Here is a 107,009-nt window from a genome sequence, read left to right on the forward strand (position 1 = left end):
CGATTGGTATAAGAACACCGATTCAATAAAAAACGGCCATGTGCATCACACATGGCCGTTTTTATATCAATTCTAGTGAGTCATTCACTCTCTTGGGTTTTACAACTCGTCGACGTAATTTCGAAGCTCTTGTTTGATTTCATCACTGGCAAAGCTTTGATCTACGCTGTTTAAATAGATAGACACATAGTCTTTCTGCGAAAGATAAAACTGCTCACAGACTTTTTGCACTTCTTGAGTCATGGTGGTATTGGATACTGTTCTGTTATCCGTATTGATGGTCACTGCCAGACCTTGTTTATAAAAGCGCTTAGCTGGGTGTGACTCTATATCTTGGACTGCTTTAGTTTGTACATTACTGCTAGGGCAAGTCTCTAAGCCCACATTACCATTGCGTACGGCTTTAAAACCACCGGAATGATCAATGATATGGATGCCATGTCCAATACGTTCCGCTTTTAAAAGCTCAATCGCATCTTGTACATTTTGTCCATTACCTTGTTCACCCGCGTGTATGGTGACGTGAAACCCTTTTTTACGTGCATACTTGGCTTCTTTTACGAAGTCATGGCAGAAATCTGCCGCTTCAGCACCTGCAAGATCAAACGCAACCACGCCTTTAGTTAAGTATTTAGCGCCTTCATCGATAACCAGCTGAATGTCGTCTTTTGGCATAGTGCGTAAAATACACAGGATATAGTTGCCACGGATATCGTAGTCAAGTTCTGCGCGTTTCATACCTTTGACGACAGATGAAATGATTTGCTTAACGGTTAACCCCTTTGCTGTATGCAATAGAGGCGCAAATCTCAGTTCAAGATATTTGACGTTTTCTTTAGCGGCATCTTCAAACACTTCATAAGAAATTCGTTCTAGAGCCTTTTCAGTTTGCATCACTTGTAGAGGCAACTCAAAACGAGTCAGATACTCTTTTAGGTCAACACAGGTTTCCGGTGCAATCATTAAGTTTCGGATCACCTCAACGTCTTGGCTAGGTAATTCGATGTTTTGACCTTCTGCTAGGTCAATGATTGTTTCTGGTCGCACACTGCCATCTAAATGGCAATGCAGGTCAATTTTTGGCAGAGAGCAAAAATTCATAAGTCGTCACCTTTATATAAGAGACATGAATAAATAAAGACAATGAATTCATAATCAAAGGTTATTGGCCTTTGGTAGAGACTCCCACACCGTATCAGGGGGATTATATGAAGCTCGATTGCGAGCTGATTTTAGCAACACAAACGCCTTGTTACAAACTGTAAAGAGTAGGAAAAATGGGAAATTACTATGAATCAATCACTTATTTGTAGTTTTGTATGACAACTACCCAAAGAGGGGTATATTTGGGTGAAATTGATCTGGATCAATTTTACAATGCCGTTCCTACATACAATCGCGCAAGTTTTGTAAATTTTAAAGTTTAAAGGAATCCACTATGAGCAAGATGAAGCTAGTTATCATCGGGAACGGCATGGTTGGACATCGTTATATTGAAGATCTGGTAGAAAAAACAGATGTTTCAAATATGGATATTACCGTGTTCTGTGAAGAGCCCCGTATTGCCTATGATCGAGTCCACCTTTCTTCGTATTTTTCTCACCATACCGCTGAAGAGCTTTCTCTTGTTAAAGAAGGTTTCTATGAAAAACATGGGATTAACGTTTTAATTGGTGAACGCGCTATTAACGTTAACCGCGAAAACCGCATTGTGCATTCTAGTACGGGTCGTGAAATTGCCTATGACAAATTGGTGATGGCAACCGGTTCTTACCCATTTGTACCGCCTATCAAAGGTAACGAAAGCAAAGACTGCTTTGTTTACCGTACTATCGAAGATTTAAAATCCATAGAAGCAACAGCCAAAAACAGCACAGTAGGTGTGGTTGTTGGTGGTGGTTTGCTTGGCCTTGAAGCGGCAGGTGCACTGCGCGCATTGGGCGTGGAAACGCACGTGGTTGAATTTGCACCTAAACTGATGGCCGAACAGCTTGACCAAGCGGGCGGCAATCAACTGCGTCAGAAGATTGAGCGTATGGGCGTGAATGTTCACACTAGTAAAAATACCCTAGAAATTGCCCCTGAAGGTAAAGAGTTGCGTAACGTTATGCGTTTCGCTGACGGCAGTGAACTTGAAACTGACTTTATTGTGTTCTCTGCAGGTATTCGTCCGCAAGACAAACTGGCGCGTCAAATGGCATTAGATATCGCGCCTCGCGGCGGTATTGCGATCAACAACCATTGCCAAACGTCAGACGACAATATCTACGCTATCGGTGAATGTGCGTCGTGGAATCAACATTTCTACGGGCTAGTTGCGCCGGGTTACAAAATGGCAACCGTAGCCGTGGATCATATTGTTGGCAATGAAAGCCAGTTTGAAGGCGCTGATATGAGCGCAAAATTGAAGCTGCTTGGCGTAAAAGTAGGTTCAATTGGTGACGCAAATGGTCGCACTCCTGGCTGTAAAAGCTTTGTTTATCAAAATGAAGAGCTAGAAGTCTACAAGCGTTTGATTGTTTCTGAAGATGGCAAAAAACTGCTTGGCGCTGTTATGGTCGGTGATACCTCTGACTATGGCGATTTGTTGCAGCTGATGCTCAATGAAATCGAGCTTCCAGAACACCCTGATGCCTTGATTCTTCCTGCACACGCCGGCGCAGAAAAACCGACTCTTGGGGCGGATGCTCTGCCAGAAAGTGCGGTAATTTGTTCTTGTTTTGATGTGACTAAAGGTCAAATCGCAAAAGCGGTCGCTGATGGTCATCATACAGTGGCAGATATTAAAGCTGTGACTAACGCGGGCACCGGTTGCGGTGGCTGTATTCCTCTTGTGACGTCGGTACTTAATGCTGAGCTTGCTAAAGCAGGCGTGGAAGTGAAAAGCGATGTTTGTGAGCACTTTGCGTATTCGCGACAAGAGCTATTCCACCTTATTCGCATTGAAGAGATCAAAACCTTTGATGAGTTATTAGAGAAGTACGGTAAAGGTTACGGCTGTGAAGTGTGTAAACCTTTAGTGGGCTCTATCTTAGCGTCTTGCTGGGGCGAGCATATTCTTAAACCGCAACTGGTTAAGCTGCACGATACCAACGATAACTTCCTCGGTAACATCCAAAAAGACGGCACTTACTCTGTTATCCCACGTATGGCCGGCGGTGAAGTGACTCCGCAAGCCTTAGCAGCGTTGGCAAATGTAGCGGCGGAATATGACTTATACACCAAAGTGACCGGCGCACAGCGTATCGGTTTATTTGGCGCACACAAAGACGATCTTCCAGCCATTTGGCGCAAACTGATTGAAGCGGGCTTTGAAACAGGCCAAGCGTACGCTAAAGCACTGCGTATGGCGAAAACCTGTGTTGGTTCTACTTGGTGTCGTTATGGCGTGCAAGATTCTGTGGGCCTTGGCTCTATGATTGAAAATCGCTACAAGGGCATTCGTACGCCACATAAGATGAAGTTTGGTGTGTCAGGTTGTACTCGTGAATGTGCCGAAGCTCAAGGTAAAGATTTAGGCATTATTGCTACCGATGCGGGCTGGAATATGTACGTATGTGGTAATGGCGGCATGAAACCTCGCCATGCTGATTTACTGGCAACCGACCTTGATCAAGAAACTCTGATCAAATACATCGACCGCTTCATGATGTTCTACATTCGCACGGCTGCGCCACTGCAACGCACGTCAGTGTGGCTAGAAAACCTAGAAGGTGGCGTTGACTACTTACGTGACGTGATTGTGGAAGACAAGCTTAACATCAACGCTCAGCTTGAAGCCGATGTAGCAAAACTTGTTGAAGAATATCGCTGTGAGTGGACTGACACTATCAACGATGAACAACAGTTGACTCGTTTCTCGCACTTTATTAACTCAGATCTTCGTGATGATAACGTTGTCTTTGTTGATGCACGTGAGCAACACCGCCCAGCGACCTTCACGGAAAAACATCCTGAAGCCAAAGGCGACATCTTTCACGAAGCGATTATTGATTAATAAGGGGAGTCACAATGAGTTACCAATCGATCTGTAATATCGACGACATCGTAGCGGGAACAGGCGTTTGTGCGCTAGTTGATGGCCAACAAGTTGCGGTATTTAGACCTTCAAAAGAACAGAAGGTGTTTGCTATTTCAAACACTGACCCTTTTGCTCAATCAAATGTGCTTTCACGCGGATTGATCGTGGAACACAAAGAAGAGCTTTGGGTAGCCAGCCCGTTAAAGAAACAGCGCTTTAACTTAAGCACAGGCGTATGCATGGAAGACGAGCGTTTTAACGTTCGCGCTTTCAAAGCTCGCGTGACTAAAGGCGCAGTTGAAATTTCTGCATAAGAGATTTAATAGCGAAAAGGTTTCTTGTCTTGCCTTGGTTTTTCCAGGGTAAGGGCAGGGAGCCTTTGACTATTCAATTTTAACTTTTAACTTTTATATGGATAGCAAAATGAATGATTTTAAACCGGCAGAATTTGTGCAGACAATGGTTGATGTTGGCGAAGCCAAGGTAAAAACCAGCGCAAGAGATCTTATTCTTCGTGGCATTATGGCAGGTATTATCTTGTCTATCGCTGTGGTAGTTGCCATTACTGCCATTGTACAAACCGGTATCGGTGTGGTGGGTGCGCTTGTATTCCCTGTGGGATTCTGCATTTTAAGCTTGATGGGCTACGATTTGGTCACGGGCGCTTTTGGTCTAGCACCATTGGCAAAATTTGATAATCGTAAAGGCGTCACTTGGGGTAAAGTACTGCGTTGTTGGGGCTTGGTGGGTCTTGGTAACCTTATTGGTTCACTGATTGTGGCTTACTTAGTTGCGGTATCACTAACAGCAAACTTTTCAATTGAACCTAACGCGGTTGCACACAAATTTATCGCAGCTTCTACTGCACGTACCGTAGGTTTTGAAAACATGGGTATGGATGGATGGATTACTTGTTTCGTACGCGGTATTTTCTGTAACTTAATGGTATGTCTTGGCGTTATTGGCAACATGACCTCTCGTACAGTGGCAGGTAAAGTGGTAGCCATGTGGTTACCTATCTTCATCTTCTTTGCCTTAGTATTTGAGCATACTGTAGTGAACATGTTCCTATTCCCACTAGGTATGATGCTAGGTGCTGATTTTGGTATTGCAACTTGGTTGAACTTTAACCTTATCCCAACAATTTTAGGTAATATCGTTGGTGGTTTATTCTTTACCTGTGTGCCGCTTTACCTTACTCATATTAAAACAGCGCCAGCCATTGAAGCGCAACAAGAGAAAGTACAAAAAGTAACAGCTTAAGTACAAAATGGTCTTATCGTGCTCGGTACGATAAGGCCATTATTTATAACAAGTGATCTGAGGTTTTGCATAGGTCACTTCTTATAAATAATATTTGTGAGCTTTACGATGACATGTAACCCAACCTCAATAAATTCAACGGGATTTGTCTCTTTAGTGGGCGCCGGTCCTGGTGATCCTGATCTATTAACGGTAAAAGCACTGCGTCTAATTCAAAAAGCGGATGTGGTTGTTTACGATCGCTTGGTCTCTGAAGAGATCATGGCGTTGGTTAACCCTGCTGCGCAAAGAATCTATGTAGGCAAGCGTCTTAACCATCATTGCGTTCCACAAGATCAAATTAACCAAGTGTTGATTGACCAAGCAAAGCAAAATAAGCATGTCGTGCGCCTAAAAGGCGGCGATCCCTTTATTTTTGGTCGTGGCGGGGAAGAACTAGAGAAATTGGCTGATGAGCAAATTCCATTTGAAGTGGTGCCTGGGATTACTGCCGCTTCCGGATGCACGGCTTATGCAGGGATACCGCTGACTCACCGTGATCATGCGCAAAGTGTGCATTTTATAACGGGTCACTTGAAAAAAGAGGGCATGGATATTGATTGGGCGAGTCTAGCAAAAGGTAACACCACATTAGTCTTTTATATGGGGCTTAAAGAGAGCGCTAATATTCAGCACAAGCTGACTGAGGCCGGTCTTTCTGAGCATACATCGATTGCCATTATTGAACGTGGCACTACGGCACAACAGCGTGTTCTGACAGGACAATTAAGTGACTTGTCGAACATTGCTGAGCAAGCGATTAGCCCATCTTTAATTGTGGTGGGTAGTGTAACTAGTTTACATTCTCAATTGAACTGGTTTAACAGATAATATGTAGAACAGAAGCTCTATTTTGCGGGAATATAACGGATCAAAGTTATAGTTATACTGATTTATCTAGAAGAGTTCGTTAGGTTTATTGTTTTTAAGTTAATTAATGTTATTTGCCTTATTTTATGCCTTTAAATCAACCGTATAACAACGCTTTTTGTTACGTTATTTTCAGCTTTAGTTGTGAACTAGGTAGGGTTTTTAAGCTTTAATAGCGTAAAAACACCGAAAACAATCCATTCTTACTATAACAAGTTGTAATATAAAGCTTCAGGAGAACCTTCAAAGTAATACATTGCTTTAGCAGGGAAAGCTAAATATGAAAAAACCTTCTCTGAGAGTGACACCATTCTCAGGTACTCTAGTGTATTTCCTAGGGTTAGTACTAGTGACAACACTTTCTACTTATCAAGGATATTCGGCGTCTGTCCCACAAGCGTCTTTCTTTGTACATAGTTGGAAGTGGCTGATCAGTATCCTCTTTTGTTGGGGGCTATTACTGATCTTTTTTACTAGTGCAAGACAAACCCTTAGAGCAATTTGGGCACTAGTCGCCATTATTGCCGCGTTAGGTATTGGCTGTTTTGCTGGTTCGCATACCAAACAGCCAATTCGTGAGGAACTTGTACTCTCTTTGACGACGTTATCCTCGGTGGCGCAAAACACCCCAGAGCCTATCGTTCTGCCACAACCAACGGAACTGAGCCCAAGCTTTCAACAAGCAGTGATGGAGTCAGGTTGGTACTCTATTTTAGATCTCTCACGTCTGCAAAATGATCGTAATCTTATCGAAAGCTACGCCATTATTAAGGATACCCGCTCGGTTATTTTTAATCATTTGCTGAAAACACAACAAAAAGTGCATGATCTTGAGCAAGAGCTTTATGAGCATGAAGCGAGCGCTGAAATTGAAGCAAGCTATATTGACGCACAAATTTTGCATGCCAAACAGCAGAAGAAATTATGGGAATCGGAGCTATCGGCCATTAATGAAGTGCAAAGTATTATCCAAATGCTTGATGCCAATCGCGATGGTTGGGTAATACAAGATGGTGCTATCGTCTTTTTCTCTCATTTAGATACTCGACAATTTAAAGATATCACGACAAGAATCCAAGCCATTGCAACCCATCAGAAAAAATTAATTGAAGCCGAAAATTAATTATCACGCTTATCTAGCAATCACTTTATCCTTATCTTCCCCAATGCTACTTTGATGACACTTAATTCATGCACATGCATGAGTGCTGTTATATTTATTGCATTAGGGAAGGGGGCTTTCCCGTCATACTAAATAACGGGTTATTCTAGCTTGTTAAAATGCTCGATAATTGGGTTAGAATGTTTGATGGTAAAATAATTACTTATCGAAAAATTCCGCTTTGTTATCGAGCACTTTTCCTGCGCTATTAGTGATCACTTACTGAGTGTGATTAGTATTCGATATATTAATATTCGATATCAATATTCGACATTAATACAGGATAGTATTTTGATCCTCATTGATGATGTATTGCAGTGGTTCAGAGCCATCATAAAACCATATTTCAGCTAATAATGAACTGTATTGCTGGGCATAGGTAATATCGATTTCAGCGGCTCCTTTCGTCAGTGAACTGTTGGCGATTCGATAGGAATAGTCAGGTATATAGCGACCATCATCGGTGGTTTTATATTGGCTATACAAGGAGATGTAAGCACGTTCGGTGCTAAATCCCCCAATATCTACTATTAAGCTCTTTGAGCGAGTGGGATCATAGTCAAAGTCTGCGGGTACGGTAAGATCTTGCATGGAGCGCAGAGTGGCTGTTTCTGGCGCACTTTTCGGTACAGGGATTTCCTCGACTAACGTCGTATCATCATTGGCTATGGGTGTTTCAATCGCTGAGGAATCAGTTTGTGGCCCTTCTGATGAATCAGAGCCACCTCCGCCACAACCGATTAACACACTGCTTAGCATAGCGCTGATGGTTAGCGTCGATAACGTAGGATGTGTTGTCCATTTGGTTAATGTATTCATAATGATGACCTCTGCGTTAGTTTGATGAGTTGTAGATTTTTGATTGAACGGCGCGACTGCGCTTATGCCAACTATTTTTTTGTTTACCGCCAGATTCAGCGTATTCGGCAAATTCTGGATAAGCGTGTACCAGATCGGTGCGCTCTAGAGGCCATTGCCATTCTTCGGTCATTAACAGTGCCCAAGGCAGATTACGGTCGGTTTTAAAGTAAATACCTTGTTCTGGGTTGCTTGCATCCACCCCGAGATTAAACATGGCTTCGGCATTAAATTGCTCTGTGGGTGCAACATCAGCGAGGTGGACTTCCCATTGGCGACCAGGTTGGAAAGGCAGTCCCTCACCGTGATAGTAGCCAGGAGTGGCGAAAATGAAGGGGTCATAGGGCATAGCGCTCAAATTTGAGCGATCGCTGTTATCCTTCAAAGTGATATGCAATTCAAAATTGAAGTTTTCATTTTCTATGCAGTCAATTTGCGTTCTAAAAAATGCGCAAGTGTCGGTTTTATAGAGGGTTAAATCCTGTTCAACTATAAAGATAGCTTCGTTGCTACTGAGCTCTAACCCATTATTTTCAAGTTGGGTACCATTGTGATATTGACGGGTTAACTCGGTATCGATGCTGTTTTTATCTAACCCTTGTAAGCGCACCGCAAAGCCATTGTGATAATCGGCTCCCACTGCAGACAATCGCCCTTGGATCAGTGATTTTTCTACCTGTTGATTACGCAGTACTTCAGTAACTCGATAATGAATAACGACATCATTCATATCGTAATCAGCGGTATAGGGCCAATTATCTTCATAGGCAAGGGTGGCATATCCGGTTTCACTGGGGAAGTGTCGAATAGTAATGCCTTCGCTAGAAACGGTAATGGGATGATCTTCAACTTCGCCAGATGTGGCGCCGCCATAGTAATTCAATCCTTGTTGCTGACTGAATCTAAATCGAGACCAAGTGCGCCCATCGACGGCGTTATACGCTACCGTATAAGTAAGGGGGTTGATCCCTGGAGATAAAAGTACGTCGGAAAACACTTTTTCTCCGTCATCGTCAAAGTCACCGTCTTGGTTCCAATCAAACCATGCGGATAAGTATCCTTGAGTCGAAGCATTCACAGTAACAATCGAGTCAAGCCCCGGCTCTATAGCCGTGACAAACCCCACGCCTGATTCATCTGAAAGCCCGCTGCTATCATCACTTAAAGGAGCGACAAGGCCATCTTGTTCACCGTCGGGTGCTTGAGTGCCTAAGTAAGTAATGCCGTCAATTTGATGGCGAGGTCCGTTGTTTTCTAAGGTAGTTTGGTAGCTTTGCGGTGCGTCACCAAAGTCTATTGTAGAGTCTTCATCAATCAGCGGGGCATTGGCACAGCGTGCGCCATCGTTTTGCGATGAACTTGGGCCATCGGCAAATTTAAGAGCAGGGACTATTCCTTGGGCAATTTTGTTGGGATCAGAAAGATCAATGCGGTAAATATGACCATCTTGGTTTCGCGAGACGTAGTAGTTGCCGTTAACGTCAAAATAGCCTGCGCCAAAGGTTCCCGTTTCTCCAGTATCACCTATCTCAGTTGTGACTCCAGTGTCAGTATCGAAGCTGTATAAAATGCCGCTGCTGTTGTCTACGCCATATAGTTGTCCGTCTTGTGGGTGAAATGCAAAGTCTGTTAGGTTGATTAGGGCATTAGCGGTAATTCTTTCTACTACTAGCTGTGCGCGAGGATCATCATCTAGTGGCGCAAGATCGACTTTGAACAAGCCTTTTCCTTTGCGATACAGAAAGTAAACGTTGTTGGCGACATCGCCCACATAAAAGGTGTGGTCTGTTGGTAGGCCGACCGTATTTAAAACCTCTGCTTGAAAGTCTTCACCTAAACGGACGAGCTGTTTATTGCTGGTGTCATAGCCATAGATATAACGACTATCAAAATCAAACCCTACACCATTGATATTGGCATCTAAACCCGTGTCTGATTGCAGCAGAGCAGTTTGGCCTGTGACTAGGTTAATGCCATATACCTGAACAGGGTTGGCTTGAAACAAATACGCTTTACTTGGGCAAGTTTCAAAAGAGGAGGCATCGGCGTCTAACGGAGCAAAGATGGCTGACACAACCAGAGCTCCTAATAGAGTGTTATTGAATAGTGCGTGGTTTGGCATGGTGATTTCCCTATACATTATTGTTAACTAAACGGCTGACTATATTCATGTTTTTCACATGTATTGTTTATCTTCCAAGATGCGTGCCAATTTTTCGCAACTTAAATCAGGGAAATCATCGGGTTTTATACTGTTTTGATTCTCAATATGAGAATTAGCAAAAAATGAATGTAAAAATGAAATAGCCCAACGCATAAATACAATACGTTGGGCTAAGGCAGGCGTGTATGTAAGGTGCTGGTATTATTGACCTCGTCCGTCAACCATAATCCAAAGTGTTCTTACGGTAATGTGAAAATCGGTACTGAGCCAACTAAGGAAACTACTATGAGAAAGGGCATAGCTATGATCAAAGCCAACTTTTGAACGTACATCATCGATGCAGGTATCGTAGCCTTGATTCACTTGTGCCAATCCGGTAATTCCTGGTAATACACCGTAAGTACGGTCAGCAAAAAATGGGATTTGATCTTCAAGGGTTTTATAGAAAATTGGACGCTCAGGGCGCGGGCCAATTAATGACATTTCGCCTTTTAATACATTAATCAGTTGTGGCAACTCGTCCAGTCTGGTTTTACGAAGTATTCGTCCAACAGGTGTGATCCTAGGATCGTGCTGGGTTGCCCAACTGGCGCCTTTTGCTTCTGCATCTTGGTACATGGTGCGAAATTTAATGATTTCAAACAATGCCATTTCATTCGGGGTTGATTTTCCGACACGTAATTGACGATAAAACAGTGGTCCTTTTGAGGTCGCTAAAATGGCGATGCTGATAATTGGCAATAAAGGCAATAACAAAGCGATGCCAATAATAGAGCCGGAGATGTCGAAAAATCGTTTGCCGATGCTGATCGCGGCATTTTTTTTGGTCAAGGTGTACATAATAATTCCTTTTATATGATGTATTAGTGATTGTTTTTAATAATTAAATAGCGAACACCGCCAATGAAATTTGCGGTGTGTCCCATGCAAAGATAATGGATAAGTCCTAAGAGCTTAATATTGGTGAGTGATGGAAGTAACCAACACATAATGCTGGTGGTAAAAATGGCGATTTGAGCATAAAAGGCGAATTGGAAAACCGCATATTGCTGCAGGATCGCACTGCTAATTAGGGTAATGAAGATCAAGTAGGGAGTGAGCAATCTAAGGCCTTTACCAGAAAAGAAAGCAAAAGCGATATTTTTGAATTTAGGGTGAAACAAGCCGAATAATGCGATGGCTTGTTGCATGTTTCCGGCCGAAATTCGTACACGACGAGCAAAATCATCCTTTAAAGAGGTTGGCTGCATTTCGGTCGCGATAACGTCAACGTCATAGTCGGCCAGATACCCTTTTTCAACAATTTGCATCGGTAGGATGAAGTCATCGTTAATGCTATTGGAGGCAAGCGGTTGAAATAGGTGACTGCGGAAGATATAAAAAGCGCCATGAGAGCCAATAGATGTCGCTAGATTGGCTTCTGCAGCTTTTAATTGGCTTTGATATTGCCAATATTTTTGTTCGCCATCACTACCTGAATTAAATAGTAAATAGCTCCCATTAACGACGCCTACCTTTTGATTATTGAAATGTGTTTCAGCCACCAATAGAGCATCAATTGAGACCAGTGATGTCACATCACTGAGCACAGTTAAGTCACTGCTGATATTAGGCACAACTTCGTTGATAATGGCGACTTTGCCTCGGTTTTGCTTATGTTCAATCACTTCAAAAAGAGTATCAGCGCAAATGGCTTCTTGAATTGTGGCGGTTGCCACCTCAAACGTGTTGTCTGTACAGCCATCGCAAATGATTTTGACGACCAGTTTTTGTTTTGGGTAATCCAGTGCAGCGGTGTTACGAATCTTGTCGGCAATCCATGCTTGTTCGTTGTATGCCGGTATCACAAAAGTGACAGTGGGGCGGTTTGAGTCTTGTTGACACGGTTTAAAGTGGCGTTGACTGGTTGGAGACGATTGTTGGGATGTTTGTTTTGTCCACCATTTAAGCAGTAATGGATAGCCGGCATGATGATAAATAATCAGTAGACTAGCGGTGATAAAAACAGTGCTTAGCAGCATATGATAGTGAGACATGTTAAGCAGCCTCCTTAGCAAAGAGTTGCGAATATTTAGTGACAACGTCACGAATATCATGATTGTTCACTACAAAATCACGAGGTGAACCGGTGTTAAATCGAAAGGTTTCAATGGCCGATGCCAATTCGTTAGGGCTATTGGGAGCAACAAGTAGGCCACTGTTGGGACATAAGGTTTCGTTGCTAGCACCGACATCAGTGACCAGTGTTGGAATAGCACATGCTTGAGCTTCAATGGCGGTAAGTGGAAATCCTTCATGTCGAGATGGCAGGCAAAACAAGTCTAAACTTTGATAAAAACAAGGCATGTTATCCACACGACCAAGAAATAGTACTCGCTCTTGTAAATCCAATGATTTGACTAGGCCAATTAATGACGTCATTTGTGAACCGTCACCGGCGATGGCAAGCATGTATTGTTTGGGTAATAGTGAAAAAGCGTGAATAAGCAGATCGTGGCCCTTAACAGCCTCTAATCTTCCTGCACTACCGATGATAATGGCGTTTTCTGGGATATTTAGGGTTCGGCGTGCCGATAGTTTGTCACCGGGTAAAAAATGTTTGGTATCAATGCCATTGTGGATGGTGGTTAATTTAGCGTAAGCAAACAGATCATTTAAACGCTGCTCAACTTTAACCGCATCTGCAACTAGAACCGGTTTCACCCAATTGAGTAGAAGCTTTTGAATTTGTTGATGTTTAAAACGATTGAGGTGCCACACATCATGCTCGGTGTGTACTTTTGAGCGCACACCACTTAATTTTGCAGCGACCCCGGCATACAAAAGAGGGCCAATGTGATGAGTGTGCACCACATCAACGGATAACCCTTTAAACAGTGCACATAAATCAGAGAAAGTTTTGCTGCAAAATCGCTCAGGCTTATTTAAGAATATCAACTGCCGAGAAAACGCCTGTAAGCGTGGCCATTTGGCCATAGCATCCGTTTTTGTCCCTTGTAGGCTAACAATATAGACATCATCGTTAGCATCACCAAAGGTAATAAAGTCCAACGCTAGGCTCTCTATACCTCCGGGCGCTAAGTGTTGCACTACATGAATGATTGTTCTGCGTCCTTTCTTCATAACAATTCCTTGTTCAGCTTTATCTTTCGTCTTGGGTAATACGATGCATGACTCGTGCCAAACGGTAAGCAATTGAAATTTAGAGTAATTAATTTTCATAGTGATTTTTTCTTACTATGAGAATCAATTTGAAATTCAGCCAAGATAAATAACATTTACGGTGTGTGTCCTTAAAAGAAAAAGACTCAGATTCGGTGTGTGTCCTTAATTGCGTTTTAATTGCGAGAGTGCAAATTTCAAGACCTGACCCCATATAATTGCTTTTTGGAGAGGGCTTGCTGATAGTAAATAAACAAGATGGGTACATTTTTGATATTGGGAACTTAAGAATGACGCAGGAAGTTAAGCAACAAATAGGCAATATTGCCTTGGTCGTAAAGAGTTATGACGATGCGATTGAGTTTTATACTAAAAAACTTAATTTTACTTTGCTGGAAGATACAGACCTTGGCGGAGGAAAGCGTTGGGTTCAAGTCTCACCACCAAACTCTAATGGAACCAATTTATTATTGGCGCAAGCCAGTACAGAAAAACAAAAACGAGTGGTTGGAAATCAAACGGGTGGGCGAGTGTTCTTATTTTTGCAGACTAATGATTTCTGGCGAGACTATAACCAAATGAAAGTGAATGGGGTTAAATTCAACGAACAGCCCCGTACAGAGAGTTACGGAACCGTCGCAGTATTTCAAGATCTCTATGGTAATAAATGGGACTTATTACAACTCAATTGAATGCTTAAATTTGGTGTGTGTCCTTAAAATATTAGAAAAATTTATGGTGTGTGTCCTTAAAATTTTAGCGACTAGAGTATGCAAATTTCAAGACCTGACCCCATCATCTGCCCCTACTATCGCATAAGCACTCGATTGCATTTATATTCATAATTTATTTCCACTTTTTGTTATTTTTTATGTTTTAAGAAAAACCTAAAACACCCATCTATGAATCATATGTCATATATAATTCTGCACTGATGTATAAAATCTAGTGCTTATAGTGTGTTCACAAATTAATACACTATTTTACTCTTTATGTTTTTTTTAGAAAAATTTGTTGACCACCGTCAATTTTTTTAGATTAAATATGCGCATAATACCGCCTAAAGGGCATTTCTATATGCTGTAGTTAACTAAAAAAGAGGTGGTTATGACTCAGCCGTTTGATAAAGACGTTAAAGTCGGAATTGGTAGTTACGTAGCGTTAGCTTTTGCTGTCGTGTTCTTTTCTGGATTCATGCAATCAAGTGAGTGGTATGGGGTTTTTGACTTTACAACTCTAAATGGTTCTTTTGGCAAGGTTGCTTATGCAGTATCCGAGACGGCAGATGGTGTGCAAGCTGCTACAACGTCTTTGCGTGGTAAAGGTGGTAGTGGTGCTCGTGACGGTTTCATTTTCGCATTAACTCTTATCCCAACCGTGATGTTTGCTCTAGGTATGATCAACGTTCTTGAGCACTATGGTGCACTTAACGCAGCTCGTCGATTATTGACTCCTCTTCTTCGTCCATTAATTGGTATCCCAGGTAACTCGGGTCTAGCACTGATCGCTTCTTTGCAAAGTACCGATGCAGGTGCGGCAATGACTCGCCAGTTAAAAGATGAAAAGCATTTAACTAAGCGTGAAACTGATATCTTCACCATGTTCCAATTTACCGCAGGTGCTGCAATTGTGAACTTCTTCTCATCAGGCGCTGTGCTGTTTACGTTAACCAACCCAGATGGCTCGATTGCAGTTCCATCGTCGATTGGTCTGGCTGTAATTGTAATGTTTGCCTTCAAGTTTATTGGTGCAAACTTGTTCCGAGTTTATCTAAACATTACCGAAGGTAAAGAAGGTCAAGACAACGAGAAGAAAGACAAACAAGAGAAAACATTGACTGAGGAGACAGCATAATGAGCGAAGTCAAAGCGAAAAAACCTATGGTGACAGATATTTTTGTTGAGGGTGCTAAAAAAGGCTGGGTTATCGCAACTACCTCAACAGTTCCAAATGTTTTAATGGCATTTGTTATCATCAAAGCATTGCAAATTACTGGTGCTCTAGATCTTATGGGTTCTATCTTTGCTCCTGTGATGGCTGTTTTTGGTCTACCGGGTGAAGCAGCAGCTGTGTTAATTGGCGCATGGATGTCAATGGGTGGCGCAGTGGGCGTGGTGATTACTTTGTTTGACCAAGGTATTCTAAATGGCGCACATATTGCGATTCTGGCACCTGCTATTTACCTAATGGGTTCGCAAGTTCAATATATGGGTCGCATCATGGGACCTATCGGCACTGAAGCTCGTTATATTCCGGTGATGATTGCTATCTCAATCATGAACGCATTTGGCGCCATGTTTGTCATGAATATGATTCTTTAAGGACTCGCGATGAATTTTTCCCTAAACGAATATCTAGAAGAGCTTCGCCCTTTAATTAATGTAGATTGTGGTACTTATACCGTTGCCGGTATTGAGGTGATTGCGAACCTCATGGCTGAAAAATATCAATCAATGCCTGGCTGGACAGTTAAGCGTATTGACTGTGGTAAAGCGGGTGTAGGGCTTGAAATTCGCAACCAACCTGATGCTGATCATATCGATGTAATGATGATCGGGCACATGGATACGGTGTTCCCTGTTGGCACAGTTGCTGAACGTCCAATGTCTTTGGATGCAGAAAAAGCTTATGGCCCAGGTGTTTCTGACATGAAATCAGGTTTGCTGAATGTGGTATACGCATTACGTAACCTAGATCAAGCGGTATTAGACAAGCTATCTATTTGCATCTGCATGAACCCAGACGAAGAAACCGGTTCCATGGATTCGGTTGATTGGATTCAAGCAACGGCTAAAAAAGCTCGCAATGTGTTAGTGATTGAAGCGGCGCGCGCGGACGGTGGCTTAGTTAAAGCTCGTAAAGGCATGGCACATTACAAAATTACCTTCAATGGTAAAGCGGCCCACGCTGGCAACGAGCCAGAAAAAGGCCGCAGTGCGATTACTGAAATGGCCAACTGGATTTTAGCAATCAATGCGATGACTAATTTTGAGTCAGGCACAACGCTAAATGTCGGTGTCGTTTCAGGTGGTGCAGGGGCGAATATCGTACCTGATCTTGCCACTGCTATTGTTGATGTTCGTTTTTGGGATAATGCGGAATACGATCAAATTGATGCTCTTCTTAAACAAATGATCGAAACCCCATTTGTTGAAGACGTCACTATTGCCATTGAACGTGAAGCCTACAAACCGTCTATGGTACCTTCAGAACTCACTGAGCCACTAATGGCAATGGTGCAAGAGTCGGCCGATGAGCTAGATATCGATATTAACTGGAAAGAGGTCGGCGGCGGCTCAGATGCTAACAACACTGCTATCTTAGGTGTGCCAACACTCGACGGATTAGGCCCTATTGGTGCAGGCTTTCACAGCGCGGACGAATATCTGCTGCTTGAGTCGATAGAACCACGCATCAAATTGCTAATGAGTGTGCTAACTAAGCTCGCTAAATAAGTTCATTTCTTAGCTCTAATTAAAGCCGCGAGTATGGTTACTCGCGGCTTTGTTGTTTTACAATTATTCTCATATGACAATATTAAATCTGATACGCACATATATTCACATAAAACTAAAACTATGTGGAATATACTTCATATGCATTAAATTATTTGTAATAGAAAAATTCATTGAATGTTGATCTATAACATATAGATGTTATTTCTCTGGTTCTTTGTCGCTATGAACAATAGGTAATTTCCATTAATATATTTGAATAAATATATGATGGTTTTTGGTGATGAAGTGTTGAGTTGGAAGACTTGGAAACAACGATATTCAAAACAAATAGAGCATGTGGCAGGTTATGAGGAAGCATTTGTTGATCGAGTCCTGACTCAACTACCCGAAGTAACGCCTAATGATGTTGTTCCTCAATATCACTTTAAGGATGATAATGGGAAAAATCGTTATATTGATTTTATGATAATTAATAAATCGAAAGGTTATTGCCTCCCAATTGAGCTTGACGGTACTTATAAAGATGTTAATCATCAGCGATGGAAAGACTTTTTAGTTCGTCAAAATTCACTGATTACTAAGTTTGGTGTTGTTTTAAGGTTCACAAATAAGCAAATGCTGTTTGAATCAGATAAAATAATTCGTAAAATCAATGATACTTTATATATTCAATCAAAAAATAAAATGACCGATGAATATAAACAAAAAGAGCGAGAGAACTTAGTATCTTGGTATGACGAGAAATTAAATAATTTGGAAGAGAAGAATAAGAATACTACTGATATAAGATTACAAATTAATGAGCTTCGCTCTTTAATTTTGGATATGCAATCAAAAAACGATACCAATAATAATCTGGATACACATCAAAAAAGTAACAATAGAAATAAAGGTATAGCTATTGGTGTTCTTGTATTAATGTTAGTTATTGGTGGAGTATTCTTTATATCTAGTAGTGATAATATTTATGATATTAACGAATCTACTCCAACTAAAATAGAACCTAAAAATACTACTAATTTTGAACCGGAGTCTTCACCAGTTAATACATGGAAAGAAGTTTCAGACTCCGAAATAAAACAAGTATTATCTTCCGCTTCTTGGATGCCTAATGGTGCAGTATCTTCTAAATCTGCATCGAAGTACGTTGGTGATTATAAAACTATTTGTGGTGTTATTTCACAAATTAGTGATTTTTCAAAGGGTACATATTTGAACTTTGATGAAAAATTCCCTAAATCAACATTTAGCATGGTGGTTTGGAGTAATGACAAAAAAAATATACTAAACGGTAAGTTATCGTTTGAGTATTTTCTACATAAAAAGGTATGTGTGTCAGGAAAGATTGCCAAATACAAAACCCATATACAAACTACGGTAAATTCAAGAACACAACTAGATGTTTTTTAAGGAAGCAAAATGAAAAAATTACTCATATCATTATTTAGCATGCTTGCTATGTCATTTAGTGTCCATGCGACCGAGGCAAGAATAGAAGCATATAAAGCTCCTTTTCATGTAGGTGAAACCGTAATGGCGTGTGGAAAAGTAGCACAGGTATCTCAGGGAAAGAAATCGCAGTATCTAAATTTAGATAAATCTTATCCAAATCAAACTCTAACAATATTAATCTGGAATAGAAACCTTAACCCCTTTGAAGAACGTTTTGGTAAATTAGATAATCTTGAAGATCAAAAAATCTGTGTTCGTGGAAAGATTACAGAGTACAAGAATAAGCTTCAAATTCAAGTTTCCAATCCTCAGTATTTACGTTTAATGAAATAAGAAAAGATTAATACGGTGCTTCTTAATAGAAAATAGGAGCACCGTATTTTTATTGAGCATATATTATAATTTTTATCGGCTATATCAAGGACAGGCACCGATACAAAAATAAAAAAACGTAAATTAATCAATGAGAAGCAGGCGATATCACCATAATGGGTATCGACGTTACGGATTTGACATCCACTTCATTTCGTATTGTGGTGTCAAACAGTTCTAATATAATGGCAATGCCTGTGCCAAGTCCTAATCCACCGATTAATCCAATAATGAGGTAGATAAACATAGGCCAATTTGAAGGTGAGCTTGGGGTGAAAGGCAGATCGATAATTTTGACTCGCTTATTTTCTTCAAACACGCCCAACGCCCCTGTGAGTTGCGCCATTTCGTAGCGTTGTACTAACTCTTCATACAACTGACGTTTCATTTCTACTTCTCTTTTCAAGCTATAAATTTCTTTGACGTTGTCTCCATAGCCTTGGGTTTTTGTTTCTAGTTCTTGGATCATACTGCGCAGACGGTCTGTCTCTTCGGTGAGGGCTTCAAAACGGCTGCGTATTTGTTGTAGATTTTGCAATTGGCTCATCAATAAAGGCTGAATGCTCGCGATATTGTTGATGCTTTGACTGCTTGCCATATTTCGTAATTGATCGGTATTTAGACTTGGTTGATTGGAATTGAGTAACACCTCACGTTCTTGTTCCAAACGGTTTAGTTCTCTTTGTTTAGCTTGAACTGAGCTGTGATTTTGGGTGTATCGTGCTTGAAGTAAGGTTAACTGGCTGCGAATTTCGATGATCTTGTCTTCAATACGTCCCACTACTGGATTGGTGCTCGACAGTTGTTGGTCTAGCGATCCTAAGCTTCGCTTCACACCAAATAACTCGGCTTCTTTTTCAGCAAGGCTTTGCTTTAAGACAGCAATGCGAGCATAGCTTTGGCTTTGGATCTCTGGGGTAAGAGAGGAGTGAATATTGGTGTAATCTGCCAGTTTTTGCTCCGCCAACTGCAACTCTTCAAAACGTTTGTTGATGTGTTCGGTTAAAAAGGTACTTGAATCGCGAATGGACGAGCGTTCAGGGGCCAGTAATTGTTCAATAAAATGGTAACTGACGGACTCTAATAGTTCCTTCATACCTTCTGGTGAGCGCGCAGAATATTCTATTTTGAGCAAGTCTTTTCCTTGTTGGATTACGCGTAGATTCATCGCAATTTTTGCCATTATTTGATCTTTTTCATAATCAGAACTGCTGTCATCAACAAGCGCTAATTCTTGCGCGACTAAAGACAAAACATGCCGACTTTTTAACAGTGTCTGCACGGCACTGAAGCGATCATTTAACCCAGTAGAGACTGCAAGATCTTGTAAAAATGGGTTCATTTTGGCTGTTTCTTGGATCAGCATGCTGGTATGTGCTTTGTACTGTGTTGGGGCCAGTTGCGCAACGCTAACCGCGACGATAGGTAATATCAAACTTGGTAGAAATATGACCCAGCGTCGGCGCCAAGCACTGACAATAAGTTCGGCGATGCGTATTTTTAATTCAATCATAACAACTCCAAAATCCAATCAACAAATTCAGATCTTTGCTGCCAACTTTGCTGTTTTACGCATTGGCTATCGCAAGGGCTAAGCGCTTGAACATTCTGTAGTCGTTCTATCAATTGCTGTGTGCTATTTATGCAGTTAACTTGCTCGATAAATGGGGTAATTGCAGGGAAGTGGGTGCTAATGATCGGAGTCCCACAAGCAATGTATTCCATAAGTTTTAAAGGGCTACAGGCTTTGATTTGCTCATTCAATAAAAATGGCAGCAAGCTGACATCCCAATGCTGGCAATAACGGGGCAGTTCATGGTGAGGTTTAGGACCTAGTAGGTGAATGTTACTGAGATTAGCAAAGGGATTGTGGTTAAGCTCATTGTGTCCAATGAACACAAAATTCCAATTGGGGAGGGCTTTTGCTGTTTGATTGATCAAATCATAGTCTAGCCAAGTTGATAAGCTGCCGTAAAATCCTGCGATTGGCTTGCCGGTAGGTAAATCGTTTGCAGGTGTTGTGGGCGTATTAAATAGCGGATAGTTTACGCCATGACGAAGCAGTTGCGTTTTGCAGGCAGGAAATCGCTGTTGCATTGCTTCGCTGGCAGTCAGGATCAAATCGGCTTTATCCGTCAGGGTGCTTTCATGCTCTAAAACAGTGGCGTGATCGACTCCGGCCAGCGAACCAAAGTCATCTCCGCAATAATACACGACTGACGAGTCATTAATATGTCCGCAAAGATCGGCCGCAGTTGGCAAGGAAGTCCATAAAATTGGATTGTTAAACTGCAGCTCATTTAGGATTGGACGCAACTGTTGACTCATCCATTCTTTAGCAAAATGACGTTCCCATTTGAAGCGAGGTGCAGGTAAGGTTTTAAGGTTGATCACCTTGATGTTGCTGGGAATCGCCTGATTGGATTGAAATGATGGCAGTTTTTGCTCACTGACAGAGAATAATTTACGACAAGCACGCTGCACATCTCGTACTGATAAAGTAGGTTTTCGCAGGCCAATGGAGTTAACCCACAAGATGCGGCGCTGAGGGTTTAAGCCCGTTATGATATGTTGCGTACTTGAAGGAAGGCCGCCGAAATCTTCACCAAAAACAATGAGATCGCGCATATTAAGCTCCTTGCTTTGTGCTGTAAGTGTGGGCGATGTGCTTAATCACTTTTGCTGGAACTCCAGCAGCAACCACATAATCGGGAATATCGGTTGTCACCACGCTACCCGAGGCAATCACAGCGCCTTTGCCAATGCTCACGCCCGCTTTAACGATGCAATTGGTTCCAAGCCAGCAATCTTTTTTTAAAATGATGTCGCCAATTTGTGAAATATCATCCGGTTTTCCTTGGGCGCGTTTCGTCGCATCCAATGGGTGGCCTGAGTAGCCAAATAAATTGGCTTTTCCAGCAATGCGAACATTATCTTCAATGACGACTTTGGTTCCGACGGCTATGGTCGTTTGCCAACCTATACCGACGTTAGAGCCGATTGTCAGTTGTGGATCACTGACGTGCGCGCTGGCGCTAAAGGTGGTGTGTCCTGAAATGCGGCAGTCATCGCCAAGGCTTATTGATAAGGGACCAGAAATAAAAGGGATGCCACCGTAAAGATAGAGAGACTTGCCTGATTGTGAGCAGTAACCTCGAAAAGCGGGAGTGTAAAACAGCACTCTTGTCAGAAAATGTACGCTGTTGCGTACTAGCACATATCCGCTATATAGGGCGCGATTGATACCGTGAGGAAACCGAATATCACACACGCGAAGGGCTTTTGCGATAGCAAACAACTTCTTACCGAAAGGTGTTTGGCTTGTTTTGAGCTTTTGTTTACATTGATTAATTGTGAACACCTTCATGGCAACCATCCTTAGCGCACTGATATTGGAAAAATTCTGTATTGTTCAATTTAAGTAATACACAGAACGTGCCAGAAATATAAAGCCTTAAAAACAGTGGCTTACCAATCAATGAAAACTAATTCTTAATTTGAGAATCATTTTGAACTATGTGAGACACGCAAATAATCAACGCCGCTAAAATATAGATAGGCCAAACGAAGGCTTGAGTTAGGAAGGTACCCGAGGCAATAGTGCCAATTAGTCCTGCGTATACGGCATTGGCAGAACTGACTAGGTAACCCTCAGGTTTTGGCATACGTTTTAATTGCCGATTGGAGCGTTTAGCGGTGCGTACAAGAGAGACAATTAAGGCGATAAATACGGTTAATCCCACAAACCCAGTTTCAGCAAGAACACCGAACCAAGTGCTGTGCACTGCATGATTAAGCCCATCCCAATGCGAGCTGTAAAAATAATAGTTGGAATAAAAATTATTAATTCCGACACCGGTAAAAGGGTTGTGCACAGCCATTTTTATCGCCGCTTGCCACGCATATAAGCGTCCCATCGATGAAGAATCAATTCCGGCTTCAGCTGCGCCGCCAGAAGCTCTATCAGCAATACCGGCTACAAAATACAGCGCAAATAATCCGATTGCCCCCACACTAACTAGTAGCAATTTTGAGCGAACAGCTTGGCTAATAAAAACCGCATACACGGCAATCATCCCCAATAATCCGCCACGACTTTGGGTGGCAACAATGGCCATCGATAATAAAACCAGAACGCATAACCCGACCAATCGAGGAAAGAATCTAAGGTGAGGGTTAAATAGAAAGCTGGCACAAAAAGCCAGTGGAAATAACAATACTAACGCCAAATCATTAGGGTCCCCAAGCATCGAACCTATTTGGCGTCCAATAGTAACGCGAGTACCTTCGACCAGCCCAATGCCATTGATTGAGTTGAATAATGCAACGCACGCCACTAATGCGCCTGCGATAATGATGGCCCAACATATTTTTCGCAGCTGTTGTTTGTTATTGATGATCCAGATAATGGCTAACGTCATCAACATTATTTTCCAATATACGCCTTTAAAGGTTGCGATGGCTTCAGCTCGGTTTGTAGCAAATGCCAACCCTATGCTAACCAATACCCAAAATGCCACTAACCATTTCATTGAAGGGTGCCAATAAATGCTCAGTTTTCGACTGATAAAGGCATGCCAACACAAAGAAGCAAGCGCCCCTAATGACAATAGTAACGGCAATTTGAACGGCATTAATTGGGGTATCACCTCATGAATTCTAAAAAATGAAAATAAAACGAATAGAGTGACAAACCAAAACAGATGTTTGATTACCAATAAAGCCGCGATTGGAAGCAGGCACAACGCAAGCCCCGTAAGTGGATGAGGCACTTTCCACCACAACAAAGCAATCATGCTGATGACAAATAGTGTCAGGGTAACACTGACAGCAATCTTGTTATCTTGTAAGCCTTCGCCACCATTATTCATGAGCTTGTTCCTGTTTTATTGAGCTGCTTGTGGCTTGTTGTAGAGAAATGGTTTTCTTTGCAGGTAACTGATAAATAGCCAAAAACAGCAATGAACTTATCACAAAAAGTAGCAAGCTCATGAGTGGCGAACTGTTGTGGATACTGATCAGTGTCGAGATAGCAATCAAAGGGTACAAGCATAGCCTGATTGTGCGAAAGGGAAGAAAACAGCAACCTTGAGACAAGTAATAAACAAGCGCTGCACGCAGCAACTGCGCACAACCAATACTGATCATGATTGACCAGATACCCCATTGATAAGTGATTGCGCACCAAGTCACAGTACATAGGGTGATGCTAAAGTTGACCCACAAAATAGTGCGTGTTTGTTTTTGGTAAAGTAGTCCAAGATTAAGTAGTTCGGTAAATTCTTTACCCAGCACCATAAAAATAGCGCCAACAAGTAAGCTTGCGGCAAATGCATACTGCTCGGTGAGCGCAAAATGCAGTAAGTATTGGCCAAATACAGCAACGCTAACAGAAGCGATACAGATATAGATAACCCCAATTTCGGTGATTTTGGCTGCTTTTTGTTTGTTTTTATCTAGCATAGCGTAACGTTTTGGTAACCACCACATACCAAAAGGTTGGATGAGAACGCACAATGCTAAGGCAAATTTAGCGGCAATGGCGTATTGCCCCACCATATACAGTGATTCAGCTTGAAGCATAAACCAGCGCTCAGCCCCATTTAACCCAAAAGCGATAATACTCGATAGCATCAGGGGTAATGAATAACTTAGTGCGGTATTTACCAAACGGACATTAGGTAAACAAAATCGAAGTTGACTGCTGTAGATGAGTGCAAAGAATTGTGCACAATGCGCTATAAACCCTGCTAGAAGCACTCCAATAACGTCAAAATCAAGCAAAAGAGCACCGATCACTAAAGTGACTTGTAACACACTGGTACCAATACAAATCTGACAAAAGGCTTTGATTTTGTCTTGCATTCGAAGCCACGCAAGACAAACCGCAATCGCTCCTTCAATAGTTAGAGAAAGCCACAAAATCAACACGGTGTCTTTTGAAAGCACCCAGCTTGCCGACCACTCTATTGCTGTAGTGATCAACAACCCAATCGTTGCTAAACAAATAGAAATCATCAAGGTCATTGAAAACAGCTGATTGGCCACTTCTTGCTTGCGCTGATTAGAGTTATTGTTAGAGCAGTAACGATACAAAGCTTCATGCAAACAACCAGAGAGTAAGATTCCGATGAATGAGGCCGTTACGGCTAAAAGCTCTAATTCACCTATTTGTACCGGCGACAGAAACCGCGTAGTAATCGGTAGCATGATTAAGGACAGGCCTTTCATAAAAAATAACGAAAGGGCGTAGCAGACCATTTGTGTCTGCCCGTTTGACAGGCGAATAGTGAGCTTTTTCATGACTCTTCTCCTGTACGTTCAGCAGTCATTGCTTGCTGATGACTCTGCAACGGGTCAGCTTTAATAGCATTGACTATTTCTCTATAACATTCTTTGGCTAAGTAAGTGGCGGCAAGTTCCTTGCCTGATTGAGCAATAGCATAGAAACGTTTGATATCACGACTAATATCACTCATCACTTGGCTTAAACTATGGGCATTATTGGCCTCATATTTAACACAATGCACACCATCTTTTAGGTGCCTGTCCCAAAAAGCGCCGTCTTTGGGTATCACGACAATTAGGCCTGAAAAGAGCGCTTCTAGGGTGGACAGTCCGAAGGGCTCATTGATGCTGGTGGAAATATAAACATCGGATTGAGCGCGGATATCATCAAGGTTTTCTGGCTGATGATGCCAATGTATCGGTTTAATTGTGGTGTCTATTTTTGATTGTTCGAGATTGGCATTTTGCGGTTTGATGTAACATACCTGCACGCTTGATGATTGATTAAGTGGCGTGATAGCAGTGGCATGCAGCAGAAGATCTAGGCCTTTCCATTTCAATAAAGATGCTGCCCAGAAAAATTGAACTTGATGGGGGGTGGCTGAAAAGCGATGCCTAGAAGGCAGATTTTGTTCATCTAAGCCATTAGTAAAAGGCATAAAATGTTTAGGCAGTGAGGTGACTTCCAAGCAATCGAGTAATGTGCGCATGCTTGATTGCAAATAAAAACAGGCATGCCCTTGCATTAAGCACCACTGCACAGCGCGGCTTTTTCCAACCGGACCGTGGATAAGTTGAATGACTCGAATACTTAACAGCTTACCAACCACATAACCGGCAAAGTCCACTCCAGGCCCTGAAGCCAGTAATATCGAAGTGGGTTTTTTACCTTGGCTTAGCCAAATAATGAGCGTAAAAGCCAGTAGGTAAAGGGATAAATAGACTTGTTTGACCCAATAATATAGACCTTGTGTACGGGTCGCTAACCCTTTTGGAAGCCACAATGCGCTGCTCGATGTGTCCTCAGAATTGAGCCAACTTTGCTTGCATGCGCTTAACACATAAAAGTGTGTGTCCTTAAAACGAACAGCCTTAGAAGGGGGTTGAAAACGGTGTGTGTCCTTAATTGAGGCCTTGTCATTTGTAGGGTTACCAGTTGAAGGATTGCCCGTTGAATGTTGCTGGCGGTTAACTTGTTTGATGGCAAGTAGGGTCGCCACTTTTGATCCTCCATGGTAAGGGATTGGATCAAACACAATGCATGGATTAGTTGGCTGGTTAGGCGTCATAGTGACCTCGCAACTGTTGTTGAATAGGGCGCATTACTCGAGTGTGAAAGAGGGTTTTTAATGGGCGTAACAAGCCTTTCATTAAATCCAACCATGTTAGAGAAGGCTTATTGAGTAATTGTTGGTAAATGCTCTCAATGTTGTCGGTATTAGTTTGTAATGAGAAGTGCGCCTTTGCTATTTGTCGTCCATTGTTTGCCAGAGTGTGTCTCAGGCTTGGATCATCAATGAGTGTTTTAATTGCTTGAGTAAGCGCCTTAATTTCATTATGTCCATTTTGGTAAAGCAGCCCATTGACCTTATCTTCAATTACTTCAGCAATCCCGCCAACGTGAGGGGCCACCACGGCAAGTCCGGCCAATGAAGCTTCGACAAGCACTAAGCCAAACGCTTCACTTCTGGCACCGCTGACAAAAAGATCGCATCCGCCACTTAACCATTCACCAACATTGCTCTGTTCGCCCACAAAATGGACGTTATTTAATAGATGCAGGCGTTTTGTTTGCGCAATTAGATTCAGACGCTCGCTTCCTTCTCCAATAATGATCAGATGGTATTCGTCCGGGGTATTGTTTAAAGAAGCAAGGGCCTGAATGAGTTTATCAAAGCCTTTTCGATGAATAAGAGAGCCGACACTGATCAAAATCTTTGCACCTTGTGCAATGTTAAGTCTTTGTCGTATATCGATATTTTGGCTAAGACGTGTGTTTGGTATGCCGTTATGGACCACAGCAAGCTGAGAGTTTGGGTAGCCTTCGTTTAATAAAGGCTTAGCAACGGCATGACTGACAGCAATCAGTTGCTGCGCGCAATGCAGGGTTAGGGTAAAGCGATCATGCAGATTATAAGGACTATGTATTTGGCACAGCAGTGGCGTGTTATGGATTTTTGCTGCCAGTGTCATCCATTGACATGCTGCGCCACTGTTTACATGAATGAGCCCAATATTATGTTGTGCAAGGATGTGGGTTGCAGTTTGGTATTGCCCAAACCACTTACTCAGTGAAAAGGAGCGCTGCTGCAAATCAATCAGAGAAAATTCAGAGTAATAAGTGGTGATATTCTTTGACTGCAACTTACTGTGCATGACCGAGTTATTGGTCCAAACCACCGCAGTAAAACGCGATGAAAGGGTTGCAATGAGATTGAGTAGACACATCTCACTGCCTCTGATCCAATGGTCCCCATAATGGACAAAAAGGACTTGGGTAGTTGGGGGCATTGCGTTCTCCCTAAAGCGTATATTTAATGATTACTTTAGGTATTGCAATTAGGGTGCCAATTTTAAGTTGTTGTTTTAAATAAAGATTATATGGATAGGGGTGTTATTCTTAAATTGAGAATCAGTTTAAGAAAGATTAAGTAACCGCCGTTAACTTTGATAAAGAGATAAGATTTTTGGTACTACCGCCTGAGTTGAATAGTGCTGCTCAATGGTGTTTATGGCATTGTTTGCCATGTGCTCTTTTTCCGGTGTTGTCATTTCAAACCATTGCTGTAAGCATTGCGATAAGGCGGTAATATCATCCACAACCCAACCATTGCTAGCTTGATCAATCAGTTTTTCTAATGCGCCAACATTGAGCGCAAGCACAGGTATTCCTCTAGACATGGCTTCTAAGGCGGTCATAGGTAGGCCTTCAAATCGTGAGGTAATAATAAGCAGTCCAATGTTTTGCCAGCATTGATGCATGTCATTGCTAAATCCGAGCAAATGAACATTATGCAGCGCGCGTTGGGCTAATTCTTCTTGCATTGGCCCGTCGCCGTAGACGTAAAATGAATGTTCAGGATGTAGCATAGCCAAATCTAAAAAAGAGTCGGGACCTTTTTCGTGGCTCAATCGCCCGACAAACGCCAGTTGTTTACCTTGGCTCTTAATGGCTGATTGCATACCGACAAAATTATTTAAGCAGTGGCTTTTAACTGGCAGTCTTGCTTGTATTTGCGGGCTGACGCACAGGCTATGCTTGGACAGTGGCGAGCTGTATCGGTCAAGAGCGTCATACAGACGAACTTTGCCACTGGGCACTTCTCCGGCATGATAGGTTGTAATTTGCTGGGTGAGTCCCGGTACAGTTTTTACCGCCAATTTACTGATTATACTGGCTTTATAGCCATGTGCATGAATGGCCATCGGTTGGTGTTTTTTTATCGCACGTCTTAGTTGCCAGCATTGTTGTGCAATAGAGTGATTTGATGGCGCTTTTGTTACATTGGGTTGACTGGCTAAATTTTTAGGGCGAGTTAAATCGGCAAGATAATGGAAAGCAATAGATGCTTGTTCAAGCTTAGCCACAATAGCGGAAGGTGTTGAAAATTGGCTCAGTAGCACCACTTTAACAGGCACATTAAAATCGGCAATGCCTCGCGCCAATTCGATTACATGAGTTTCGATACCGCCAAAGGTGAAGCTATCTAGCAATAGCCACACCTCATTTGGGGTAGTGGGGTTATTCGCTGGTTTGCAAATCATCTTCGGTTTCCCATTGTTGCTTTTTGCGATAAACCGTAGAAGGGCTAAGGTCGAGCAACACCGCCGCATTGATCACGTTACCGTCACAATGTTTGATGGCATTTTGTATGGTTTCCCGCTCAACTTGCCACATAGGTTTGATAACGTACTCTTCTGCTCGGGCTACATTGTTTGGCATAGCTTGAGCATCATGAGTTGTTGGAGCGTGAGTTGTCGGAGCATGGTGAGTTTTTTCATCTGGCGATGCCGATTCAAATTGCGTTACAGGCGCAGTCGCTTGGTGGCGTTCGGCGTCTACTGGAGCTGGGGTAATCGATTCTGGGGCCATGGATTCTGCAGTCATATGCACTGTAGTAACGGGCTTAATCGGAGCTTTTGTCACAGCTGTGGTGTTGACAGATACAGTGTTCAAGGGCGGTGGCAGTTGGCTTACTTCCACTTTGGTGCCATCGTTTAATACCACAACATTGCGCATGATATTTTGTAATTGACGCACATTGCCGGGCCAAGGATAATTTTTCAGTCGCGCTTCAGTTTCAGCGGTTAAGCCGGTGAATTTTTTACCATCTTGTTTGGCATACAGTTTTACAAAGTGCTTGGCTAAAGTGGCGATATCTTTGTCGCGCTCTCGTAAAGGCGGCAGCGTAATAGGGATAACATGCACTCGATAGTACAGATCTTCGCGAAAACGACCTGCTTCTATTTCTTTTAATGGGTCTTTATTGGTGGCACAGATGATGCGTACATCACCCTTTAGTTCTTTACTGCTACCAAGGGGAGTCACGCTACCGGTTTGCAAAAAGCGTAGCAATTTTTTTTGCATTTCCAGTTCCATTTCACACAACTCATCCAAAAATAAAGTGCCGCCATGTGCCTGCATTGCTGCTCCTTTGCGGTCGGTGGTTGCGCCGGTAAAAGCACCTTTAACATGACCAAAAATCTCACTTTCCATTAAGTCGCGCGGTATCGCGCCGCAGTTGAGCGCAACAAAAGGCTTATCGGCGCGTTTACTTTGTTTGTGTATGGCTTCTGCGCACACTTCTTTACCTGTACCACTTTCACCATTAATAAAGACACTGGCGGTGGTCGGCGCTGCGGCATCAATAATTTTATACACCGCTTGCATAGGCAGGCTTGAACCAATAAAACCATGATAGTTAGGTCGATCAAATTTCGATTCAAACTTGTTAACTAAGCTCTCTAGTTTTGTACGTTTAAGGTGCAATGCTACGGATGTTTTTAGACGGTCAGCGGTAATGGGTTTTTCAAGAAAATCATCGGCGCCTTTTTGAATCAAATTCACCGCAGTATTGACTGAGCCATGTGCGGTAGCAATGATGACCGACGTGGCGACCTCTTGCTCATTGATCCAGTCTAAAATTTCTTCACCTGTGGTGTCGGGAAGTTTTAAATCGAGAATGACGAGTTGTGGGGTATGATGCTGAATAAAGCGCTTCGCATCTTTACCTGTCTCCACATGAAATAGGTCGTACGCTTCATCCTTGACGTATTGTTTGTATAAAATGGCCAGTGAGTTGGAGTCCTCAACCAGTAGTACTTTTGGTCCCATAAAACATCCTTTTAAACCAATGAGTTACTAATTTATAGTTCGTCTTTTAAGCTTTGCAAAGCGGACTGTGATTCGAGGGCTAAATTTGTTAGCAATTCGGCATTTTGTAGTGCGTTAGCGTACTGTTTATTCTGGCACTCAAGCTCAATCGTTTTGGCAAGTTTGCCTAACGCACACACACCAATGGCTAAAGACGTCCCTGCGAGCGTATGACTTTCAAACTCTAGAGTTGAGTAATCTTTATCTTTGGCAGCTTTGGCCATTATGGTGATTCTTTGTTGCGATTCTTCAAGGTAGCTGTCAATCAGAATAGGCAAGACTTCAACACTGGTATCACTGATGATTTGTTGTACGGTAGTATGATCAATAAGAGGCTCTGGCACGGCAATAACTTCCTTGTGTTGTACTGTGTTGATTTGCTTTTTTGTAAATAGACTGTAAAAAGCCTTTAACATTGAGTATTCCTCTTATTTATCAATATTTCTAGTATTAATTAACCCTTTTTAGAGTCTACACGGCGTGGTTTAAAAAGGACCAGCGACGAACGTATCGGTTGAATCTCTCTTTCATCTTTTTCGGCATAATGCGATTGCGTCCTATCAAGTGGCATAGCTGTTGCGATAACGTCTGTTGAGCGTATTGATTGAGCAATACAGCAAATATATTGGCATTAGCCGTGGTCAAATAATCGATGGCTTGGCTCAGCTGTTCTTTATTGCTATTGCCGGCCCCTAATGCAATAAAAGTTGTGTCACAGGCATTGGCGATAACAGATTGAGAAATGCGGGTTTGATTCTGATTTATAGCACCTGCGTCAATGACGATTCGATCATATTGACTAAACCAAAGTTCAAACTGTTTTGCGAGTGAGCGAGGGTCTCGATAGGGCATTTGTTGATTTAAGGTGCTAGGGACAGCCACACCGCTAAATATTTGTAGCGTGTGGCGGTTTTGCACCCAATGGACTTCTGATCTTGGAAGGCTAGCGCTTTCAAGACCCGCGTTTTCAATACCAGGGCTTTGAAGATCAGCCTCTTCAATCACAGAGTTTTTAATAGGCAAAGTGTGTTCAAACTGCGGATTTTCTAGATTTAAATCGACGAGTAAAGTGCGATAACCCGATAGCATATATTGCTCGGCGAGTGCACAGGCAAAGGTCGTCACACCCGCACGAGGTTTGTTACCAATTAGGCAAACACTGCGCATGTTGGCCAGTTCTAATTGCAGAAACATGGGCGTTAATTCTGAATGGGTGCAGTGAATCATTACAATGCTCCTATCAATATGATGGTGGTAGCAATTTTTAAGACATCATCCAGTCCATTGCGTGCTTTTTCCATCAAGCTTTCGCGCTGATGAGGGATGTAAACGGTGTCTCCTGCGCGAATGACAGGTAACTTGCGAAAGTTTGCTGTTTTACTAAACTCCACCAAATCAAAAACTCGAGCTTGGCTTTGGCAACAAGACATATTGACCACGCTGATCTTTTGCAAATAGGCTTGCTCACTTGGGCCTCCTGCTTCTGCAAGCAAGTCTAAAAGAGTCATATTGTCATCAAACACATATCGTCCGGGATTGTTCACTGCGCCTAATACGCGCACCGTAGATTCTTTTGAACGGTCGAGCCAATTTTTGTCTTTTTCTGGGATATAGATGGTGTCGCCGGTGGTGACAACGGGAAGCAGTGATTCATCTCCTGTCTCGAAATACAAAGACAGATTCAATTTACTGACCTGTGAATAGGTTTTATCACGATGAGTAATGCGGATGTTATGAATGTCAGCGTCTTTGGTTGGGCCATCGGCAGCCGACAGAATATCTAAAAAGTGCATTTCTTTGGTGAAACGATAGCGCCCGGGAGCATTGACTTGACCAAACACATAAATAGACGCTTCTGATTTTTGACGTACCCACTGAGATTTATTGTCAGAAGGGTCTTGTGGCAGGTCGTGCACACGAATGATAGAGCCTGCGGCGATATGGGGCAGTTGTGAGCGCTTAGCACCATTTCTGATATAAGCATCTAAATCAAATACTTGTACCTTTCGTTCGCTATCAACCACTTCGATGGTGGTCGTATCGGCTCGCAAGGTGGGGCCACCCACATGGGCTAACAGATCCATGAGATCCATTTCATCGGACCATTCAATACGTCCCGGACGTACCACCTCACCAATAACGTTAACCGCGCGATCTGGGGATATTTTTAACCATGACTTCTCGTTCATATCGGTTTTTTCAGGAACGAAAATAGCATCTCCGTTGGCAATAGTCGGTGGTCGAACGCCGCCTAGACCTTCAGTGAAAGCGGTAAGATCAAACTTGATTACGCGCCCATCTGCTTTGATTAAGCGGATTTGACGAGATTCTGCAAAGCGGGTCGGCCCGCCAGCATTGGCTAGAATATCCATGAAGGTAGCACCAGGTTTACCTTCAAATGCGCCGGGGGCGGCGACTTCGCCCATGACATACACCATGTTGGCACCTGATTTGATCTCTTCTTCCATTTTTGGCACAAACACAATGGCACCGGGATTTAAGCGCGGCAGTAACGATTCGTCGCCACTATCTAGATAGCGCTTTAAGTTAAAAATGGTTGGGGTATTGCCAGAAATAACGCGAATTTGCTCAACGCTGGCATAACGAGTGACGCCTCCTGAGCGCATGATGATATCCACCAAGTCGGTATTGGCTTTAAAGCTAAAAGAGCCGGGCGCATTTACTTCGCCAAATACTTTAATGGCTTTGCGTGAATCAGCGCTATCGCCAGCATTTGCCAGTTTGGCAGCATCAAATTCTTGCTCAATGTTACCCACCATTGGCGAGGCGGGAACAAAGATCGTATCTAACGATTTCAGTTTAGGCAGGCTAGTTTCACTTCCTGTATCTAAGAACGTTTTGTAGTTAAATTCATTGATGTCACTGCCACGCTTAATTTGCAGTTTATTTAGCTGAGCACCAGGGCGAATACCCCCTGCGGCGTACAGCGCCATTTGAATGGTGGAGGATTCAGGGAGTGTGTATTCTCCCGGTGAGCGCACATAACCTTGAATTGATAATAAAATTTGACGCTCAGATACGTAAATACTGGCGTTAGAGAGATCGCGGTACACTTTGCTTAAAGCGTCTTTAACCACTTTGCTTAGCTGCTCTTCCTCAAAGCCTGCCACATACGTTGGGCCCACCTCTGGCAAAGTGATTCGCCCTGATTTATCCACCTGAAAGCCTTTGTTTAAGGATTCTTCTCCGGGAAGATTGACTTGGATAAGGTCGCCAATTTGCACCGGTTTCGCCATAACATGGAAACTGATACTTGCCATCATAATCAGTAAAATCTTAAAGATGTTCATAGCCGCCTCCTTGGGCTTTAGTCGAAATAATATCGATACTGACTCGACGGTTTGTTAAACGAATAGCAGGGGTATCACCTTCGGTTAGTGGTAGGGTTTCACCAACAGATAAGGTTTGGATTCGGGCGGTTTCTAGCCCAAAAATAATCAAATAACGTTCGACTTGTTTTGCGCGGCCCATTGCCAGTTTTTCATTGTATTCGGCGCTGCCTGACATATCGGCGTGGCCTGTGACGCTTAGTTTCAAATGTCGATGCTGCTTTAAAATACTGGCGGCTTGCGCAAGGTGTCCCATGTATTTTGGGTTTATTTCGGTGGAACCGACTGCGAATTGATTATCAATATTAAGCAAGTCAACTAGCTTGGTGATGATGACTTTATCACTTTGAAATGCACTGTTTTGCGAAGGTGGCACACACTGAGTTTCGCCAGTGACATAGTCCAATTGAAGCTCAAGTTTATTAAGGTTTTTTCTTAAAATAACAATGTCGTTAGCGGCATCTAGCAATAAGTTACCTTCTAACTCCCTAGCAATGCGCTTTTCTTTGGTTTCTGCTTGAATAACAGCCGCGGGAAAACACCACTGAGCACCTTGGTTTATCAGGCTATCGAGCTGCAGCTTGGCAAGGTGGAAATCAAAACGTAAACCATGTTCAGGACCTAGCGGCTCCTCTGGGAATACGGGAGAGAAATCAGACATAGCGGTATATTCTCCCATACCACCAGCCCCATCATCAGGGTAGCTTGTACAACCAGTCAAAATTAGTGTGGCTAATAATATTGGGCTGATTGTGCGAGGATGTATCCATTTCATCGTTTCTCTCCATCTGACGTTGTGTTATGACTCACTTCCTTGTGAGTGACTTTAGTGTTCAAGAGCGGCGTCTTGCGTGGTCACTGGAATGGCTTGTCCAATGCGCAGCAGCTCCATCATTTTCAATGGTTGTCCGTGTGCATTTTTGATACTCATATTGCGATCGCTTTCAACCAAACGTTTATACAAATACACAATGGCGCCAATTCCAGAGGTGTCCATAAAGTCCACATGTTCTAGGTCGATTTCAATTTGCGGATGAAAATCATCGCTGAGCACATCATCAATGCATATTTGCGCCTGTTTACTGGCTTGAGCATTAAAATCACCAAAGACCGCTAGAGTCAGTAGAGTGTCGCTTGATTCGATTTTTTGTAGTTCCATGACATGATCTCCTAATTAAACATCGCTCTTGTGAGCGTATTTAATAGATAGCAGGAAGCGTGCCAGAAATATTATTATTTAAAAACAATGACTTATTGGCTTTTCTCAAATTGAGAAAAGCCGTTTCCTATTTTGATAACGTTGGATTTTTAAATGGAGAAGACTGTGATTAGGCTCATTTAAGAGTACAAGGACAAACGATAAAGGGGCTTGTGGCAAGTTGTTAAACGACAGCTTAATGTTGCTAACGAAAAACCTAAGGTAAACAGCTTTTAATTTTTACACCATTTTACTAGCATGTTTTGAATATCGGCGGAGCGATAAGGCTTAGTTAATACATCATCCATACCACAGTTAAAACACATCTCGCGCTCAGAAAGTGTGGTGCTTGCGGTTAGGGCAATAATGGGCATGTTCATCCCAAGATCGCGGATTTTTTGCGTTGCTTCAAAGCCATCCATAGTCGGCATTCGGCAATCCATTAAAATCATGCTGTAAGATTTGTTTGAAGTGGCGGTTACGGCTTCTAAACCATTGTTGGCGATATCGGGCACGATATTGAGCTTAGCCAACATCTCTTTGATGATGATTTGATTCATACGTATATCGTCTACCACTAATACCGACAGGTCTTGCGGTAGCAATTTAGTTAATTGCTTTGCAGGGTCTTTCGCAGCACTTGGCAGATGATCGACCTTGCGTAGCGGGATTTGGCCAGTAAACGTGGTGCCGACGTTGAGGGTACTTTGTAGACTAATAGAACCGCCCATAAGTTGTATCAGTTGGTTACAAATGGCAAGCCCAAGTCCGGTACCTTCAAAACTGCGTTTGCTTGAGCGGTCAACTTGGGTAAAGGGTTGAAAAAGTTTTTTCTGCGCTTTGGGGCTAATACCAATCCCCGTATCAATCACTTGAAACTGCAATTGACCATTATTCCAACCTAAATTGAGCGTCACCGAGCCTTGGTCTGTAAATTTCACCGCATTGCCAATAAGATTGACAAATATTTGCGTGATACGCTCCATATCACCTTCTACGGCGCAGGGCACATCATCTGCGAGGTTAATGTGAAAGCTGAGAGCACGCTCCTGCGCTTTAGAGTTAAAAATGCTGGATAAAGTTTTTAGTAGCGAACGTATTTCAAACTTACGCGGCAGTAGAGTAAACATGTCGGCGTTTATTTTGCTGTAATCCAGTAAATCATTAATGATGACACGTAAGAACTCGCCCGATTGCGACAGGTTCTCTACCAGATCTTGTTGGTGATCATCGAGTTCTGTTCCTTGTAGCAACTCGGAACTGCCCAATAAACCATTGAGCGGAGTGCGTAATTCATGGTTGATCATGGCTAAAAAATCGCGAGTGGCGCGCTCGGATTGTTCAGCCTTTTTCCTTGACTCAATATTGCGATAAATAATTTGCTGACGGTTAACGGCGCGACACAAAAGATCGGCAATTAAACGCAGAGGTTGCTCAATAAATTGGTGATCTTGTTCGGTGTCTTGTACGCCGATACTGAGTTGGCCTATCTTTTCTCGATTAACAATCAATGGAATATCAAGCTGTGACCCTCGCCACTGCAATTTGAAACTGTCTGGGTTTATCTGGGTTTGATGGCCGTAAAAGGGCTGTTTAAGTCCTAAATTGAGAGTGGCGTTTAATTGCAGGTAGCAGGTTTTAATAAGCGAGCTTTCACACACCTTGCCAACCAATTGCGATAGTAAAACGTCATCCAAGTGGTGGTCTAAAAATGCTCGTCCAAAATAGATAAGTAGGGCATCGATTTGCTGTTGAAACTCAAGTTTAAGAATGTCTTGTGCCGATGACTTCTCCAACTGAGCGACAGCCAGTTCAAGCTTTTGATTGGTTTCAAAAAGCTCTAGGCTTTTTTGCTCTAACAAACTTTCCGCTTGTTTTCGAGATGCCATTTCTCGAGCCAGTTTGCGTTGTATTAGCTTTAAATCAACATCTTGATCTGTCATAGCAATTCTCAGTATTGAGGTCAATTAATCAAGTAAAGTGATGTTAAAGCGAACTTCACTGCCGCTGTCATTTAAAGGCTTCATCTGTATATTGAGCTGCTGTCCAAAGTGGTTGGCACAACCTTTTATCAGCCCCAAGCAAACGTGCGACATACAGCGAGCACTTTTATAATTCAGTATTAGCTCAGTTTCTGTTTCGGAAATAAACTCAAATGAAGGTGGCACAGCGTCAGGGTAGAGTTTTTTCACTTCTACGTGAATATAGTCTTCAACATGACGAATAAACTCAAAGCTATTGGTGCTATGCGCTAGTGCTGCGGCTGGTGGCATAGTGGCGAGCAGTTTTTTAAATACTGATTCACCAAACACTTCTTGCAGGTGCGCTGCCGGAATATCAGAGGTTTTACTTAGGTTGACAATAAGCGTGACCAGATCTTTGTGATCGTAACTGCCCACCGAGGTGTAAATACCTTCATCTTTAGACATTTCTAATACTTGATCCAACACCTCTAAGCCAAAGTGGTTTTCGACCAACTCTAAAAACTCAGTGAAAATGATTCCTTTCATTGTTACTTTCTCCTAACAAACGTGCATTATCAATAACGATTCTTGTACAGGATCATAAGAAAAACAATAACTTCAGGTTAATTTGTCGATAAAGTGTGTGTTAGAGGGGAAATTACATTCCATTATCCATGAAGCGCAAGGTTAATTCTTTGTGAACACTTATTTTTTAATCAGGGACTCAATCACTCTTTTGATGAAAAGGTAAGCCTGAATCACTGCTTTGGCTGTGGATTTAGATTTGATGAAAATGAAAGATAAATATCCAAGGTAAGGTCTTTAAATAAACAGTCAGCTTAAGGAGGCTTGTATGCGCTTTATTTTATCGACGTTCCTTTTACCTTTAGTGACACAAATAGTGAGCTTAGGTACAGCCTATGCGCAAAGTGATTATCAAGTCTGGTCACATCAAGGAAAGCCGGCGCGCCTCATTGAGCTTTTCACCTCTGAAGGGTGTTCTAGCTGTCCGCCAGCGGATACATATTTGTCGAAATTTACCGCTAGGGAAGATTTGTGGCAGGGGATCATTCCGTTAGCTTACCATGTAGATTATTGGGATTATATTGGTTGGAAAGATCGCTTTGCCCATCCCTCTTTTAGTCAAAAACAACGTCTTTACCGCAGTTATGGGGTAGTCGCGAGTGTCTATACTCCAGGTTTTGTGGTGGATGGTAAAGAGTGGCGAGGCTTTTTCAATCCACTGAGTCGCACGCTTCCGCAAGCTCTAGGAGCAGTGGCGCCTAAATTGCGGTTAGAGCGTCGTAATGATAATTACAGTGTCACGTTTTTAGGCGAGGGAACTTATACCGCGCATATTGCATGGTTGGCGATGGGTGAGAAAACAGCAGTGAAAAAGGGCGAAAATAGGGGCAAAATCCTACACCATGATTTTATTGTGTTAGAACAACAAATAGCGGATCAGCGTACTCAAGCTCAGTGGACGTTTTCCCCGAATGATAGAGATAACACTAGAAAGATTGACGCTGTTGCAGTGTGGCTGACTAAGCCAGGTGAATTTGCCCCTTATCAGACAGTGGCAGGTTGGGTACGATAAATTAATCGAAATAGAAATAAGTTTGTTTCATTTATGAGATTGTTTTGTCTTTTTAGTTTGGTAGAGTGGTCAAAATACTTAATTAAAGAGAGCAGACGGATGCAACCAAAACTTGAAAAATATCAGGGTGTTATTTTTGATATGGACGGCACTCTTATCGACACTATGCCCGCTCATGTGGCGGCTTGGCAAACAACAGCCGATGAGTTCGGTTTTGATTTTGATCCTGCTTGGTTACACAGTTTAGGCGGAATGCCTAGCCATAAAATAGTGCTAGAAATAAATCGTCGTTTTGGCTTGGATCTGGATCCTGTTTTAGTGTCTGGCTTTAAACTGCAGCAGTTTGCGCAAAATGAAGTCAAAGGTGAGCTGATTGAGATCACGCATCAAGTGCTGCTAGACAATATGGATGACAAGAAAGTGGCGATAGGCACCGGCGCTCAACGACAAGGGGCGCACGAGTTACTAAAATCACGTGGTGTATTTGATTATTTTGACGCGGTAGTCACAGCAACTGAGGTTAATAACCATAAACCGTTCCCGGATACCTTTTTGTTAGCCGCTGAGCAGATAAAATGTCAACCGAGCCAGTGCGTAGTGTTTGAAGACACACTATTAGGTTTACAAGCGGCACATGCGGCCGGAATGGATTGTTATTTAGTGACCGAGACAGGCTTTGTGTTTAAACCCGTAGCGGAAGCGGCATTTACTGAATAATACCAATCACACTCAGTAAGTGATCAGAACTAGCGCAGGAAAAATGAGTTTATGAAAAACAAAAAGGACTTCCGTTATGAAGTCCTTTTTCAGTTTATATCAATTACTACTACTGGCGTTATTTAATATCCAGTAGTTCAACATCAAAAATTAGTGTTGCAGAGCCAGGGATTGGACCGTTGCCACTTTTGCCGTAGGCAAGGTTGCTCGGGATAAAGAAGCGGAATTTATCACCCACAACCATCAATTGTAAGCCTTCTTGCCAACCGTGAATCACGCGATTAAGTGGAAATTCGATAGGTTTATCACGCTCAACCGTGCTGTCAAACACTGTGCCGTCGATCAGTGTGCCATGATAATGCACTTTGACGATACTGGTTGGTTGTGGGTGGATTTCTCCATCACCTTTAACTAATACTTCGTATTGCAGGCCGCTGTCTGTAGTGACTACGCCTTCACGCTGTCCGTTTTCTTGCAAAAATGCCTGACCAATAGCGATATTTTCTTTCCCCGTTTTGTGATTGGTCCAAACGCGGTAAATCATGAATGAAGCCAATAGCACGACTATGGCAGGAATGAGAAACTTAGACATGTGAGGCATTATCCTTTAGAAATTAAGAAGTTAATTGTATTGGCAATTGATTGAACATCATCATGAGCCGATGTGATCACCATATATTTGCCGTTTATGATAAAGGTAGGAACTGAATTAATCATGCCTTTACCGGTAATATCGGCCGCGTTTGTAACCGCTGCGAACAGTTTTTCTTTCTGCGCTTGGTTGAGATCATAAGGTGAGGTCATGCCTTTATTATGAAATGCATTTTCTAATTTTTGTTTTCTCTGAACAGAGGTTAAGTCGTCACTGGCATGATAGAGGTTAAACAGTTCTGTCATCATTTCTTGATCAGGTTTACTTGAATCGGATTGCATGGCAGCAGCATAGTAGAACATGGCTGCAGCTTGTGCGCTTTCGTTGAAAGTAACGTGCACTTTACCGATAGGCTGATTAATACCTTGTTCTATTTCAGGCAGAAATTTTTCCATTTGTAGGCAATGCCCACAGGTTAATGAAAAGACTTCGACAACAGGCTCTTGTATCAAGCTACTGATGTCGTTAGGCAGTTCAGAATATTGCTTGTTTAATTCTGGTGTTTGATTTTCACTGCAGGCCGTCAGTAAAATCAAAGAAGCAAACAGCAGGCTAAGTGTTTTGATTATTTTTATCATAGTCTGTTAAGTCTTTATTGTAGGGTGGGTTAATGGGCGATAGAGATTACCGCCCTTAAAGTAATGTGTTTATCTGTCCCAGTACGCTTCCTCTAGGCTGTCTTCTCGTTCTGGCAGTGTTTTTGAAAGACGAGGAGAGTGTTGAGTGAGCAATTCATAACTGACACGGTTTGCGTATTTGCAAATTTGCGATAGAGATGAATAGGTTAAATATGGAGCATGATGTTTTTGTGATGCTGGAACATTTCTTTTGTGGTACGTGTTAGCCGCAATATCATGCAGCAATGCAGATAACGCGCCATCGCCTGCGCCATTGGTATTTTTAATTTCCAGAGGGCCGCCTAAATAAGGTGATATGTGCGAGTAAATGCGCACAGGCTCTTGGCAGTCGGTATAACGCATAGGGCGGCTATATTCGAATTTATTAAATTCAGGAATATTTCCTGGTAACAAGATAGATTCAGTTGGGCGTTTGCGTTCGTTTTCAGTGTAACCGGCCATATACAACCCAACAGAGCCTGCGGTACACAAGACCAAATCTACCCATTCTAAGGTTTTATCGGCTGCCAAAAGAGGATCTTTTTCACCGGTTAAGGCTTCCCCTTCTTCTTCGTTCATCGCTACGATAGTGACATTCGCTTTGATGAATTGCTGCCACCAATCGGCATTGCCTTCAATAACGTATTTTGTGCCTAAGGTTAGCACTACCGGGATATTGTTTTGTTTGGCGATTTCCACAGCGCGTTGCACCGCTTGTGGCATCGGGTCTTCTGGCTTGCCACGCATTAGGTAAGAGGAAACCACGAGCGCACTGGCTTTTTCGAACACATATTCAGGAATGCTTTCTGGAAGCAGTTGATTCATGTCGCCTTCGTTAATTGCAAAGGTGCGTTCGCCATCATCGGAAATCAGGGTATAGCAACGACCAATAGAACCGTCTACTTTTTGCAGGTGATTAAGGTTTACTCTCGAAGAGGTTCGACATAAGTAACGATAGGCGTAGCTACCCACATCAATATTTTTCGACATCACGCCCAGTAACACAGATTTACTGTCGGCCAATACTGAATAGTTGTGCAAGGTGTTGCCAATGGTATCGCCAGGGTGCTCGTGGGTAATCAAGTCTTTTTCTACCAATTCTTGGTAAAGAGCATCAGCCACTTCTTGCTCAACCACCAGAGAATGGCCTTTGCTCAAAGAGTACTTTGCCAAAAAGTCATCACTTACGCGCGCTTCAATATCTACAATCGTTTGTCCCACACCCACTATGGTTGGTCTTGATAACTTAGGGGTTTGACGGATCTGATTTACTAATGGATCGCGAGAATGGATCGGGAAGTAATGCTTTGACTTTCTTTGACCTGGAAACTTCATAAATTCGTAACATAAAATATAGATATGCAGAGTATATCGCAGGGAATACTCTGCTCTTATCTATAACTGGCTAATTTGTAGGCGGTTAAACCTGCATAAATAAACCTTAGTAGGATACATCACTATTTTTAGCCGTGGCATCACCAACCGTCATTGGTTTAGCCGGCTCGGTGGTATTGCTTTTAGCAGATGATGAGGCTGTTGGCGCTGTGCCAGCAGGGTATTGGTAGGCCGCTGTACCCCATAATGGAACCGTTGATAGGCTGTGTTTATAACTGCCGGAAGTCTCTTTAGTGGAGTAAGACACATACATTAAAGTTTGTGAGTTTTTATCCAAAATACGACGAATTTTCATCGTTTTAAAGAAGACACTTTTTGATTTTTGAAAAACGATTTCACCGGATTTTGATGTGTCAATTTTGGCAATCATGTCTGCGGTAATTTCGCCAGTTTGTCGGCAAGAAATTGCTGAATCGGAAGGATCGGCAAGATCTAGATTCGCTTCAATGCTCGCAACATGACAGGTAACGCCAGTGACGATAGGGTCAACTAAAATATCGATTTTGATATCTTTAGTCGTAAAAAGACCAAGCGAGACATCACCAACTTCGTTTTTATCACACCCAACAAGAGTGAGTGCCAGCAGTGGAGCTAAAAGAGCAATTTTCTTCATTGCGGTTTTCCGAGAAATTATTAAGCCTATTAAGTACGTTAGAGTTTAACACATAGCGTCAGTCTTGTTTAAATAAGCGTTTGTTTGATAAAGAATTGTTCCGGCGTTATTCCGGGTGTATCCTTTAATCAAATTTTAAAACGAGCATCATTATGAGTAATGAGAAGTCAGAATCTAATATTGAACAACTACAGCAACAAAAGAATCAGTGGCTTTTTTCTCAGGTGGATGTGGACTTTCCTACGCGCGAAAGTGTATTGGGTAAGGCTTGTTATCTTGATTTGATTGAAGCGGAAAATACGATTGACGCTATAGAATTGTCAAAGATAGAAGCGCAATCAGCATATGCACAATTAGATTGGATAAAGGCCGATTTTCACAAATTGACGGTGCTCTTTTCACAATTTTTTGCCAAGCATAGCCAAGTTCCAGTGGCATCTAAAGAATATCTACAAGAGTTCTTTGCGCAGATCATTTTAGATGAACAAGCACCACATTCATTGTGGTTAGGTTTCTCTGGTAACGAGGTGGCAGGGGTTGCTATCGTTTCCCTGTCTCATGATCCGCTATCCCAAGTAGGCGTCTTAGTGTCAGATTTACTGCTCGATGATTCGCTAAACAGCAACGCTGAAATTTCATCCATACTCAATATTTTTTCAAATCAGTTAGCTCAAATCGAACATAAGCAGTGCATCTACGTGCATAAGGCGACATGCATAAAGTGATCTGAGTCGGTTAATGAAAAACTTATCGTGCCTGAGCTAACAGTAAACAAATTAGTCTTTTCCCACTGGGCAAATTCTTGGTTATAAAGGGATTATAATCAGTGGAATGCTACGGAAAGGCAATCAATGAAATGTGTGATTTTTGACTGTGAAGGGACGTTAGTTGATAGCGAAAAGCTATGCTGCCAAGCTTTGGTCAGTGTATTTAACAGCTTTGGCGCGCAATTAAGTATGGAAGACACGCTCAAGCATTTTAATGGTGGCAAGCTCACTGATATTTTGCTAGAAACCTCTGAGAGGCTCGGCGTTAAAGCCGACATTGATCAGTTGGCGATGATGTACCGCGAGAAAAGTAAGGTACTTTTTCAAGACCAATTAAACCCATCTAAAAATGCCATTATGGTTTTAGATAAGCTTAAAGAAATGGATATCGAAGTGTGCGTTGTTTCAAACGGACCGCTGAGCAAACTAGAGTATAAATTGGAAATCAGTGGCTTAGCTGGTTATTTCAAAGATGCTATGTTCAGTGCTTTTGAGGCGAACAGCTGGAAGCCTGATCCTGATCTTATCCAATACGCCGCAATGGGAATGGGTTTTCAAGGCAAAGACTGCTTGTTTGTTGATGATACGCTACAAGGTGTTCGTGCCGGTGTGGCGGCCAACATCACCACCTTGCATTATCGTCCCAATCACTTATCACCAAAATCGACCGCAGAAGGCGCGATCAGTATTCATGATTTAAGTGAAATTTTGCAATTTTGTACTGCAGAGTCAGTTAATTAGCACTCGTATTCGTACTGGATTTAGCACTTAGCGTTCCGCCGTAAGTCGAGTATACTCAGTTAAAATTTAATTGAGGTTTCCTACCTATAATGAATCAGCTTGCGCCTAGAAACCAAGTGGCTATTTTTGCTGACGTGCAGAATATCTACTACACCACTCGTGACGCTTATCGTCGAAACTTTGACTACAACGCGTTTTGGGCATTGGCAATGGAATATGGAGACATCGTTTCTGCACATGCCTACGCAATTGCCAGCCAAGATCCTAAGCAACGTCAATTTCATCATATCCTGCGAGGGATTGGTTTTCAGGTAAAACTAAAGCCTTATATTCAACGTGCAGACGGCAGTGCGAAAGGCGATTGGGACGTGGGTATTACCATAGATATTATGGAAAAAGCTCGCGACGTAGATACCATCATTTTGCTCTCTGGCGATGGTGATTTTGAGCTTTTGGTGAAGCATGTTGCGCAGCACTACAACTGCAAGGTGATTGTATTGGGCGTACCTCAACTGACTGCCAATGGTTTGATTGAGGCGGCCAGCGAATTTATCCCCATTAAAGATGCGCTTTTGAGATAGCACTTTTTATATAAAACACCGCAAAATAACCAGAGCGCCCGTCTAGGAATACACGGACGAATACCGCTAAATACACTTACGCGTGATTAGCGTAAGTCAGGCGCTCTGCTAGGTAATTGTTAGTCTTCTTTTTGTTGTGACGGCGTAGCATCAGTCACAGTATCTGTCGCATTTTCGTCTGCTTGCACATCTTCAACTTGAGCTGCTTCTTGCTCCATCTTCGCCCGTTCACTTTTTGAAATGTACTTTGGCTTGTTTGAACTGTGCAGTTTAGAGTTCTGCTTCTTTATTTTCTTCTTTAGGATCTGATTGATCTTCTTCTTACGGTTCATTTTTTGACCTTAATTCGCATGACGGCGCTAAGACTAACATAAACCGTTAATGCGTGCTGTAAATTGGTGAAAGAAGGCAATAATTGTCTTTAAGTGAATTGGGGCTGTACCTTGGTCACGCTTTACAAAAAACACCATAGAACCGACTAGGCAATTACTTTCGTATTTTGGCAATGAACGTATACTCTTAAAATACATAATAAAATTATTAGAAGTAGGCGATATGACTAAAACGTATGCGGAAATTTCAGGCTGGGGAAAGTGCTTACCACCAACAGTATTGAGTAATGATGATCTAGGTACATTTTTAGATACCTCAGATGAATGGATAAAGCCAAGAACCGGAATATCTGCGCGTAGAATTAGTCATGTACAAACCTCGGATTTGGCCACCGTTGCCGCGCAAAGAGCGATGGATTGTGCCGGTATTGAGCCGGGTGATTTGGATCTTATTATTGTTGCGACTTGTTCACCCGACACCCTTATCCCTAATATTGCGTCTAAGGTACAAAATAATTTATCGGCATTTAAAGCCGCCGCCTTTGATTTAAACGCAGCTTGTACCGGCTTTGTGTATGGCTTAGAAACCGCAACGCGCATGATTCAAGCAGGCAATTATCAGCACGTGTTGGTGATTGGCGCAGAGAGACTGAGCTTTTTCATTGACTGGACTCAGCGTGACACCGCCGTATTATTTGGTGATGGCGCAGGTGCGGTGGTGCTGTCAAAAACTGAGCAAGAAGTTGGGTTACTACAAAGTAAACTGGGCTGTGATTCTGAAGGGCGTGACATCTTAGCGGTGCCTAGCTTTGGCACGTCAATGCAAAGATTCGCCGCCGATAATGGCTATTTCACCTTTAACTTTGTCGGGCGTGAGATCTTTAAACGTGCGGTAAAAGGCATGGGCAGTGCGGCGCATCATGTATTAAACGAAGCGCAGTTATCGACCTCTGCCATTGACGTGGTGATTCCGCATCAAGCCAATGTGCGCATTATTCAAACTTTGTGCGATATGGCAGGGATTGAGCAAGAAAAAGCGTTTATCAATATCCAAAATTACGGAAATACATCAGCGGCGACTGTGCCGATTGCCTTGTGTGAAGCAGCCGAGCAAGGCGTGATAAAGCCGGGCAGTGAAATATTAACCGCTGCGTTTGGCGCTGGATTAACTTGGGGGGCAGGGCGTATTCGTTGGGGCCAGCGAGTTACGCCAATAAAAGAGAGCGATGCAAGGCTGCCTAAATGTGAACAAACGGCATTGCAGTTGCTAGACCAAGCTATTTTGCATTGTAAGAACAATCCTAATAGAGGCTAATCGGCTCTCATTGCATCAACCTTATTCCTTATCTTTGTTTGTCTTGCTACAGCATTAAGCAGCGCCTGTTTAATGCTGTAGCTTTTAATTTATCGAATTTTAAGAAACCGAGTAGGACTGGCTATTTTCTTCCCGCCACCTTCAATTTCATACTGTCTTTATTCATTACTATCTTCATTACTATCAATCCCAAAATGCAACTCATTGCTCTATTAATTAAGTGCAATGAGTTGCAGTTGATTTGTGCAATATAAAAATGTGACCCACTTCTCAAGCGGTTTGTTTGCTAACGTAACGCGCGTGCTAGAAGGATTTCTATCGCCAAGATCCAGCTTTGCTGGTTTAGATATTCAAACCGTTTTAGAGATAAACATTTTGCAAACAATATCGAAAACACCAACACCTGAGAAGAAGCTCATTCGCTCTCAGGTATTTAACGTAACAACGATTACGTTCTTTGGGCAGTTCGCCTCTTACTCCATCATGTCAATCTTCATTCTGTTCCTAACCTTGCCAATGGCTCGTGATGGGCTAGGGATGACAGAGAAAGAAGCGTATGAATTCATGGGTGTAACCCAAGCTATCGGTTATATGATGCCAATTATCGGCGGTTATGTTATCGATAAATATCTCGGTATTCGCCGCGGTATTACTTGGGGTGTATGTTTAGTCGCACTGGCTTATTTGATTATTTATATCGGCAGCTCCAATGTTCACACGCTAGGTACACGTGCCTTTATTATGGCGTATGCGCTACTTCCTGCTATCAACTCATTGGTAGCATCACCAACTTCAGCACTTGTAAGCCGCATTTACAAAGGCGATGACGCGGGCAGTAAATCAGGCATGACCTTTTACTACATGGCCATTAACGTAGGCTCACTTATTGGTATTGGTCTTGCGCCAATGTTAATGGATAGCCCTTACGGCGTTATGTCTGTGCTAGCGTTAGTGGTTTTAGGTAAATCAGCCGCTGCAATTAACTTCATTGTTAAACGCAACATCTACACCAATGTAATTGATGATCTGGATAAGCAACCAATGACGATTGGACGTCTAATTCCGGTGGTATCTTACATCGTTGTGGGTTACGCGATTGCATATTACTCATACCTTAATCCGCACGTAAGTACCTATTTGATTGGTATTGGTTGTACTGTTGGTATTTTGGCGTTTTGTATTCGTACTATGTTGCTTAAAGGTGTGGATCGCACTAAACAATTAATTGCCGCATTTTTGATTTTGGTCGCGATTGTATTCTTCGTGTTATACAACCAAATGGCCACCACCATGATCATGTTTACTAAGAACAATACGGACTTTTCCTTGTTCGGTATTATTCTGTCTCCGGCTCAGTTCCAGTTGATTAACCCATTGGTTATCTTAGCAATTGGTTCGCAATTGCCTAAGTTCTACAACCGCTTTGTTCGCTTTAGTATTCCTTATCAATTCGCTGTGGGCGTAGTGCTCTCGGGTCTGTCGATGCTTGCGCTTTGGTATGGCGCATCAACCGGTTACGAAACAGGGATTGCTAGCGCAAACTATGTAGGTCTTTCTTACCTAATCGTAACTATTGCTGAACTGTTTGTGAGTGCGGTAGGTCTGTCTATGATTGGTCTCTATTGTCACCCTAAAATGATTGCCTTTGCGATGGGCGCTTGGTACTTAGCTTCTTCTATGTCGAACCTGATCTCTGGTCAGTTAGGTAAGATCGTTGCGATTCCACAAGGTGGCGAAGACAAAATTGCTAGCATCCACGCTTACGGTGATTACTTCTACTCTATGGGTTGGAGTGGCATGATCGTCGGTGGCGCACTGTGTGTTGTGATGTACATGTTGCACCGCTCACTGGCTAAAAAAGGCATTACTATCGCTTAATGTGATTTCCCCATTATTAAGGGAAACCTTAGTGGAATAGCAAAAAATGGCAGCTTAGACCAAGGTCAGCTGCCATTTTTTATGTCGTTAATTTGCTACTTTCACCAGTACCTTTTAGCTTTGTTTAAGCCCGGCAATAATAGGGTCATCTTTTGCTTTCATAACGCTAGGATTGACGCCGTAATGACGAGTGGTAAAGGTAAAATCTTGTCCTTTAGTATCGATATTGTTTTTGGCAGAGTCTCCGCAGTTGAACGAGACAGTGATCGTACCATCTTGGTTGGTATCCCAAGTATTTGAGCTAATGTGACGTACGCCTTCCATCAAGTATTTGTCGGAATCATACGCAGTAATCGAGGTGAAAAATTTATTTTGTGGGTCGTTAAAGGTCGCGCTGTAACAGACGTTGGCTTTTAACTTGGCGCTGTTGGCGTATTTATTCCCCACAAAGGCCTCTGGGCTTGCGCCGCCCCAGCCTGCTGCATTCTCTAAATTCCACTGATGCAAGTCAGTGACTTGTTCACTAGTGCGAGGGAAGGTATAGGTGAATTTATCCATAGAGTTGACCTCTTTGGTGTAGTTTTGCACCCAAGTTTCCACTTCGTCATAGTTATACGGCTGAACTTGGTAATCTGTGGCAAAGTTAAAATCAGCGACATTGACCTTGTCTAATTGCTCAACCGCGTGCTGGATGCCTTTTTCTGTGCCTGAGCGATAAATCAGCATCGCATATTCTGACTCAACAGCAAGTTCATACACACCATCTTCAACCACATAGTGTTGCCCATGACCGCGCTCAGTTACTACTTGTACGGCTAAATAGTTGTCTGTCTTAGGTATCGAAAAGCTCACCTTGCCATTTTCGGCTTTAACGATAGCCACGCCATATAAGGTATCATCGTTCATCTGCACTGTTGGCGCCGCTTTGCCGCGTGGAGGCAGGTTCTGCATGATCACAAATTGAGAGTTCGCGCCTTTGCTTGTCCAGTTACGATAATTACGTGCGGTCTCAGCGTGCGAGAAGTTGTCCGCAGTGACGGTGAGTGTTTGTGCTTTTGAACTGTGCGTATTTTCAGTAGCCATCACGTTTGGTGCTAGCGATACTGCAGTGAGCAGGGCGGTAGCGAGCACTACATGAGAAGAAAGTGCACGAGAAACAAATTTATTTGGGCGAGCGTTAAGCATGGTTGTAACCTCTAAAGTGCGAATAGCAAAGATGCCAATTTGAGTATAGAAAACAATATGTTAGTCACAAGCTCCGTTTGTCACTGTGTTGCTTTAAAGAGACTTTAAGAGGGTTTAGATGGAATTTGAAATGACGTTAATCAATAGCTGATATTCGATATGTGGATATGGTAGTGAAATCAATGACCTAGGAGTGAACTCCTAGGTCATAAAATAATTAGGCGGTGGCGATTTTGTAGGTGCGATAGCCACCAAGTAAGTTTTTCGCTTTAAAGCCATTATTGACTAACTGGCGATAGGCAACATTGCCACGCAGGCCAACTTGACAATAAATGATGATTTCTTTGTCTTTTGGCAGTTCATGCATGCGCTGACGCAGTTGATCGACAGGAATATTGATATCCCCTGCAATATGATTGCCGTTTTTGCGCTCGGCTGGGTTTCGCACATCAAGCAGTAACTGCTCATCAGTTAGGTGTGCAATCTCATCAAAGTGAATAGGGGTTGCGTCGCCATTAATGATGTTATTTGCCACAAAAGCGGCTTGGTTAATAACATCTTTAGCACTACCAAAAGGTGGCGCATAGGTGAGCTCTAAATGTTGCAGTTGTTGTACGCTCATGCCAGCGCGTTGCGCGACCGCCATTACATCAATGCGTTTATCGACGCCGTCTTTGCCCACCGCTTGCGCGCCGAAAATTTTGCCTGATTGTGGGTCAAATAGCATCTTAAAGGAGACGGTTTCCGCGCCCGGATAGTAGCTAGCATGACTTGCTGTATGCACATACACTTTTTCATAAGCTGTGCCGCTTTGCTGTAATTGTTTTTCATTCATGCCGGTTGAGGCAACAGCTAAGTCAAACACCTTACATATAGCGGTGCCTTGGGTGCCTTGATAGCTTTGCTCTCTACCTAGCATATTATCGGCGGCCATGCGCCCTTGACGATTGGCAGGCCCTGCAAGGGGAACAAGAGTGGGGTTACCTGTGACAAAATCTTGCTCTTCAACTGCGTCTCCCACAGCATATATAGAAGGGTCGCTAGTCTGCATTTGCGCATTGGTGTAAATGCCGCCAGTAGCACCGATGCGCAGCCCTGCCTCTTTAGCGAGTTGAGTTTCGGGGCGGACGCCAATCGCCATGATCAAAATATCGGTATCACGGGACTCACCATTGCTGAGCTGAAGTTTCAGTGATTGGCTGTTTTGATGATGAAGGTACTCGACCGATTGCAAGGCCACGCCAAGTTTTAGATCGACGCCTTTATTGCGGATCTCTTCATGGACAAAGCCTGCCATTTCGCGATCTACTGGCGTCATTACTTGCTCGGCCATTTCAATTAAACTGGTTTTGATGCCAAGTTGCTGGAACGCTTCCATCATTTCAAGGCCGATGAATCCGCCGCCCACTACAGTGGCGTGCTTAGGTTTATTACTGCGTAGCGTATTTAAAATGCGATCCATATCGGGAATGTTACGCAAGGAGTGGGTGAGAGGGTTATCAAGCCCAGCAATAGGCGGAATTATTGGCGCAGCACCGGGACTAAGCAGCAGGAAATCATAGCGTTCGGTATATTCACTGCCATCAATGAGATTTTTAACCGTGACGCTTTTGGCTTGGCGATCAATGGCAATCACTTCGTTCATCACGCGCACATCAACATTAAAGCGAGCTAAAAAGCTGTCTGGTGTTTGCAGTAACAGTTTACTTCGATCTTTGATGTCACCACCAATATGGTAGGGTAGACCACAGTTGGCAAAGGACACAAATTCGCCCCGTTCAAACATGATGATTTCTGCGTCTTCACTTAAACGACGTGCACGAGCCGCCGCTGATGCACCACCTGCTACGCCACCGACGATGAGAATTTTAGTCATTGCTATCACTCCAAACTTAGGGTTGATTAATGTTGTGTAGTTATAATATAAGTTAATTCTAATATTAATCCAGCTAAATTTGAAATTACTTATTTAGTATTGACTAATATAAAGAATTGACTAGACTAATCCAATGTCGTTATCCAATTCTAAGCTGAGTTTATCGTATGAATATAGAAGATAAATTAACCTCAGAGACCACCTCTATGAAAGTACTTAAAAGCAAAGCGGACAATGTCGCATCAGTGCTAAAAGTGCTTTCTCATAGTGAGCGTTTGATGGTGCTGTGTCAGTTGATGGAAGGGGAAAAACAGGTCGCTGACTTGCAAAATGGCTCTGTGCTACATCAATCAGCACTCTCTCAACACCTTAAAGTGTTGCGAGATAATGAGCTTGTGCAAATAAGAAAAGAATCGCAAAAAGTGTTCTACTCGCTAAAGAATAAACAGGTAGAGCAACTCATTACATCCTTATATCAAATCTACTGTCGTTAGGGAGAAAATTGTGGAATTTACTGTGCCTTGGGCTTCATTGTTTGGCGGTATGCTGTTAGGTGTATCTGCTTCGATATTGCTGTTATTTAACGGGAAAATAGCAGGAATTAGCGGCATCGTGTCTGGTTTATTAAAAAACCAAACGGGTGATAAAGGTTGGCGCTGGCTATTTGTATTGGGCATGATCGCGGGTGGATTACTAGGGGCAACGGCGTTTGGCGCTATGATCCCAATTAGCTATGACAGTCAGTTGTGGGTGCTATTGCTCGGCGGTTTGCTGGTGGGGTTAGGCACTAAAATTGGCAATGGCTGCACATCAGGCCACGGCATTTGTGGCATTGGTCGTTTATCTAAACGTTCGCTAGTGGCAACCTGCGTCTTTATGCTGGCAGCGGGTGTTACCGTGTTTGTTCGTTTGCATTTGTTGGGGTAGATCATGTTTAAAATAGTGTCTTTAATCGCTGGCGTGTTGTTTGGTTTAGGTATGGCGGTATCCGGTATGGTCGATCCGGTTAAAGTGATTGGATTTTTAGATGTCGCGGGCAATTGGGACCCAAGTTTAGCCTTTGTTATGGGCGGTGCGCTTAGCGTATTTTTGCCTGTCTATCTTTTGGTGATTAAGAAACGAGAAAAATCTGTGCTTGGTTTGAGCTTTTCGTTAGCCACTAACAATGCCATTGATAAACGTTTGCTCACTGGTGCGAGTATTTTTGGCATTGGTTGGGGATTAGTGGGAATTTGCCCTGGACCGGTTATTTCATCGTTAGGCAGTGGCAATATTCAGGCAGTGTTGTTTGTGGTTACAATGCTAACAGGGTTTGTTTTTGGTGACAGGGTCACTAAATTAAAGTGAATAATGCTAGACGCACATTAATGGCGAGACTGAGTAGTGTACCTTGAAAATGTGAAATAAAACGTTTATTAGACAATAACTTATGATCCTTGAATCACACATCAAATACCGCTTATGCTAAATTACCGCCTAGAAATATGATATGCGGCAAAGTAGACATATCCTGATGTACAGAGGGTTTTATGAAGTGGGATCAACACCAAAGGTTTAGGCTAATAGAGTTAATTGCCTATTGGGAAGGTCGCTTAACGACCAAGCATTTGTGTGAAAGCTTTGGTATTGGTCGTCAGCAAGCCTCAAGAGATATCAACTTTTATATCCAACATATCTCTAAGACCAATCTTATTTACGACAGCAGTCTTAAAGGCTATGTACCCAGCGAGTGTTTTTCTGCCAAGTTCATTACCGGTCATGCTCAAGAGTTTTTGAATTTGCTGGCAAGTCAGGAAGCCAATGCCAATATCTTCGCGCCGATGGAGTTTACGGGCGGAGCGGCATGTTCGTTGCCTATCCCTGTGCGCGAAGTTAATGCTGAACATGTACGGAAAATTTTGCTAGCCGCAAAAGGAGAATTAAGGCTAGAGATCGCCTATCGCTCCATGAGCCAACCCGTTGCCGAAAAACGTGTTATCACGCCTCATTCTATTGTGTGTACGCCATTGCGCTGGCACGTTCGTGCTTATTGTGAAAAAAATCAACAGTACCGAGATTTCATTTTAAGTCGATTTGAAGGGACATTGACGCTTCTTGATGGATCACCATATAACAAACAACAGGACACTCAGTGGCAACGCAGTGTCGATATTGTATTTGCGCCCGATCCGCGTCTTTCAGATAAGCAAAAAGCGATCATTCAATATGAATATGACATGCAACAGGGCACATTTATTGTGCCATGTCGTGTGGCGCTGCTTCGCTATACCTTGTATGCGCTGAATGTATACCTAGATTATGAGGATACGCTGGTCGGGCGCCAGCAATTGATTGTGGTGAATCGCGATGAGATCCTTCGGCATATGGGTTAGAGTATTTTTATCTTCTTTCACATCACTTGTATAACGCCCTGCAAACAAAACAGGGCGCACTTGCTAGCCTCTATTTAATCCTGCAAAGATAATTAATCCTCCAAAGAAAACGACACTGGACAGTGATCACTAAGCTGATAGTTCAGCACATCTTGCTTAGCATACATATTCTGTTTCGGCAGCGAGTAGCTTAAATCCGAACTGACGATGATGTGATCAATCAAGCTTCTAAATCTATGGGTTTGATTTGGGTTACGGTTTGAGCGTATTTCACATTTAGCTTGGCTGGTTTTACTGGCAAGTTGCGCTTTGTGAGTGTCATGGGTGAGGGTTTTCCACAACCAGTCGCCTTTATAAGCAAGGTTATGATTGAAATCCCCCAAAATGATATAAGACTGCCCGCGACTTTCTCGTTGTACTATCCATTGGTTTAACTTTTGTGCTTGCTTTTGCACTATGTCGCAAGAGCGGTTGCGGTTCTTCTTGCCCTTACAACCGGCTTTGAGATGCACTGAGAGCAGGTGAATGTGTGTGGGGGCTTTTGCAGATGGGATTGCGGATGCGATTTCGATGTAAGTAGCAAATCGCAGTTTACCGCCTCGCTCGACATTTAAATCAATGTCGGGGTGTTCAATTACATTAAGGTCTTTTTTAAAGGCAACTCCGGTGTACTGATTGATGTCACCAAATTGCTTGGCGGAGTGTTTAGCAAGTGCACGCTCAGAAAGCACCACAGTGTATTGCCTGCCCACTACGCGCTGAATGGCCTCAATACTGTCGACTTCTTGAAAAGCGAGTAGATCCGGTTGAATGTTTTGCAAGTAACGAGAGAGGGTGGAAAAGTCATTTTTGTCACGCTGACTTTCGGCAAACTGTGGATAACTTTGCGTAGAAAGCCAGGCTAAATTCCAAGTGGTTAATTTTAAATCTACCGCATAAGCACTTGCGGACACACATATTAGAAGCAACATATAGCAAGTAAATGCAAGTGCTTTTTTTCTAAATATTATTTTCAAAAGTTGTCATCCCCGTTCATCGCCCATCGCAAAAGTACTTTAAAAATTGCAACCCATACTAAAAAAAAAATACGTTTTTTTTTGTTCTGTGAGTGGAGTAATTTACTCGCAAAAGATCGGCCCTAAAAAAGGACACTTGACCTTTATTTTGATCTAAATCAATAAAAAAGTGTGGCACATCTCGTTAAATACGCCCACAATATGTAGTGTCGAATATCAAATTAAATACCCTATATAGTGTATCTGTGTATATGCTGTGGGTAAGGAGAAATTGTGAAACCAGTTGTTTTAAAAAGAGACGGTTCTCTTGCCCCTTTCGCCAAAGATCGCATTGTCGAAGCTATCAAAAGTGCAGGATCAGATGTTGATCAGTGCCTATCGGATTATGCTGAAGACGTTGCAAAGCAGGTAGAGGGACAACTGGCGGGTAGCCACGAAGTGGATATCCAGCAAATCCAAACCTTAGTCGAAAATGAACTTATGCAAGGCCCATATAAAGGTCTGGCTCGTTCTTACATCGAGTATCGCCATGATCGTGATAAAGCGAGAGAGAAGAAAAGTGTTCTTAACCAAGAGATCCAAGGCCTTATTGAGCAATCAAATGCCGATCTGTTGAATGAGAATGCCAACAAAGATGGCAAAGTGATCCCAACTCAGCGCGATCTGTTAGCGGGCATCGTGGCTAAGCACTACGCCAAAACACATATTCTTCCTCGTGACATCGTACAAGCTCATGAGCAAGGCGATATCCACTACCACGATCTTGATTACGCACCGTTTTTCCCAATGTTTAACTGTATGCTTATCGATCTTAAAGGCATGTTAACACATGGATTTAAGATGGGTAATGCTGAGATTGATACACCAAAATCAATTTCTACAGCGACAGCGGTCACCGCGCAAATCATCGCGCAAGTGGCTAGCCACATCTACGGCGGTACCACCATCAACCGTATTGATGAAGTGCTTGAACCGTACGTGATGAGCAGTTACGAAAAACATTTAGAAGTGGCGAAAGAGTGGGATATTCATGATCCTAAAGCATTTGCGCGCTCTCGCACGGAAAAAGAATGTTACGACGCATTCCAATCTTTAGAATACGAAGTAAACACACTGCATACCGCAAACGGACATTATGTGGTAGAAGTTTTTTCAAATGATGTGGGTGTATGTATGTCTCAGAAGCTCACGGTTCCTCAGCTAGATTACATAACCCCAGTATTAAAAGGCTTTGATGAGTCTAATCTATCTTCCTATCCAGCATTAAAAGTTATGCGAGAGTACTCTCACATTTTTGCAGCAAATGACGCTAACTTTCTTGCTATTGCAGCTTAATCCAATTACGTAGGACAAAATAATGATCATGAAACCAGTAACTAAATCTATCGTTATTAAACGTGATGGGGCGAAAGTGCAGTTTAATCCTGAACTGATTAAATATGCCGTACAAGCTGCTGCCGAGCAGGTAGGTTCTGTAAAACTTGATTTGAGCGATATTGTTGCCGCAAATGTAGCGGAGCAACTGATGAAGAAAGCTGAAATCAAAATTAATGATATACAGAAGTTAGTAGAATCTGAATTGATGCATCATGATGAGGATGTTGCTAGAGCGTATATCGAATACAGACACGATAGAGATATCAAGCGTGAAAAAGCTAGTGCTCTTAGCTCTGAAATTTCAGGCTTAATCGAACAAAGTAATGCTGAGCTATTAAACGAAAATGCAAATAAAGATGGTAAAGTTATACCAACTCAGCGTGATTTATTAGCAGGTATTGTATCTAAACACTACGCTAAAAATCATATGCTGCCACGTGATGTCGTGTCAGCACATGACATTGGTCAAATTCATTATCACGATCTTGATTACTCGCCATTCTTCCCAATGTTTAACTGTATGATTGTTGACTTAGAAAATATGTTGACGAATGGTTTTCGAATGGGTAACGCTGAGATTGAGACTCCTAAGTCAATTCAAACAGCCACCGCAGTTACAGCGCAAATCGTAGCGCAAGTAGCAAGTCATACCTACGGTGGTACAACGTTAAATCGCCTAGATGAAGTTTTAGCACCTTACGTTACAGCCAGTTATGCAAAGCATCTTGCAACTGCTGAAAAATGGAATATTCCTGATACGAAAGCGTATGCAAAAGAGTTAACAGAAAAAGAGGTGTTTGATTCTTTTCAATCACTAGAATATGAGATCAACACGCTATTTTCGAGCAATGGTCAGACTCCTTTTTTAAGTATAAACATAGGGTTAGGAACATCGTGGGAATCTAGGCTGATCCAAAAAGCTATCTTTGATAATCGAATTGCTGGTCTGGGTAAGAGCAAGAAAACAGCGGTGTTCCCGAAGTTAATTTTTACGATTAAAGACGGAATTAATCATAAACAAGAAGATCCAAACTACGACATTAAACAGTTGGCATTAAAGTGTTCAACTAAGCGCATGTATCCAGATATTCTGAATTATGACAAAGTTGTCGAAGTAACTGGTTCATTTAAAGCTCCAATGGGCTGTCGTAGCTTCTTAGGTAAATATGTTGATGAGCAAGGCAATGAAATTCATGAGGGTCGTAACAACCTTGGCGTTGTAAGTCTAAATCTACCTCGTATTGCTATGGAAGCAGAAGGTGAAGAACATAAGTTCTTCACAATTCTAGATGAACGTATCGCATTGGTTAGAAAAGCTCTTGAGACACGTATTGATCGCTTGAGAGGAGTTAAAGCAAAAGTTGCTCCTATTTTGTATACCGAGGGCGCTCTTGGAGTTCGTTTAGATCCTGAAGATGAAGTTTTGGATGTATTCAAAAATGGCCGAGCTTCAGTATCAATGGGTTACATTGGCATCCATGAAACGATTAATGCTTTATACGCTAACTCTGAAGAACACATTTACGATAGTGAAGAGTTACGTCAAAAGGGTATAGCTATTGTTAAGCGCCTTAAAGATGCGACAGAGGCTTGGACGAAAGAAACGGGGTGGGGCTTTAGTTTATATAGCACTCCTTCTGAGAATCTTTGTACTCGATTCTGCTCGTTAGACACTAAAGAATTTGGTGTGTTAGAAAACGTTACAGATAAAGGCTATTACACAAATAGTTTCCATTTGGATGTTGAAAAGAAAGTGAATCCTTATGACAAGATTGACTTTGAGATGCCATACCCTGCTTTAGCATCAGGTGGTTTTATCTGTTATGGCGAATACCCGAATATGCAACACAATCTTGAAGCTTTAGAAAATGTTTGGGACTACAGCTATTCTCGTGTGCCTTACTACGGAACTAATACTCCTATTGATGAGTGTTATGAATGTGGATTCACAGGTGAATTTGACTGTACGAGTAAAGGTTTTGAGTGTCCAAAATGTGGTAATCATGACTCGAAGAAAGTATCAGTAACCCGAAGAGTTTGTGGCTACCTAGGTTCTCCTGATGCAAGACCGTTCAACTCAGGTAAGCAAGAAGAAGTGATTCGAAGAGTTAAACACATGTAGTGAGGCTAAATGAATTACCATAAGTACCATTCAGTAGATGTAGTGAACGGAGAGGGTACTCGCTGTACCCTGTTCGTGGCTGGTTGTGAACACAATTGTAGAGGGTGTTACAATAAATCTACATTGAACCCTAATTCAGGTCATCTGTTTACCCAAGAGATCGAAGAGCAGATAATTGCTGATCTTAAAGATAAACGTATAAAGAGACGTGGTTTATCTTTATCTGGCGGCGATCCTCTTCATCCTGCTAACTTAGAACAAATTTACCAATTAGTTTTAAGAGTAAAAAAAGAATGTTCAGACAAAGATATTTGGATGTGGACAGGTTACACCTTAGCTGAATTAAACCCAAAACAGCAGGCGATCGTGGAAAATATAGATGTGCTTATTGATGGGAAATTCGAGCAAGATAGTTATGATCCTGGATTACTGTGGCGTGGCTCTAGTAATCAGGTAATTCATCACTTTAAAGATATTTAAATCAATGATAGACAAGGAGTGGTTATGGCAGATTATATTAAGTACTTACCAGTTGATAATGGCGATAGCATTTTAATCAAGTCGGGTTATAAGTCAGTTCTTACGGACATTAAGTACCGTACTTCAGATGATGATGTTTATGATATTTTTGATGATATTAAAGACGCATGCTCAGACAATAAGCTAAGTCTTTATGTGTCTACTCATCAAGATCAAGATCATGTGTTGGGCTTTTCTGACGTATTTCATTGTGGCACTCCAGTCAACTGGAAAAACGATGGAAATACGTTACTAGTTTGTGAAATTGCATGCTCTGAACGAGCATTGACAGAAGATAAAACAGATCAGTCACGAGCGATATTAAACGAAATTCGCCGCCGTAACAGGCTCATAGGTACAGTTGACGCAGATAAGGATGGGAATCGCTTAAAAGTAGTCAAAGAAGGTGATAACTTATCGATGGGAACCAAACTTAAAGGCAAAGTTTTAGCCCCAAACGGTGAAGAGGCTGATGGTGAAAGCCGTAATAACAGTAGCGTGGTCGTGCGTTGGATTTATAGTGGTGATAAAAATAGTACCAAGATTCTTTTAGGTGGTGATGCTGAATGTGAAGTTTGGGAGCGCCTTGATACTGACTACAAAGCTGAAGATCTAGATTGGCATTTGTGTACTGCACCACATCATTGTAGTTTGACTCCTTTAGCAAAAAAAGAAGACAAGACAGATAAAAATAGCGACTACGTAGATAATGACAAGGCTATTAACGCTCTTAATCATCCGTTGGGAAAAGCATTCGTAGTATCTTCTTCTAAAAAAATTAAACGGGATGATGATAATCCACCTCATTACAAAGCCAAGAATAAGTGGATTTCAATACTAAAAACTTCTGAGACAGATGAATCCAAAGAGCGTTTTTTCTGTACAGCAGAGCATGAAGAAAAAACAGCTCCTGTGGTGTTTACTTTGAATGATAACGGTATAACTCTAGAGAAGAAATCAAAAAGTAATAATGCTACTAAAGCTACCGCAGTCAACAAGCCTACTACATATGGATAATTAATATGCCAGAACTACCAGATTGGATTGGTTATGATGTTAGGGTATTAGAGCAGCACGAAGACGTGCTGCTCTCTTCTATTATCATATTGGAACAGTCGGTTGATGTTTGTTTTGATATTCATTTCCCTCATTACCCTCAAGCTCACGATAAGCGAATTCATAATCCAGAAAAAATAACGTTAAGTTACGCTAAAACTGAGGCAAGAGGTGCGCCTGATGTTCTGGCGATTCGAGATGATTTCCCTCGACATCTACCACATTTAAATCCAACGAAGTTGACTTCCCCAGTCTCGATCTGCTTATGGCGTAAAGGTGGAACTAAAGCTCTATACATACAGAAAGGTATTGAAAGTCTTATTGACGTTCTACAAGAGTGGTTGGTTGACGCATCTTTGGGAGATCTAAATACTGATGGTTGGGAGCCATCCCCTCGAACGAGTTGTGCAAGCCTAGTTACAAATGCACCGAAGTTGCAAGAGATGATATGCAACCCTAAGAGCGCAGGGATGCTATTACAGCTTGAGACAAAAGTCTGTTTTAGTAGATTCAAGGGGACGCCATTTGGTGTTTCAGCCAGCAAAGCAATTATTAACCTTAAAAATATTGATAGCTATGTTAACGCAAGGAAAAACGGTCAATGTGTTACGAAGCAGGTAAGCGTTAAGGGAGAGAAGCTTGAACACCTAAACACGTTTGTCTTAGTACCAAGCCATAGTTATGCCAATGATATTAATGATAGCCGTGAAATAGAATCTCTAGCTGATCTTAAAGCGTTTGCATGCGATGACATTTATAACGACTTTATTGAGATTGTTGAGTCTGAGTTTTCTCGCTTCAATGAAGAGCGAGCAGTTATAGTTGTTATTGCCAAACGCAGACCTAAGGCGATGATCTCAGAAATAATGGGGCTTTCTAAAGATGAAGAGTGTAGAAAAGTTGAGCTGCTTCCGTTTCTAATCCACTATCGTAAACGAGAAATTCAGGTAGACTTTTTATCGCTACGCTCTCGAATGAATCCAGAAGAGTTAGCCCAAATATCTGGGGTTGAACCCAACGGTGGCTCGTTAGGTTTTATCGGTGCAGGTGCGTTGGGATCTGCAATCTCAGATCAATTAGCGAGATCTGGTGTATACAAAATCAAACAGTGGGATAGGGATAGCATAGAGTTACACAATTCTGCTCGTCATGTTTGTATCGACTCCACTTTTGAAACACCAGTGTTGTCAACTAAAGCGAGAATGGTTGTGGAGCGGCTAAAACAGTTGAGTGAAGAGCATCGAAAGGGAGTTGAAGGTTTCGATAAGCACTTTGAAATTCAAAATGAACGAGGCGTTTGCTCTAAGCTCGATTTGCTTATAGACACTACTGGTTCAGATCTCATGGGATCATGGCAAGAGCGTCCTTCATGTGCAGTAACACGAGTTTATGTTTCCGATAGCGGGCGAATTGGTGTAATACAATGCTTGCAAAGTAATGGGGACGGTGCAGATATCCTAGATCTTGATGCATACCTTATCTTATCCTCGACTCGGATTGGGGCGTTACGTGACTGGTTGATTCGAGATGCCTCTCTAGAAGCTAAACTAATAGGCTTAAGTTGTAGTAGTGAAACTTTGGCTTTACCTTGGTCTTCAGTACTTAACCATGCTTCAACGTTTGTACCTTTGATTAGAAAGCAAATGTCTGAGTCGAGATCAATGCTGGGTATCAATGTTTTAGATGACGATGGTCTTCCTCAGGGATACATGCAAGTAGCTAAGCAGGATGAACTGATATTTGAAGCTCAAACCATTGCTGACGCTGATGGTGTAGAGTGGTATATTACCGTTCATTCGTCTGTGACAGAGAAGTGCGATAAGGTCACTAGTGAATATGCGCCAAAAGAAGCTGGCGGTTACTTATGTGGCTTAGTGAATATGGAGCTAAATCGCATCTCAATAGTGTTTGCATCGAAAGGTAAATTTACTTCTACTGCAACTGGGCTAACTCTAGAACCCATTGATGAAGATAATGAGTTTAAGGCGCTAATGGAAAGTTGTAATGAGATGTTGTTGCCTCTCGGAACATGGCATTCTCATCCTAGTTCTACATCCAAAGAGTCTAGTACTGATATGCGTACATTGGAAGAAGTTACGAAACAAAAGCAGCCACTACCGTTTGTAATGCTAATCAAAGGAGCTGATGGTATAAACCTTCAAGTAGGGTACAACAGGAATTTTGACTAAAAATGAAAGAGTTACTAACTAAAATCTCATCTTATAACTTGTTTAATTACTTGTTTCCAGGTGCATTGTTTGTCGTTCTATTAGAAAAACTTACACATTTTTCACTAAGGCAGGATGATTTAGTTCTAGGTGTTTTCTTTTACTATTTTCTTGGTTTGGTAATCAGTCGTATGGGTTCGGTCTTTGTTGAGCCTGCTCTTAAGAAGCTACGAGTTGTTAAGTTTGCTGACTATGCGGATTATTTACCAGCGTCAAAAGAAGATGGCTTAATTGCTACACTTTCGGAACAAAATAACATGTTTCGGACTTTATGCTCTGTGATGATGTGTTTAGGTGGGGCGAAAATATGGGAATTTTATTCGTTACAGTACCCCTGGGTCATTGAGAATATGGAGGCTATCGTAATCTGTGGGCTGGGGATATTATTTGTTCTAGCCTATAGAAAACAGACAGCCTATATTAGTGCCAGAGTGACTCGCCACACAAATAAAAAAAATTGATAATCATATTAGTTTTAACTGAACCATCAATGATAGAGAAGTGAGTTAAGTTCTTTTCGTTCAGCTTTCATTGAATAGATTCGCTTCGCTCAGCGATGCTAATGAAAGCCTAGCTCTTGGACGGATCTCAAATTAGTACTATTGATCACTTTGTTATCTCTCCTCGCTTATCCCTATGGATCGCTCATTATGCGGTTTAGCTATGCGACTTTTCGCTTTGTGTCCGAAATGCGGCAACTAGGATTTTAAAATGTCTCCGTGACTCGAAGATTGTGTGGTAATCTTGGTGCTTGACCGTTTAGCTCAGGTAAACAAGAAGGAGTGTTTACCTGAGCTAAACACATGGACTGAGCATAAATGAATTATCATAAGTATCATTCAGTTGATGTTGTGAACGGAGAGGGGACTCGTTGTACCCTATTTAAACAAGACTTGTATGATCCAGAGCTGTTATGGTGGTTGGAGTTTGTGAAGCCTTCCATCGGTAATAGGTTGCACGCCCTAAGTTGTATGTTTTTAAAGCTTCAGGGAGTTTTTCGACTCCCGCATTTACCATTCGGTGAACCTTCTCACATTTTATAGCTGTCTCTGGATTTGCTTGCCTGCCTTTAAACTTACCGTGGTTTTTAGCTTTTTCAATGCCTTCACGCTGTCTTCTACGTCTATCTTCGTAATCTTTAGAGGCTGTGGCAGCCAAGATTTCGATTAGCATTGAATTTACTGATTCCAGCACTCTTTGTTGCATTTCATCTTGAGTTTGCTCTAAGACTTTAAAGCTAGTTGCTACATCACAAGCAACAACCTTTAAGCCTTTTTGCTCTATTTCTGATCTTAACGTTTTCCAGTTAGAAGAAGTAAGGCGTGTTAATCGATCTATTTGTTCAACGAGGATAATATCGCCTGGTGATGACTCTGATAGTAAACGAGTCAGTTCGGGTCGAGCGACCTTGCGTCCTGAGTAATTCTCGATATATTCGACAGAATTTAATAATGATAGATTATTTAGCAAAGCCTGTTCGTGGATATATTCTCTGGCTCGCAATGCGTCTGCTTCAGAAGTTGATGCCCTCAAGTAGATCCTAATAGTCATAAAAAGCCTCGCGGTAGTCTAATATGTACAACTTAAACGATACAGTATCATTTAAGTTGTCACAACTAATTTTCTGGGTGTAAATGAGACAATTTATACATCGTCTTGACTGTTCTATATAAGTATACCTATTAGAGACATATAGCCTACTAAGTTAATCGATTTATAAAGTTAATTAATAGCAATAGTATTATTGCTGAAGGTTAAGATATATTTCGAATAGGTTAAGTGTAGTTCACTAGCAACGGGAATAGGTGTTTTTTAATCTAGATATCCTTATTAACAAAAATAAAAACACTGCCTCAATATAGATTGTAAACATAGGTAAAATGCATCATGTTTCTAACGGATTTAAAATATTATTTCTTGGGTTAACTTTATAAACTCAAGGATAATATGGCGTAATAATACCTGTCGTCAGATATTTAATAATACACGATTAGAGACAAAAATATATATTATTGATGTGGGCTAAGAGATTAAAAGTAAATAATCAGTTCTTTATTTTACATCTAATGACTCGAAGATGTACTTTTAATTTCCCTGCCAAAATAGCGTTAAAAACCTAAAAAACACATGGAAGTTAGTTTATAAAAACAGGTCGCACAGCAACCTGTTTGGTTCTACTCTAATTCGTCTGAGGGTTCTAATTGTTCAGACAATTCACTTAAACCTGTAATCTGGTAGGCGAACTTGGTTAACGCTTTCATTGAATGACTTTCATCAAATTCTAACTCCTCGTCCCCTTGCCATAGTTCATAAGTAAATTTGTCAGAAAGATAAAAATAGAGGTTGCTATCACCTTTGTATTTGAAGTTGATACTAGGCACTTCACTACTGCCAGTTACATAATCATAGCATTCAAGTCCCTCTAACAAACTAGACATAGGGTGGTCAGTATCTAAATTAATTTTACTTAGTTTTAGGAAAGTATAGTAGCTGTATAAGCCATAGTGGTAGCCAGACATCCTAGAGCTACATAGAAGATAAATCTCACTACCTTCGTAATTAAAGCGAGCGCACATCCTTTTGCATTCTTTAAGTATGTCTGGTTCATCAATAACACATTTTCTCCAGTCGGAAATAGAAGAGCTTTTCACAAGCAGTGTCATACCTTCAAGTTCATTACCAACGTCAAGTGCATTGATTAATTGGAACAATATTTTTTGTCTATTTTCTTTATCGTTAAATACACTTCGCCAGTTTTCATTCCGATCACGAGCGTTACTCCGAGAGTTTCTACAAAAACTTTTGTTTCGACCTTGCCATACTAGATAATCACCAAACGTTAATAAAGCTCGATGAAGTAAGAAATCCTTCCTATTGAGGGTTTCTTTCGAGAATAAAACGGAAGATTTTTGAGCATTAGTCTTAAATTTATCTAAACAATATAAGTTTTCATTTTTACAAGAGTCGAGTAGAAATCCAACTTGACCATAGAAGTAGTAATGCTCATGGTAAGTATCAAAAGCGGCAAGCCATTCGTGATTCTCTAAAATAAGCTGAGCTTTAAGTACCTCTTCGTTCTTTTGACGATCATTGAAAAAAGATATGTCTTTACTTTCTAAATTAGACAAATTTGGAAAAACACGAGAGTTTAAATGTTTAGCTAAGCTACATAGCGACTTTACGGCATTGACATAATCAGTAGCCGAGTCGAAGGTTGAATTATTAATTAATCGTTCAGACACACCTAGCCAATGACTTAAGTTATCTAATTCATTTTGAGAGAGAGGGGATAAGCTATCAAATGATTTATTTTCTGAAATAAATGTGTAGAGTGAAGCAAAACGAACCTTCTCAAGATAGCCATTTTCTCGGATTCCATTGTTAAAAACCTCAAGAATCTTTTCTTTGGCTGAGAATTCGTTACTCCAATCAAAATGAAATAGAACCTTATGTATAAAATCAAGGAATCGATGTGTGTTGTTTAATGAAGCACCAGAAAAGCAAGCTAGTTCTTCATACATCGTATGACCAAAGTACGAATTATTACGTAAATCATTTACAATATTGGAGAATTCTTTAACTGAATTTTTTTTATTTTCAATAATTAAGCCAAATTCAGTAAGAGCTATTGTTTTAAAAAATGCTTGATATACATTGTCTACTTCATTAACATTTTCTGGTCTCATTTTCCAAAAAATATCTGTCCAGGATTTGTCTAGCTTTAGCCAGAAATCATCTTTTAAATCGATATCATCAGAACGATTTACATAACCTTGCAGCCAAGCTTTGAAATTTTCAAAATCTGTTAGAGCTTGTCCTCTAGCATTCATTTTTATGTATAACTCATCTGTTAAGGCAAAGTTATCCATGTTTAAGAAATGAAAGGTAATTGGTGGCTTTTCCGTACAAATCAACCTTTGCCACAAGCAAGAAGAAAGTGAATCTCTAAACACGTTATGCATTTCATCTAAAACGACTAGCATTGCTCTTATAGTAGGGTCATGTTCCCATACTGAAAAAAACCAACCAGCATCACAAATCGTTTCAGAAAGTGAGCCATTAATCTTGTGAATGTTTAACTCGCTTCCAAATTGCAGTAGTGAGTTAGTAAATTCTTTAGATGTAATTCTGTTTTCATATTTAAACTTACTCAACTTTTTCGAAGCTTCAGCTAAATGACCAGAACCTGCTGCAATATACCAATGTAGTAGAAATAGAGTTGTGATTCTTTGTTGTCCATCTAATAGTATTAGGTCAGCGTCTTTTACTGACCCATAGATGAAATCAAGATCCTGACTTTTTTCAATATCACTAACCATAGTAAATAAAGTAGCTATAAACTCGGTTCTAATCTGACTCGATTTACTGTCTATACGACCTTGAGCATAATCTCTTTGGATTATGGGGATACATATCGAATGTAGGTCAAGTAATTGCCAGAATGTGCATTTTATGCTCATTTCAACCCCTCAATGTCACAGTAATAATTAATGCATTCGATGATCTCTTTGCGGTATGCTTTTCTATCCTTGGCAGACCATTGGTACATATTCGCCACTTTTTCACTATAAAATTTGGAAAAGACATTTTTTGTTGCTATTGGGATAAAATGATGAGTCCCGTTTTTACACATAGATTTTTCATATCTCAATATTGATTGTCTTTTTTGGGTGAAAATTAAATTTCCAATACCTCTATTGATTGTAGAAGACAGCAAACAAAGGTTATCAAGGTCATCCATTTCTTCTTCTTCGATAGTGCCTATCACGGAATCAAGTAGGGTTAAATAAATTTTCTGTGAACATTTTAATTCTTGACTGCTAGAACCGCTCACTTTTAACTGGTTCCATTTCGATAGAAGTTTATTTAAATTGGTTTTGGTTTCCTCTGGTATGTCTTCTGAAGCTAAGATATGTACCTGAGATTCATGCCATATATCTTGCTGTTTAGCATCTTCTAATTCTTGAGAGTTTCGAGCATGTATATGCTCTATGTCCCATTGAGTATTGGCGTAAGAGTTAAATGATAATCGTGTACCTTGCCTCCTGTGAGCTGCAATATTGAATAGAATAAAAACAGAAATTATATGCTGACGATTACCACCATATTGTAACGCGCTAAAAGATGGCTTTTGATTATCATCAACAAAATATTTTTTTAGTTCTATACCGATAAGACTTTTTAATGACTCGATAAAATCAGATTTAGTCACACCCTCAGACATTTTCCATAACTTTTGAACTGTACAAATCTTACGAGTGATCAAAAAACCAACTAGGTGATATAGTTCGTCATTGTCATACCATTCTTGCAAACGGTAGAAACCTTGTCTTAATTTGTGCCACTCCTGTTCGATAAAGGCTGTTTTTGTCTCTATATTTTTCAGGATTAAATAGTAATGACTGAATGAATGATATTTTTTATCACTTTCAGTGTTTTTAGATTGCTTTGTGGGTTTGTTTGTCAGTAAATCAAATAATAATTCAATATGGTTCGTATAGTTTTGGTTACTGTTAAAAGGCTGTAAGAAAGCCCAAAAGTCTTTTGTTTGTAATGACTGTTCTATGGCATCCCATTGCTGCGACATATGATATTGTTTTAACTTAATTAATTCCGTTCCTTCATCGGAACTGACGAAATGCAGAAATAAAGCTTTGATTAATTCAGCGTTTGTTAACGGAATCTTTCCACTATTTAAGCGCATAAAAATATCAATGGATTCTAAGTTATTATTCGAAGGCTCAACTGCATACCAGATTACTTTTGTATGATTTAGAAACTTGTCTAACCATTCATGTTTTTGTTCTTCGCTTTTATCAGAAAACCATTCTGAAATCGTGTGGTAAGCTGTATAAAAATGATAGTTATCTACATTATCCAAATCAAACTGTGATAGAGCAGGGGTTGGGTATTCCTCATCGGAAATCGAGTCAAATTGTTTGATATAGTTACCCCAAGGGGTAATTTTCAATGTGCTTGGTAAGTAATGAGCTAAAAACTCACTACTGCTTTTTCGGGTTCTATATTCAATGCTAAATTTATCATGTTGAAGATATGAGAGGATCATATAACTAGTTGTCATTCTTTGCTGACCATCAACAACCTCCCATAGAGGGCTGTCCTCGTTATATTTTGGAGCATGATATTTTGTTACAACAGGTTGTAAGCAATAAAAATCGCTTTGAGTGGTGTTAAATTCATCAATATCATTAAGCAGATCTTCAACCTGATCTTTTGTCCATTTATACCCACGCTGGTAGTCATCTACAAAAAAATTTAGTTGCAGTAATTCTGAAATCGATTTCAATATTAACGTATTGTTACCGAGAACTAATTGCTGCAACCTTTCCATGAATGTTTCAACATTCTTATCTTCTGATTGAGCAAGTGCGTATTGAAACTCTGTGAATAAATGCTCAATTGCAACCATAGAACTTGTATTTTGTTTTTTTTCAGTATTTGGCATTTGCTTGCCTGTCATTTACGCTTGGTAATAGCTTCATTCTGAATACAACCCTTCAAGCTGTGGTAACGTCCAAAAATATGATGGATTCGAGTATGAATCCTTACCTTTTGCGTTTTGTCTATATTCGGCTCTAACGAGAAAGCAGTGCTCTTCAGCTCTGGTAATCCCCACATAATGAAGGTTTGTATCTTGTTCTAGATTAGTGAACGTCTGTTCCCCCCAAGATTTTCCAGGTGTCAGATGAGGAAAAGACCATTCTTCTAGATCTAAGTGAAACACATACTTGAACTCCAGCCCTTTGGATTTATGAAGTGTCATGACCTGTACTTCATTTTCATCTTTTAATTTAAACTGCTTCAAAAATGATTCATCATGAACTTTCGATATTAGTGCTGTATCTGTAGATCTTGTATCTTTAATGCCAATTAAAGTGGCTAATTGGTTAAATTTATCAATCAACTCTTCCACAGTTTGATCATCTTTTAATTTTTGGATCATTGTTCTCAAGTTATTGATTGATAGTTTTTTTTGATCAATAGACTCGAAATAGGTATCAATTATGTCTTGCATCGTGGAAATCGCACCATATCGATAAGATAATAAATCCGTATAAAAATCGGCACACTCGGTTGAAGCATGCTTATCAATAGGGTTGTCGTTATATAACCTATACTTGACGGTCATTCCATTAGCAATCATCTGTAAGGATTGCTCTTTTCTAGCTAATACACCAACATCTGATGCTTGTTTGATGTTGCCATCTTTGAGCAATGTATTAATGTAAGTAGATATACCGTTTCCTATACTTGTTAGATTACCTTGGAGGTAGGAGCGATGAACTCTGATATCGTCAGGGGCATGTTTTAACAACTGAGCATTGCTATCAATCAATCGCTCAGCGTAATTGACGATAGAAGGGTGACAACGATGGTTCTTGTCAATAACGAAGTGCTTGAATCTTGGATCTGTTGTCAACGCCAAAAGTAGCTTTGAGTCACCACCACGAAACTCATAAATACTTTGCCATGAATCACCAACTGCGGTGGCAGTTAATCCTAACTGAAATAGCTCAACGAACAATTGATGTTGAGCAAAAGATGAATCTTGATACTCATCAATGTAGACGCTTGAATACCTTGCAGAAACATAACGCCTTGCTGCTAAAGAATTCTTGAGAACAAATAACGCTAGAGCCGCAAAAGAGTTCATCCACAAAATACCGTCATCGTATAAAGCTTTGAATCCAGGATCATTGACAATATCTGCTGTTGTTGGAGATTTATATTCTTGGTTTAAATACTCATTGTATGGACTAATTAACTTCTTCGTTGCTCTTAATTCTAAAGCTGGTGATCCCCAAATTCTCGGTAAGAATGGTAAAATAATTTCTTTGAAACAAAAACTATCGATTGTCCCAAAAAAGCTTGCTTTGGTGTCATGTGCATTCGAAGTGCATTTACGCTTCAGTTCTGCGCTCGCTTTTCGAGTATATGTAATAGCAATGACACCTTTATAAGAAGGTAAATTTAGGGTGGATTGTCTAATTTTTTCGGTTACAACGGTTGTCTTTCCACTACCAGGACAAGCCGTAATAATCATACTTCCATTGTAATCAATCGCCTCTTGTTGCTGCGCTGTTAGCTTAAACTGCTTCATAGCGTTACCTTACCATTTCCACTAATTTGTGTAGTGGTCTCGCCAAATCACCTGAAGTAATTGAAGCTAGATCGTTATCAATCTTTTTAAGCAACGGGTGCATTCTAAGTGCTTTTTTCCCCTGTAGGTACTTAATAGCACCATTTGTATCACTTTTTCCTAATGCTTTAACTATTGACTCAGGAAGCTCTGTTACTAGATCAGTTTCTAGGTCTACTTTAGAAAGATAAATACCTTTACAATTCACTGCATCCGATACAATTCTCCAAGTACCATTATTAAACGCATCGGTAGGTGAAAGTTTAATATCACTATGCTTTAGTTTTGAGAGGTTAGCAGCGCTTAAACAACGATTAGCTCCTGCAAATTGCCACTGACTTTTACCTTTAATTTTGTTGATGTCGTTGTCAGTTCGCATAACCCAAGGAATGTTTAAAGCGTTTAATATTTGTACATATACAGAGAACGAAATGCCATCAACAGAGAGGATAGATAGATTTTTAAAATCTAAGTTTATTCCGATTTGCTTAGCTAATTCATGATAAAAGAGCATCTCTGATGGACCTTCTACCAAAAACACGCCGTTAGAGAAGAAAGCCTCTGCTGGTAAGATACTCATTCTATAACTCATACTCTTCCAACTTTCCGCAATACATTGCGAACACCCATTACTAGCAGCTAGAGTTGAGTTTTTAAATGAAAGTAGGCGAACGATAGAATCTGGAGTGAAATTAGTAGCAATTTGAGGTGAGTGTGACGATATAATGGTCTGTCCAGGAAGCTCTTCAATCAAGTATGTCGCTAATTTACGCTGCTGATGAGGGTGGAGGTGGGCTTCAGGCTCTTCAACCACGTAAAAAACAACCTCGTGATCTATATCCTGTTCAATTATGCTTTTTGCTTTCCATAAAGCTAGCAGTATTTGATTGTTGCGTCCATCGCCACCAAGCATGACACTTTCGCCACCAGTGGATGCACCGAGCTGTAGTTTGTCAATAAAATCATTTACTTCTATAGCGCCAGTGTCAAGCTGAACGGAATAATTTGAGTTATGGTATGCTAGTTTTTTTAGTTCACTGTTGATATCATCTGTTGCTGACTTAACATAGTTTAGTTTGGCAACTTTCCTATTTAATTTTGCTAAATCAGTACTTATTTCTGTGAGTAAAGTTTCATCTTCTTGGCTATCGTTTTCATTTAGTACTTGTTGAGCAATACGAAGAAGTTGCTTCTTTTCTTTGGCGATAACACGATTTAAGTCTCGCTGTGACTGAATGTACTTTAGGTTAATGTACTTGAGGTAAAAGCGACTTGTGACTTCTTGTAAATCTTCTAGCGATTGACCAACCCATAGCTTGTAGCTGAGGTCTGACTTATTGGCCGTGTAGCGAAAAATTGTTTCTCCATTGTCATTTACATTACCTTTTAAAATCGACAGAACAGCATCTTCTTTCACATCTTTAAAGGTTATTGTGATCTCTACATACTGAGAAGTGCCATCTAAACCAATGTGGAAGTCTAGCTCCGAGGGTTCAATATCAGCTTCAGAAAGACTCTTATCTAATAATATGCGAAGAGAATGGAGCATATTACTTTTACCTATATCATTTGAACCAATGATTAACGTGCTTGAATTAAAATTGATTAAAGCATCATTGAAGTTTCTGAAGCCTTTGAGATGAAGAGATGAAATTTCCAATTGAGTTTCCTTTAATTTATAGGTCTAGAGTAAGGTCAGGTAGGTTTAGAAAACATTAAGTCTTCCTTTAAGCTGACGCTTCATATTCGTTAGCTGTTGATTTCGATATTTCCCCATCGCTCTTCGTGTTAGGGGAGCAACTCTGGAAAGTCCTGTCCTGCCTTAGCTAAAAACCAATTTTTCATAGTAAGTCCATTCTTTTATAAAGCTTCATCTTAAGATCAAGCTCTATCTCTAAGGCGATACGTCTTGACTGTTCTTATGTTTTTATAATTTGTTGTTTTTTAAGATTTTTATCGTTTCTATGTTACATAGCGCAAATGGACATTTCAACCTGTTTGAGATACGATGTTTGGTAATTAAAGTCAGATTATGATGAGAAATAAAAAATGGTTAAAAACGTTGGTGACAAAGAGTTTTTTGACACGTTGTGGGAATCAGCCGTTGCGTTACGTGGTGCATTGCAGCCTTCTGAATACAAGCACCCTGTGCTTGCTCTTCTATTCTTTAAATATGTTAGCGATTCCTTTGTAGAATTCCGTGAAGATGCTCAAGAATGGGTAAAAGATGAAGACCATGAGTTTTTTGAGATGAACTTGGAAGACCGTGATTTGTACGAAGCTGGGAACATCTTTTGGGTTCCAGAAATTGCACGTTGGGAATACTTAGTTGATAACGCTAAACAAACTAATTACGCAAAAGTACTTGATGACGCCTCAAAAGCGATTGAAGAGCACAACCCTGAGTTAAAAGGCATGCTTTACCGTGGTTTTGGTCTTCTTAAAATCCCTTCAAGTAAATTAGGTGAGTTGGTTGATTTGCTTAGCTCCTTAAGCTTCACGAACAGTGAACATCGATCTGCTGATGTTCTGGGTTTGGCGTATGAATATTTCCTTGGGCAATTCGCTCTTGCCGAAGGTGCTGATGCAGGTGCATTTTTTACATCTGAATCTATCGTTAAAACGCTTGTAGAAATCATTGCCCCAACACGAGGTATTTTATACGAACCAGCTATCGGCTCTGGCGGCATGGTTGCATGGTCTGAGAAGTTCATGGAGCGTAATGGCGGTGAACGTGGCGATATAAGTGTTTACGGTCAAGAATACACTCATACCACTTGGAAAATGGCAGCGATGAACCTGCTGATCCGAGGTCTTGATTTTGACCTAGGTGAAGAGAATGCCGATACACTTCTAAATGATTTACACAAAGACGTTCGCGCTGATTACATCCTAGCTAACCCGCCATTCAACCAAGAAAAGTGGGGCGCAAGCAAAGTTGCCAATGATGTACGTTGGAAATGGGGTACACCAACTGATAGCAACGCTAACTATGCTTGGATGCAACATATGTTGTACCACCTGAATGAAACAGGTCGTGCAGGCGTGGTAATGGCGAACGGTGCGATGACTTCAACAGCAAACACTGAAGGTGATATCCGTAAAGCTATCATCGAAGATGATCTAGTTGAATGTATGGTTGCTCTGCCACCAAAGTTGTTCATTAATACACAAATTCCTTCTTGTATCTTCATCTACAACAAAGACAAGAAGCGTAAAGGTGAAACACTATTCATCGATGCTCGTCATCTAGGTCGCCTAGAGACTCGTGCTCAACTTGTTTTTGATGATGAACACATCATGGAAATCTCACAAGCGTACCATGCGTGGGCGAAGACTGAATTTGCTGAAAAAGACAGTAAATATGTTGATATTCCAGGCTTTTGTAAGTCAGCAAAATTGGAAGATATTCAAAAAACAGGTTTTGTCCTTTCTCCTGGTCGTTATGTGGGTGCTGCTGAAGTTGAGGAAGACGAAGCATCATACCAAGAAGATATGGCAATTTTAACTGAACAACTATCAGGGCAAATTGCTAAGTCTGTGACTTTTGATGAGCAAATCAAGGCTTCGCTTGCGGAGGTTGGGTATGACATCTGATATTAGTCGCATTAATCTTGAAGATGCAGTCGAAGCATTGATAGATTATCGTGGGAAAACACCTAAGAAAACCACATCAGGTGTGCCATTAATTACTGCTAAAGTTATAAAAAATGGTGAGATATTAGAACCCAATGAGTTTATCGCACCAGAAAATTATGATTCTTGGATGGTTCGAGGCTTACCAAAAGTTGGTGATGTTGTTCTAACCGTAGAAGCTCCACTTGGACAAGTCGCACAATTAACTGATAGTCATGTGGCACTCGCTCAACGTGTTGTGACATTGCGTGGTAAACAAGGTGTTTTGGACAACACGTATCTAAAATACTTACTTATGTCATCTAAGATGCAAGCTGCTTTAGATGGTCGATCCTCAGGTTCAACAGTAAAAGGAATCAAGCAGAGCGAGCTTAGAAAAATCGAGCTAGAGCTTCCTACTATTGAAAAGCAGGTGAAAGTGGCTTCAATTCTGGGTTCTTTGGATGATGCTATCTCTAACAACAAAGCCATGAACCAAACCCTCGAAAAGATCGCCCAGCGCATCTTCAAATCATGGTTTATCGACTTTGACCCAGTAAAAGCGAACAAAGAAGGCGTGCTTTTTGATGGTCTGTCGCCTGAGATTCAAGCTTTGTTTCCAAGTGAATTTGAAAGCTCTGAGTTGGGGATGATTCCGAAGGGCTGGAATATCGAGCCTCTCTCTAGCCTTATTAACATCAACCCTAAGAGAACCATTAAGAAAGGGACTGTAACTCATCATATTGATATGAAAGTCCTCCCAACATCATCAATGAGTATTGATGGCGTTAGTTCTAAAGAATTTAAATCAGGTACTAAGTTCATCAACCATGACACTTTGCTCGCACGTATTACTCCCTGTTTAGAAAACGGAAAAACGGCTTACGTAAATTGTATTCCTGGAAATGATATTGCTTGGGGATCAACGGAGTTTATAGTTATGAACCCTAAAAATGAATACACTAGGGAATATGCATATCTATTAGCAAGAAGCGATGAATTAAGAGCTTATGCTATCAAAAATATGACAGGTACAAGTGGCAGACAACGTGTGAGTGGCGCGTTAATTGGGGAGTATCAAATTCCCCAGCCTGATGAAAACGTAATTAAAGCTTTTCATAAAATAACAGCGTCTTTGTTTGCAAAGATTTCATCAAACACTGAAAACTCTGTTGCGCTGGAAAAAATTCGTGATCTATTACTCCCAAAATTGATCTCAGGTCAAATTTCTGTAGGTGAGGCTAAACAGGAGTTTGCAGAAGCGGTATAACTAGAAGACCTAGCTCTCGTCAGAGGGCTAGGCTTATTACTATTTAGAACAATAAAAACAATAACAAAGAATAGATATAACAATGAAAATAACTGAAGAAATGCTAGAAGACCATTGTATGGTCTGGTTTAACCAAATAGGCTACCAAACCATCAACGGTAGCGAACTAGAGCCTACAGGTGGTACACCAGAGCGAGAATCGCTATCGGATGTCGTGCTTAAACCTCGTTTGCGTCAGGCTCTTATTGATATCAATGGACACCTTCCTGAAGTTTGTATTGACACAGCTATAGACATCTTACTTACCACCGTACCGTCTACCGAGCGTGCTAACCATATTTTTCACCGTCAATTAATCGAAGGCATTCAAGTCGATTACGAAGATGAAGATGGTCAGCCTGTCGGTGATAGAGTCATGCTCGTTGATTTCGAGAATGAAGATAACGACTGGTTAGCAATCCGTCAGTTCTCAGTCAACGGTGTGACAAATGGCGAAGTGGACAATCGTAGACCTGATATTGTCGTTTTCCTGAATGGCTTACCAATATCGGTTCTAGAGCTTAAAAATCCTGCTGATACTAAAGCTGATGTGTGGCGTGCTTACAACCAAGTACAAACTTACAAGAGTGCAATTAAAGACCTATTTATCTTTAATGAATCATTGATCATTTCAGATGGTACTGAGGCTTATATCGGTTCTTTAACTGCTGATCGTGATCGCTTTACACCTTGGAGAACCATTGATGGCTCTCGTGATGATACAGAAGATACGTTAGCCCTAGAAGTAATGGTACGTGGATTCTTTAATCAAGAGCTGCTGCTTGATTATTTTCAATACTACATTTCGTATGAAGTTGATGTCGAAAAGGTGGTTAAGAAAATCGCTGGTTATCACCAATTCCACGGTGTACGAGCTGCGGTAGAAAGCACTATTCGAGCGACAAGGCACGATGGTGATCAACGTTGCGGTGTTTACTGGCATACGCAAGGCTCTGGTAAGTCTCTGTCGATGACGTTCTACAGTGCGAAGCTGATGGCTTCTCCTTCAATGAATAATCCAACGATTGTCGTTGTTACTGACCGTAATGACTTAGATGAGCAGTTGTTCGAAACATTCTCGGAAAATGCGGAGCTTTTAAATGATACGCCAGTACAAGCCAAAGATAGAGATCATTTGATTGATCTGCTCAACAATCGTCAAGCAGGCGGCATTATCTTTACAACAATGCAAAAGTTCTCACCACCTAAAGGCGAAACTCGCTGTAAACCACTCACAGAACGTCATAATATCGTTGTAGCGGCAGATGAAGCCCATCGTACTCAATATGGCTTAAAAGCTCGTGTAGACAAGAAGACGAGCGAAATGAAGTATGGTTACGCTCAACACCTGAGAGACTCGTTACCTAATGCAGGCTTCATCGGTTTTACTGGTACACCTATCGAGATGGAAGATAAGGATACTCGTGTGGTCTTCGGTGAAGATGTCTCTGTATATGATATTGAACAGGCTCAGAAGGATGGTGCAACAAAGCCACTCTATTATGAGAGTCGCCTTATCAAGCTAGATATGGATAAAAACACCACAGAAGAAGACGTTGACCAAAAAGTTGATGATCTTGTGTCTGAATATGATGAAGATGATCAAGCTAAAACTAAGTCTCGTAATGCAGCTTTAGAAGCGCTTATCTGTGCGGAAGACCGAGTTGAACGCCTTGTTAAAGATATGCTCAATCACTTTGCTGATCGTGAAGAAACGTCACTATCTAAGGCGATGATGGTTTGCATCAGTCGAGAAGCCTGCGTTCAGGTTTACGATAAAATTGCAGAGCTAAAACCTGAATGGGCTGATGGCGATCCTGAAAAGGGTTGCATGAAAGTGATCATGACAGGGACTTCTGACGATCCTGAGAAATACCAGAAACACATTCACAAGAAGCCTATTCAGAAGAAAATTGCTAAGCGAGTTAAGAACCCTAATGATGAGCTTAAGTTGGTCATCGTTTGTGATATGTGGCTAACTGGTTTTGATGCTCCTTGTTTAAATACCATGTATATCGACAAGCCGCTGAAAGGACATAACTTAATGCAGGCAATTGCCCGTGTTAACCGTGTGTTCCGAGACAAAGAAGGTGGTCTAATAGTTGATTATCTAGGTATTGCGCCTGAGCTACGCAATGCTATTGCCAACTACACAGCAAGCGGTAATGGTTCTCCAACCATTGATTTAAGTGAAGCAATGGCTGTGACAAAGACTAAGTTAGATGTTTGTCGTGGCATCATGCATGGTTTTGATTACAGTGATTTTAAAACTAATACACTAGGACTGCTAGCAGGTGCTATGAACCATGTTCTTAAACTAGAAGATGGTAAAAAGCGCTTTGATAAAGCGGCTTTGTCTCTATCTAAAGCTTTCAGTCTCTGCTCTAGCATGGACGAAGCTAAAGAAATCAAAGAAGAAATTGCCTTTTTCGAGACTCTGCGTGCTGCGATTAAAAAATCTACCACATCAAAGCAGCGTATGTCTGATGAGAAGGTTCAAACAGCTCTAAGGCAGGTTGTTTCTGAGACTATCGTATCTGGCGATATTGTTGATGTATTCGATTCAGCAGGCTTAAACAAGCCAAATATCAGCATTCTAGATGATGAGTTCTTAGCTGAAGTGGAGAAAAGCGAGCACAAGAGCTTAGCTGTTGAAATGCTTAAAAAGCTTATCCAAGATGAGATAAAAACTCGTACTGTTAAGAACGCTGTAGCTTACAAGACCTTCTCAGAAATGTTACGCAATTCACTTGATAAGTACCGTAATCGCTCAGTAGAAACTAGCGTGGTAATCGAAGAGCTGATCAAACTTGCAAAAGAATTGAGAGAATCAGCAGATCGTGGTGAAGATCTAGACCTTACAAAAGAAGAGTTAGCGTTCTTTGATGCACTTTGTTCGAATGAATCTGCTCGTGAAGCGATGAAGCAGGAAGATATCTTAACAATTGCTCGCAAACTTGCCGAGGAAATTCGTAAAAGCGCTCAGCCAGATTGGGCTAAACGTAAAAACTTGCGAGCTAAGATGCGCCTCAAAATTAAGCAGATATTGAAACGTACTGGCTACCCGCCAGATGAGCAAGCCGATGCAGTTGAACTTGTGTTAGAGCAAGCTGAGCTAGTGAATCCTTAACTTTAAGAGTAGCTACATAGAATATCGAAACAATTTCTATTCTATACTATGACAAACTCTTGTAATCATGAGTTGAGATATTGATGTTGGAATGAAAGATTAAAAGTGTGATTTCTACGAATCACACTTGTTTTCTAGATGCTGTGTTTCTGCTAGAAGTTCGTCAATGACATCAAGATCTTCAGTGAGAAATGCTTTTTGTTTTAGAAGTCGTCTTAACTTTGCATCAGACCAATCCTCAGTTTGAGGGAAGCTATAGCTCAATCTTTGATATGCGTGAATTTGATTCTCAAGCAAGTCTAGCTTTTCATCTATGGTATTGCGTACTTCTTTGATGTGCTCGATCTCAAAATAGTCTGGCAATTTTGGGTAACTCTTAATGAGTTCGCCTTGCTCATTTTCAGTATAGAGCTTTCTGTAAATAGCGCCAACGGCTTGTTTACTGCCAAGCGATTGAATAATTGGCTGATCTTCAGATTCATATGACTCTAGTAAGCGTTCGACTAATCGCTTGATAGAACTTTGAGACAAATTTCCCTGGTAATCGCTTTCAATCTGTTTAACTAGGTCATTCAAATAAAAGACTTGAGGCACCTTGGTACATAGTGCCATTAACATAATTTCTTCAAATGAATCTTGCATACAATAACTCCAAAATCGACAACGAAACCAATTATAGTTGGTTTGAACGAAAAAAACCAACTATAATTGGTTTGAGAATTAAAATGAAAAAAGAAATAGCAGTTAGCTTCGGTAGAAAAGTTGCTGAAAAGAGAAAAGAAAAAGGATGGTTGCAGGGCGATCTGGCAAAATTCAGTGGTCTAAGTAAGACCTATGTCGGAAATCTAGAGAGAGGTGAAACCAACGTAGCGTTAGAGAAGGTTTATTTGTGCGCTTATGTCTTAGAATGTCCTGTACAGGACTTATTGCCCTGTGATGAAGAAATTTTTGAATCAATACAAGAAAGGTCTGAATAATGTATAGAGCCGTCTATCAAACGAACTGTAGGGCGATTTCAGGCTTTAAATTACATTATACAAGCATGCAGTATGGCTGTTAGAGGTATAGATGGAAACAATTCTCATAAAAATTGAAAGTTCGACAGGAATTGTTATTCCTGATGAATTCTTAGCTGAAATGCAACTGAAGCCAGGTTCTAAAGTCACGCTAATCCGTAAAGAGGACGGGTTCTTTGTGAAGGCATTGGATAAAAAACCAAAGTTTGACATCAAAGACTTAATGGCTAATACGGATTTTGACTCGCAACGTAATGACCCTGAATTACAAGAATGGCAAGCTAGGTCAAGATCAGGGCGCGAGGGGTCTAAATCACAGCCCCCTCTGTTAGTGGGCTATAGAACTAATCTGCCAGATTTGATTATATCGTAGTATGGAAACAGACAGGTTGAGTCTAGGCTAATCCACCTAAGATACTCTGAACTGCTCACCTACAGGCGGAGTAAAACCTAAATATCGCGATTTAGCATTTGGTGTACGATTAATTGCACGATTTAATGCCTGGATATCGCCGACAAAAATAGTTGCTTCAGTACTACGAGTAAGAGCTGTGTAAATTAGACTATTTTCGATTAGTGCGCTATCCCAAGATGGTATGACCACAATAGTATATTTGAATTCAGATCCTTGCGCTTTGTGTATCGTAACAGCATAACTATGATTTAAGCCGACTTGAGCAATATGTTCTTCATCCAATTCGATCTGTGTTTCGTTGAGATTACATATCAATTTTTTTATTAATTTTTTTGCACTGTTATACTCATGTACGATGCGCAGAACTACCCCCATATCGCCATTGTATAATCCTAGCTCTTCATTGTTGCGTGTTACGATAACTTTATCACCTTGTCTAAAACCAAATGTTTTACGTCCTTCGGGGTTGATAGTAAGCATGCATGCTTCGTTTATCTCATCAACCGAAACAAACTGTTTATAAGTCGAGAAAGGAGTGATGATTTGAGTTTCATAGATTCCTAAAGCTATGAGTAATTTTGAGCATGTAGCAGGGATATCTTGGTTTGTACATGCAAGTTTAAATACTCCATTATTTAATTTTGATTGATAAGGTGGTAGGTGTGCATTGGGTTCTTTTTTGAAATCTATTTCATGCTCATTCAGTTTAGTATCTTTATGACCAACAGTTCTTACTAGCGTAGCAAAATTTTGAATTGGATTATTCGTACTTTGTCGTAATGATGATGTTAGCTCTACATAGTTAATTCTTGCTTCGACCAGAGGCTGAAAAACAGCCCCAAAACCTACAGGAGCAACTTGGGCAACATCACCGACCATCAGGAGTGAAAAGTCAGCATCGTGGCTCTCAAGCGCATGTAGAAGCTCTGAAATGATAGACAAATCACACATTGATGCTTCATCGACAACAATTAAACAGTTATTTTTAAGCTTGAGCCTGCTAGATGTCAGTTTATTAATGAATGAGCGTAGAGTAAAACAGCATTCTTCCATCGCTGTTTTTGCGACTAATCCTTTGCGTTTTTCCCTAATTACTTTGTGTTTTATAAGGCTTTTTCGAATGCGCTTTGTTGCCACAGCAGAAAGGGCAAGATAATACGAGTCACGTTCATCATGATTACAAATATACTTTATAGCGGATAGGGCGGTACTTTTACCACTGCCGCTTACTCCTTGCGCAACTGTCAAGTGTTGGGTGGTTGCTTTTTCGACTAAGTTCACTTGCTCATGAGTAAGTGCAAAGTTAACGAGGATTTTAAACTCACTGATCAATTGGTCAAATCGTGATTGTGATAGATAGAAGTCGGCTTGTTTGATTAACCTTTGTATCGACATCTCGGTCTTAGATTCAATATAAGCAACGCCAATGCCCTGGTACGCTGTTTCATCTGAAGACTTGCATAGAGTTCGTTCACTTAATGCAATTTGAACTGCATTATCTACATTATTTTTATTGATGAGTGAGCCAAGCTTTTGATTGAATTCGTCAATAGGAATGGCTGTATGACCATTAGCTAAGGCTCGATATACCACTGTATCTATAGCGCCTAGAAATCGGTATTTTGGGGAATAGGGTGACTGTTTATTTATTCTTTCTGCCACCCCCCATGCATTTACAAACTTTGCGCCAAACTGGAGGGGTAGGTAGGGGTTTTGCAATAGAGATTGTTTTGCAGTGAGTCCTAATAGCTCATATAAATATTTTGCAGTTCTAATGTCATACCCAGTAGATTGAATGAATTCGATGTAATCGAATTCGTTTACTAGATTGTTGAATGCTAGCATTACAGCAAGTGCTCTTTTGGGGTTGTTAAATGCGACACTTAGAGCAGATAGATTTTGTTCAGTGAGTATTTTGATGAATTTCCTAGCACTTCCCGCTGCTTTTATTGTTTTCTCTAGTCGTTTACGCTTGCAACCTAAACGATAGAAAATAGGATGTTTATCTAAAAGGTGGCCAAGTAATTGGGGGAGAGTAAAGGGGGCATTACCACATTCTAGCAAAGATAACTCTTTATCAAACGTCATTATCAAATCGAATCGTGGTTGAATCGCATTGGTTTGATAGTGTAAACAGTACTTTGTTGCATACGGTCTTGCGGAAGGGGTAAATTGCCAAATCTCTGCTGGTTCTGGTGCTCTATATACAAATTCTACACTTATGGTGATGCATAATCTTTTCTGATATTTTAGGCACTTAGCATATATTTGGTAAGCTTCGTTTAGCTCGTCTTTTTGACAACTGGTGACAACAAAATTAGTTTGCAAAAGTACGTCCTCCGCCCAGCAGCATATTCTCTATTTGTTTTAAGTGAGTTCCTTCGATGTTGTTCCTATGAGCTTTACAAGCTAATAATTGCGCTTCTAGATCTTGAATTATTAACTCTTGGTTTGAGATTTTTTCTTGTAACTTGTTGATTTTATGGTTATTTATTGTTGAGCTGTCGGTCTCTATAGTTTGGTTCTCATTGCTTGACAAATTTAGAGTGCTGTTACTAATGCCTAGCTCAATGATGTCTTGTTTAATTCTGGCTTGAATATACGAATTATCGTTGATTGTTTGACGGCTTTTGAATCCACACCACCGTGCAAGTTCAGAGACATTGATACCCAGCGCATTGTTTTTGTCTCTTGGGAATGAGAAACCTTCTTTCTTCATCTTTGCAATACAACCATCATACAACTGACGATAAAGTTTACTTTTGGCTGGTCCTTTTAGTGCTTGTTGCTCAGGAGTCAAAGTTTGTTGAGGAAAAATTTTATTCATTATTTCCTCCATGTTCTCTGCTAGATTGCCAATCAAAATAAGGGGTCAAGTATTGGCTATTTACGATAACTTCACCGTAAATGTCCGTAATTGTATTGTTGTTTTGCTCATAAATGACTCCTAGATCTGAACTGTTTAACCAATCTAGGAGATGTGCCATTGCATGGCACATTTTTCTAGTCTCGTTCTCCGTATTATTCCCTGTTACGTTCGTATTTCCATTTCCAAGTTGTTGATCTATTTGCGCTAATGTTAACTCAAGCTGTTCATTTCGTTGATGAGACTTTGTTAATTTTTCATTTAAGTTGCTGATTTTACACTGCAAAAGAGCCTTTTCAGCAACCCAATTTGACGGTGCTGAGTCCAGTATCGACAAGTTGCCATGTTGCTTATTTCTGCTTGAAAGTGAACTAGCGTTTAGCTTCGATATTTTTGATAGTGATTCTTCAAGAACACCTCGATATTGCCCGCTATGTTTAAGCAGGGTTGAGTAACCAATAGCATCCTGTGCATGATCCTCCGTCATGATCTCAACAGTCATTTTTGCAAGATGATCCAAATTTTTCACTTTACTGTAGAGCTTTTTAGAACGTTCAATTTTACTAACTGTGTCCCTTAAAAGCTTCAAACGAAGAAGCATCAACTCTTTTCGACTAGGCATGTTCTATACTCTCCAACGTTTTGATTATTTGATTCTGAACAAGGCTTTTCTGTGGAACAGGTTTATTAATAAGCTCAGTGTCCAGAGTCTCAATTATCTGCTTTTTGTTGATAATTCCAGCATCGATCATCGCAAGTATTGGCGCTAAAATATGGTCTGGGCTTAAGTTTTGTTCTTGATAGCTTATTGCTAGCTGCTGTCTTTGCTGTGAGCTTGCACTCATTGACAGGTACTGTACTTTTTGTGTTAACCGAGCCATGACAACTCTGAGCTTATCGGATCTGAGAGAAGGAATATCATCCGTAGTGAGTGCATGGTTGAAGAATATTTCAGCAACCTTTTGTTGAACTTTTTCACATTTAATGCTTTCTTTCAGCAGTGTAGGTGCGGGAATCATAAAACGGCTATGCTGATTATTTTTAGTTCCAAGTAGTCTTTGTCGCTGTGTTTCAACAGCTTCTTGAGCAATTGCCCACCCAATTTTTTCACTACTAATAACATCAATCTTCTGCTTTAATCGTTTTTTCTCTTGCTTGACGAAATTACTGTCCAAATCTGAATTGGAGTTTAAGCTTTTCAATTCCTCACCAGTCAGTGTTTCATCTATTTCTAACTTTTCCATCATTGCTGATATCGATACAAGATTATCAATATGGCATATTTTAATCCTGCAAACACCACAACGTTGAAAGCCTCCATTTTCATCAACAATTTCGGCTGGGCATTCGAGGTTATGGACACATATATGAGTATCTGCAAATGCAATCATTGAGTGTGGGGTCGATGATAGTAGGTCTAAGCCAGTCTTTTTTTGTATCTCGTTTCCTTCTTTATCAATCACGACTAACGGTATAGAAGTCATGCCGTAAAGATTCATCGCTTCTGAAGGCGATTGTAGAAACGCATCTTCGACTTTTGATGAAACAGCTTTACTAGATATTCGTACGCTTTCATTACTATCCGTGCGTTTGATTATTTTTAATGCTTGTCGGCTCGATTCGAATAATGCTTTTGTTTCTTCAGCATTCTCAACTCCGTAGTAAACCGCTGTCTTGCCACTCTGGTTAACTGTCCTCGCCAATAGATGTAGTGGCATATGTCCTATACGGTGTGAAACAAATGTAGTTCGTGAGCCATGAGGTGTTACGATAGGCATTAACTTGATTCTGTGTCCTATCCCATCAAACTTGTGTTTATGCAATTTGCTTTCATCAACAAATGAACGTTTTACATGAGAATTCTGAGCAGTTAATTTATTAACAAAGTTGAGATAAGTCATTGGATCATCAGGTGTCAATGGAACCATTTTAACGAATTGACAATTATTAACATACTCACCACAGTGTGTATTTATTAGCTGTTGAGCTAATAAAAGTAGATTATCCCAGACACCATTCCACTGTTGTTCTCCAAAAGCTTTTCCTGCTGCATTTCGAAATAGAACGTCAATTTCTTGATTTGAAGAACTGTACTTGATTAGATCACCGATATTTCTATCTGTTCGTAGTCTTAAAAACTCCCTTTCAGACCTCAGAATACTAATAACATCCTGATGAGAGGGGGCTTTCCAAGGTCGTTTGTTCGTCTTTTCCGTTTGTACAAGTAGGTGAGTAACATCAGTGTTATCTGTTGCATACTTATCAAAATGTCGCGCATCTAGATGTCGGATATGTATATGTCGAATCCCTTGTTCTAAGGCTACTGTCGCTCCTCGAATTGGACCTAGTAAAGGAATTGATATATTTTTACCATCAATGTGTACTTTTGATGTTTTATTCATACAGAAGGGATTTGATAGTGTTGAGGAGGGCTGATCTAAACGGAAGTACTGATACTCTAAACTATCATTTAAGTACCAAGCTATTGGGGTATAGCCAGCGACTGGCTCAGAAAACACTTGATTTCGAAGGTTTTGTATTTGTAAATCATTTGTTACTACAGCAGTCCCCTTCTTAAGTTGATATGCTTTGAGGGGGATGGCAAGACGAATAGGACTAGTGTTCTGATAGTTGAGTGTAAACTCTCCAAGTCGGGTCGAACGTTTTGGTTTTAGGTCGATAAATGAATACGGATTCGCTTTTGGTAGTGTTGACATGGATGTGAAGCCAAGTAAAGTATGTGTATAGCCCTCTAGGATTCGTTGTTGAAGATACATTCCCAAGCTTTCAAGTGAATAAGCGGTCTCTAGTAGAAATGGAAACTCTTCACGAGAAATCGTTTGTTTAACTGATTCATTATGCGCCCCAAGAGCAATACCATTACAGTGCTTATGCCAATGTTGAGTAAACTCCTTGGATAAAATCACTGCTTGGCTAGGTACGTGTTGTTGATCTAAAGCGAAATTTTCATTAATACTTAATATACAGCTTCTTACGCTCGTTGGGAGTTGCTCCGATTGTTGTAATAAAAAATCTGAAAGGGTTCGAGGCCAAGTTTCATTATCAATATCCAGATTAGAAAAACTACGTATAACGAACGTTTCTCGGTCAAGAAGCTTTAGCGTTTCGGGTATCGTAATTGATTGAGATTTAGCTACATCTGGGAACATTTCTATCCAAGCCGCTACATAGAGCAAATACCGTCTTATTGTATTCCAGCCCGCAGTGTATTGTGTTTGCGCTGACTTTGTAGTTGCTTGTCTTTTGAAACTTTGGTGCTGATATTCATCCCAATGTTTAAAATTTACATCTAATGTATCATTCAAGGCTTTATTGACTACGTTCACATTGTTACTAACAACAAAATCGAACAAAGCTTGTTCATCTTTATCGAACAAAACTGCACTAAAATCGAATTCACAGGGACTCAGGGCAACTTTTATTTCATTTTTTACTGTTTCTGTGAGCTTTCTACTGTGACTTTGAAGAGAGTCTGTGTGAAAAAAATTCAGTGAGCCTGTGCAAATGCGTTTTAAGTTTGTTAGCCCAGAGCTAAAGCCTTCAAAAGGCTTAACTGAATCAGTTAATTGTTTGAGAATTGCTAAATGGGATTGCTTTTTGTGGTTAAGTTCTTTCCAAAGCACGCTTAGTCGGGTTACTTCATCAAAACTGCTTAAATCTAGAGTTTCAGTTACTTGACCGCAGTAAAGTAAAAAGTTAGTGGAATTAATGCCAAGTTTAGCTTCTTCTCGGTTAACTTTTACAATCTCACGCTCAATCAGGTTTGCACTCTCGTACCCAAAAAAAATCGCTTCAAATTTGGCAGATAGATTTTTGACGTACTCATCTGTAGCCCCAAACATAGGGGGGGTATTTCGTCTATTATTGGCTTTAAACGTAACAAAAGAGTGTAGGTTGTTAGACACAATAGTATGTGAAATCGGCAGAATAATATGCCCAGATCGCCATAGGCGAATTAATAAACACCTTGATAAGTGAATTAGATTACTGAATAAATTGCTTGTTAAAATCTCTTCATTCACGCCCATTTTTGAAGCTAAATATTTGGCTTTTTTTATGAATTCAGTAGCTGCTAAATGCTGCTTGTGTAGTGGATCGTTGGCTCTTTGCTCATTAACTTTGTAGTTCGTAGTACCATCACCAATGCATGCAAGTTGATATAATTCTTGCGCTGTGATTATTATATTTTGTTTAAGTTCAATAATTGCCCAGCGAGCATCTGCAACGCCATTTGAAATGTTAGTGCCGACAAGTGCGGAGTTGCTTAGGTCGTACTTTTTTTCAACGCCTACATCAGTGAAAAAATCATGAACATCATTTGCTAATGCATTAGCAATAATAGGTATTTGATTGTTAGCTTGCTGCTCCCCATTAGGGAAAATAACTTGATTGCTGATATTAAACATTGTTAGCCTCTGCACTGAAATTTTCGATTTGAGTTAGTTTTAGATTGATTTTTTTAGCTTGCTCTTCGTGATACAACTTTTGTTCGATCAAGGCTGTTGTTTCATGAGATAAATTGCCTATACGAGCTAAGATACGTGCTTTGGCATGTTCATCTTTTACTTTATCTTCATCAATCTTAATGTAACGTAAAGTACTATTAAGTGACTCATGCCCAATAAGTTTTTTCACTATTTGAACTTCTAATCCAAATTTTATCCTTTGGCTTCCGTCTTCCATTTCTTCTATTGTGGGATACTCGTTTAATAGGTAATTGATGAGAGTGTGTCTAGCCAAATGAAATCCATAGATGTACGACACACCAATTTTGTTGAGGGCTAGCTTATATTTTTTTTCTATATTGCTGAGACTGCGTTTGTTTCTTCTGGCTTGATTAACTAAAAGGAGAGGGCGGCCTTTACGAGATCCCTTTTGGAATACAAAGATAAAGTCGTGACTGAAGTTTGAGCAAAACTCACTAGATCCGAGATAGTCTTCTAATGCAAGCCAGAAAACTTCCTCAGCATCACCAAAGAGGTGGACAATATCATCTTTAGTGCTTCTTCCCTTTTCGGACTTGCAAGATTGTTTTTCGATTAGTGTTAAACCACGAAAATCGATTTTCTTCATGTAAATCAATCGATTGGTAAAGTCTATGTGACTGAATTGAAGCATTAAGGCTTCACTAATCCGTAAACCCGTTGCATGTATTAATGCATAAAGTAATCTTTCCCGTTTACTTAATGATGGTAATGATAAAAGGTCACGAATTTGTTCTTGCGTCATTTCACAATAAGATCGGATTTCAGCATCTTCCGATTGTAGTCGCTTAAGTACTCTTTCTGACAGTCCGCTGTAATTGTTAGCACCTATGATCCCACCTAACAATGTATTGTTTTGCCAGTGAAGTTTTTCCGCTTGGCTAACTTTGTTGTTGTTCCAAACTTCGGCAAAGGCAGGTTGATAGTTGAAGTCATTGAGTGAGAATCCATTCTCTCTCGCAAATCGAGTGTGAAAAGCTTTAGCTTCACGTTCACTAAATTTTAAAAAGTGATCGACACCAACTGCATGAAGGTTAACAGCATTATTCCCGAGGTTGGGCTTGTAGCCATCCATTTTTTCTCTAAGAGTGTTGAGCAAGGCATCTTCGATAAGATTGTCGTTTTTAGACAAGTAGTACGGATAATTGTTTATGACTCTGGATACGTAATGTAGGTCTGCTTGATCAAACTGAAACTTTATATCGGCTTCATGCAAGTAATCAATAAACCTTATGACCGCATTACTGTACGTAAGCATGGTGTTTGGTTTTAGTGGCTTACCGTTTTTTCCAGTCAAAGTTTTTAGGTAATTAACGAATTTAGTAAATTCGATGACTTCACTCTTGTCTGCTTTTCTAAACAGTTTTGTATGAACAGAATCAATGACTCTATTGTCAGAGACCTGTATTGATTCATGCTCTTCAATGTACAAGTGCTTCAGTTTCATGAGAGTAAATATCCTTAAGCCGCAAGAGAAGATAACATGGATTACATATTATCACCCTTTTAAATCAACGGGTAGCATGTAATTCTTCGGTTTGCCGCTTCATTATTAGTGAGAGTAGTTTTAACTATATCACATAATGGTCAAACTCCATTTGTGACCTTTGGCTTTGGTTTAGGCTCTTCTTGGGCGTCTAAATTGATCCAAACTTCGATTTTGAAAAACCGCATTGCAGGTTTGGGTAAAAACAGTAAGACCGCTGTTTTCCCTAAATTAGTCTTTGGCATCAAAGATGGCTTAAATCATAAAGCAACCGATCCAAACTACGACATTAAGCAACTGGCACTAGAGTGTGCAACCAAGCGTATGTACCCAGATATTCTTAACTACGACAAAGTGGTTGAAGTGACAGGTTCATTTAAAACGCCAATGGGTTGTCGCAGCTTCTTAAACGTTTATGAAGAAAACGGCGAGATGATCCACGATGGTCGTAATAACCTTGGTGTGGTAAGCCTTAACCTGCCACGTATTGCACTTCAAGCGCAGGGCAGTGAAGAGCGTTTTTACGAGCTATTGGACGAAAAACTAAGCACAGCACGTCGAGCATTGGAGACGCGTATTAGCCGTTTAGAAAACGTCAAAGCACGCGTTGCACCTATCCTATATATGGAAGGCGCATGTGGCGTACGTCTGAAACCAGACGATGCGGTTTCTGAAATCTTTAAAAATGGCCGAGCTTCTATTTCTCTTGGTTATATTGGCGTTCATGAAACGATCAACGCTCTATACGGCACTGAGCAACATGTGTTTGACGCCGCAGAACTACGCGAAAAAGCCGTGGCTGTTATTGCTTATCTAAAACGTAATGTGGATGCGTGGACAGAAGAAACAGGCTATGGCTTTAGCTTGTATGGCACACCAAGTGAAAACTTGTGCAGCCGTTTCTGCCAAATTGATACTAAAGAATTCGGCGTAATCAACGGCGTAACAGATAAGGGTTACTACACCAATAGCTTCCACTTAGATGTGGAGAAAAAGGTTAACCCGTACGACAAAATTGATTTTGAAATGCCATACCCAATGATCTCAACCGGTGGCTTCATTTGCTACGGTGAGTTCCCGAATATGCAGCGCAATGTCGAAGCATTAGAGAACGTCTGGGATTACGCTTATACGCGCGTTCCATACTACGGTACTAATACGCCAATTGATGAGTGTTATGAATGTGGCTATAACGGTGAGTTTGAGTGTACGAGCAAAGGCTTTACCTGCCCTAACTGTGGCAACCACGATTCAGCCAAAGTATCGGTAACACGACGCGTGTGTGGTTATCTAGGTAGCCCAGATGCACGTCCGTTTAACTTCGGTAAACAAGAAGAAGTGAAACGTCGCGTAAAACACTTATAAGTAAGTGACTATAGCAATACCATTTAAACAATTAGCACGAGCAACACACTGATGAACTACCACAATTATTACCCAGTTGACGTGGTCAACGGGCTAGGAACACGCTGCACCTTGTTTGTTTCTGGATGTATCCATCAATGTCGTGGCTGCTACAATCAATCGACTTGGTCGCCAAGCTCTGGGCATTTATTTACCCAAGAAATGGAAGACCAAGTGATTGCTGATCTCAACGATACCCGCATCAAGCGCAAAGGGCTGTCACTGTCTGGTGGCGATCCGCTTTATCCGGGTAATCTTGAAGCAATCTTTAAGCTGGTAAAGCGAGTAAAAGAAGAGTGTCCCGGAAAGGATATCTGGATGTGGACGGGTTACGTTCTCGCAGAGCTTAGTGAAGAGCAACAACAAGTAGTTAACTACGTAGATACTTTAATTGACGGCAAGTTTGAAAAAGACTTAGCCGACGCTCGTTTAGAATGGCGAGGCAGCTCAAACCAAGTCATTCACCGCTTTACATTAGATTAAGCGCCTGCAGGTTACTTAGCGTCTTATTATGAGGTGTTGAGTGATGTTTGTTATCAAAACGACCTATTGAGGGACAGATTTTATAATCTGTTCCTTTTTTCATTCTAACCCAATTAAAAATCTATAACTAATTGAATCTAAAGTGGTTCGAATACGCCCTTCATCTGCTTAGAACAGATTTGCTGTAGAAAACTTCTCACTTTATATCGAGCAATGTTTCCTAATGTGGACAGTTCTTTTTTGAATTGATTCTAGCCCTAATTGTTTCATATGAACTGAAGTTAGCGGAGGTTTCCGCGTTATTTAGTGGGAAATCGATATCATTCGTTATTATAACCACCCAACTAGATATCGACTTATGTAACGATTATGATAACTTACAAGCATCAATTTTACATAGTTACAGCTATATATGATTTACATCGAAAGGATAATTAGGAAGATGAAACAAGGCCAAACAGGGCCTTACCTCTGTGTTGGCGATGATGGTAATCAGTATATTGTAAAAGGGCCTAATACTACATATCGAGGATTAATTAACGAATGGGTATGTGGAAAGTTAGGAAAGGCTATTGGGTTACCAGTACCTGATTTTGAAATTGCGTACGTTGATGGTTCTCTACTTGAGTTTGGACATTATGAGCTCAGCGAAGGGGATTGGTTTGCTTCTAAGTACGAAGAGAATATTCAAGATGTCCCTTACCAAAAGCTATGTGAGCTTGACTTGGAAGGTTTAAAACTACTGTTTTTATTTGATTACTGGATGAAAAATGGTGATCGTAATCTTACGCAAAGTGGCGGTAATCCGAATCTATTTATCCGCTCGGATCTTCAGTCATTTATTGTTTTAGACCATAACCTTGCCTTTGATAAAGATCATGATGAGACGTTTAGTCAGTTGAAAGAACTCCATGTGGGGTCAAGTGCTTGGTTTGCTGAACAAAGATCTTTACTAGATCATGACTACTACAAAGAACTACTGGAAAATTGTGTTAGTGAACTAGACTCTATATTAGAGTCGATACCGGACGAATGGCTCGAAAACTGCGTTGATATTGGTATTGTAGAAGATATTCGAGTAACATTATTGCGCTTTAGAACATCTGTATTTTGGGAGGGTATAAAATGAAAAATCTAGTGCGTTATTCAGTAATACGTTTTATGCCTTTTACTGAAACTCAAGAGTTTGCCAATGTCGGTATCGTGATTCATGCCCCTCAAACAGGTAGCGTGTTATTTAAACTAGCAAATAAAAGATTTGGTCGAGTTTCTCAGTTTTTTGATGACCTTGATGGTCAGTTATACTCTAATGCTATCGAAATGTTTCATTTCGAGCTTAAGCGTATTCAAGATTTTGCTAAAGGAATGCGAGGAAAGGACTTGGCTGGTTTCATGGATGAAGTTACCAGACAAAGAGAGGGCTTCCTTACTTTTAGTGAAACTGCAGCTCTTTTGACGAATGAATCATTTGAACTTGTTCTAGAAAAGTTGTTTGAGCAATATGTTGGTAGAAGCTTTAACACTAAAGAGCATCGAGAGACGCTTTTAGTTCAAAACCTGAAAAAACAATTAGATGGCATAACGAGATATAAGTTTACTAAGAGTAAACTAAATGCAGATTATGTTTCTTTTGAGCTACCTCTGGTTGCGACAGATAGAGTCACAACGAAAGCGATTAAACCTCTCAGTTTTTACCAAGACAAGCCTTTAAAGTTACTCGATCATGGTGAGTTTTGGATTTCAAGAGTGAAGCATTTACTAAACTCAAACACTCTTGATGCTAGTGACTTTCTTTTCGCAATTGATCGTCCTGAGTACAATGATAAAAACCTTAAGGCTGCATTTAACTCTATAGAAGATGAAATGAACTCATTAGGTGTTAATGTTTATGATGTCCATGATCTTCGTAATATTGAAAAATTTGCAAGGTTTGAGTCAGAAAATGTAGATAATTTTAAACTCATTCACTGACAAACAGGTTTTGCTATACAAGTGACTAAGGCGTCTAAACTGCAATAGATTCAGTGTATTTTGCGATTTTAATAAGATCTAATTCTACATTATCTGGTAATACAAATTTGGGTATTAGTGCTCATGTCATCTTGCTCAAGTTCTTAAATTAAAGACTCGTAACTATAATTAGCGATTGCGCTTTGCTCGCCTTGTTCTAACTTGTTGCGCAAGGTATGAAGTTTGGCTTCTCGGTCTTCTAAAGTCGCATTTGTATTCTTAACCATGATTTCCTCTTCGAATTGATAGCAATATAGTGAATCAAGGAATAAAAATATAGCAAGGCAATGAAAGGGAGTAAATCAGCTGTCTTTCACTTTGTTTGTAAACAGACTCCAACAGCCCAAATGAGCCAAGCATCAACACTCTCCAATCACCTCAATCCCAATAAATTTCCCCAGCAAGCCAGTTTAACCCCGATTAACGGTTTCGATTTATCCGCGCAAATGATAACGTGACACTATCCAAATGAATTTCAAAGGGTTGTGACTTTCATGTTCTCCAACTTAACTGCACCTAAACAGGATCCTATCCTGTCTCTTTCTCAAGCTTACCGTTTAGACCAACGTGATAATAAAGTTGATCTTGGTATTGGCGTCTATAAAAACAGTGACGGTGTCACTCCGGTCATGCAATCGGTACTTACCGCGCAAGCGCGAGTGCTTGAACAGCAAACGACTAAGGCATACGTAGGTATGGCAGGGGACGAAGAGTTTAATGCTGCGGCATTAAGCCTTGTATTACCTGATGCTGCGGTGGCTTCTCGTGCTAGCTCAATTCAAACTCCGGGCGCAAGTGGCGGTCTACGCATGTTGGCTGAATTAATAGCCTTTAGTAACCCAGGTGCCACGGTTTGGCTGAGTAACCCAAGCTATGTAAACCATCAACCAGTGATGGAAGCGGCGGGTCTAAAAGTTAAGCATTATCGCTATTTTGATGTGGCGACTAAGCAAGTTGACACATCAGCACTGCTGGAAGACTTGGCAAAAGTAAAAGCAAAAGATGTGGTTCTTTTGCATGGCTGTTGTCATAACCCAACGGGCGCAGATTTAACGCCTGAGGCGTGGAAGAGCGTGACTGAATTAGCGCAAAGAAACGGCTTCTTGCCATTTATCGACATTGCTTATCAAGGCTTTGGTGATGGATTAGTGCAAGATGCGTTTGGCGTACAGCATATGGCGAGCAATTTACCTGAGCTACTTGTAACCAGTTCTTGTTCTAAAAACTTCGGTTTGTACCGAGAAAGAACCGGTAGTGCAATTATTGTGGCGGATCAAGCAACACATGCCACAAATGCGCGCGGCAAATTATTACAGATGGCCAGAACAACTTATACTATGCCTCCTGCTCATGGTGCGTCTATAGTTAAAACTGTGTTGTTAGACAATGAGTTAAAAGCGGCATGGCAACAAGAGCTAGAGCAAATGCGCCTACGCTTGGTCAACTTGCGCGCCAACTTGTGTTCAGAGCTTGTAGAGCGCACAGGTTCGCACGATTTTGACTTTATACAGCAGCACAAAGGCATGTTTAGCGTTTTAGGTTTCACGGCTTCGCAAATGGTTCGATTGCGTGAAGAATTTGGCGTGTATGGTGTTAATGATGGACGTATTAACATTGCCGGCTTAAGAGAAAAAGATTTAGCGTATGTCGCATCTTCAATTGCGGCGGTGCGTTAATGCGCGACTGAGCAACTAAAAATATAACAAACTAAAATTGTACAGGTGGATAGGATGAAACATTGGAAAATTTTAAGTATCGCATTAGCAGCAGGCTCTATGGCTGCATGTTCAACAACAGCGCCACCTGCTCAGGAAGAGCAACAAGAGGTGAAGTTTGAGCAGCCGGTTATGGAACAAGAGCCTGAAGAAGCGATTGAAGAAGTCGTAGAAAAAGAAGAACCCAAAGCTGAAATGGTAGAGAAGGAGGTAAAGCCTGCTCCTTTACCGACTAAAACAGCCGATGGTAAGTTGATTCTTGGTGAAAGAGAATGGATTTACTTTCCTGAATTTAAAGCGACCGTTAAGGCGCGCATAGATTCAGGTGCGACGACTTCTTCATTGTCTGCTGTCGAGATAAAACAGTTTGAACGTGACGGTGAGCAATGGGTTAAGTTTAAGCCGTCACACAATGGCAAAATAGGCAAAGAAATTAGCTTGCCTGTTGTTCGTTTTGCCAAAATAAAACAATCGAGCACCGAGGATACTGACAAACGTCCTGTGGTTGCTGTATGGATACAAATCTCAGATCTGAAAGAAAAAACAGAGTTTACTTTAGTGGATCGTTCTCATCTTGATTTCCCTGTATTACTTGGACGAAGTTTTGTTCGAGATGTTGCCATTGTCGATGTAAGTCGACGATATGTGCAGCCTAAAGCGAGCAAATAACTCATGATTCGGTGCCCTAAAATGGGCACCTTTACAATAAGCACATTATGTACCGTTTTCTCACTCTTCTGTTACTGACCCTTTCTTGCAATGCATTTGCCAACTCTTCGCAAACTGTTTATGTCTACGCTGCATCGTCTATGACGCAAGTGGTGCAAAATCTGGCGCAAATCGCCGCTAAGCACAATATCGAAGTAAAAGGTGTATTTGGCTCATCATCGTCATTGGCGAGACAAATTGCCAATGGCGCACCTGCGGATATTTTTATTTCGGCGAATACGCAGTGGATGAATTATCTAGAGCAGCAGCAAAATAAAGGCGTTCAACCTGCGCATGTGATTGCGGGGAACGAGCTGGTGGTGATCAGTGGTGATGATTTACCGCGTGTTCCGACACTTTCAGACAGTATGGTTTGGCAGGCGTTAATAGGAAACGGTAGGATAGCCATTGGCGAAACCAATACGGTGCCAGTGGGTATATACGCTAAACAAGCCTTAGTATCGCTTGGCGTGTGGTCGTCATTGTCGAAGAAGACCGCACCGATGAAAAATACTCGTGCGGTATTGGCAATGGTTGAGCGCAAGCAAGTGCCTGTTGGCATTGTGTATGCCACTGATGCCAAACAATCGAAGATGGTTAAGGTTCTGGCTCACATACCGGCGAAACATTACGCACCTATTCAATATCCGATGTTATTGCTGACAGACAAATCTAATGCCAATCAGGTGTATAAAATGATGCAAGCGAAGCCAATGCAAGATGTATTGGGTGAACTAGGCTTTAGTCCAGCACCAAAAATAGTGGCGGCGACTCACTAGTTATATGAAGCTCTACAACCGATAAGCACGTTACAAGTATTGAATTAGAGGACCCTCATGCTTACCGAGATCGAATCCATTGCTCTTATTCTTAGTTTGAAAGTGGCGCTTGTGGCCAGTATTTCGATCTTGCCTGTGGGTATAGCGTTAGCATGGTTATTAGCCAAGAAAGATTTTTATGGCAAAAGCCTACTTGATGGCCTGATACATTTGCCGCTAGTCTTGCCCCCAGTGGTCATCGGCTATGTATTGCTTATTGTGTTTGGTAAGCAAGGCGCAGTGGGCCAATGGTTAAATACCTATCTGGGTATCGATTTCTCATTTAGCTGGAAGGGTGCTGCCCTTGCCTCGGCGGTAGTCGCTCTGCCTCTCATGGTACGCTCGATACGGCTGAGCATTTTGTCGGTGGACAGCAAACTAGAACAGGCGGCTATGACGCTTGGCGCAAACCCTATCACTGTGTTTCGACGCATTACCTTACCCTTGATTATGCCAGGGGTAATATCGGGCTTGGTTTTGGCGTTTGCTCGCAGTCTTGGCGAGTTTGGCGCGACCATTACTTTTGTTTCAAATATCCCCGGTGAAACACAAACGATTCCTTTGGCGATGTTCAGCTTTTTGGAAACTCCCGGCGCAGAATTTCAAGCCATGCGCTTGTGCATCATAGCTATTATCATTGCCTTACTGTCGTTATTTTTTAGCGAATGGCTGTCGCGTCGCTCTCAACAAAAATTGGGGTTAATTAAATGACCTTACAATTCTCATTTACCCATCAATTTGATAGTCAACATTTTGATATCCAAGGTGAACTGCCAGCAAAGGGTGTCACTGCGGTGTTTGGGCGCTCAGGAAGCGGTAAATCAACCCTGCTGAATGTACTGTCAGGTTTATTAACGCCTCAATCAGGGCATGTAAAATTAAACCAGTTAACCATGCTAGATACACAACATAACACCCATATTCCGGTGTGGAAGCGTAAAGTGGCGGTGGTTTTCCAAGATGCACGTTTGTTTCCTCATCTTTCTATCAAAGACAATCTGTTATTTGGCGCGGCCAAGCATGGCGCTGATGTTCGCCTTGCGGAGCTCACGGCATTATTAGGGATTGATCATCTATTGCAAGCTAAGCCAAACACCTTAAGCGGCGGCGAAAAGCAACGCGTGGCGATAGCGCGCGCCTTGCTGAGCGATCCGCAATTATTGTTAATGGATGAGCCGCTTGCTAGTTTGGATATTCCGCGTAAAAGAGAGGTGATTCAATACCTTAATCAGCTTTCATCGAAGATAGAAATCCCCATTGTGTATGTGACGCATAGCCTAGAAGAGGTGATGCATTTAGCCGATCACTTGTTGGTGCTTGAGTCAGGCAAAGTGGTGGATTTTGGTAACGTCGAAACGGTATGGAATAGCGGCACTCTTGCCTTGTGGCAAGAAGGAGAAAGGCACAGCACTTTGCTTAACGCAAAGGTTGCTGAGCGCCACGAACGTTATGCAATGCGTAGAATGAAAGTGGCGGATCATAATTTATGGGTACCAGACCAAGGATTGGCCGATAAAGTGGGTCAGTGTATGCGTATTAGAATTAATGCGCAGGATGTGTCCGTGACGCTGTCACAAAATAGTGATAGCTCTATCCGAAATCGGATACCTGTGTCGATTGTGGATATCAGTGCTATTAACGCGCACTCAAATTTGATTACCTTGAAGTTAGATGATCAGTTACTACTGAAATCTACTCTAACTCAGTGGGCTACCGAAGAATTGAACTTAACCCTTGGGCTAAAAGTGTACGCACAAATCAAAGGGGTAAGCTTTACCCAGCAAAACTTGGCATCGTATTAAGCACTAAAGATTAGTTAGACGATTAATGAGTTAAGAAATGATTGAATGTGGCTAACAAGCCCTAGCAGCGTCAAACTCACTAGGGCTAAATAGATGTCTAATTTTTTAGAAATACGTTGTTAAAGTCACGCTTCAAGATAGGATCTCGACGCGCTTTTTTCATCTGTTTAACCATATCTTTAATGCAGTTAAATAGCACTTGATCGAGCAACTGCGCTTTATAGTTATTGGTCTCTTCTTCGGTCATGTTTTCCGGAATGTTCAGGGTAGGGAATTCTTCTAATAGCCCCACACCTGCAAAAGATTGGCTTACCGAAGTGAGCGCATGGAATTGTTCAAAGTTATCGACAACGTTTTGCGCACTGGCAGGAAGTTCATTCCACGCTTTACGCACTTCTTCTTCACCGGCCTCATGTATGGAAACAACCATTTGGAACATTTGCTCAGGCACTTCATCGAATTCGATAACCTGGCGTAATTCCGCTGAAACTTCACTTAGATCGATGGTTTGATCTTCAATTATTTCTGACATAAGTACATACCTAGTTGTAATGGTATTTTCATCGTAAAAAGTTACTGAGAAATGTCAAACTATTCGGCTCTATTGGGTGATGAATCTATAATAAATAAAGAGGCAGGAGATTTTGCTGGTGGAATTAGCGACATTTTGTGTAAAAAGAAACCTTATGCTGTCGTTTGGTATGCGCACTCTTTCATTTTCTAAGATCAAATATTAGTCAATTAGAATTTAAAACAACTTAAAACCTTAAAATAGTTAGTGAAAGCAAAGATTAAACTGGCTATTGTTTACTGCAATGGATTGTTATGCATTTTTACGGGGTAAGTTTGAATCGTTGTTTACTATGCCTGATGGCGCTGTTATTGACAGCGTCGGCACACGCAGATGAAGTATTACGTAAAATACTGGAGCAAAACTTTGCTACTGCGGTTCTGCTCAGTGATAGTGAAGCGATTTCATTTGGTTTTCAAGATTTCGACCCGAATAGTTTTCTAACAGACAATAACGATAATATTGGCAGTGAAGAATCACTAGAACTGCGTAAACAGATCACTATTTACACCATTCCTTATACTTTAGATCTACCCGCAGTGCCGTTGTCCGATGGCACTAGTATTACCCAAGATTTGACCTTTGTTGGCTCATATTTAGAAACCAAGCGTAATATCTCCTATGGTGATGATCCTCTAGAACCACAAGATACGAGCAAAGAACAAAATTATACGTTTGCCACCAAATATGGCGCAGGTTATGCCTTTACCGATCATTTAACCTTAAATACCGGTATTGGCACTAACTTAATGTACTACCGCAATGATTATACGTACCGAAATTCATTTAGTAGCTTCTTCCGAGAGCAGCTAGATGGACGGGCATTTAATACCGATGCGTGGGCATTTACCGTTAAACCGAATATCGAGCTGCATTACACTAAACCACAAGATTGGGGACATTGGGAAACGTTTACCGAACTGAAGTTCTTCTACGGCGTGGGCTGGGGTGAAGCAAACGAAGGGAATGTTGGGAACCCAGGTGGTTGGTATTGGATCAATGGTATTAAAGGCTTTTACGACATTGGTCATTTAGGTGGCTATGGCCAGACAGTCTTTACCAGTTTGCGTCGCATTGATGTGGGTGGTGATCTTGAAGATCCTATGGGCACAACCAATTATTACGAATGGAGTGCAGGCTGGGTAATGTCAGTGCCATTTTTAAAAGACTATATTGATAATATAGGTTTAGGGCTAAATATTAACTACGGAAGTAGCTTAAAAGGGGGCACCTTAGTCTTCCTTATTAACGAACATTAATACCCAGATTAATGTTTTAGAGCCGATTGTTAGCATGATAACGAGGCCACTGTTTGTGGCGTTTGTTCACTTCACTATTTTTTCATTTTGTGTTTCTCCTCTTAAATTTAACTGATCAAGATTTTTAATCGCATAAGCTTGTGATGCATAACGACAATTTCTACGAATAGTGCTCGCCTTTAAACTCCGTTTAACATAGATTTAGTAGCAGTAAATCTAAGAGTTTTGGAGAGTTTATGGGTTGGTTTAGTCGTCTTTTTGGTTCATCAGATACTCAAAAGCAAGAAATAGTCGAACCAGTAGAATATAAGACGTTTTTAATTTATGCAGAGCCAATTGCCGAAGGGGGTTTGTTTAGGATTGCGGGCCGCATTACTAGCGGCGAAGGTGATTCAGTAAAAACTCATCGCTTTATTCGTTCAGATGTTCTCGGTAGCAAAGCTGACGCAAATGAATTAATGATTAAGAAAGCCCAGATGTTTATCGATCAAATGGGTCAGTCAATCTTTGATAAATGATCACTCCATCTAGTCTGATCAGTGCCTTATAAGACAATGATGTGTTGTTTTATAGTAAACAATGATGATAACTTTTTGTGATTGCTTGGTAACGTTTCTGCCAAATGACAAGGCAGTCGAGCCAAGATTTTTTATTTTGTGCCAATAGTAGGGAATAGCTATGCAGATTGGTGTACCTAGAGAAAGTCTCGCGGGTGAAACACGAGTAGCCGCCACACCTAAAACGGTGGAGCAGCTTATAAAATTGGGATTTGAAGTCTCAATAGAAGAGGAAGCGGGCGCGTTAGCCAGTTTTGATAATCAAGCGTTTGCAGCGTCTGGGGCAACCATTGTTGACCACAGTACGGTATGGAATGCTGATCTGATTTTGAAGGTCAACGCACCATCAGATGAAGAGATTGAACTGTTAAAAGATGGAGCAAGCTTAGTCAGCTTCATTTGGCCAGCACAGAACCCAGAGTTGATGGAAAAGCTTTCCAGCAAAAACATTAATGTAATGGCGATGGATTCAGTGCCGCGTATCTCACGTGCGCAAGCACTAGATGCATTGAGTTCAATGGCAAATATCGCAGGCTACCGCGCTGTGGTAGAAGCGGCGCATGAGTTTGGTCGTTTCTTCACCGGGCAAATTACCGCTGCTGGTAAAGTGCCACCTGCCAAAGTTTTGGTTGCAGGCGCAGGTGTTGCCGGTCTTGCGGCGATTGGCGCTGCAGGCAGTCTTGGCGCAATCGTACGCTCGTTTGACGTTCGTCCTGAAGTAAAAGAACAAGTGGAATCAATGGGCGCAGAGTTCTTGGAAGTGGACTTCCAGGAAGATACCGGTGCCGGTGATGGTTACGCGAAAGAAATGTCAGATGAGTTCAACAAAAAAGCTGAAGAGCTGTATGCCGCTCAAGCGAAAGACGTTGATATCATAGTCACAACCGCACTTATTCCTGGTCGCCCTGCGCCTAAGCTTATCACCAAAGAAATGGTTGATAGCATGAAAGCGGGTAGCGTGATTGTCGATCTTGCCGCGGCAAACGGCGGTAACTGTGCTTACACAGAAGCCGATAAAGTGGTGACTACCGCCAATGGAGTAAAAGTCATTGGTTATACCGACATGGTAGGTCGCCTGCCAACTCAATCTTCACAGCTTTACGGCACCAACCTGGTTAATCTTCTAAAACTGCTTTGCAAAGAGAAAGACGGTACCATCAATATCGATTTTGAAGATGTTGTACTGCGTGGCGTCACCGTAGTTAAAGAAGGTGAAGTCACTTGGCCTGCGCCACCAATTCAAGTTTCAGCTCAGCCTCAAGCCGCTCCTAAAGCTGCGCCAGCTAAAGCGGAACCTAAAGTTGAAGAGCCTACGTCTCCTGTGAAAAAACTGATTGGACTGGCGGTAGGTGTTGGCGCATTTGCTTGGGTTGCATCTGTGGCTCCAGCGGCGTTTTTAGCGCACTTCACTGTATTTGTGTTGGCATGTATTGTCGGCTACTACGTCGTTTGGAACGTAACACACGCATTGCACACGCCACTTATGTCGGTAACGAATGCCATTTCAGGCATTATCATCGTCGGCGCATTGCTCCAAGTCGGGCAAGGGGATGGTGTTGTCACCTTCCTTGCATTTATCGCTGTATTAATTGCTAGTATCAATATCTTCGGTGGCTTTACGGTCACTAAGCGTATGCTAGAAATGTTCCGTAAAGACTAAGGAGTAACGAATGTCTGCAGGATTAGTTCAAGCCGCATATATTATTGCTGCTGTCTTTTTTATCATGAGTCTGGCGGGCCTTTCTAAACAGGAAAGTGCACGTGCAGGTAATTACTATGGTATTGCAGGTATGGCGATTGCCTTACTTGCGACTATCTTTGGTCCACACTCTAGTGGCATCGCATGGATTCTGTTAGCCATGGTGATCGGTGGTGGTATTGGTATTCACTTTGCTCGAAAAGTGGAAATGACCGAAATGCCAGAATTGGTGGCAATCCTACACAGTTTTGTGGGTATGGCTGCAGTGTTAGTGGGTTACAACAGCCTTATTGACGCGCCAATTTTAACCACTCACGCTGAGCATATGATTCACCTTGTTGAAGTGTATATCGGCGTATTCATTGGTGCAGTGACCTTTACCGGTTCCATCGTCGCCTTTGGTAAATTGCGCGGCGTAATTTCGTCATCACCTTTAAACCTACCGCATAAGCACAAGCTCAACTTGGCAGCCATTGTTGTCTCAGCATTGCTAATGAAATGGTACTTAGGTAGCGACGGCGGCTTATTGCCACTGTTCTTGATGACGCTAATTGCGTTTGCTTTTGGCTATCACTTGGTGGCGTCAATTGGCGGCGCCGATATGCCAGTAGTGGTTTCTATGTTGAACTCATACTCTGGTTGGGCCGCCGCAGCAGCAGGTTTCATGCTTGCTAACGATCTATTGATTGTAACGGGTGCATTGGTGGGTTCTTCGGGCGCCATTCTGTCCTACATCATGTGTAAGGCAATGAACCGCTCATTTATCAGTGTCATCGCAGGTGGCTTTGGTCAAGAAGTTGCAGTCTCTACAGGTGATGAAGAGCAGGGCGAGCACAGAGAGTCCAGCGCTGAAGAAGTGGCAGAAATGCTGAAAAACTCGAAGTCAGTAATCATCACTCCGGGATACGGCATGGCCGTAGCTCAAGCGCAATACCCAGTGCACGAAATCACTGAAAAGCTTCGCGCGCAAGGCATTGACGTTCGCTTTGGTATTCACCCAGTAGCGGGTCGTCTACCAGGACACATGAATGTACTGCTTGCTGAAGCAAAAGTGCCGTACGATATCGTTTTAGAAATGGACGAAATCAACGACGACTTCCCTGAAACGGATACTGTGCTTGTTATCGGCGCTAACGACACCGTAAACCCTGCCGCACTTGACGATCCAACAAGCCCAATTGCAGGCATGCCTGTACTTGAAGTATGGAACGCGCAAAACGTGGTGGTGTTCAAACGTTCAATGAACACAGGTTACGCGGGCGTACAAAACCCATTGTTCTTTAAAGAGAATTCTTCGATGCTGTTTGGCGATGCGAAAGAGTCGTGCATGAAGATTATTGAGCATCTTTAATGGGCTAAATGAGAAAACATAAGCCGAGATTCGCGTTTATCGCTGTGTATTAAAGCTGAGTTTGCTAAAAATCCGATAAACTTTGTTTATCGGATTTTTTATTGCTTATTTAATTTCTAATTCAATTGATTACCTAAATAACTGATCAATCAACCATATCATCTATGTATGGAAAGCATTTTGTAAAAGACTGTTCAATTTTTGTATAGTTAAGGCACAGATCTGTCATTTCGTTGTCAATATTGGCGTTGGATTTGGAACGCATGACGGTTTGGGAGTATAGTGACACAATTCCAGTTAAAACATGTTGTACTCTTTGAGAACTTTACTTCTATTCATCAGCTTACTGCTAGTAAGCCCTGTATTAATGGCGAAAACACTGCCCCAAAGATTAGATGCTTTGGTGGGTTTGTTCGTCTTTAAAGATGCTAAAGATGTGTACGATATGCAGGTCATCCAAGCGGATTTTCCTACCGCTTTAATTGACCCAAATTCTATGTTGCCGCAAACCAGCAAGTATCCGTTAAAGGATATTCAATTGCTGTATCGTTTGGAGCAAAACTGCAAAGGAAAGCTGCCTCTTAGCCCGGCAGTTACCGAGCCATTGGTGTTTACGCGAGCCATGTGTCGCGGTACCAAACTGCCATTAAAATGGTTTGCTCGTTCAAACCCCATTCATCCAGGGGGCGGTACGTATGCTGCTCGCTATGTAAAAGCACATCCAGAGCTCGCTAAAGAGCTTGAGCCTTACATGCACATCAGTGAGCGAAAATTGGCTGAGCCAGGCACTTTGCTTGGTCGCTTGCAAGTGATGCACAGTGATGGCATTGCCTCGTTATTATCGGGCGCGCCTATGTTCTTACAAGACAAAGAATTTTGGCTTCGTAAGGGCGATAGTTACTTTGTGTTTGATATTAAAGCGCTAGAGCAAAATGCGACCCAAGCCGAGCTGAGTTTTATGCCCATTTCTCAAGTGAGCGAATGTTTCTTCGAACGAGGTAATATTTGTTGGAAGCAACACGATAATAGCCACCTTATCAAGAACTTAGTCTATGTATTAGTGTTCTTGAACGTCACCCTGATTGTCGGTTGGTCTATTTATCGTTGGAACAGCAAGCGCGAAGAAATGCGCAGTCGCATGTTAATATTACAGATCTTAACTCATGAGTTACGCACGCCGATTGCCAGTTTATCTATGACGGTTGAAGGCTTTCGTCGTGAATTTGAACGCTTACCGGAATCGGTATATGACGAGTTTAGGCGTTTGTGTGAAGACTCACGAAGGTTACGTCAGTTAGCTGAGGCGAGTAAAGATTATCTGCAGTCGGATAATCAAGCACTAGCAACTGAGCATCTGCCGTCGATGCAAGAATGGCTCGAATATAAAGTAGAAAATTATCCCGGTGACGTTGAGCTGAAACTGGACAAAGACATTGAAGTGCAAATCAATATTTATTGGCTAGGTACGTGTATCGATAACTTGGTCAACAACGCTATTAAGTACGGTGTAGGTAAAGTAAAACTTTACGTACATAGAAGTGATAATACGCTCACTATTGAGGTTCAAGACCAAGGTCAACTCAGCGCTAAAGATTGGAAGCAAGTACGCAAACCTTTCGTTAGCGAAGCTGGCTTAGGCTTAGGCTTGACCATTGTTGAATCTATGGTGGGCAGAATGGGGGGCAAGATGAAACTTATCGGCCCACCGACAAAATTTGTGATGGAGATCCCTTGTGGAACAGACACTACTACTCGTTGAAGATGATAAAAACTTGGCCGATGGCCTGCTAGTGAGCTTAGAACAAGCTGGCTACACCTGTCTGCATTCTGAAACTATTGCTGCGACGACTGAGTTATGGTCAAAAGCAGATTTGGTTATTTTAGACAGACAATTACCCGATGGTGATTCGATTTCACACCTTGCGGAGTGGAAAGCAATCAAACCAGTGCCGGTTATTTTATTAACGGCGCTCGTGACCGTAAAAGATAAAGTATCTGGCCTTGATGCTGGTGCAAACGATTATCTGACCAAACCATTTGCAGAAGCTGAGCTATTTGCTCGTATTCGCGCAAACTTACGCGTGGTTGATGGTGAGTCACAATTTGATGATTCAAAAGTAACCACAGACAGCTTAGTGATTGATAAAGCAACGCGTGAAGTGTATTACCACGATGAAAGTATTTCACTAACTCGTACCGAGTTTGATTTGCTTATGTTCCTAGCTAGCAATCTTGGTCGTGTATTCACTCGTGACGAATTGTTGGATCACGTATGGGGTTATAACCATTTCCCAACAACGCGTACGGTTGATACTCACGTACTGCAACTGCGTCAAAAACTGCCGGGTATCGATATCGAAACCTTACGTGGCGTTGGTTACAAGATGAAAAGCTAATGAAGCGATTGTTAGCGACGTTATTATTATTACCGCTTGCCACGCCAGTAACGGCGAATGCCCAGTGGTTTGAAGAAAATAATATCGTTACGCAAATGCATCAAAAACTGTTAGAAGATGATCTCAATGGAATGTTTGAGCTCATGGTACAAGTGTGGCAACAGGAGTCTACCGATAGCCTAGCGTCGCACTTGGATTCATTGCTAAAACAAGCCACGGAAAAAGACTGTGGTAAAAGCTTAATCGCTGAGGGCTTCCCAAGTTGGATTGACTCAATCACTATCGAGAAAGTGTCACTGCAACGACCTGGTCGATTGTCGAACAAACTGGCTTTGAATATTTTGACTGATAAACCATTGGTTTCGGTCAAACTGATCGCATGGCCAGATTCGAGCATCTCGAATAACGTTATCGATCAACGCAGCTACCAAGAAACCACCGACGATAACCGTACCTTGCAACATACCGAAGCAACGTACAGTTTAAATAAGCCATTAAAATCAGGTTTGTACCAGCTTGTTTTAGAAGATAATGCGCAACAACTTTGGACGCATTGGTTAATTATGAGCGATGCTGACCCTGTGCACGTGGTGCGTTGGGATTCTCAAGACAGTTGGACGGTCGATAAAAAGCGATTGCTGAATCGTTACTGTCCATTGCCTGTGCAAAAAGTTACGGTCTATGACTATAAGGATGGCAAGTACAATACGGTTTGGAATAAGTCGTATGAATCTACCTATCCTGTTAGACTACCTGCCAACGCAGTACCGCCAAATCGTTATGTTGTAAGCGTCTCGATGACACAATCACAATGGCAAGGCCCAATCCTGTTTCAGGACAAGCGTATAATCAGTAAGACTGTCGACTTCGCAGACGAGTAGGGCAGAACCAAAGGAAACACTATGTTTGATGATTTACCTCCGCTGACTCACGAAGAGCAGCAGAAAGCGGTTGAACGCATTCAAGAACTAATGGCTAATGGCATGAGTACCGCCCAAGCGATTAAGCAAGTAGCCGAAGATATTCGTAAAGAGTTCAAAAAAGACCAAGAGCAGTAATGCTCTTGTTTTTTAGGTTCCTGACGCACTATAACTAAATATATTTAAAGGTGTAAATTGGCTTAATCTATGAAAAAGGCATAGAATCTGCATGAAAAGAGTTGAGCCAAAATAATGAGTTATATCTTATTTATGTTGTTTATCAATGGCTTATTGTATTTAGTGAACATGCGGTTTCGTTCGAGGCTTTTCAATGACTATGTCGTCAGTATTTTATGCTGTATGAGGTTTGTTGTTCGAAATGACGATAAGAACGAGCGTAATAAAGACACAAAACACGCTATTTGACATGAAATAAAACAGCCGGATAGATAAAGGGAGTTGGGTTATTCACCTGATTTAGGTCATTGGCAACACCTAGTAAAAGAACTGCTTGTGTGACATTGTCACTAACAATGTATCGAATCCATGTGTAAGCCATGTATGTAAATTCCTTTGTTATGTGTGGAAAGCAAGAGCAACCTTAAACCATGCTTGAGATACGGCTACGGTAGTTATTTCATTGCTCTCAAGAGTGTGTTGTGCGAAGGCATTTGATTAGTTTTCGAAGAGATGAACTTTAGAATGATTGGAAAGCGACATGCAGGTTTCAGATCTATGTTTATGAGATATTGGAACGGACGTAATCGAGTTTTTGTTATATGTTGGCTTTAGTCATAAAATCCGACGGTACTGGTTATATATACAGTTAAATTATAGTGGAAGTACTAAATTAACATTTGCA

General features: G+C 41.3%; 91 protein-coding genes, 3 pseudogenes and 1 riboswitch. Of the genes and pseudogenes, 50 read left to right on the forward strand and 44 right to left on the reverse strand.

The window, feature by feature from the left end; genetic code table 11:
* Positions 1-99: 99 nt before the first annotated feature.
* Positions 100-1,101, reverse strand: coding sequence for an adenosine deaminase (add, locus tag VHA01S_RS07185; protein WP_023403691.1), 1,002 nt, complete (start codon positions 1,099-1,101; stop codon positions 100-102).
* A 31-nt stretch (positions 1,102-1,132) separates the two neighbouring features.
* Positions 1,133-1,232: riboswitch (purine riboswitch) on the reverse strand.
* A 206-nt stretch (positions 1,233-1,438) separates the two neighbouring features.
* On the opposite strand from add, the gene nirB reads away from it, so the two are divergent.
* The 5 genes from nirB (at position 1,439) to VHA01S_RS07210 (ending at position 7,316) form a co-directional block, all read left to right on the forward strand.
* Positions 1,439-3,997, forward strand: coding sequence for a nitrite reductase large subunit NirB (nirB, locus tag VHA01S_RS07190; protein WP_023403692.1), 2,559 nt, complete (start codon positions 1,439-1,441; stop codon positions 3,995-3,997).
* 14 nt (positions 3,998-4,011) lie between these two features.
* Entirely contained in the window at positions 4,012-4,335 is a 324-nt protein-coding gene (nirD, locus tag VHA01S_RS07195) for a nitrite reductase small subunit NirD (RefSeq protein WP_023403693.1), read from the forward strand.
* A 109-nt stretch (positions 4,336-4,444) separates the two neighbouring features.
* Positions 4,445-5,284, forward strand: a complete 840-nt coding sequence (locus VHA01S_RS07200; protein ID WP_039970381.1) for a formate/nitrite transporter family protein — start codon at positions 4,445-4,447, stop codon at positions 5,282-5,284.
* Positions 5,285-5,392: 108 nt separating this feature from the next.
* Positions 5,393-6,154: a uroporphyrinogen-III C-methyltransferase gene (gene cobA, locus VHA01S_RS07205; protein ID WP_023403695.1), complete on the forward strand. Its 762-nt coding sequence runs from the start codon at positions 5,393-5,395 to the stop codon at positions 6,152-6,154.
* Between the two features lie 319 nt (positions 6,155-6,473).
* On the forward strand, positions 6,474-7,316 hold the full coding sequence (locus VHA01S_RS07210) for a hypothetical protein (RefSeq protein ID WP_023403696.1): 843 nt from the start codon (positions 6,474-6,476) through the stop codon (positions 7,314-7,316).
* 312 nt (positions 7,317-7,628) lie between these two features.
* Here the strand turns inward: VHA01S_RS07210 and VHA01S_RS07215 are convergent, their stop codons facing one another.
* The 5 genes from VHA01S_RS07215 to VHA01S_RS07235 all read right to left on the reverse strand — a co-directional run bounded on the left by VHA01S_RS07215 (position 7,629) and on the right by VHA01S_RS07235 (position 13,500).
* Positions 7,629-8,174, reverse strand: coding sequence for a hypothetical protein (locus VHA01S_RS07215; protein ID WP_023403697.1), 546 nt, complete (start codon positions 8,172-8,174; stop codon positions 7,629-7,631).
* Between the two features lie 16 nt (positions 8,175-8,190).
* Positions 8,191-10,335 (reverse strand): LruC domain-containing protein, encoded by a 2,145-nt coding sequence (locus tag VHA01S_RS07220; RefSeq protein WP_023403698.1) that lies wholly within the window; start codon positions 10,333-10,335, stop codon positions 8,191-8,193.
* A gap of 243 nt (positions 10,336-10,578) precedes the next feature.
* Complete coding sequence (locus tag VHA01S_RS07225; protein ID WP_023403699.1) at positions 10,579-11,217, reverse strand: sugar transferase; 639 nt, start codon at positions 11,215-11,217, stop codon at positions 10,579-10,581.
* A 23-nt stretch (positions 11,218-11,240) separates the two neighbouring features.
* The gene (locus VHA01S_RS07230) at positions 11,241-12,413 is read right to left on the reverse strand and encodes a glycosyltransferase family 2 protein (protein WP_023403700.1); all 1,173 of its coding nucleotides are present in this window, start codon (positions 12,411-12,413) and stop codon (positions 11,241-11,243) included.
* A gap of 1 nt (position 12,414) precedes the next feature.
* Positions 12,415-13,500, reverse strand: coding sequence for a glycosyltransferase (locus VHA01S_RS07235; RefSeq protein WP_023403701.1), 1,086 nt, complete (start codon positions 13,498-13,500; stop codon positions 12,415-12,417).
* A 329-nt stretch (positions 13,501-13,829) separates the two neighbouring features.
* Between VHA01S_RS07235 and VHA01S_RS07240 the strand changes: the two genes are divergently transcribed.
* From VHA01S_RS07240 to VHA01S_RS07265, 6 genes are all read left to right on the forward strand, one after another.
* Positions 13,830-14,231, forward strand: a complete 402-nt coding sequence (locus VHA01S_RS07240; RefSeq protein WP_039970390.1) for a VOC family protein — start codon at positions 13,830-13,832, stop codon at positions 14,229-14,231.
* A 415-nt stretch (positions 14,232-14,646) separates the two neighbouring features.
* Positions 14,647-15,393: a nucleoside recognition domain-containing protein gene (locus VHA01S_RS07245; protein ID WP_023403703.1), complete on the forward strand. Its 747-nt coding sequence runs from the start codon at positions 14,647-14,649 to the stop codon at positions 15,391-15,393.
* Positions 15,393-15,860 (forward strand): YjiG family protein, encoded by a 468-nt coding sequence (locus tag VHA01S_RS07250; protein ID WP_023403704.1) that lies wholly within the window; start codon positions 15,393-15,395, stop codon positions 15,858-15,860. Before VHA01S_RS07245 ends, VHA01S_RS07250 begins: the two co-directional genes overlap by 1 nt.
* Before the next feature lie 9 nt (positions 15,861-15,869).
* On the forward strand, positions 15,870-16,994 hold the full coding sequence (locus VHA01S_RS07255; protein ID WP_023403705.1) for a M20 family metallopeptidase: 1,125 nt from the start codon (positions 15,870-15,872) through the stop codon (positions 16,992-16,994).
* Between the two features lie 267 nt (positions 16,995-17,261).
* Positions 17,262-18,407 (forward strand): putative endonuclease domain-containing protein, encoded by a 1,146-nt coding sequence (locus VHA01S_RS07260; RefSeq protein ID WP_039970383.1) that lies wholly within the window; start codon positions 17,262-17,264, stop codon positions 18,405-18,407.
* Positions 18,408-18,416: 9 nt separating this feature from the next.
* Positions 18,417-18,782, forward strand: coding sequence for a hypothetical protein (locus VHA01S_RS07265; RefSeq protein ID WP_023403707.1), 366 nt, complete (start codon positions 18,417-18,419; stop codon positions 18,780-18,782).
* A 127-nt stretch (positions 18,783-18,909) separates the two neighbouring features.
* Here VHA01S_RS07265 and VHA01S_RS07270 read toward each other — a convergent pair whose 3' ends face one another.
* The 16 genes and pseudogenes from VHA01S_RS07270 to VHA01S_RS07345 form a co-directional block, all read right to left on the reverse strand.
* Positions 18,910-20,334: a GumC family protein gene (locus VHA01S_RS07270; RefSeq protein WP_023403708.1), complete on the reverse strand. Its 1,425-nt coding sequence runs from the start codon at positions 20,332-20,334 to the stop codon at positions 18,910-18,912.
* Positions 20,331-21,449 (reverse strand): glycosyltransferase, encoded by a 1,119-nt coding sequence (locus VHA01S_RS07275; RefSeq protein ID WP_023403709.1) that lies wholly within the window; start codon positions 21,447-21,449, stop codon positions 20,331-20,333. The genes VHA01S_RS07270 and VHA01S_RS07275 overlap by 4 nt, the downstream gene beginning before the upstream one ends.
* Before the next feature lies 1 nt (position 21,450).
* Complete coding sequence (locus VHA01S_RS07280) at positions 21,451-22,188, reverse strand: acyltransferase (protein ID WP_023403710.1); 738 nt, start codon at positions 22,186-22,188, stop codon at positions 21,451-21,453.
* A 118-nt stretch (positions 22,189-22,306) separates the two neighbouring features.
* Positions 22,307-23,692, reverse strand: coding sequence for an O-antigen ligase family protein (locus tag VHA01S_RS07285; RefSeq protein WP_023403711.1), 1,386 nt, complete (start codon positions 23,690-23,692; stop codon positions 22,307-22,309).
* Positions 23,685-25,124, reverse strand: coding sequence for a lipopolysaccharide biosynthesis protein (locus tag VHA01S_RS07290; protein ID WP_023403712.1), 1,440 nt, complete (start codon positions 25,122-25,124; stop codon positions 23,685-23,687). Before VHA01S_RS07290 ends, VHA01S_RS07285 begins: the two co-directional genes overlap by 8 nt.
* The gene (locus tag VHA01S_RS07295; protein WP_052029595.1) at positions 25,121-26,398 is read right to left on the reverse strand and encodes a glycosyltransferase family 4 protein; all 1,278 of its coding nucleotides are present in this window, start codon (positions 26,396-26,398) and stop codon (positions 25,121-25,123) included. Before VHA01S_RS07295 ends, VHA01S_RS07290 begins: the two co-directional genes overlap by 4 nt.
* Positions 26,388-27,620 (reverse strand): glycosyltransferase family 4 protein, encoded by a 1,233-nt coding sequence (locus VHA01S_RS07300; RefSeq protein ID WP_023403714.1) that lies wholly within the window; start codon positions 27,618-27,620, stop codon positions 26,388-26,390. The genes VHA01S_RS07295 and VHA01S_RS07300 overlap by 11 nt, the downstream gene beginning before the upstream one ends.
* Positions 27,621-27,770: 150 nt before the next feature.
* A complete protein-coding gene (locus VHA01S_RS07305; protein WP_023403715.1) occupies positions 27,771-28,874 on the reverse strand; it encodes a glycosyltransferase family 4 protein in 1,104 nt (367 codons plus the stop codon).
* Entirely contained in the window at positions 28,852-30,444 is a 1,593-nt protein-coding gene (locus tag VHA01S_RS07310; RefSeq protein WP_023403716.1) for a sigma-54-dependent transcriptional regulator, read from the reverse strand. The genes VHA01S_RS07305 and VHA01S_RS07310 overlap by 23 nt, the downstream gene beginning before the upstream one ends.
* Positions 30,445-30,476: 32 nt before the next feature.
* On the reverse strand, positions 30,477-30,899 hold the full coding sequence (locus VHA01S_RS07315; RefSeq protein WP_023403717.1) for an Hpt domain-containing protein: 423 nt from the start codon (positions 30,897-30,899) through the stop codon (positions 30,477-30,479).
* 55 nt (positions 30,900-30,954) lie between these two features.
* Complete coding sequence (locus VHA01S_RS07320) at positions 30,955-31,710, reverse strand: P-loop NTPase family protein (RefSeq protein ID WP_023403718.1); 756 nt, start codon at positions 31,708-31,710, stop codon at positions 30,955-30,957.
* A pseudogene (locus VHA01S_RS07325) lies at positions 31,710-33,728 on the reverse strand (SLBB domain-containing protein); the annotation flags it as partial. The pseudogene VHA01S_RS07325 and the gene VHA01S_RS07320, both read right to left, overlap by 1 nt.
* Positions 33,729-33,780: 52 nt before the next feature.
* A complete protein-coding gene (locus VHA01S_RS07330) occupies positions 33,781-34,608 on the reverse strand; it encodes an OmpA family protein (protein ID WP_023403720.1) in 828 nt (275 codons plus the stop codon).
* Between the two features lie 51 nt (positions 34,609-34,659).
* Positions 34,660-34,992: an STAS domain-containing protein gene (locus VHA01S_RS07335; protein ID WP_023403721.1), complete on the reverse strand. Its 333-nt coding sequence runs from the start codon at positions 34,990-34,992 to the stop codon at positions 34,660-34,662.
* A gap of 272 nt (positions 34,993-35,264) precedes the next feature.
* The gene (locus VHA01S_RS07340) at positions 35,265-36,974 is read right to left on the reverse strand and encodes an ATP-binding protein (RefSeq protein WP_023403722.1); all 1,710 of its coding nucleotides are present in this window, start codon (positions 36,972-36,974) and stop codon (positions 35,265-35,267) included.
* 24 nt (positions 36,975-36,998) lie between these two features.
* The gene (locus VHA01S_RS07345; RefSeq protein WP_023403723.1) at positions 36,999-37,541 is read right to left on the reverse strand and encodes a heme NO-binding domain-containing protein; all 543 of its coding nucleotides are present in this window, start codon (positions 37,539-37,541) and stop codon (positions 36,999-37,001) included.
* Positions 37,542-37,848: 307 nt separating this feature from the next.
* On the opposite strand from VHA01S_RS07345, the gene VHA01S_RS07350 reads away from it, so the two are divergent.
* Positions 37,849-38,592: a DUF1223 domain-containing protein gene (locus VHA01S_RS07350; protein ID WP_023403724.1), complete on the forward strand. Its 744-nt coding sequence runs from the start codon at positions 37,849-37,851 to the stop codon at positions 38,590-38,592.
* Positions 38,593-38,691: 99 nt separating this feature from the next.
* Positions 38,692-39,309: a beta-phosphoglucomutase family hydrolase gene (locus tag VHA01S_RS07355; RefSeq protein ID WP_023403725.1), complete on the forward strand. Its 618-nt coding sequence runs from the start codon at positions 38,692-38,694 to the stop codon at positions 39,307-39,309.
* Positions 39,310-39,427: 118 nt separating this feature from the next.
* On the opposite strand, the gene bamJ is transcribed toward VHA01S_RS07355, so the two are convergent.
* The 4 genes and pseudogenes from bamJ to VHA01S_RS07375 form a co-directional block, all read right to left on the reverse strand.
* The gene (gene bamJ, locus VHA01S_RS07360) at positions 39,428-39,901 is read right to left on the reverse strand and encodes a BamJ family beta-barrel-assembly machinery protein (RefSeq protein WP_023403726.1); all 474 of its coding nucleotides are present in this window, start codon (positions 39,899-39,901) and stop codon (positions 39,428-39,430) included.
* An 8-nt stretch (positions 39,902-39,909) separates the two neighbouring features.
* Positions 39,910-40,539 (reverse strand): thioredoxin domain-containing protein, encoded by a 630-nt coding sequence (locus VHA01S_RS07365; protein WP_023403727.1) that lies wholly within the window; start codon positions 40,537-40,539, stop codon positions 39,910-39,912.
* Between the two features lie 69 nt (positions 40,540-40,608).
* Positions 40,609-41,913 (reverse strand): inosine/guanosine kinase, encoded by a 1,305-nt coding sequence (locus VHA01S_RS07370; RefSeq protein WP_023403728.1) that lies wholly within the window; start codon positions 41,911-41,913, stop codon positions 40,609-40,611.
* Positions 41,914-42,136: 223 nt separating this feature from the next.
* Positions 42,137-42,586, reverse strand: a pseudogene (locus tag VHA01S_RS07375) (CreA family protein); the annotation flags it as partial.
* A 152-nt stretch (positions 42,587-42,738) separates the two neighbouring features.
* On the opposite strand from VHA01S_RS07375, the gene VHA01S_RS07380 reads away from it, so the two are divergent.
* From VHA01S_RS07380 to VHA01S_RS07390, 3 genes are all read left to right on the forward strand, one after another.
* Positions 42,739-43,311, forward strand: a complete 573-nt coding sequence (locus VHA01S_RS07380; RefSeq protein WP_023403730.1) for a hypothetical protein — start codon at positions 42,739-42,741, stop codon at positions 43,309-43,311.
* A gap of 126 nt (positions 43,312-43,437) precedes the next feature.
* Positions 43,438-44,094 carry an HAD-IA family hydrolase gene (locus tag VHA01S_RS07385; RefSeq protein WP_023403731.1) on the forward strand — a complete coding sequence of 219 codons (657 nt, stop codon included), beginning with the start codon at positions 43,438-43,440 and terminating at the stop codon, positions 44,092-44,094.
* An 89-nt stretch (positions 44,095-44,183) separates the two neighbouring features.
* Complete coding sequence (locus tag VHA01S_RS07390) at positions 44,184-44,675, forward strand: LabA-like NYN domain-containing protein (protein ID WP_023403732.1); 492 nt, start codon at positions 44,184-44,186, stop codon at positions 44,673-44,675.
* Between the two features lie 119 nt (positions 44,676-44,794).
* Here VHA01S_RS07390 and VHA01S_RS07395 read toward each other — a convergent pair whose 3' ends face one another.
* On the reverse strand, positions 44,795-45,007 hold the full coding sequence (locus tag VHA01S_RS07395) for a DUF2986 domain-containing protein (RefSeq protein WP_023403733.1): 213 nt from the start codon (positions 45,005-45,007) through the stop codon (positions 44,795-44,797).
* Positions 45,008-45,230: 223 nt separating this feature from the next.
* On the opposite strand from VHA01S_RS07395, the gene VHA01S_RS07400 reads away from it, so the two are divergent.
* Both VHA01S_RS07400 and VHA01S_RS07405 read left to right on the forward strand, forming a co-directional pair.
* Complete coding sequence (locus tag VHA01S_RS07400; protein ID WP_023403734.1) at positions 45,231-46,322, forward strand: ketoacyl-ACP synthase III; 1,092 nt, start codon at positions 45,231-45,233, stop codon at positions 46,320-46,322.
* 243 nt (positions 46,323-46,565) lie between these two features.
* The gene (locus VHA01S_RS07405) at positions 46,566-48,200 is read left to right on the forward strand and encodes a peptide MFS transporter (protein WP_052029596.1); all 1,635 of its coding nucleotides are present in this window, start codon (positions 46,566-46,568) and stop codon (positions 48,198-48,200) included.
* Positions 48,201-48,314: 114 nt separating this feature from the next.
* Here the strand turns inward: VHA01S_RS07405 and VHA01S_RS07410 are convergent, their stop codons facing one another.
* Together VHA01S_RS07410 and VHA01S_RS07415 are read right to left on the reverse strand one after the other, a co-directional pair.
* Positions 48,315-49,385, reverse strand: coding sequence for a DUF1254 domain-containing protein (locus VHA01S_RS07410; protein ID WP_023403736.1), 1,071 nt, complete (start codon positions 49,383-49,385; stop codon positions 48,315-48,317).
* A gap of 217 nt (positions 49,386-49,602) precedes the next feature.
* On the reverse strand, positions 49,603-51,261 hold the full coding sequence (locus VHA01S_RS07415) for an FAD-dependent oxidoreductase (RefSeq protein WP_023403737.1): 1,659 nt from the start codon (positions 51,259-51,261) through the stop codon (positions 49,603-49,605).
* A 206-nt stretch (positions 51,262-51,467) separates the two neighbouring features.
* On the opposite strand from VHA01S_RS07415, the gene VHA01S_RS07420 reads away from it, so the two are divergent.
* The 4 genes from VHA01S_RS07420 (at position 51,468) to VHA01S_RS07435 (ending at position 53,633) form a co-directional block, all read left to right on the forward strand.
* A complete protein-coding gene (locus VHA01S_RS07420; RefSeq protein WP_205530081.1) occupies positions 51,468-51,755 on the forward strand; it encodes an ArsR/SmtB family transcription factor in 288 nt (95 codons plus the stop codon).
* 10 nt (positions 51,756-51,765) lie between these two features.
* Positions 51,766-52,188 carry a YeeE/YedE family protein gene (locus VHA01S_RS07425; RefSeq protein ID WP_023403739.1) on the forward strand — a complete coding sequence of 141 codons (423 nt, stop codon included), beginning with the start codon at positions 51,766-51,768 and terminating at the stop codon, positions 52,186-52,188.
* Positions 52,189-52,191: 3 nt separating this feature from the next.
* Entirely contained in the window at positions 52,192-52,608 is a 417-nt protein-coding gene (locus VHA01S_RS07430) for a YeeE/YedE family protein (RefSeq protein ID WP_023403740.1), read from the forward strand.
* Between the two features lie 182 nt (positions 52,609-52,790).
* Positions 52,791-53,633 carry a BrxR family helix-turn-helix transcriptional regulator gene (locus tag VHA01S_RS07435; RefSeq protein WP_023403741.1) on the forward strand — a complete coding sequence of 281 codons (843 nt, stop codon included), beginning with the start codon at positions 52,791-52,793 and terminating at the stop codon, positions 53,631-53,633.
* A gap of 92 nt (positions 53,634-53,725) precedes the next feature.
* Here the strand turns inward: VHA01S_RS07435 and VHA01S_RS07440 are convergent, their stop codons facing one another.
* On the reverse strand, positions 53,726-54,649 hold the full coding sequence (locus VHA01S_RS07440; RefSeq protein ID WP_023403742.1) for an endonuclease/exonuclease/phosphatase family protein: 924 nt from the start codon (positions 54,647-54,649) through the stop codon (positions 53,726-53,728).
* A 273-nt stretch (positions 54,650-54,922) separates the two neighbouring features.
* Here VHA01S_RS07440 and nrdD (VHA01S_RS07445) point away from each other — a divergent pair.
* From nrdD (VHA01S_RS07445) to VHA01S_RS07470, 6 genes and pseudogenes are all read left to right on the forward strand, one after another.
* Positions 54,923-55,837, forward strand: a pseudogene (nrdD, locus tag VHA01S_RS07445) (anaerobic ribonucleoside-triphosphate reductase); the annotation flags it as partial.
* Between the two features lie 175 nt (positions 55,838-56,012).
* Entirely contained in the window at positions 56,013-58,148 is a 2,136-nt protein-coding gene (gene nrdD / locus VHA01S_RS07450; RefSeq protein ID WP_039970398.1) for an anaerobic ribonucleoside-triphosphate reductase, read from the forward strand.
* Positions 58,149-58,157: 9 nt separating this feature from the next.
* Positions 58,158-58,628: an anaerobic ribonucleoside-triphosphate reductase-activating protein gene (nrdG, locus tag VHA01S_RS07455; RefSeq protein WP_023403745.1), complete on the forward strand. Its 471-nt coding sequence runs from the start codon at positions 58,158-58,160 to the stop codon at positions 58,626-58,628.
* Between the two features lie 24 nt (positions 58,629-58,652).
* Positions 58,653-59,684, forward strand: a complete 1,032-nt coding sequence (locus tag VHA01S_RS07460) for a ComEC/Rec2 family competence protein (RefSeq protein WP_023403746.1) — start codon at positions 58,653-58,655, stop codon at positions 59,682-59,684.
* Positions 59,685-59,689: 5 nt separating this feature from the next.
* On the forward strand, positions 59,690-61,912 hold the full coding sequence (locus VHA01S_RS07465) for a ThiF family adenylyltransferase (protein WP_023403747.1): 2,223 nt from the start codon (positions 59,690-59,692) through the stop codon (positions 61,910-61,912).
* Positions 61,913-61,914: 2 nt separating this feature from the next.
* Positions 61,915-62,412: a hypothetical protein gene (locus VHA01S_RS07470; RefSeq protein ID WP_023403748.1), complete on the forward strand. Its 498-nt coding sequence runs from the start codon at positions 61,915-61,917 to the stop codon at positions 62,410-62,412.
* Between the two features lie 421 nt (positions 62,413-62,833).
* Here the strand turns inward: VHA01S_RS07470 and VHA01S_RS07475 are convergent, their stop codons facing one another.
* The 5 genes from VHA01S_RS07475 to VHA01S_RS07495 form a co-directional block, all read right to left on the reverse strand.
* Positions 62,834-63,502 (reverse strand): recombinase family protein, encoded by a 669-nt coding sequence (locus tag VHA01S_RS07475; RefSeq protein ID WP_084309090.1) that lies wholly within the window; start codon positions 63,500-63,502, stop codon positions 62,834-62,836.
* Positions 63,503-64,125: 623 nt separating this feature from the next.
* Entirely contained in the window at positions 64,126-66,411 is a 2,286-nt protein-coding gene (locus tag VHA01S_RS07480) for a DUF262 domain-containing protein (RefSeq protein ID WP_023403750.1), read from the reverse strand.
* The gene (locus VHA01S_RS07485; protein WP_023403751.1) at positions 66,408-68,417 is read right to left on the reverse strand and encodes a DUF262 domain-containing protein; all 2,010 of its coding nucleotides are present in this window, start codon (positions 68,415-68,417) and stop codon (positions 66,408-66,410) included. The genes VHA01S_RS07480 and VHA01S_RS07485 overlap by 4 nt, the downstream gene beginning before the upstream one ends.
* Before the next feature lie 33 nt (positions 68,418-68,450).
* Positions 68,451-70,073 carry a UvrD-helicase domain-containing protein gene (locus tag VHA01S_RS07490; protein WP_023403752.1) on the reverse strand — a complete coding sequence of 541 codons (1,623 nt, stop codon included), beginning with the start codon at positions 70,071-70,073 and terminating at the stop codon, positions 68,451-68,453.
* A gap of 4 nt (positions 70,074-70,077) precedes the next feature.
* Positions 70,078-71,772 carry an ATP-dependent nuclease gene (locus tag VHA01S_RS07495; RefSeq protein ID WP_023403753.1) on the reverse strand — a complete coding sequence of 565 codons (1,695 nt, stop codon included), beginning with the start codon at positions 71,770-71,772 and terminating at the stop codon, positions 70,078-70,080.
* A 389-nt stretch (positions 71,773-72,161) separates the two neighbouring features.
* Here VHA01S_RS07495 and VHA01S_RS07500 point away from each other — a divergent pair, with 389 nt between their 5' ends.
* The 3 genes from VHA01S_RS07500 (at position 72,162) to VHA01S_RS07510 (ending at position 78,166) form a co-directional block, all read left to right on the forward strand.
* Positions 72,162-73,709, forward strand: a complete 1,548-nt coding sequence (locus tag VHA01S_RS07500) for a type I restriction-modification system subunit M (RefSeq protein WP_023403754.1) — start codon at positions 72,162-72,164, stop codon at positions 73,707-73,709.
* Positions 73,699-74,997 carry a restriction endonuclease subunit S gene (locus VHA01S_RS07505; RefSeq protein ID WP_023403755.1) on the forward strand — a complete coding sequence of 433 codons (1,299 nt, stop codon included), beginning with the start codon at positions 73,699-73,701 and terminating at the stop codon, positions 74,995-74,997. The genes VHA01S_RS07500 and VHA01S_RS07505 overlap by 11 nt, the downstream gene beginning before the upstream one ends.
* An 82-nt stretch (positions 74,998-75,079) precedes the next feature.
* Positions 75,080-78,166, forward strand: coding sequence for a type I restriction endonuclease subunit R (locus VHA01S_RS07510; protein ID WP_084309092.1), 3,087 nt, complete (start codon positions 75,080-75,082; stop codon positions 78,164-78,166).
* 114 nt (positions 78,167-78,280) lie between these two features.
* On the opposite strand, the gene VHA01S_RS07515 is transcribed toward VHA01S_RS07510, so the two are convergent.
* On the reverse strand, positions 78,281-78,808 hold the full coding sequence (locus VHA01S_RS07515) for a hypothetical protein (protein ID WP_023403757.1): 528 nt from the start codon (positions 78,806-78,808) through the stop codon (positions 78,281-78,283).
* Between the two features lie 83 nt (positions 78,809-78,891).
* Here VHA01S_RS07515 and VHA01S_RS07520 point away from each other — a divergent pair, with 83 nt between their 5' ends.
* Entirely contained in the window at positions 78,892-79,143 is a 252-nt protein-coding gene (locus VHA01S_RS07520) for a helix-turn-helix domain-containing protein (RefSeq protein WP_023403758.1), read from the forward strand.
* A gap of 91 nt (positions 79,144-79,234) precedes the next feature.
* Positions 79,235-79,555: an AbrB/MazE/SpoVT family DNA-binding domain-containing protein gene (locus tag VHA01S_RS07525; RefSeq protein WP_023403759.1), complete on the forward strand. Its 321-nt coding sequence runs from the start codon at positions 79,235-79,237 to the stop codon at positions 79,553-79,555.
* Positions 79,556-79,591: 36 nt separating this feature from the next.
* Here VHA01S_RS07525 and VHA01S_RS07530 read toward each other — a convergent pair whose 3' ends face one another.
* From VHA01S_RS07530 to VHA01S_RS07550, 5 genes are read right to left on the reverse strand one after another with little or no spacing between them, the layout of a single operon-like run.
* Positions 79,592-81,925: an AAA family ATPase gene (locus VHA01S_RS07530; RefSeq protein WP_023403760.1), complete on the reverse strand. Its 2,334-nt coding sequence runs from the start codon at positions 81,923-81,925 to the stop codon at positions 79,592-79,594.
* Positions 81,915-82,424 carry a hypothetical protein gene (locus VHA01S_RS07535; RefSeq protein WP_023403761.1) on the reverse strand — a complete coding sequence of 170 codons (510 nt, stop codon included), beginning with the start codon at positions 82,422-82,424 and terminating at the stop codon, positions 81,915-81,917. Before VHA01S_RS07535 ends, VHA01S_RS07530 begins: the two co-directional genes overlap by 11 nt.
* On the reverse strand, positions 82,417-83,085 hold the full coding sequence (locus VHA01S_RS07540; RefSeq protein ID WP_023403762.1) for a hypothetical protein: 669 nt from the start codon (positions 83,083-83,085) through the stop codon (positions 82,417-82,419). Before VHA01S_RS07540 ends, VHA01S_RS07535 begins: the two co-directional genes overlap by 8 nt.
* Positions 83,078-86,890, reverse strand: a complete 3,813-nt coding sequence (locus tag VHA01S_RS07545; RefSeq protein ID WP_023403763.1) for a hypothetical protein — start codon at positions 86,888-86,890, stop codon at positions 83,078-83,080. The genes VHA01S_RS07540 and VHA01S_RS07545 overlap by 8 nt, the downstream gene beginning before the upstream one ends.
* Positions 86,883-88,415 carry a tyrosine-type recombinase/integrase gene (locus VHA01S_RS07550; protein ID WP_023403764.1) on the reverse strand — a complete coding sequence of 511 codons (1,533 nt, stop codon included), beginning with the start codon at positions 88,413-88,415 and terminating at the stop codon, positions 86,883-86,885. Before VHA01S_RS07550 ends, VHA01S_RS07545 begins: the two co-directional genes overlap by 8 nt.
* Positions 88,416-88,496: 81 nt before the next feature.
* Here VHA01S_RS07550 and nrdD (VHA01S_RS07555) point away from each other — a divergent pair, with 81 nt between their 5' ends.
* From nrdD (VHA01S_RS07555) to VHA01S_RS07570, 4 genes are all read left to right on the forward strand, one after another.
* Complete coding sequence (nrdD, locus tag VHA01S_RS07555) at positions 88,497-89,819, forward strand: anaerobic ribonucleoside-triphosphate reductase (protein ID WP_255209304.1); 1,323 nt, start codon at positions 88,497-88,499, stop codon at positions 89,817-89,819.
* A gap of 51 nt (positions 89,820-89,870) precedes the next feature.
* Entirely contained in the window at positions 89,871-90,341 is a 471-nt protein-coding gene (gene nrdG / locus VHA01S_RS07560) for an anaerobic ribonucleoside-triphosphate reductase-activating protein (RefSeq protein WP_023403766.1), read from the forward strand.
* Positions 90,342-90,753: 412 nt separating this feature from the next.
* A complete protein-coding gene (locus tag VHA01S_RS07565) occupies positions 90,754-91,470 on the forward strand; it encodes a HipA family kinase (RefSeq protein ID WP_039970388.1) in 717 nt (238 codons plus the stop codon).
* Positions 91,467-92,312, forward strand: coding sequence for a DUF3037 domain-containing protein (locus VHA01S_RS07570; protein WP_023403768.1), 846 nt, complete (start codon positions 91,467-91,469; stop codon positions 92,310-92,312). The genes VHA01S_RS07565 and VHA01S_RS07570 overlap by 4 nt, the downstream gene beginning before the upstream one ends.
* A 143-nt stretch (positions 92,313-92,455) precedes the next feature.
* On the opposite strand, the gene VHA01S_RS18345 is transcribed toward VHA01S_RS07570, so the two are convergent.
* Positions 92,456-92,578: a type II toxin-antitoxin system ParD family antitoxin gene (locus tag VHA01S_RS18345; RefSeq protein ID WP_119006070.1), complete on the reverse strand. Its 123-nt coding sequence runs from the start codon at positions 92,576-92,578 to the stop codon at positions 92,456-92,458.
* A gap of 267 nt (positions 92,579-92,845) precedes the next feature.
* Here VHA01S_RS18345 and VHA01S_RS07575 point away from each other — a divergent pair, with 267 nt between their 5' ends.
* From VHA01S_RS07575 to modC, 5 genes are read left to right on the forward strand one after another with little or no spacing between them, the layout of a single operon-like run.
* Positions 92,846-94,027, forward strand: coding sequence for an amino acid aminotransferase (locus VHA01S_RS07575; protein ID WP_023403769.1), 1,182 nt, complete (start codon positions 92,846-92,848; stop codon positions 94,025-94,027).
* Positions 94,028-94,081: 54 nt separating this feature from the next.
* On the forward strand, positions 94,082-94,735 hold the full coding sequence (locus tag VHA01S_RS07580) for an ATP-dependent zinc protease family protein (protein WP_023403770.1): 654 nt from the start codon (positions 94,082-94,084) through the stop codon (positions 94,733-94,735).
* A gap of 47 nt (positions 94,736-94,782) precedes the next feature.
* On the forward strand, positions 94,783-95,553 hold the full coding sequence (gene modA / locus VHA01S_RS07585; protein WP_023403771.1) for a molybdate ABC transporter substrate-binding protein: 771 nt from the start codon (positions 94,783-94,785) through the stop codon (positions 95,551-95,553).
* A 57-nt stretch (positions 95,554-95,610) separates the two neighbouring features.
* On the forward strand, positions 95,611-96,303 hold the full coding sequence (gene modB / locus VHA01S_RS07590) for a molybdate ABC transporter permease subunit (RefSeq protein WP_023403772.1): 693 nt from the start codon (positions 95,611-95,613) through the stop codon (positions 96,301-96,303).
* Positions 96,300-97,394 carry a molybdenum ABC transporter ATP-binding protein ModC gene (gene modC, locus VHA01S_RS07595; protein WP_023403773.1) on the forward strand — a complete coding sequence of 365 codons (1,095 nt, stop codon included), beginning with the start codon at positions 96,300-96,302 and terminating at the stop codon, positions 97,392-97,394. The genes modB and modC overlap by 4 nt, the downstream gene beginning before the upstream one ends.
* Positions 97,395-97,491: 97 nt before the next feature.
* Here the strand turns inward: modC and VHA01S_RS07600 are convergent, their stop codons facing one another.
* A complete protein-coding gene (locus VHA01S_RS07600) occupies positions 97,492-97,926 on the reverse strand; it encodes a DUF3069 domain-containing protein (protein WP_023403774.1) in 435 nt (144 codons plus the stop codon).
* A gap of 314 nt (positions 97,927-98,240) precedes the next feature.
* Between VHA01S_RS07600 and VHA01S_RS07605 the strand changes: the two genes are divergently transcribed.
* The 8 genes from VHA01S_RS07605 (at position 98,241) to VHA01S_RS18055 (ending at position 106,285) form a co-directional block, all read left to right on the forward strand.
* Entirely contained in the window at positions 98,241-99,224 is a 984-nt protein-coding gene (locus tag VHA01S_RS07605; RefSeq protein WP_240432764.1) for a Solitary outer membrane autotransporter beta-barrel domain, read from the forward strand.
* 236 nt (positions 99,225-99,460) lie between these two features.
* Positions 99,461-99,742 carry an HlyU family transcriptional regulator gene (locus tag VHA01S_RS07610; RefSeq protein ID WP_023403776.1) on the forward strand — a complete coding sequence of 94 codons (282 nt, stop codon included), beginning with the start codon at positions 99,461-99,463 and terminating at the stop codon, positions 99,740-99,742.
* 160 nt (positions 99,743-99,902) lie between these two features.
* Positions 99,903-101,441: a Re/Si-specific NAD(P)(+) transhydrogenase subunit alpha gene (gene pntA, locus VHA01S_RS07615; protein WP_023403777.1), complete on the forward strand. Its 1,539-nt coding sequence runs from the start codon at positions 99,903-99,905 to the stop codon at positions 101,439-101,441.
* A 10-nt stretch (positions 101,442-101,451) separates the two neighbouring features.
* Positions 101,452-102,831, forward strand: coding sequence for a Re/Si-specific NAD(P)(+) transhydrogenase subunit beta (gene pntB, locus VHA01S_RS07620; RefSeq protein ID WP_023403778.1), 1,380 nt, complete (start codon positions 101,452-101,454; stop codon positions 102,829-102,831).
* A gap of 304 nt (positions 102,832-103,135) precedes the next feature.
* Positions 103,136-104,590, forward strand: coding sequence for a sensor histidine kinase VxrA (gene vxrA / locus VHA01S_RS07625; protein WP_023403779.1), 1,455 nt, complete (start codon positions 103,136-103,138; stop codon positions 104,588-104,590).
* Positions 104,565-105,227 carry a response regulator transcription factor VxrB gene (gene vxrB / locus VHA01S_RS07630; protein ID WP_023403780.1) on the forward strand — a complete coding sequence of 221 codons (663 nt, stop codon included), beginning with the start codon at positions 104,565-104,567 and terminating at the stop codon, positions 105,225-105,227. The genes vxrA and vxrB overlap by 26 nt, the downstream gene beginning before the upstream one ends.
* Entirely contained in the window at positions 105,227-106,108 is an 882-nt protein-coding gene (locus VHA01S_RS07635) for a DUF2861 family protein (protein WP_023403781.1), read from the forward strand. Before vxrB ends, VHA01S_RS07635 begins: the two co-directional genes overlap by 1 nt.
* A gap of 21 nt (positions 106,109-106,129) precedes the next feature.
* The gene (locus tag VHA01S_RS18055; RefSeq protein ID WP_021713585.1) at positions 106,130-106,285 is read left to right on the forward strand and encodes a YoaH family protein; all 156 of its coding nucleotides are present in this window, start codon (positions 106,130-106,132) and stop codon (positions 106,283-106,285) included.
* Positions 106,286-106,565: 280 nt separating this feature from the next.
* Here VHA01S_RS18055 and VHA01S_RS18350 read toward each other — a convergent pair whose 3' ends face one another.
* Complete coding sequence (locus VHA01S_RS18350) at positions 106,566-106,706, reverse strand: hypothetical protein (RefSeq protein ID WP_156916962.1); 141 nt, start codon at positions 106,704-106,706, stop codon at positions 106,566-106,568.
* Positions 106,707-107,009 lie beyond the last annotated feature (303 nt).

The sequence above is a fragment of the Vibrio halioticoli NBRC 102217 genome, from assembly GCF_000496695.1.
Taxonomy (GTDB): Bacteria; Pseudomonadota; Gammaproteobacteria; order Enterobacterales; family Vibrionaceae; genus Vibrio; species Vibrio halioticoli.

Bases quoted from the DNA above. Each gene is read 5' to 3' on its own strand.
- VHA01S_RS07245 (WP_023403703.1), top strand. From the start codon at position 14,647: ATGACTCAGCCGTTTGATAAAGACGTTAAAGTCGGAATTGGTAGTTAC.
- nrdG (WP_023403766.1), top strand. From the start codon at position 89,871: ATGAACTACCACAATTATTACCCAGTTGACGTGGTCAACGGGCTAGGA.
- VHA01S_RS07355 (WP_023403725.1), top strand. From the start codon at position 38,692: ATGCAACCAAAACTTGAAAAATATCAGGGTGTTATTTTTGATATGGAC.
- VHA01S_RS07320 (WP_023403718.1), bottom strand. From the start codon at position 31,710: ATGATTCACTGCACCCATTCAGAATTAACGCCCATGTTTCTGCAATTA.
- add (WP_023403691.1), bottom strand. From the start codon at position 1,101: ATGAATTTTTGCTCTCTGCCAAAAATTGACCTGCATTGCCATTTAGAT.
- modC (WP_023403773.1), top strand. From the start codon at position 96,300: ATGACCTTACAATTCTCATTTACCCATCAATTTGATAGTCAACATTTT.
- VHA01S_RS07420 (WP_205530081.1), top strand. From the start codon at position 51,468: ATGAAAGTACTTAAAAGCAAAGCGGACAATGTCGCATCAGTGCTAAAA.
- VHA01S_RS07460 (WP_023403746.1), top strand. From the start codon at position 58,653: ATGGCAGATTATATTAAGTACTTACCAGTTGATAATGGCGATAGCATT.
- VHA01S_RS07265 (WP_023403707.1), top strand. From the start codon at position 18,417: ATGAAAAAATTACTCATATCATTATTTAGCATGCTTGCTATGTCATTT.
- VHA01S_RS07610 (WP_023403776.1), top strand. From the start codon at position 99,461: ATGGGTTGGTTTAGTCGTCTTTTTGGTTCATCAGATACTCAAAAGCAA.
- VHA01S_RS07380 (WP_023403730.1), top strand. From the start codon at position 42,739: ATGAGTAATGAGAAGTCAGAATCTAATATTGAACAACTACAGCAACAA.
- VHA01S_RS07250 (WP_023403704.1), top strand. From the start codon at position 15,393: ATGAGCGAAGTCAAAGCGAAAAAACCTATGGTGACAGATATTTTTGTT.
- bamJ (WP_023403726.1), bottom strand. From the start codon at position 39,901: ATGTCTAAGTTTCTCATTCCTGCCATAGTCGTGCTATTGGCTTCATTC.
- modA (WP_023403771.1), top strand. From the start codon at position 94,783: ATGTACCGTTTTCTCACTCTTCTGTTACTGACCCTTTCTTGCAATGCA.
- VHA01S_RS18350 (WP_156916962.1), bottom strand. From the start codon at position 106,706: ATGGCTTACACATGGATTCGATACATTGTTAGTGACAATGTCACACAA.
- VHA01S_RS07475 (WP_084309090.1), bottom strand. From the start codon at position 63,502: ATGACTATTAGGATCTACTTGAGGGCATCAACTTCTGAAGCAGACGCA.
- VHA01S_RS07575 (WP_023403769.1), top strand. From the start codon at position 92,846: ATGTTCTCCAACTTAACTGCACCTAAACAGGATCCTATCCTGTCTCTT.
- VHA01S_RS18055 (WP_021713585.1), top strand. From the start codon at position 106,130: ATGTTTGATGATTTACCTCCGCTGACTCACGAAGAGCAGCAGAAAGCG.
- VHA01S_RS07330 (WP_023403720.1), bottom strand. From the start codon at position 34,608: ATGAAATGGATACATCCTCGCACAATCAGCCCAATATTATTAGCCACA.
- VHA01S_RS07515 (WP_023403757.1), bottom strand. From the start codon at position 78,808: ATGCAAGATTCATTTGAAGAAATTATGTTAATGGCACTATGTACCAAG.
- VHA01S_RS07335 (WP_023403721.1), bottom strand. From the start codon at position 34,992: ATGGAACTACAAAAAATCGAATCAAGCGACACTCTACTGACTCTAGCG.
- pntB (WP_023403778.1), top strand. From the start codon at position 101,452: ATGTCTGCAGGATTAGTTCAAGCCGCATATATTATTGCTGCTGTCTTT.
- VHA01S_RS07200 (WP_039970381.1), top strand. From the start codon at position 4,445: ATGAATGATTTTAAACCGGCAGAATTTGTGCAGACAATGGTTGATGTT.
- VHA01S_RS07295 (WP_052029595.1), bottom strand. From the start codon at position 26,398: ATGACGCCTAACCAGCCAACTAATCCATGCATTGTGTTTGATCCAATC.
- VHA01S_RS07540 (WP_023403762.1), bottom strand. From the start codon at position 83,085: ATGCCTAGTCGAAAAGAGTTGATGCTTCTTCGTTTGAAGCTTTTAAGG.
- VHA01S_RS07390 (WP_023403732.1), top strand. From the start codon at position 44,184: ATGAATCAGCTTGCGCCTAGAAACCAAGTGGCTATTTTTGCTGACGTG.
- VHA01S_RS07365 (WP_023403727.1), bottom strand. From the start codon at position 40,539: ATGATAAAAATAATCAAAACACTTAGCCTGCTGTTTGCTTCTTTGATT.
- VHA01S_RS07260 (WP_039970383.1), top strand. From the start codon at position 17,262: ATGATGGTTTTTGGTGATGAAGTGTTGAGTTGGAAGACTTGGAAACAA.
- VHA01S_RS07545 (WP_023403763.1), bottom strand. From the start codon at position 86,890: ATGTTTAATATCAGCAATCAAGTTATTTTCCCTAATGGGGAGCAGCAA.
- VHA01S_RS07535 (WP_023403761.1), bottom strand. From the start codon at position 82,424: ATGAATAAAATTTTTCCTCAACAAACTTTGACTCCTGAGCAACAAGCA.
- nrdD (WP_039970398.1), top strand. From the start codon at position 56,013: ATGAAACCAGTAACTAAATCTATCGTTATTAAACGTGATGGGGCGAAA.
- VHA01S_RS07490 (WP_023403752.1), bottom strand. From the start codon at position 70,073: ATGAAGCAGTTTAAGCTAACAGCGCAGCAACAAGAGGCGATTGATTAC.
- cobA (WP_023403695.1), top strand. From the start codon at position 5,393: ATGACATGTAACCCAACCTCAATAAATTCAACGGGATTTGTCTCTTTA.
- VHA01S_RS07280 (WP_023403710.1), bottom strand. From the start codon at position 22,188: ATGAAGGTGTTCACAATTAATCAATGTAAACAAAAGCTCAAAACAAGC.
- VHA01S_RS07480 (WP_023403750.1), bottom strand. From the start codon at position 66,411: ATGAGCATAAAATGCACATTCTGGCAATTACTTGACCTACATTCGATA.
- VHA01S_RS18345 (WP_119006070.1), bottom strand. From the start codon at position 92,578: ATGGTTAAGAATACAAATGCGACTTTAGAAGACCGAGAAGCCAAACTT.
- VHA01S_RS07470 (WP_023403748.1), top strand. From the start codon at position 61,915: ATGAAAGAGTTACTAACTAAAATCTCATCTTATAACTTGTTTAATTAC.
- VHA01S_RS07350 (WP_023403724.1), top strand. From the start codon at position 37,849: ATGCGCTTTATTTTATCGACGTTCCTTTTACCTTTAGTGACACAAATA.
- VHA01S_RS07270 (WP_023403708.1), bottom strand. From the start codon at position 20,334: ATGATTGAATTAAAAATACGCATCGCCGAACTTATTGTCAGTGCTTGG.
- pntA (WP_023403777.1), top strand. From the start codon at position 99,903: ATGCAGATTGGTGTACCTAGAGAAAGTCTCGCGGGTGAAACACGAGTA.
- VHA01S_RS07500 (WP_023403754.1), top strand. From the start codon at position 72,162: ATGGTTAAAAACGTTGGTGACAAAGAGTTTTTTGACACGTTGTGGGAA.
- VHA01S_RS07220 (WP_023403698.1), bottom strand. From the start codon at position 10,335: ATGCCAAACCACGCACTATTCAATAACACTCTATTAGGAGCTCTGGTT.
- VHA01S_RS07415 (WP_023403737.1), bottom strand. From the start codon at position 51,261: ATGACTAAAATTCTCATCGTCGGTGGCGTAGCAGGTGGTGCATCAGCG.
- VHA01S_RS07520 (WP_023403758.1), top strand. From the start codon at position 78,892: ATGAAAAAAGAAATAGCAGTTAGCTTCGGTAGAAAAGTTGCTGAAAAG.
- VHA01S_RS07310 (WP_023403716.1), bottom strand. From the start codon at position 30,444: ATGGGACCAAAAGTACTACTGGTTGAGGACTCCAACTCACTGGCCATT.
- VHA01S_RS07235 (WP_023403701.1), bottom strand. From the start codon at position 13,500: ATGAAGAAAGGACGCAGAACAATCATTCATGTAGTGCAACACTTAGCG.
- VHA01S_RS07400 (WP_023403734.1), top strand. From the start codon at position 45,231: ATGACTAAAACGTATGCGGAAATTTCAGGCTGGGGAAAGTGCTTACCA.
- VHA01S_RS07525 (WP_023403759.1), top strand. From the start codon at position 79,235: ATGGAAACAATTCTCATAAAAATTGAAAGTTCGACAGGAATTGTTATT.
- VHA01S_RS07285 (WP_023403711.1), bottom strand. From the start codon at position 23,692: ATGAATAATGGTGGCGAAGGCTTACAAGATAACAAGATTGCTGTCAGT.
- VHA01S_RS07290 (WP_023403712.1), bottom strand. From the start codon at position 25,124: ATGAAAAAGCTCACTATTCGCCTGTCAAACGGGCAGACACAAATGGTC.
- VHA01S_RS07600 (WP_023403774.1), bottom strand. From the start codon at position 97,926: ATGTCAGAAATAATTGAAGATCAAACCATCGATCTAAGTGAAGTTTCA.
- VHA01S_RS07635 (WP_023403781.1), top strand. From the start codon at position 105,227: ATGAAGCGATTGTTAGCGACGTTATTATTATTACCGCTTGCCACGCCA.
- VHA01S_RS07580 (WP_023403770.1), top strand. From the start codon at position 94,082: ATGAAACATTGGAAAATTTTAAGTATCGCATTAGCAGCAGGCTCTATG.
- VHA01S_RS07430 (WP_023403740.1), top strand. From the start codon at position 52,192: ATGTTTAAAATAGTGTCTTTAATCGCTGGCGTGTTGTTTGGTTTAGGT.
- nirD (WP_023403693.1), top strand. From the start codon at position 4,012: ATGAGTTACCAATCGATCTGTAATATCGACGACATCGTAGCGGGAACA.
- VHA01S_RS07505 (WP_023403755.1), top strand. From the start codon at position 73,699: ATGACATCTGATATTAGTCGCATTAATCTTGAAGATGCAGTCGAAGCA.
- VHA01S_RS07565 (WP_039970388.1), top strand. From the start codon at position 90,754: ATGATTTACATCGAAAGGATAATTAGGAAGATGAAACAAGGCCAAACA.
- VHA01S_RS07465 (WP_023403747.1), top strand. From the start codon at position 59,690: ATGCCAGAACTACCAGATTGGATTGGTTATGATGTTAGGGTATTAGAG.
- VHA01S_RS07215 (WP_023403697.1), bottom strand. From the start codon at position 8,174: ATGAATACATTAACCAAATGGACAACACATCCTACGTTATCGACGCTA.
- VHA01S_RS07225 (WP_023403699.1), bottom strand. From the start codon at position 11,217: ATGTACACCTTGACCAAAAAAAATGCCGCGATCAGCATCGGCAAACGA.
- VHA01S_RS07240 (WP_039970390.1), top strand. From the start codon at position 13,830: ATGACGCAGGAAGTTAAGCAACAAATAGGCAATATTGCCTTGGTCGTA.
- VHA01S_RS07300 (WP_023403714.1), bottom strand. From the start codon at position 27,620: ATGCCCCCAACTACCCAAGTCCTTTTTGTCCATTATGGGGACCATTGG.
- VHA01S_RS07395 (WP_023403733.1), bottom strand. From the start codon at position 45,007: ATGAACCGTAAGAAGAAGATCAATCAGATCCTAAAGAAGAAAATAAAG.
- VHA01S_RS07570 (WP_023403768.1), top strand. From the start codon at position 91,467: ATGAAAAATCTAGTGCGTTATTCAGTAATACGTTTTATGCCTTTTACT.
- VHA01S_RS07315 (WP_023403717.1), bottom strand. From the start codon at position 30,899: ATGTTAAAGGCTTTTTACAGTCTATTTACAAAAAAGCAAATCAACACA.
- VHA01S_RS07385 (WP_023403731.1), top strand. From the start codon at position 43,438: ATGAAATGTGTGATTTTTGACTGTGAAGGGACGTTAGTTGATAGCGAA.
- VHA01S_RS07485 (WP_023403751.1), bottom strand. From the start codon at position 68,417: ATGCCAAATACTGAAAAAAAACAAAATACAAGTTCTATGGTTGCAATT.
- VHA01S_RS07510 (WP_084309092.1), top strand. From the start codon at position 75,080: ATGAAAATAACTGAAGAAATGCTAGAAGACCATTGTATGGTCTGGTTT.
- VHA01S_RS07340 (WP_023403722.1), bottom strand. From the start codon at position 36,974: ATGACAGATCAAGATGTTGATTTAAAGCTAATACAACGCAAACTGGCT.
- VHA01S_RS07305 (WP_023403715.1), bottom strand. From the start codon at position 28,874: ATGATTTGCAAACCAGCGAATAACCCCACTACCCCAAATGAGGTGTGG.
- nrdG (WP_023403745.1), top strand. From the start codon at position 58,158: ATGAATTACCATAAGTACCATTCAGTAGATGTAGTGAACGGAGAGGGT.
- VHA01S_RS07370 (WP_023403728.1), bottom strand. From the start codon at position 41,913: ATGAAGTTTCCAGGTCAAAGAAAGTCAAAGCATTACTTCCCGATCCAT.
- modB (WP_023403772.1), top strand. From the start codon at position 95,611: ATGCTTACCGAGATCGAATCCATTGCTCTTATTCTTAGTTTGAAAGTG.
- vxrA (WP_023403779.1), top strand. From the start codon at position 103,136: ATGTTGTACTCTTTGAGAACTTTACTTCTATTCATCAGCTTACTGCTA.
- VHA01S_RS07230 (WP_023403700.1), bottom strand. From the start codon at position 12,413: ATGTCTCACTATCATATGCTGCTAAGCACTGTTTTTATCACCGCTAGT.
- VHA01S_RS07435 (WP_023403741.1), top strand. From the start codon at position 52,791: ATGAAGTGGGATCAACACCAAAGGTTTAGGCTAATAGAGTTAATTGCC.
- VHA01S_RS07345 (WP_023403723.1), bottom strand. From the start codon at position 37,541: ATGAAAGGAATCATTTTCACTGAGTTTTTAGAGTTGGTCGAAAACCAC.
- VHA01S_RS07210 (WP_023403696.1), top strand. From the start codon at position 6,474: ATGAAAAAACCTTCTCTGAGAGTGACACCATTCTCAGGTACTCTAGTG.
- VHA01S_RS07410 (WP_023403736.1), bottom strand. From the start codon at position 49,385: ATGCTTAACGCTCGCCCAAATAAATTTGTTTCTCGTGCACTTTCTTCT.
- VHA01S_RS07275 (WP_023403709.1), bottom strand. From the start codon at position 21,449: ATGCGCGATCTCATTGTTTTTGGTGAAGATTTCGGCGGCCTTCCTTCA.
- nirB (WP_023403692.1), top strand. From the start codon at position 1,439: ATGAGCAAGATGAAGCTAGTTATCATCGGGAACGGCATGGTTGGACAT.
- VHA01S_RS07550 (WP_023403764.1), bottom strand. From the start codon at position 88,415: ATGAAACTGAAGCACTTGTACATTGAAGAGCATGAATCAATACAGGTC.
- VHA01S_RS07255 (WP_023403705.1), top strand. From the start codon at position 15,870: ATGAATTTTTCCCTAAACGAATATCTAGAAGAGCTTCGCCCTTTAATT.